This is a genomic window from Phaeobacter sp. CAU 1743 (assembly GCF_039839315.1).
GTDB lineage: Bacteria > Pseudomonadota > Alphaproteobacteria > Rhodobacterales > Rhodobacteraceae > Phycobacter > Phycobacter gallaeciensis_A.
The window spans coordinates 1-112808 of sequence record NZ_JBDOQR010000007.1 but is presented as its reverse complement, the minus strand read 5'-3'; the positions used below and the strand labels follow the sequence as shown (position 1 = coordinate 112808).

The following is a 112808-nucleotide window of genomic DNA, read 5'->3' as shown; positions in this document are numbered from 1 at the left end:
TGGCCGAGCCATAGATCTCGATCGTGTTGGTACCCACCAGCGTCGTGCCGCTAAAGTCGAATGTGGCCGCGTTCGCGTTACGTATTCTCAGGATGCCAGTGGTATCATCCGACAGCTCGATGATCTCAATGCCAATCGGGGCTGTTGAGTTGGAGCGAATGGTTGCAACACCACTTGCAAAGAACAATGTATCCGACCCCAAACCCCCGTCGATGTTATCCGTAACTTCGAGACCATCTACGATAAACGTATCAGCGCCATCGCCGCCCTTGAGCGTGTCATAGCCACTGCTGACATAGATCGTATCGCTGCCGATTCCACCATCGACAAAGTCATTGCCAGAGCCGCCCGTAAGCACATCAAGCCCGCTCCCTCCGGTCAAGATATCATCGTGCAATCCACCATCCAGAGTGTCACTGCCGTCACCGCCGTCCAGAATATCATTTCCGCGATCGCCAAGCACACTGTCATTGCCCGTGCCGCCGTTCAGATTATCGTCGCCGTTGCTACCTTGTACGGTATCGTTCCCACCGCCCCCATTCAGCGTGTTCATTGCAGTAGAATCGCCGATAAGATGATCACCCCAATTTGTTCCGGTCACCTCGATCGGAGTGTTGGCCGAGCCATAGATCTCGATCGTGTTGGTACCCACCAGCGTCGTGCCGCTAAAGTCGAATGTGGCCGCGTTCGCGTTACGTATTCTCAGGATGCCAGTGGTATCATCCGACAGCTCGATGATCTCGATATTGTCGAATACAAAGGTAGAGCGGATTGTCGCAACTCCACTTTCGAAAAGTATTGTATCCTGCCCCGAACCGCCGTTGATAACACCATCAAGATGACGGCCATCGACAATGAAGGTATCACTCTGATCACCGCCATTCAGCGTGTCGTAGCCCGCGCTCACGTGAATGGTGTCAAAGCCACCGCCGCCTTCAATACTGTCGTCACCATTACCACCATCAATCGTATCGTTGCCAGCATCACCGTTCAGCACATCGTTTCCGCCAATCCCTATGATTGAGTCATCTCCGAGCCCGCCGGAAAGAATGTCATCACCGATACCGCCAATCAGCGTGTCATCTCCTGGTGTTCCAGACATTTCATACTCCTTTTAATTCAATGAATTGCCTGAAATAACCTCCCGAAATTAACCGTCCATTAACGGCAATCCTGCTTGTCAAATAAATCAATCCTGGGCAGAACAATCCAAACGAAGACTATCCCCCTTTCAGTTAAGAAAACTGCGCAATTCAATCCAATTCAGCTTTGGAAAAGCTCAGGAATAGAGGAAGGATACTATCCGCAAACACCACCCGACGCACCGTCGGGCAGTCTCCTTTCCAACCCTCTCAGACCCCCAGATACTGATCCGTCAGATCCGGGGTCAGGTCTTCCATCCTTCCGGTCCAGACGCTTTGACCCCGGTTCAGGATCACCGCGTGGTCGGCGATCTGGGCGAGTTCCTTCAGCGTCTTGTCCACCACCAGGATCGACAAGCCCGCCTCACGCTTCAGCTGCGCAATCGCCGCCCAGATTTCCTGTCGCACCACGGGGGCCAGCCCCTCGGTCGCCTCATCCAGGATCAAAAGGCGCGGGTTGGTCATCAGGGCGCGACCGATGGCCAGCATCTGCTGCTCGCCGCCCGACAGGGAACTTGCGGTCTGGTCGCGCCGCTCCTCGAGCCGTGGAAACAGCCCGGCGACGCGCTCAAAATCCCAGGGGCCCGGGCGGGCGGCGGCGGTCAGGTTTTCCTCCACCGTCAGCGGGCCGAAGCAGCGGCGCCCCTCGGGCACCAGACCAATCCCCAGCCGTGCGATCTTGTGCGAGGGCAGCTGCCGCAGGTCGTGCCCGTCAAAGCGAACCTCGCCCGCAGAGGGATGCACCATGCCGCAGATCGATTTGATGGTGGTGGTCTTGCCCATGCCGTTGCGGCCCATCAGGGCGACGACCTCGCCTTCGGCCAGATCCAGCGAGACGCCGAACAGCGCCTGCGAGGGGCCGTAGGAGGCCTCGACTTTGTTCAGGGACAACAGGCTCATGCGGCGTCCTCCTCTCCGAGGTAAGCACGTCGCACCTCGGGATTTGCGCGGATTTCATCGGCGGTGCCGGTGGCGATCACCGCGCCATAGACCAGCACGCTGATCCGGTCAGCAAGGGCAAAGACCGCGTCCATATCGTGTTCCACCAGCAGGATCGGCGCCTCGTGGCGCAGCTCGTCCAGAAACCCGGTGAGGGTCTTGGAGCCGCTGGCACCAAGACCGGCCATGGGTTCATCCATCAGGAACAGTTTGGGATTGAGCGTCAGGGCCACCGCGACCTCCAGCTGACGGCGCTGGCCATGCGACAGATCGGCGGTGCGCCGCTGCACCTCATCCTGCAGACCGACGCGTTCCAAGGCGCGGCGGGCAGGCTCCAACAAGGTCTTGTCCTTCATCACATTGCGGAAGAAGGAAAACACCCGGCCCTGCGCGCCAAGGGCGCCCAGCACCACGTTCTGCAGCACGGTGAACTCCATCGCGAGCGAGGAGATCTGGAACGTCCGCCCCAGCCCCAGCCGCGCCCGCGCCACGGTATCAAGATCGGTGACATCGCGGCCCAGAACCTCGATCCGGCCGGTGTCGGGGCGCAAACTGCCCGAGACCTGCTTGATCAGGGTGGATTTGCCCGCGCCATTGGGGCCGATCAGGGCGTGGATTTCACCGGGGCGCAGGTCGATGCTGACATTGTCGCTGGCCTTGAGCGCGCCGAAGCTTTTGCTGATGCCTTCGACCTGCAGCACCGGGTTTGTATGCGGATCAGTCATGGGCCACCTCACGTCCTGTCAAGGCGCCGATCAGGCCGCCGCGGGCAAACAGCACCATGATGAGCAGCAGCAGCCCGAGGAAGATCTGCCAGTATTCACTGATCCCGCCCAGGAGATGCTCCAGCAGGATATAGACGGCAGCGCCCACAACCGGGCCGAACAGCCGCCCCACCCCGCCGATGATGACAAAGACCATGATTTCACCGCTGGTGTGCCAGCTCAGCATGGTCGGGCTGACAAAACGGTTGAGATCAGCATAAAGCGCGCCGGCAAGACCGGTGATCGCGCCCGAAATGACAAAGGCCACCAGCCGCAGATGAAAGGGCGTCAGCCCCACGGTCATCACCCGTTCCTCGGTCTGGCGGGCAGCCGCCAGCGCCAGGCCAAAGGGCGAGCGCCCCAACCGGGCAGAGAAGACCAGCACCAGGCAGAGGATGACATAGGCGATCATGAAGAACTGGATCGGGTCCAGCGTGTTGAGGCCGGGAAATTCGTTGCGCACCCAGATCGACAACCCGTCCTCACCGCCATAGGCTGACCAGGAGATCGCGAAATAGTAAAGCATCTGACCAAAGGCCAGCGTGATCATGATGAAATAGACGCCCGAGGTGCGCAGCGACAGCGCCCCGATCACCAGCGCCACCAGCGCGCTGGCCACGGTTGCCACCAGCCAGATCACCGGCATCTGATTGGTGCCCTCGATCAGAAACGGCACCTGCATCAGTGGCTCATAGTTCTGGGCATGGGCGGCCAGAATGCCCATGGCATAGCCGCCGATCCCGAAAAAGGCGGCATGGCCAAGGCTCACCAGCCCGCCGATCCCCAGCGCGATATTGAGGCCGACACCGGCCAGCGCCAGGATCGCGACCTTGGTAGCGAGGGTAATGATAAAGGGCTCGTCCATGGCATTGGCCCAGAGCGGCACCGCCAGCAGCGCCAGCGCCAGCGCCCAGTTGAACAGGATTTCACGGGTCATGCTCATGCGCTCCCCCCATAAAGTCCCGAGGGGCGCACCAGCAGAACCGCCGCCATCAGGATGTAGATCAGCATCGATGCCAGCGAGGCCCCGACCGAGGCAGCACTGGCCGGTTCCAGGAACAGACCGAAAAATTGCGGCAGGAAGACCTTGCCCAGCGTATCCGTTAGCCCCACCAGCAGCGCGCCGACCAGCGCGCCCTTGATCGATCCGATGCCACCGATGACGATCACCACAAAGGCGAGGATCAGAACCGGCTCTCCCATGCCGACCTGAACCGACTGAATGGCTCCGACCAAGGCACCGGCAAGCCCCGCCAGCGCGGCGCCAAGGGCAAAGACCAGCGTATACAGCCGGGAAATATCCACCCCCAGCGCTGCGATCATCTCGCGGTCGGCTTCACCGGCGCGGATCTGGATCCCGATACGGGTGCGGGCGATCAGCCAGAACAGCAGCGCCGCCACCACCAGCCCGATGCCGATAATGGCAAGGCGGTAGGCCGGGTATTCGATGCCGCCCGGCAGGCTGAGCGGCCCGGCCAATGCGGCAGGCACATCCAGAAACAGCGGAAAGGAGCCGAAGATCCAGCGGGTGCCTTCGGAGAAAATCAGGATCAGCGCAAAGGTCGCCAGGACCTGATCAAGGTGATCGCGATCATAAAGCCGCCGGATCACCGCGATCTCGACCACGGCCCCGGCCGCAGCCGCAGCCGCCAGGCTGGCCATCAGCGCCAGCAGGAAGGAACCGGTCAGCCCGGCCACCGCCGCCGCCGCAAAGGCCCCGACCATATAAAGCGCACCATGGGCGAGGTTGATCAGGCCCATGACGCCAAAGACCAGCGTCAGGCCCGCAGCCATGAGAAACAGCATGACCCCGAACTGCAATCCGTTCAGGATCTGCTCAAGAATGAGAACAATGGACATGGGAGATTTCCGTTCTGACGGGGGCGTCGCATTGGCGCCCCCGCAGGGAGGATCGGATTACATCTTGCACTCGGCCGCGTAGGCGTCGGAATGATCTGTCAGACTGGTGCCGATGATCTTATTGGTGAAGATGTCACCTTCCTTGATGACCTCACGCACGTAGATGTCCTGAATCGGGTGCTGGTTCGGGCCAAAGCTGAACTTGCCGCGCACCGATGCGAAATCGGCTTCTCTCAGGGCAGCGCGGAAGGCGTCCTTGTCCGACACTTCTGCCTTGTCCAGCGCGCTCAGGATCAGGTTGGCGGTGTCATAGCCCTGCGCCGCATAAAGCGACGGCAGTCGGCCGTATTTTTCCTGGAAGCCAGAAACGAATTCGGCGTTGGCCGCATTGTCCAGATCCTTGTTCCACTGCGAGGTGTTCTTTACCCCCAGCGCCGCATCGCCAACGGCCTGCAGGATACCCTGATCAAAGGAGAAGGCCGGACCCACCACGGGCAGATCGATACCGCTGGCGGCGTATTGCTTGAGGAAGGAGATCCCCATGCCGCCGGGCAGGAAGAAGAAGACCGAGTCGGCGCCGCTGGCACGGACCTGCGCCAGTTCGGCGGCATAATCGGTCTGACCCAGCTTGGTGTAGATCTCACCCGCCAGTTCACCCTTGTAGAAGCGCTTGAACCCGTTGAGGGAATCTTTCCCGGCCGGATAGTTCGGCGCCATGATGAAGGTCTTCTTGAAATCGGCGCTGGTGGCATAGGCACCGGCCGCTTCGTGCAGGTTGTCGTTCTGATAGGAGACCGAGAAATAGTTCGGGTTGCAGCCCTTGCCCGCCAGCTGTGCCGGCGCGGCATTGGTCGACAGGTAGAACAGCCCCTGCCCGGTCGCCGAGGGCACCACGGCCATGGCCAGGTTCGACCAGACGATACCGGTCAGGATATCCACCTTTTCGGACTGGATCATCTGATCGGCGATCTGCACCGCGGTTGCTGGTTTGCGCTGATCGTCCTCGATCACCACTTCGACGTCATCGCGCCCGGCGTTTTCCATCGCAAGCATGAACCCGTCGCGGGTATCGACGCCAAGGCTGGCGCCGCCGCCGGACAGGGTGGTGATCATGCCGATCTTGGTCTCGGCCTGCGCCGCGACGGCCAGAGCGGACACCGCTGTTGCCAGCGCCAGTGTTTTGATTGCTTTCATTTCCTATAGTCTCCCTATTGCAGTTATCGACCGGATCCGCGTTGACCGCGGTTATTCCTGTGACCCCACTATTTCCGCTTCGCGCGGGTGGCGCCAGTCCTTGATCGCCTTTTCCCTCTGACGGGGACACCTTCTGCCGTTTGCCGTGCAGTGGTGGATTTCACATCCTGACGTTTCATCCGCCGCCCGGAGCAAGGCTGCCGCATCCGGCAGGCCCACCGCCTGGTGGCTGACCTCAAAACTCTAGGCGGCTTCTCTGTTTTGTTTCAAGATTAAAATATTAAACCCTAAAACATAATTTAGCATGGAGTCGAAAAGGGGTGCACGCCACGGTTGAAGGACCCGTGATTTACGCAGCAGCACAACGCGTCAGATCAGTCACAATAGCAAACTAAGCACCTGATATATAAAAATTACTTAAGCCAACACCAGTCGCGCCCGCCTGTTCCAGAAAGGCTTCTGCCACGATATACGCACCGCTCATTTCACGGTCAGATGACATCTTCACCAGATCCATTCCGCGCCTCATCTGAGGCATATCTAACGACCTCGGCACAACCTAAGGGCCTTGTGCCACCAGCTCGCCGCCAAGACGTTCGGGCAGGATCACACACTAATTGACCGATGCTGCCGTCAGACGAATCGAATCCGTTTGGGCAGCTCTTGGTTTCGCCAACACGCCCCCAACGCAATCCCCCCTCGCCCCCTGGTCCCTGCTCAGATCCCGAGCAGGCGCCCCGGGCCCTTGCACTGTTTCGGCGCCCCCGCCAACTGCGCCATATGCCAGGCAAGCACCTGATTGCTGCTCAGCACCGGCCTGCCTAGACGCGCCTCAAGATCGTCTATGATATCAAGCGTGCGCAGGTTGGTGCAGGACAGGAACACCGCATCGGCGTCCCCGGCCACGGAAAGGGCCGCCGCGTGGATCGAGGCCGGGTCGATCCGCGCCACCCGCGCCTCCACTTCTTCCCCGAACGACACGGTGCCGCTGACATCATACCCCCGCGCCACAAAAGCCTGTCGGACCGGGGCGCTAACGCTTTCCACATAAGGCGACACCAAGGCTAGCGACCGGACGTCCAACGCCGCAAGCGCTGCCAGAGCTGCAGTCAGAGGATCGGTGACATGGGTCGAGGCAGCGCCCTGCCGTACCAGATCCGCGACCCGGTCCGCACCGATCAGGGTGGTGCCCGAAGTGCAGCCATAGCCGATCACGTCGAATTCCGCCGCCGGGGGCAACAGCGCGGCAGCCGCTGATAGCGTCTCTTTCATGGTGGCGATGGTGTCCGGGGTCAGCTCATCGCCGCTGGGAATACGGCTGACATGATGGGCGACCTCGCCTCCCGGCAACAGACGGCGCATGTCCTGCTCCAGCGTTTCATCCACCTGCAGTACGATATGGCCAAAGGTTGCGCGGCTGCCGATCGGGCCAGTCAGCTCATAGGGGAAAGTCTGCATGATCTACTCCAGAACCGGCAGCTCTGCCGGGGCACGGGTGGACAAAAGCTCGGGGCCGCTGTCGCGCAGGACGATGTTTTCCTCGTGCACCAGAATGCGGCCCGGGGCGATCTCGGCGCCCGGTTCCAGCGTCAGCACCATCCCGGCGCGCAGCACCGTCTGATCCTTGGGCGTAAACGAGGGCCATTCAGTCAGCGTCACCCCCAGTCCATGGCCAAGCCGCCCGCCGCCGGGCGTGGCGCCATGGGCACGCAGCCCCTCGCAGAGAATCCGGTGCGCATCCGCGGCAGTCATGCCGGGGCGCAGCTTCTCCAGCGCCAGATCCGTGGCCGCATAAAGCGACGCATGCGCCTGCGCGGTCTCAGGCGCGACCAGACCGATGGCGTAATTGCGGTCGAAATCGCAGAAATAGCCATCGCGCACCGCGCCGGTGTCCAGCATCAGCACATCGCCTACCGCCAACGGCTGCGGAGTCGCCGGAGAGATCACATCACCGTAGCCGCCCGGCCCGGCGCCGCCCGCCGTGTAGCTGACCCAATCGGCGCCCTCTTCCAGCAGCACCCGCTGGAAATCGCGAAACACAGCATCAAGCGGCTTGCCGGAGGCTGCGAACTCCGGCACCCGGGCAAATGTACGATCCGCCACCGCGCAGGCGGCGCGGATCTTGGCCACCTCGGGATCTGACTTTATCTCGCGCACCCGCTGCACCACATCCGTGGCATCCACCATGCGGCGCGGCGCCAGGCGTGCGGTCAGCGCCATGTAATCGCCAAGCGCCATGCGCAATTGCGTCTCCAGCCCCATCGGCGTGCCGATGGCCCCGGTTTCCGGCACCAGATCGCCAAGGGTCGCCGCCAGCAGGCTAACGCCATCATCCTTCGGATCCGGCGCATCCCAACAGCGGATGTCGGAAATCCAGCTTTGCCGCATCAGATCCACGCCAATGGCGGGGATCACCGCAACCGGGTCACCTTTGGCCGGGACCACCACAAACCAGGGGCGCGCCGGGCTTTCCCAGAACCGCGTCAGGAACCCAGTGACATAGAAGATATCCGCCGCCGTAGTCAGCAGAAGCGCCCCCATGCCCGCTGCCGCCATGCCCGTCTGCAGGGCATCACGCCGCCGCAGGAACTCACCCCGGTCAAAGCCGCGGGCGGGATCAGCCATCTTCCGGCCCTTCGCTGAGGATGGCCAGCACCCGCGCATCCGGGCCCAGATCCCTTACCCGCCCCGCCAGAAGCGCTGCCAGACCGGCGCCGCCCGATGGCGTCGTTGCATAGCCATATTCGGCAAGGGTCCGGACCCCTGCGGCAGCTTCTTGCTCGGATATGGTGGCAAAGACATCGGCATCGCGCGCCAGCCCGTTCAGCGCCACCATCGACGGGGTCTTGCAATCGAGCCGCCCCATGGAGGACACCGGCCCCTGCGTGTCCTGCAATTCGCCGCTGCGAATACTCTCGATCAGCGCGGGCGCCGCGTCCGGTTCGACCACGATGATCTGTGGTGCATTCCCCCAGACCTGCCGCGCATAGGCGGCCACCGCAGCCGCCAGCCCGCCGACACCCGCCTGCAGGAAGATATGCGTCGGCACCCCGTCGATCTGGGCGACAGCCTCGGCGGCCAATTGCAGATAGCCCTCCATCACCGCGATAGCCGGGGCGCTGTAGCCGGGCCATGAGCTGTCGGAGAGCAGCGTCCAACCGTTTTCTTCGGCATCCGCCGCAGCAGCGGCCATGCTGGCCTCGTAATTGTCACCGGCGCGTACCACCCGGGCGCCCTTGTCGCGCAGCCGCTGGGCAAAGGCCTCGGGCACCGCCCGCGACAGGTAGATCACCGCCTCGGCCCCGAAAAGCCGCGCCCCAGCCGCAACGGACAGCCCGTGATTGCCGGCGCTTGCCGTGGCATAAGTTTGTCCGTGCAGGGCCGTTTCCCAGACCTGAGAGGCGCCGATCTTGTCCTTCAATGCATCGGCCGCTGCGCTGGCAATGCAGTAGGCCGCGCCCAGCGCCTTGAAACTGCCCAGCCCCATGCGGGCGCGCTCGTCCTTGATCCAGATCCTGGCCACCCCGGCCTTTTTCGCCAGCTCATCCGCCTCGATCAGCGGTGTGATCGCATGACGCGGACATAGTGTCAGCAGCTTGGCCACCGCATCGGCGGCAACGCTGGGATAAAGCTGAGGCTCGGGTCCCGCGACCGGCAACGCGCCGCCCCGCCACATATTATCGAGTGTCTTGCTCAACGCCCCATCCATGGATCGACCTCCTCTTCTTTTTGTTGTTCGATTTTTGCCCAACCTAATCTGCACCGCCATCGGTTTCTCGGAAATTTCGCCGCCCTGCAGGCCGATTTTCTGATGACTTTTCACATTTGATGCAGAATACCGGACAATGGCAGCACTCCGGCTGTGCAAGTCACGGAAAAACGGACAAACTTGCAGCCCTAAGGAGGCGTGATATGGACAGATTCGACCAGCTCATCCTTGCCGCGATCCAGGACAACAACCGGCTGACAGCCGAGGCCCTGTCGCATATCGCCGGGCTTTCCCCCGATGCCTGCCGCAAGCGGCTGACCCGGCTGCGCGCGCAGGGCTATGTCGATGCCGATATCGCGATGCTCAATCCTGAAAAACTGGGCCGTGGGCTGATGCTGATCGTCGAGGTCACCCTGCACAGCGAGCGCGCCGAGGATATCGATCGCTTCCGCCGCCGCATGGTCGAGGCGCCCGAGGTCATGCAGTGCTATTATGTGACCGGCAATGCCGATTTCATCGTCATCCTGACCGCCCGCGACATGCCCGATTTCGAAGCCTTCACCCGGCGGCATTTCTTTGACGAAGAAAATATCACCCGGTTCCGTACCTCCGTCGTGATGAACCGGGTGAAAACAGGCTTCTCGCTGCCGATCCTGCCGGACGCGGACACAGAGGGCGACGGCGCCTAGCCCTCGTGGCCGCCGATCTGCCGCTCCATCAGCCGCTGGTAAAGGCGCGGCGCCAGGCTGTTCACCCACCAGGCCAGCCGCGCCACCCGTCCCACCGGGATCATCGGCTGCCGTCGGCCAAGCCCGCGCAGGATCTCCTCGGCAGCGGCCTCGGGCGTCATGTAATCCATCCCGTCAGTGGCCGATCCCGGCCGCGCGATGCCGTCGATCTGGCGCTGGTCGTTGCCGATATTGGTGGCCACGAAAGACGGCGCCGCGATCAGCACATCGACACCATAGGGCCGCTCTTCCGAGCGCAGGGATTTGAAGAACCCCTCCAGCGCGTGTTTTGACGCCGCATAAGAGGTACGATGATAAAGCGGCGCAAACCCCGCCACAGAAGACACCGCGATATGCGTCCCCGATGCCCGCCGGACCGCCGCCAGAAAATGCCCGGCCATGGCGACGGCGGCAAAATAGTTGATGTCGAACACCCGCCGGTGACTGGCCTCGTCGATGGTATCAAAGCCCCCGATCTGGGTGATACCGGCGTTGTAGATGACCAAATCAATCACCGGATACTGCTGCTCGATTTGCTCGGCCTTGCTGCGCAACTGGGTCGCATCGGTCAGATCGCAGCGGATCGGGATCTGGGTCTCGCTGCTGTCCAGCCCCGAAATGTCCAGATCCAGCAGGACCACCCGCCAGCCCCGCGCCTGCAGCGCCGTGGACAAGGCCCGGCCAAGCCCACCGGCGCCGCCGGAAATGACTGCTGTTTTCTTTTTCGTCATAGGCCTGCCTGCTGCCTCCACAGATCGAAAACCTCGGCGCTGGTCAGCTCGGGCGTATAGCCGAAGTCCCGTTTCAGGGCGCTGTTGTCCAGCACCGGCCGATATTGCAGGAACCGCACCTGTTCGGGGCCGTATTGGCTGAGGCCAAGGGGTTTCGCGAGCGCCAGCGCCGCCTTCAGCGCCCAAGCAGGCAGGCGCAGAACCGGTTTACCCAGCGCCTGCGCCAGATCGGTGACGCCCATGGCCCCATCCCCGGCGACGTTGAAGACTCCCTCTGGCCCATCGGTTGCCGCGCGGGCCAGAATGCGGGCCAGATCGCGGGTCCAGATAAAGACAAAGGGGCTTTCGCTGCCTGCCACCGCCAGCAGGCGCGGACGGCGGAACAGGGCGGTGATCTGGTTTTCCGTGCCCGCCCCCAGCACCGTGCCGACGCGCAGGATCACCTGCTGCAGCTGCGGCGCCGAGTGGCGGCATTCGGCCAGCATTTCCTCGACCTGACGCTTGTGGTCGGAATAGGCGAACTCCGGATTGCCGCGCAGGCTGTCGCTTTCGCGCAGCGGCTGCGGGTTGTCCGCGTGATAGCCATAGGCCGCGCCAGAGGAGGTCACGACGATGCGTTCCACCCCATGCGCCACGGCGCCCTCCAGCACCTTGCGCGTGCCCGCGACATCGACGGCATAAGCGAAATCGCGGCTGCTGCCCTTGGGCGGGGTCACGATGGAGGCCAGATGCACAATCACGTCGGGCTTATATTCGCCGATGACCCGGGCGGGATCATCGGTTGTGACATCCATGCGGCAGAACTCTCCGCCCTTGGGCAGATCCGCAGGCGGCGCCAGATCCGAGGCGATCACCCGGCAGGCGGGCAGCTCCCACAGCAGGGCACGGCCCACCATGCCAGCAGCGCCGGTGATCAGAGCGGTTTTGGTCTTTGCATCCTCGGTCATCGCGCTGCCTCCGTCCGGGACATCAGAGCGGCCAGTGCCAACCCCGATATGGCATGCCAGATCCCCCAGAAGGCTGCCGCGACGGCCATGCCGCCCAAGCCCCCGAAGAAGGCAAAGATCAGCACCAGACCCAGGCCCGAGTTCTGGATGCCGGTCTCTATCGTCACCGCGCGCCGGTCATAAGGCGACAGCCGCGCCAGCGTCGCGGTGATCCAGCCCCCGCCAAGCGCCACCGTATTGTGCAGGATCACCAGCCCGGCGACCGCGCCTGCGAATTGCAGGAAGAAGCCCCAGTTGGCCGCCAGCGCCAGCACGATAAAGGCAACGAAGATCCCCATCGACAGCCATTGCAGGGGCCGCCGGATGCGTGCCGTCAGATCGGGCGCCCGCATATTGAGCTGCACCCCCAACACAAGGGGCAGGATCAGCATCAGACCGACGGTGATGGCGATCTGCACCGGGTCGATCTCGGTCTGCTGCAGGATCGCCCGCGTTGGAGGGTAAAGCCCACCCCAGAGTCCGATATTGACCGGTGTCAGCAGGATCGCCCCCACGGTGGCAAACCCCGTCATCGACACAGACAGGGCGGAATTGCCGCCCGCGCGATGGGTGATGAAGTTGGAGATATTACCGCCCGGGCAGGCCGCCACCAGAATGAGCCCGAGCGCAATCGAGGGACGCGGCGCGGTCAGCCAGACCAGCGCAAAGGTCAGCACCGGCAGCACGATGAACTGCGACAGCAGCCCGACGATCAGCGGCTTGGGCGCCCGTCGCAGCTGGTGAAAATCAGAAGGCTTCAGATCGATCGCGATGGAGAACATCACCACCGCGAGGATCCCATTCAGAAGCGTCAGAGAGGCGGGGCTGAAATTCAGCGTGATCTCATCAATCCCGCTCATGCGCCCGCCCCGGAGAGCCGCTTGATCCAGCCCGTGACCGCCTTGCGATAGGTCGCCTTGTCCACGTAGTAGGCCATCCGCGCCAGTTTCAGATAGGCCATACCGCCGGTTGCGCGTTCAAATCCCGCGGCCTTTTCCGCCTTCAGGGCCTTGGCCCCGGCATTGCCGGTCTCAAGCCCCTTGATATAGCGCGCGACCATCTCGGCCTGCTCGTGCCGCCCCTGCCAGCCAAGACCGCTGGCCTCGACCATGCCGAGGACGAACAGATCGTCGCGACCAGGGTGCATCGCGTTGAGATACAGGTGCGGCGCATCGCCCTGCCAGTTCAGCAACTCCTTATCGATAAAGGGATAGTGCAGCTTGTAGCCCGTCGCAGCGAGGATCATGTCATAGTCGCTGCTGCTGCCATCGGTGAAATGCACCGTCTTGCCGTCTATCCGGTCAATATCGGGGCGGATCTTTAGATCGCCGTGGCCCGCGTGATAGAGCACCAGCGAATTCACCACAGGATGGCTTTCGTAAAGCTGGTAATCGGGTTTCGGAAACCCGTACTTCTGCGGATCGCCCACGAACCATTTCAGGATCAGGCTATCGATGCGCCGCTTCAGCCACATCGGCAGCTGGATCAGCCCGCCCATGGTGTCTGCCGGTTTGCCAAAGACATATTTCGGTACGAAGTAGTAGCCGCGCCGCATCGACAGATCGCAGCTGTTGCCATGGTGGATCGCATCCACCGCGATGTCGCAGCCCGAATTGCCCGCGCCCACCACCAGCACGCGCTTGCCGCCGAACTGCTCGGCCTTGCGGTATTGGCTGGAATGGATCAGCTCCCCGGTGAACTCACCGGGGAATGTCGGCATGTTCGGCTCTGACAGGGTGCCATTGGCGATCAGCACACCGGCAAATTCGGCGCTATGCTCGCCCTCCGGATCGCGCCAGGTGACGCGCCAGCCCTCGCCCGGACCGCCCAATGGTTCGGTCTTCAGGACCTCGGCGTTGAAGTGATACCGCTCCCGCAGGCCGAAATGCTCTGCAAAATCGTGAAAATAGTTTTTCAGCTCCCGATGCGAGGGGTATTCGGCCACCTCGTCCTTCATCGGGAAATCCGCAAATTCCGTCATCCGCTTGGATGAGATCAAATGGGCGCTTTCGTACATCGTGGAGTTCGGTCCCTCGATGTCCCACAAACCGCCCACATCCGAATGCAATTCAAACCCCTGAAAGGGAATGCCCTGTTCGACCAATACCTTGGCCATGGCCAGCCCCATCGGCCCGGCGCCGATGAGGGCATACTGCCCGCGCGTTTCCGTCATAATTCCTCCCTGTCCTCCGGGATTAGATTGAACAAACGTTCAAAATAAGGCAAGATATTTTCACCAACGGGAGCTTTTCGTGGAAAAACAACGCAAACGCGCCCCTTCGGCGCGGTCACTGCAAACCAAGGCGCGGATCCTGGACGCCGCCGAAGCGCTTTTTGCCGAGCGCGGATTCGAAGGCGCCTCGCTGCGCGATATCGCAGCGCTAGCCGGAGTACAGGTCGGGCTGGTGCACCATCACGGTGGCGGCAAGGAAGAGCTGTTTCACCAGACCGTCACCCGCCGTGCCGATGAACTGGCCGACGTGCGTCTGGCAGGGCTGGAACGCCTCAGGGCCGAAGGTGCCCTGTCGCTGCGCGGCCTGTTGGATGTCTTTATGCGGGCTTACGTGACGCTGGCACGCACCGGCGGCCCCCATTGGCAGCACTATGGCCGCCTGGTGGCGCATGTGTCCGCTGATCCACGTTGGCGGCCGCTGGCGGCGCAGTGTTTCGACCCCACGGCCAACCGGTTTATCGAGGAGATTCTGGCGCTTTATCCGCAGGCTGAACGTCAGGCCGCCGCCACCGGTCAGGTTTATTCCGTGGCTGCGATGCTCGCCTTTCTCAACACCGGCTGGCGGATCGAGGCGCTGAGCCCCGGCGCCGCCGAAGCGCAGGTCGACCAGCTGATCGCCTTTTGCACCGCCGGAATGGAGGCGATCCTGACAGCGGACCCCATCCAACCGTAAGACGGATAGGCAGAGCTAGAGCGACCGCCCCAGGCTGATGGTCGGGCTCAGCTGCACGCAAACGGGCGGCGTTGGCTGATCCGCCTCCCGCGTCTCAAGCACGATGCGCGCGGCGCGTTCGCCGATCTCGCGGCGGCAGGCATCAGTGGTGGCCAGTTCCTGCGGAAGTCCTTGCAGGATCTGCAGGTTATTGAACCCCGCCAGCGCCACGTCGCCGGGCACCGACAGCCCCTCGGCCTGGCAATGCATCAGACCGCCGACGCTCATCACGTCGCTGGAATAATAGATGCACTCCAGTTCCGGCGTGCGCTCCAGCATCTGCGCGGTCAGCTGACGCCCGGTCTGGATCGAGCTTTCGCCAGCATAATGTTCGCGGTCCATCAGCGTGACACCCTGCTCTGCCAATCCTTCGACAAAGCCGTCAAAACGTTTACGGGCGCGGAAATCCTGCGGCATCTTGGTGCCGATAAAGCCGATCTGCCGATAACCCTGCGACAGGATCTGCGCCGCCATGTCGCGTCCCGCCTGCAGATGGGAAATGCCGACGCAGTGGCGCACCGGGGTGCCATCCACATCCATCACCTCCACCACCGGGCAATCCGCCTGCTCGAGCATGCGCCGGGTGGCCTCAGTGTGCTCCAGCCCCGCCACGATCAACCCCGAGGGACGCCAGCTCAGCATTTCGCGAATCACGGCCTCTTCTTCATCGAGTTCATAGCCCGATACGCCAACCACCGGTTTCAGCTGCGTTTCCTTCAGCACGTGGGAAATCCCCGACAGCACCTCGGGAAAGACAAAACTGTTCAGCGACGGCACCACCACCGCAACCAGATTGACCGATTGCGAGGACAACGATCCGGCGATGCGATTGGGCACATAGCCGTGGGCACGGGCGATTTCCTCGACCCGCGCGCGGGTTGCCTTGGACACATCCGTGGTCCCGCGCAACGCGCGAGAGGCGGTCATTTCACTGACCCCGGCCAGACGGGCGACGTCCTTGAGCAGCAGCTTCTTTGTCATGCGCGCATGGTTCAGCACTTCGCGCCCAGCCGCAAGAGGCAGCGGGCCGGGATTGACCGATGTTTTCAGGCAGGGTTGATTTACTTGATCGTTATCGATAACGAATACACAAATGTTAGCGCCACCGCTATCGATACGGCAACCAAGGGGCGATTCTAAACACGCCCACTGCACGGAGACAGATGCCATGACCCTCAAGATCGCAATCAACGGATTTGGCCGCATCGGCCGTGGCGTTCTGCGCGCCCTGCTGGAACGCGGCGACACCGACATCGACGTGGTGGCGATCAACGATCTGGCACCCGCCGAAACCCTACTGCATCTACTGAAATACGATTCTGTGCATGGTCGCCTGCGCGCACCTGTCTCTCTCGCGGACGGGATCCTGCGGGTGGGTCGCCACACCATCCGGCTCAGCGCCGAGCGCAACCCGGCGGATCTGCCTTGGGAAGGCGTCGACATCGCCTATGAATGCACCGGCCTGTTCACCAGCCGCGATGCGGCGGCGGCGCATTTGGGCAATGGTTCGAAGCGCGTCCTGATCTCCGCCCCCGGCAAGGAGGTCGACCGCACCGTGGTCTATGGCGTCAACCACATGGATCTGACCGCGGAGGATCTGGTGGTCTCCAACGCCTCCTGCACCACCAACTGCCTGGCGCCGGTAGCGCAGGTGCTGGATCAGGCCTTTGGCATCAAGACTGGCTACATGACCACCATTCACGCCTATACAGGCGACCAGCCGACCCACGACAGCCCGCACAAGGACCCCTATCGTGCCCGCGCTGCGGCCCTGTCGATGATCCCGACCTCCACCGGCGCCGCCCGCGCCATCGCAGAGGTGCTGCCGCATCTGAAAGGACGGCTGGAAGGCTCCGCCATCCGGGTGCCGACACCGAACGTCTCGGTTGTCGATCTCAGCTTTGTGCCCGAGCGCGCTGCCACGGTCGAAGAGGTCAATGACGCCCTGCGCGCAGCCTCGGAGAACGGGCTGGCGGGCATTCTGGCCTATGAAGAGGATCCGATGGTCTCGGTCGATTTCAACCACGACCCGCATTCGTCCTGCTTTGCCGCCGCGCAGACCGCTGTCACCAGCGAAGGGCTGGTGCGGGTGGTCAGCTGGTATGACAACGAATGGGGCTTTTCTAACCGCATGCTGGACACCGGCCGCCACATGGGCCGCCTGATGAAGCCAGAAGAGATGGCGCTCGCCAGCTGAGCGCATAAGACCAAGCAATCACTGACCCACGCGGCAGATCATGGCGGGTGGGATTGCACGGGGGCCGCACGCAGCGGCCCCTTTTTCGTGTTGTATAGACCGCAGATCACCCGGCCTTGCGGGCCTCGTCGGCGGCGCCTGTGATCGTGGCCAGCGCCGCCTCCACGCTGACCGCGTCATGTATCAGCGGGTGGCTCAGCCCATGGGTGGCAAAGACGCGCCGGATATCCAGCCCCGCCCCTGTCAGCCACAGGGCGACGCCTTGCTTTTGCGCCTTATGCGCCAGCCCTTCGATCATATTGGCGCCGGTTGAATCCAGAAACGGCATCGCCGAGAAATCAACGATCAGCGCCTTGTGGCTATCCTGAATGCGGTCCAGCACCGACCCGATCGAGGCGGTGGCACCAAAGAACAGTGCCCCGGTGATGCGGTAGACCACGACATCCGGGTTCGCCGCCTGCTCTTCGTGGTATTCGCCGCGCCCATCCGCGCTATCGGCCTCGTCCCGCCCGACCAATGGCGTATGCCGCGACACCGCCGTTGCCCGGCTCATCCGCTGGATGAACAGCACCGACCCCAGGGCAAGACCGACAACGATGGCCTCGGTCAGATCGCGGAAAATGGTCAGGAAGAAGGTCGCGGCCAGAACCGTCGCCTCACCCCAGCCCGAGCGCAGCAGGATGGCGATCGCAGGCCGTTCGATCATGTTCCACGCCACCACGGCCAACACCCCGGCCAGCCCCGCCAGCGGAATGTAGGAAGCAAGCGGCGCCGCGATCAGCATGAACAGCAGCAGGAAGACCGCGTGCAGCATCCCCGCGATGGGACCATGCGCCCCGGCGCGCACGTTGATCGCAGTGCGGGCAATGGTGCCGGTGACGCAAAAGCCACCAAACAGGGAGGAACCTATATTGGCCGCCCCCTGCGCGACCAACTCGCAATTCGAGCGGTGACGGCGCCCGGTCATGCCATCGGCCACCACTGCCGACAGCAGCGATTCAATGGCCCCTAACAGGGTAAAGGACACCGCAGAGGGCAGCACCGCCAGAATGTGAGCTAGCGACAGATCCGGCAGGCGCGGCGTAGGCAACGAGGCGGGAATGCCGCCGAATTTGGTGCCGATGGTCTGCACCGGCAGTGCCAGAAATGCCGTGGCCGTCGCCGCCAGCGCCACTGCGATCAGCATGCCGGGCCAATGCGGCCGCCAGCGTTTGAGGCCAAGGATCACGGCAACGGTTACAATCGACAGGCCAAGCGCCGCTGGGGTGATGCTGCCCCTCACCTCCCAAAGCGCCGGGAGTTTTTCCAGCAGCTCCCCCGGTTCATGAGGCAAGGTCAGCCCGAACAATTCCTTGATCTGGCTGGCAAAGATGATCACCGCGATCCCGGCGGTGAAGCCCACGGTGACCGGAAAGGGAATGAATTTGATAAAGGTGCCCAGCCGCAGGAACCCCACCGCCAGCAACATCAACCCCGACAGGAAGGTCGCCAGCACCAGCCCCTCGATCCCGTGCTGCGCCACCGTTGCGGCGACCAGAACGATAAAGGCGCCGGCCGGGCCGCCGATCTGGAACCGCGACCCTCCGAGCAACGAGACCAGAAAACCGCCGACAATGGCCGTGTAAAGCCCCTGCGCCGGGGTCGCCCCCGAGGCGATGGCGATGGCCATCGACAGGGGCAGCGCCACGATGGCGACCGTCAGCCCGGCAATGGCATCGCCGCGCAGCCGCGCCAGCCCGTAGCCTTCGCGCAGCACGGTAATCAGTTTCGGGGTAAACAGCTCTGCAAAGCTTGGCGCTTCATGCGCACTGCTGGTCTTGTCTTTCATCTGGGCCGCACCTTTGGTTGGTGTGCGGCGGGATCGTCGGCATAACGTCGGCGGTCGCCGTCGCGGATTTGGATCTTAAGGGGTCTGGGGTGGAGATTTCAGGCGCACACCGCGCCCGCCAGCCGTGCTGGGCACGCCTTCGGCGATCAGCTCGATACCCGCCTGTTCCAGCGCAGTGACCACCTTGGTCAGGCTGTCGACCACGCCCCGGACGTTGCCCGCGCTGGCCTCCATGCGCTGGATCGTCGGCACCGAAAGCCCGGCGCGTTCCGCGAGGGTTTTCTGATCAATACCAAGAAGGGCACGCGCCGCGCGCATCTGGGGGCCGGTAATCATGAAGCATACCTGAAATTACACTATGGGGATTCCATATAGGTATAGTGATATATGAAATATCAAAATCAAAGTCCAGAGGTGTACCTTCACAACAATATGCGTCGCCCTGACTGGTACACGCAAAAAGGGCCACGCGATGCGCGGCCCTTGCCTCAATCCGCCCAACCGAGCGGAGATATCTGATCTGCCCGTCTAGATCCGGAACACCGGTTGCAGCAGACGCGGGATGAAGGAACGGAACCGCAGCGCCGCGTCAGTGGCAGCCAGGCAGATACAGGCTGCGCCCTCTTCGGCCACCGGGGTATGCTCCAGATCGCTGTCTGCAATCTCCACATCGCCAACGCCAAAACGCCCCGTTTCATCGTGGAACGCGCCCTGCAACACCAGCGTCAGCTCCAGCCCGTTGTGGCCATGGTCCGGCACCGCCTGCCCCGAGGGGATATATAGCAATCGCACGCTGCCGCCCTTGCCATGAGACAAGATCGACTGGCGCACCCCCATGCCGAGCGGCTTCCACTTCGGGGGCAGCCCGCCCAGCGCCTCCATCACCGGTCCGGGAAACACACCAGAGCGGTGATAGGCCGGGGGCGCGGGCTCAACAGGGTCATCCAGCGCATCCAGAAGCCGCGCCTTCAGATCCGCCGACACAGCCATTCCGGCTTCGGTGCCGCAGGCATTTTCAAGCATGGCGCCGCCAACCGCCTCATGCGCACCCAGACGGGCGCGGCACTCGTCGCACATAGAGATATGCGCCGCCAGCACCAGCGAGAAAGCCTGTTCCAGGCTCCCCGAGGCATAGGCGATCAGCAGCTCATCAGGGATATGATGGGTGATGCTGCTCATGAGGTTTCAGTTCCCTTCAATTCGTGCCGCAACCGTTCCAGTCCAAGCCGGATGCGGGATTTTATCGTGCCAAGCGGCAGACCCGTTTCAGCGCGGATGTCCGAATGGCTCAGCTCCCCGAGGTAAGCCTTTTCCACCATCTCGCGTTGTGCGGGCTTCAGCCGCTTCAAGGCCTCCCTCAGGCGCGACGTCTCTTGCTCCAGGGCAACGATCTGCGCCGCGTCTTCCTGCACCTCTTCGGGTTGCTTCAACTCTTCGGGTACGGGGCGACGTTCCTTTCGGATCACATCGATCTGACGATTTCGCGCGATTTGGTAAATCCAGGACGACACCTGCGCACGCTGCGGGTCGAACAGGTGTGCCTTGCGCCAGACCGTCAGCATCACGTCCTGCACGATATCCTCGGCCTGACCCTGTGAAATGCCCGAGCGGCAGATCACCCCTTTGAGCCGCGGCGCAAAGTGGTCGAACAGCAAGCCAAAGGCGGCCCGGTCCCGCTGGTCCCGCACCGCAAGCATCCAGAGGGTCTGCTCAGAAAAGCTGTTGGTATCCACTTGTTTCCTTTCCCGCGCATCGGCGGTCACCTCACCTACCGTAACCGGTAGCTCGGGCGCATCAAGAGCGGGATCTGCATCAAGTTCCAACATGCCAGTGTTACGTGGCGCTGCTGCGACTGGATCAAAAGCCACCAGAATTTTTTCTGCGCGAACGCATCGCTTCGATTTCATCCCAAGAAGGCGAAAACTTTTGATCCGGCCAGGGAATGGCGGCGTACTCCCTGAAAAGAAACGGAGAACACATGTCATTTGATGTCCCACCCCTACGTCGCCAGCGCATTGCTATTGTTGGCGGTGGCATTTCTGGTCTCGCCGCCGCCTATCGTTTGGCACCCGGCCATGACGTGACCCTGTTCGAAGCCGCGCCGCGCCTTGGCGGACACGCGCGCACCGTCCAGGCGGGGATGCATGGGACCCAGCCGGTCGATACCGGCTTTATCGTGTTCAACTTTGTCAATTATCCGCATCTGACCGCGATGTTCCGCGATCTGGATGTGCCCATCATCAAAAGCGATATGACCTTTGGCGCCAGCATTGACGACGGCGCCGTAGAATACGGGCTGAAAAGCCTCACATCCCTGTTCGGCCAGCGCCGTAACGTGGCCCGCCCGGCCTTTCACGGCATGGTGCGCGACATCCTGCGCTTTAACGCCCGCGCGGTCGAAACCGCCCGCAGTGACGATGTCACCATCGGTCAGCTGATGGACGAGCTGCGCCTTGGCGACTGGTTCCAGCGCTATTACCTGATGCCGATCTGCGGCGCGATCTGGTCCACCCCGATGGAGGAGATCCGCGGCTTTCCGGCCCGGTCGCTGGTGCAGTTCTTCCGCAATCACGCCTTGCTCAGCGCCACGGGGCAGCACCAGTGGTGGACGGTAAAGGGTGGCAGCATCGAATACGTCCGCAGGCTGGAGGCGCATCTGAAGGCCAATGGCTGCACCCTGCGCCCCGGCACGCCGGTGCAGGCGGTGGATCGCACCGAGGCAGGCGTCACCATCCGCTTGCCTTATGGCGAAACGCAGGAGTTCGATCAGGTCATCATGGCCTGCCATTCCGACGATGCGCTGCGGCTGCTGTCCTCTCCCACCGCGCAGGAAGAGATGATCCTCGGCAATATGCGTTATCAGGATAACGAGGTGATCCTGCACCGCGACGCCGGCCAAATGCCGAAACGGCGCGCCTGCTGGTCCTCCTGGGTCTACAAGGCGGCGGCGCAGGACAGCCGCCCGGCGATCGGCGTGACCTACTGGATGAACCGGCTACAGAATATTCCAGAGAGTGATCCGCTGTTCATCTCGCTGAACCCAGTCAGGCCGGTGCGTGACGAGACGATCTATGACACCAACACCTTCCGCCATCCGGTGTTCGATCAGGCAGCTATCCGCGCCCAGAAACAGATCCACGACATCCAGGGCGACAACAACACCTGGTTCGCGGGCGCATATCTGCGCCACGGGTTCCACGAGGACGGATTTGCCAGCGCGGTGCGCGTCGCCCGCGGCATCGACGCCCGCAGCCTGGCGCAGGTGCTGGCATGAGCGACAGCCCCGCTCCCCTCTGGCCCGACCATATCGCGGGCCACACCAGCCACGCGCGCCGCGGCGGCATCCGCAATGCCTTCCGCTATGGTGTCGATTACGTGCTGATCGACCCGCTGTCAGAGGCGCGGCCGGGGCTGTTCTCGCGCAATGGCTTCAACCTGTCTTCGGTCAATGACCGCAACCATGGCGGCGCGCCGGGCGCGGGGCGCGGCCTGCCTTGGACGCAAGAGGTCTTTGCCGGGGCCGGTCTGGAGCTGGACGGCCTTCAGATTCTGCTGCTGACGCAACCGGGATTCCTGTGGTACACTTTCAACCCAGTCAGCTTCTGGCTGGCGATGGAGGGTGACACGCTGCGGGCGGTGATTGCCGAGGTCTCCAACACCTTTGGCGACCGTCACAGCTACCTGTGCCATCTTGACGGGTTTGCGCCGATTACGGCCGGTGACGAAATCACCGCCAGCAAGATCTTTCACGTCTCGCCCTTCCAGCAGATCGCGGGGGACTACCGGTTCCACTACGATATCCGCCCGGACCGGATCGCCATCCGCATTGCGCTGGAACATGGCGCTGAAGGCGTGATTGCCACCCTGACCGGGCGGCGGCGACAGCTCAGCAACGGCTCGATCCTTCGGGCGGCCCTGCGGCGGCCCTTTGGCGCGTTCCGCACCATCGCCCTGATCCATTGGCAGGCCCTGAAACTGAAACTCAAAGGGGCGCCATACAGATCCCGCCCCCTCCCCCCAAAGCAGGAGGTCAGCTGATGCTTTTCATTACCAACCGTGTAAAACGCGATTTTCTCGACAGCTGCGCCCAGATCCGCAAGGGCAGCCTGCGCCTGACCACCCCGGAAGGCGAAGTGCATGATTTCGGCAGCGGCGCCCCGGCGGCAGACATGGTGCTGTTCGACTGGGCCGCCGTCACCGCCATGGCCGCGCGCGGCGATATCGGGCTGGGCGAAACCTACATCGAAGGCATGTGGGAGACCTCCAGCATCGAAACCCTGATCCAGGTGGCGATCCTGAACCTCGACTATTTGACCGATTTTGCCTACCCGAGCTTCTGGAGCGGGCTGAAGTTCCGCGCCGTCGACAAGATCCTGCGCGCCAATTCGATCCGTGGCTCGGCCCGCAACATCAAAGCGCATTACGACGTCGGGAACGAGTTCTACCAGCTTTGGCTCGATAGCGGCATGACCTATTCCTCTGCTCTGTTTGCCCCCGGCGACAATGATCTGGAGCGCGCCCAGAACCGCAAATACGACCGGGTGCTGAACCGCCTGACACGGGGTGAGCGGGTGCTGGAAATCGGCTGCGGCTGGGGCGGTTTTGCCGAACGCGCCGCCGATGCCGGGCGCGATGTCACCGGGCTGACCATCTCGCCCAGCCAGCACGGCTATGCCGACGCGCGGCTGGACGGGCGCGCGTCAATCGAGCTGTGCGATTACCGCAAATCCACCGGCACTTACGACAATATCGTCTCGATCGAGATGATCGAGGCGGTGGGTGAACGCTACTGGCCCAGCTATTTCCAGACCGTGAAGGCGCGTCTTGCGCAAGGCGGCAAGGCGGTCATTCAGGCGATCACCGTGCAGGACAGCTATTTCGACATCTACCGCAACTCCTCGGATTATATCCGCCAGTACACTTTCCCCGGTGGCATGCTGCTGTCGGATGCGGTGATTGCCCATCAGGCGCGGCAGGCGGGTCTGCAGGTGACGAACTCCTTCGCCTTTGGGCAGGATTACGCCCGCACTTGCCGGACATGGGCCGAGCAGCTGGCGAAACGGGCGCCCCGGATCATGGAGCTGGGCTATGACGCGGCCTTCCTGCGCAACTGGCGCTATTATCTGGAGATCTGTGCCGGCTCCTTTGCCGTGGGCCAGACCGATGTGGTGCAGGTTGAGCTGACCCATGCCTGAGCAACGGTTCCCGCCTCTGGCCGCCGCGCTGTTGATCGCGGCGCTGCTGCTGCCCGGCGCGGCAGCGGCAAACCTGCGCGGCTTTGGCCTGTCGCAGCCGGTTGAGCTGGGCACCGTCATGGTCCGCTGGCTGGGTCTGCCGATCTACCGCGCCAGCCTGCACACAGAGGGGGAGTCCCGGTTTGGCTGGCGCCAGCCGCTGGCCCTGCAGATCGAATATTTCCGCAGCATCTCGCAGGACGATCTGACCAAATCCACTCGCGTCGAGATCCAGCGGATCGAAGGGCCGCGCGCGGACCAGGCCGCGATGATGCAAAAACTTGCCAGCTGTTTTCGCGATGTGGCGCGCGGTGATATCTTCACGGCTGTATCAACCCAGCCAGACAGTCTGGTTCTGCATCTCAACGGGCAGCAGACCTGCGCCATCCGCCACCCGGACCTGCGCAAACGCTTCCTCGGCATCTGGCTTTCGGACAACAGCCGCTCTGCGCGTCTGTCGGCGCGGCTGCGGGGCGATTGATGCACGCAGCCCGGATCAGTCTTTTTGCGCTCATGCTGGCGGCAGCGGGGTTGCCGCTCTATATCCACCTGCCGCGCTATGCCTCGGCAGAGCTGGGTCTGAGCCTTGCCACCCTTGGCGCCATTCTGGCGGTGATCCGGGTGGTGGATTTCGTGCAGGATCCGGCGCTTGGCTGGCTGATCGACCGGTACGAACATGCGCGCGGCGCCTTTGCCGCCCTCGCCTGTCTTGGCATGGCAGCGGGGTTCCTGATGCTCTACACCCTGATACCCGCCGCGGGCGGGCTGGTCTGGCTCATCGCCGCACTGGTGCTGCTGTTCAGCGCCTACAGCCTGGGGACCATCCTGTTTTACGGCCACAGCACCAGCTTGGCGGGGTCGCCCGAGGCGCTGATCCGGCTGGCAGGCTGGCGCGAGGGCGGCACGCTCGCCGGGATCATCCTCGCCGCGCTGGCGCCATCGCTGTTGCAGCAGGCCGGGGCCAATGGTGGCGGATATGCCGCCTTTGGTATCCTGCTAGCCCTGATCTGCGTCGGTGTTTGGGCATTGACCCGCCCGCTGTGGCAGATCCCCAGCAGCCCCGAGGCGCCGGTCACTTGGGCTGCCCTTCGCCGCGCCGGGGGCCTTCGCCTTCTGGTGCTTGCCCTGGTCAACAGCCTGCCTGTGGCGATGACCTCGACCCTGTTTCTGTTCTTTGTCGATGAGAAACTTGCGCTGCCGGACCTCGCCGGGCCGTTCCTGATCCTGTTCTTTCTGTCGGCGGGCCTGTCGGTGCCAATCTGGACCCGGGCCAGCGCTGCCTATGGCGCCCGACAAGTCCTGGTTCCGGCCATGGCCCTAGCCATCCTGTCGTTCAGCGGGGCAGCACTCCTGCCCGCAGGCGCGGCTTGGGCTTTTGCCGCAATCTGCATCGGATCGGGGGCCGCCCTTGGCGCGGACATGGTGATCCTGCCGGTGTTGTTCTCGGCGGCGCTGGCGCGGGCCGGGCTACGCGGCGGGCAGGCCTTTGGCCTTTGGACATTCGCCGCCAAGCTGTCCCTTGCCGCTGCGGCGGTGATCCTGCTGCCCGCGCTGCAACTGAGCGGATTTGAACCCGGCGGCCCCAATGATGCCAGCGCCCTGATGGCGCTGACCCTGGCCTATGCCGTTTTGCCCTGTCTTATCAAACTGCTGGCGATCGCCCTGGTGATGCGCCTGCCACGAGAGGTCTCCTTGTCATGAAACTGGTTCTCCTGCTTCTTGTTGCCGTGCTTGTGCTCGCCCTCTGGCGGCCCGGATTTGGCTTTCGCGCCCAGCGGCTGGCGCATTACGCAGACACCAGCCCCGCCTTTGACATTCAGGAGCGCCTGTCCGGCACACTGATCTCCGAAGGCATGATCTACGGGCCGCGCGGGCGCGTTGTGTCGCGCTTTGTTGCGCGGATGAACGGGGAATGGGACGGCGCCACCGGCACGCTGAGCGAGGATTTCGCCTATGCCAATGGCAGCACCCAGGCGCGCAAATGGTATCTGACCATGGGCGAGGACGGGCATTTCACCGCCACCGCCGACGATATCATCGGCGAGGGCAAGGGGCAGCAGATGGGCGCCACCGTGCGGCTGACCTATCGCATCCGTCTGCCCGAAGATGCCGGCGGCCACGTGCTGGACGTCACCGACTGGATGTATCTGATGGACAACGGCACCATTCTGAACCGCTCCGAAATGCGCAAGTTCGGCATCAAGGTCGCCGAGCTGATCGCCACCATGCGCCCGGCTGAGGGCTAAGATGTTCGAAGGGCAGACCTGGTGGATCGTCGGCGCCAGCGAAGGGCTGGGCCGGGCATTGGCAGAGGCGCTGGACGGCGCGCGTGCGCGGCTGATCCTGTCCGCCCGCAATGCCGGGCGGCTGCAGCACCTTTGCGACGGCCTGTCCAATGCCCGGGCGCTGCCGATGGATGTGACGGACCCGGATGATGTGATCCGGGCCGCGGCGGATCTGGGACCTGTGGACGGTGTGGTCTACTGCGCCGGGGCCTATGATCCGCTCAGCGCGCAGGACTGGCAGCCGGAGGCAGTCGAGACCATGTGCGCGGTCAATTTCACCGGCGCGCTGCGGGTACTGGGGCAGATCATACCGCAGTTTTGCCGCCGGGACAGTGGCCATATCGTGCTGATCGGTTCGCTGGCCGGGTTCACCGGCCTGCCGGGAGCCATCGGATATGGTGCCTCCAAGGCGGCGCTGATGCATCTGGGGGAAAACCTGCAGGCTGATCTGCGCGGCAGCGGCGTGCGGGTGCAGGTGATCAACCCCGGCTTTATCCGCACCCGGCTGACACAGAAGAACGAATTCAAGATGCCGCAGATCCTTGAGCCCGAAGACGCCGCCCGGCGCTGCCTGCGCGCCATGCAGGGGCGGCGCTTCAGCACCAGCTTTCCAGCGCCGTTTTCCTGGGTCTTCACCCTTGGCCGCCTGCTGCCGCGCCGCCTGTTCCTGAAACTGATGTAGCGAGGGATTGATGCCCACACACACGCCCCCGAAACAGGTTGTGATCCTTGGCGCCAGTGGCGGCATCGGCGCGGCGCTGGTGCAGCATTACGCCGCCCAGCCCCATGTCGAAACCGTGCACGCCGTATCCCGTCGAGGGGACACACCCGCCGCCGGGTCGGTGGTGCCTCATGAGGCCGATGTCACCGATGAGGCCAGCCTGATCGCGCTGGCCGACACGCTGGAGGCACCCGATCTGATCATTCTGGCGACCGGGATCCTGTCGGACGGAACCGCGCTGAGACCCGAAAAATCCCTGAAACAGCAAAGCCTGTCTGCCTTCGAACAGGTCTTCGCTGTCAATACCTTTGGCCCGGCCATGGCAGCGCGTCACCTGATCCCGCGTATGCCACGGGACCGGCGCGCCATCTTTGCGGCGCTGTCGGCGCGGGTCGGCTCGATCTCGGACAACGGGCTGGGCGGCTGGCACGCCTATCGCGCCTCCAAGGCGGCGCTGAACATGCTGCTGCGCAACTACGCCATCGAAATGGCGCGGCTCAATCCCGATTTCGTCTGCGCCGGGTTGCACCCCGGCACCGTCGATACGGACCTGTCGCGCCCCTTCAGCCGCGCGGTGCCCGAAGGCAAGCTGTTCACCCCCGCCTACGCAGCGGATTGTCTGGCCGGGGTGATCGCGGGGCTGTCGCCCGAGAACAGCGGCATGGTCTTTGACTGGGCAGGAAAACCCGTTCCGGCGTAAGACAATACTGACGAACAGGGCGGGTCACCGCACCGTGAGCCACGCCATCATCCGGGCACGCCCCCCTTGCCCCGCTGCCCCGTGAGGTGTCACAGTGATGTCGGCATGATCCGGACACCAATCGCCCGGCATGGGAGGGGCACAACTTGAAATCCGTTCGGCTACGCCTGTTGCTGCTGGCGCTGTTACCGCTCAGCGTGCTGATGCCGCTGATGCTTATTCTGGCGATGACACGCTGGAATGCCGATTATGATGCCGTGCTGATTGCCAAGGTCGACAGCGACCTGCGCATCGCCGAGCAATATCTGGGCCACCTGCAGACCGGCACCGCCAACAGCATGCTGAACCTGGCGCAATCCACCGCCTTTCAGGCCGCGCTGAACGATGGGTCCGAGGCGGTGAACCGTCTTCTTGAAAGTCGCAGACAACAGCTGCAGCTGGATTTCCTCGAATATCTGCCGCTTGCCGAACTGGAAGAGCCGCAGCAGAAATGGCCAGTGATCCGCACGGCCGCCACCGGACAGCTGGCCTCGGAGATCGACATTTTCTCGGCCGATGACATGTCGCTCATGTCCCCCGCCCTGCAGAAACGTGCCAGCATCACCCTGATCGAAACCGAGGCCGCCGCGCCGACCACCCGCAAGGTCGAGGATCGCGGCATGGTGGTGCACACCGCCGCCCCGGTGATCATGCCCGGCCATAACGGGGTGCTGCGCGGCGGGCTTCTGCTGAACCGCAACCTCGATTTCATCGATACGCTGAACGCGCTGGTCTATCTCAGCGACGAGGACGGCGGCAACCGGCAGGGCACCGCCACCCTGTTTCTTGAGGACACGCGGGTGTCGACCAATGTGCGCCTGTTCGAAGACGTGCGCGCCCTTGGCACAAGGGTCTCGGCGGTGGTGCGCCGCGTGGTTCTGGAAGAGGGCCGCACCTGGCTGAACCGCGCCTTTGTGGTCAACGACTGGTATATCTCGGGCTATCTGCCGCTGACCGACAGTTTCGGAGAACGGGTCGGGATGCTGTATGTCGGCTTCCTCGAAGCGCCCTATATGGCGGCCAAATCCGAGGCGTACTGGACCATTGTCGGCGCATTCCTGATGGTTCTGGCCCTGTCGGCGCCGCTGTTCCTGTGGCTGGCCAAGGGCATCTTTTCACCGCTGGAGCGGATGACCGTGACCATGAAACGGGTGGAGCGCGGCGATCTGACCGCGCGCAATGGCGATGTCGGCAGCCGCGACGAGATCGGACAGGTGGCATCGCACCTTGATACCCTGCTGGATCAGTTGCAGGACCGCGATCAGAAGCTGCGCGAATGGGCCGGAGAGCTGAACGCCCGCGTCGATCAGCGCACCGCGGAACTGCGGGCCGCGAACCAGAAGCTGGAAGACACCTATAAACAACTGGTGATGAGCGAAAAGCTGGCCTCGATCGGGGAAATCACCGCCGGGGTCGCGCATGAGATCAACAACCCGGTTGCGGTGATCCAGGGCAATGTCGACGTGATGCGGATGACCCTGGGACCGGGCGCGGCAGAGGTGAAAACCGAGCTGGATCTCATCGACAATCAAGTCATGCGGATCGGCGCCATCGTCAGCAAGCTCTTGCAATTCGCCCGGCCTTCAGAATTCGGCACATTCAAGGAAAGCGTCGATATCGCCAATGTGGTCACCGATTGCCTGGTGCTGGTGGATCACGTGCTCAGCAAGCATAACATCGTGGTCGATGGTCATTTCGATGTCGCCCCGGCGGTGCGTATTGACCCCGGTGAGTTGCAGCAGGTGATCATCAATCTGGTGATCAATGCGGCGCAGGCGATGAAGGAAACTGGCACGCTGACCCTGACACTCAAGGCAGAAGAGCGCGATGGCACGCCGGGGGCTTGCCTGACAGTGGCCGATAGCGGCCCGGGCATCAGCGAGGATCACATTTCAGAGGTGTTCAACCCGTTTTACACCACCAAACCGGGCGAAGGCACCGGGCTGGGCCTGTCGATCAGCCAGACCCTGATCCAGCACGCAGGAGGGATCATCACGGTGCGAAACCGCGAGGAGGGCGGCGCCGCCTTTGCGATCTGGCTGCCGGAGCGCCGCGACTGAAACCGCGCTTCCCCGGCTAGTCCTTGAACCTCTTCACACCCCCCAGGAGGCGCATTTTCGGTCGATGGTCTTGCGCGATACGCCGAGGCGACGGGCCGCTTCGGCGCGGTTGCCATCGCAGGCGTCCAGCATGTGCATGATGTGGCGCTGGGTCACCAGATCCAGCGTTTCAATCGCTGCCGGGCCAGTGACCGACCCCTTGCCGGAGAACTCTTCCGGGAACTCACCCAGAATGACCGAGCGTTCGATCAGGTTGCGCAGCTCACGCACGTTGCCGGGCCAGTCGTAGCGGGAAAACTTCAGCAAGGTTTCCTCGTTCAGCTCCAGCGCGGGCATGCCCAGCGTCGCCGAGAATTGCTCCATGAACAGCGCTGCCAGTTCGATTATATCCTCGATCCGCTCGCGCAGCGGGGGCATCTCGATCTTCACCACATTGATGCGATGATACAGATCGGCGCGGAACCGGCCCTCGGCCACGGCCTCTTCGAGATCGGCATTGGTGGCAAAAAGGAACCGCAGGTTCAGCGGGATGTCCCGTTCGGCACCGACGGGGCGCACCCGCTGGTCCTCAAGCACCCGCAACAGCGCCGCCTGCACCTGATCGGGCATCTGCGCCACCTCATCAAGGAACAGCGTGCCGCCATCCGCGTGCAGGAACAACCCGTCTCGGCGTCGGTCCTGTTCGTCCAGAACGCCGAACAGCTCATGCGCGATCCGGTCCGGGGCGATGGCGGCGCAATTGACAGCTACAAACGGCTTCTGCGCCCGATCCGACAGCGAATGCATCGTGCGCGCGGCGATTTCCTTGCCGGTGCCGCTGGCGCCGGTGAACAACACCGGCGTTGGCAGTGGCGCCAGCCGGGTCAGCATCTCGCGCGCCTGGGTGATGGCCGCCGATTTGCCCAGCAGCCGCCCCCGCGCCGCAGACCCTTCGGCCGACAACTCGTGTTTCAGCAGGTAGTTTTCCCGGCGCAGGTATTTGCGGTCCAGCGCCCGCGCCACCGAATTCAGGATCTGATTGGCCCGGAACGGCTTCAGCACGAAATCTGCCACCCCGGCCCGGAGCGCCATGATCGCGGTTTCCAGATCCGCATAGGCAGTCACCAGAATGGTATCGGCAAACAGCCCCACCCGGCGCTGCTCCTGCACCCATTCCAGCCCGGTCTTGCCCGGCATGATATTGTCGAGGATCACCAGATCGAAATGCGACTGATCGAGGATCGCGGAGGCTTCCGCCGCCGAGGCCGCCTGCTCGACCCGCTTGCAACGCGGGCTGAGGATCTTGGTCATGAAATTGCGCATACCCGGTTCGTCATCGATCACCAGGATCGAAGCACCGGCAAGGTTTTCGCCGTATTCATCGCGCGGGACGGCAGAGATGACGGGCTGGTTCAATCCAGGCGCACCGCTTGGCCTGCGAATTTCTCATCCGCGGCAAATCCTGCGCGATCCAGAGCCAGATCCGCTCCTACGGCGATCACGGCAATCGCCGCAAAGCCTGCAAACATCGCTTTCATCCTGTCACTTCTCCGGTTGCGTTGCGTGTTTCAGAAAACCCACCAGGTCCTTGCGGTCCTCGGCGGCGGTGATGCGCTGCATCGGCATTTTCGACCCCGGAATGTAGTGGTCCGGTCCCAGATCGAACAGCGCATCGATCGTGTCGTCGTTCCAGATGATATCAGATCCCTGCAGCACCGGCGAATACCGGTATCCCGGCAGCGTTCCGGCGCGGCGTCCGAACAGCCCGTGCAGGCTGGGTCCGGCCTTGCGGCTCTCGCCGCCGGTCAGCGCGTGGCAGATCGAACATTTGCGCATGAACTGCCGCTCGCCGTTGGGCATGCTGTCGGCCGGACGCAGGAATGTACGCTCCTGCCCCATCGCGGGGTCAAATTCATTCATCAGCGCCACCGGCCAGCCATAGACCACATCATCAAGTCCTCCCGCCCAAATGGTGTTGCCATCCGGCGAAAAGGCAAGGGCCCAGACCGGCCCCTGCCGCGTGGCACGGAAATCGCGGGCGATGCGCCAGCCGTTCCCATCACTGCCAGTGTCGATCATCATGATGTAGCCATGACCATCCCCCACCGCCAATTGGCCGGTGGAGGCGTGATAGGCCATCGCCAGGATCGGGCGACGGTCGAGGGTGAAATCGGCAATCGGGGCGCCGCTCTCCATGTCGATGATGCGGGTTGCCCCGTCCACCGCGCCATAGGCCAGCCAGCCCGCCCGAGTGTCGACGATCAGCCGGTTGACGCCAAATCCCTGCTGCACCAGCGGGCGCGGCGCAGAGCCCGGCTCTGCATCGAACCGCAACACCCCGCCATCCATGGTGGCGGCAAAGAGGCTGCCAGCGGGACCGAAGGCCACGTCATTCACGCCGCTGCCGAGCTTGAGGTTGCGCCCCGCGCCACCCGAAAGCGACCAGAGACCGACGCTGCCGTCCCAGCTCGCCGAGGCAACCGATTGCCCATCGGGTGAGATCGCCAGACCGCGCACCTTGCCCCTGTGCGTGCCCAACAGGCGCGCGCCACCATCCGGCTCCCACAGGCGGACGGTGAAATCATCGCTGCCTGTCACTAGGCGCCCTGCCCCGTCAAAGGCCACCGCCGTCACCGCCGCATCATGACCTTCGAGCCACAGCGGCTGCCGGTCCTGCCACAGGGCCGCGGAATTGTCGAAACTGACACTGGCCACCTGCCCCGAGGGCGCGGTCGCCAGCCCCATCACGGGGCCGCCGTGGCCTTTGAGCGTGGTAAAGCCCTGCGCCGAAACCGCTCCGGCGCAAAGACTTGCAACAAGGCTCAGGCTGGCAAGGAAACGCATGGTGCCGCAGCTCCCCAGAGGCTATTCCGCCGGTGTGGCGCCCTTGGCGCGTCCGGCATCCTTGGCCTTTTCTTCCTCCAGCACCTCGTCCAGCCAGATCGAATGGTGCTGATGGGCCCAGGCCTCATCCACCTCACCCGTTCCCATGGCATCGTAAGCGCCTTCCATCCCGACCGAGCCGATGTAGATATGCGCGATGATGATCGCCATCAGCACAAAGGCCATGATCGCGTGCCAGGCTTGGGCGAACTGCATGTCCTCTTGCGGAGACAACTGCTCCGGCAGGGTGCCAAGCCCGACCCACTGCGGCAGACCGATGTCGTTCAGCACCGCAAATGTCTTGGCAAAGAGCGGCAGCTCATAGGGGAAGAGCAGCGACAGGCCCGAAACCGAAATCGAGGCGCCGAACAGGATCACCGACCAGAAGATCACCTTCTGGCCTGCGTTGAATTTCTTCGCGGGCGGGTGCTTGTTGCCGATGATGCCGCCGAACTGACGGATCCAGACCAGATCGGTGCGGTTTGGAATATTGTGCATCACCCACATCACGAAGACCAATACCAGCGCTACCATGAAGGCCCAAGCGACCGAGTTGTGCAGCCATTTGCCATAGATCAGCAGGAAGGAGTTCAGATCCTTGCCCAGATAGGGCGCGATGAAGGCGCGGCCAAACAGGGTCAGAAGGCCGGTGATCCCCAGCAGGATGAAGGATCCGGCCAATGTCCAATGCGCCATCCGTTCGATGAATTTGAATCGCGTGACGGTGCGGCCGGTCAGCTCTCCGTCGACGGGGATACGTCCGCGCAGCAGGTAAAACACCACCAGCGCCCCAAGGGTGCCCAGCAGCAGCCAGCCGCCGTATTGGCGCAGCGGCCCCTCGCGGAAGGAGAGCCAGGTCATGCCGCCATCCTGCATCAGGACGCTGGCGACCTCGCCACCGGCAGAGACGGTAACCTCGGCCGAACCATAGCGCACCTGGCGCCAGACCTCGGGGTCGGAGACACCGCCAAGGGTGCCAAGTTGTTGGGAAATCCCTGCCGCCGCATCCGGGTCTCCGGTTGCGTCGCGGCGGAAGGAGTCATCCAGTTTCTCGCCGCGTTGCCGGGCGAGGATATCTTCAAGCGTCTGCGCACCACCTGTGGCGCTGCGGTCCGCAGGCGCTGGTACAGCCGCCTCCTGGGCCTGCACCGCGCCAACCAGCAGCGTAAGTTGCAGAACAAATGCGAAAGCCATGCGCAGCATGTGCCACACTCCTTCGGGTTTGTCGTATGTATAACAGATAGGTCAGGATGGCCCGCGCACGGCAGGCCATCCCCAGCTTTACGCTGAAAAGACGGGTTTAGCCGCCCTTTTGCTCGTAAGCCGTGCCCCAGCCCCAAGCACCCGAGCCGAACCCGCGCGCCACGACGCGTTCGCGGTAGACGGCAGACACCACGTCGCCGTCACCGGCGAGCAGCGCCTTGGTCGAGCACATTTCGGCGCAGATGGGCAGCTTGCCCTCGGCGATCCGGTTGCGGCCGTATTTGGAGAACTCCGCGTTGGAGTGGTTCTCCTCCGGGCCACCGGCGCAGAAGGTGCATTTGTCCATCTTGCCACGGCTGCCAAAGTTGCCTGCCTGCGGGTACTGCGGCGCGCCAAAGGGGCACGCGTAGAAGCAGTAGCCACAACCGATGCAGAGGTCCTTGGAGTGCAGAACCACCCCTTCCTCGTTCTGGTAGAAGCAGTCCACCGGGCAAACGGCCATACAGGGCGCGTCCGAACAATGCATACAGGCAACCGAGATCGACCGTTCGCCGGGCTTGCCATCATTGATGGTCACAACGCGGCGGCGGTTGATGCCCCAGGGCACCTCATGCTCGTTCTTACAGGCGGTGACACAGGCGTTACATTCGATGCAGCGTTCGGCATCGCAGAGAAACTTCGCTCTTGCCATTACTCTATCTCCTTACGCTGGCATGATTTTGCAGAGAGTACACTTGGTCTCCTGCATCTGGGTCACACTGTCATACCCGTAGGTCTGAGCCGTGTTGGTGCTTTCGCCCAGCACGTATGGATCAGCGCCATCGGGATATTTGTGCCGCTGGTCCTCGCCCTGGAAATGACCGCCAAAGTGGAACGGCATGAAGGCAACGCCCTCGCCGACCCGTTCGGTGACCATGGCCATGACCTTGACCTTGCCGCCCTCGGGACCTTCGACCCAGCACTGTTCGCCATCCCGCACGCCAAGGTTATTGGCATCGCGCGGGTTGATTTCCACGAACATGTCCTGCTGAAGCTCGGCCAGCCAGGGGTTGGAGCGGGTCTCGTCGCCGCCACCCTCGTATTCGACCAGACGGCCGGATGTGAGGATGATCGGGAAGTCCTGCGAGACATCCTTCTTCTGGATCGAGGCATACATCGTCGGCAGACGATAAAACTTGCGATCCTCGTAGGTCGGATAATCCGCAACCAGATCCCGGCGGTTGGTATAGAGCGGTTCGCGGTGAACCGGCACCGGATCCGGGAAGGTCCACACGACGGCACGGGCCTTGGCGTTGCCGAAGGGCGCGCATTCGTGCTTGATCGCGACCCGCTGGATGCCGCCGGAAAGGTCGGTTTTCCAGTTGGTCTTGGGACCCGCCACAGCATCGATCGCGGCGCGTTCCTCGTCGGTCAGGTCGCTGTCCCAGCCTAGATCCATCAGCATCTGCATGGTGAATTCAGGATAGCCGTCCTGGATTTCAGAGCCCACGGAATAGACGCCTTCGGCCAGCAGGTTGTCACCGTCCCGCTCCACGCCGAAACGGGCGCGGAAGGTGAGACCACCTTCGGAGACCGGTTTGGACATGTCATAAAGGTTCGGCGTGCCCGGGTGGTTCATCTCGGGCGTTCCCCAGCAGGGCCAGGGCAGACCGTAGTAGTCGCCATCGGCCGGGCCACCCACCGCGCGCAGCGTGGTGCGGTCAAAGGTGTGCTGGTTGGCCATGTGCTTCTTCAGCCGTTCCGGGCTTTGACCGGTATAGCCGATGGTCCACAGACCCTTGTTGAACTCGCGGGTGATGCTCTCGATGTTCGGCGTTTCCGCGTCTTCCATCTCGATATTGCGGAACAGCCGATCCGCCCAGCCGAACTTGTTGGCGAATTTCGCCATGATCACGTGATCGGGCAGGCTTTCGAACAGCGGATCCACCACCTTGTCGCGCCACTGGAACGACCGGTTCGACGCGGTCACGGAACCGCGGGTTTCGAACTGGGTACAGGCCGGCAGCAGGTAGACACCGTCTTCGCGGTCATGCAGCACGGCGGAAACGGTGGGATACGGGTCGACAACGACCAGCATGTCCAGCTTTTCCATCGCCGTCTTCATTTCCGTCATCCGGGTCTGCGAGTTGGGCGCGTGGCCCCACAGAACCATGGCCCGAACGTTGTTCGGCTGATCCATGTTTTCCTTGTCTTCAAGGATACCATCGATCCAGCGGCTGACCGGAATACCCGTCAGGTTCTGCAGGCTCTTGTCCTTGCCGTCCGCGCCTTTCAGCGTGTCGAACTGGCCTGCCAGCCATTCGGGATCCTCTTCCCAGACCCGCGCCCAATGCGCCCAGGCGCCTTTGGACAGGCCATAGTAGCCCGGCAGCGTGTGCGACAGAACGCCAAGGTCGGTTGCGCCCTGCACGTTGTCATGGCCGCGGAAGATGTTGGTGCCGCCACCCGATGCACCCATGTTGCCCAGCGCCAGCTGAAGCACGCAGTATGCGCGGGTGTTGTTGTTACCGGTGGTGTGCTGGGTGCCGCCCATACACCAGATCACGGTGCCGGGACGGTTGTTGGCCATGGTGCGCGCAACTCGGCGCAGCTGACTGCCGGGCGTGCCGGTGACGCGCTCGACCTCTTCGGGGGTCCACTTGGCCACTTCTTCGCGAATCTGGTCCATGCCCCAGACACGGGTGCGGATGAACTCTTTGTCTTCCCAGCCGTTTTCGAAGATGTGCCAAAGGATGCCCCAAACCAGCGCCACATCGGTGCCGGGACGGAAGCGCACATATTCGTCGGCATGGGCCGCGGTGCGGGTGAAACGCGGATCGCAGACGATCAGCGGCGCGTTGTTCTGCTCCTTGGCCTTCAGCACGTGCAACAGCGAGACGGGGTGCGCCTCGGCCGGGTTGCCGCCGATGATGAAGATCGCCTTGGAGTTATGGATGTCGTTGTAGCTGTTGGTCATGGCGCCGTAGCCCCATGTGTTCGCAACACCCGCAACGGTGGTGGAGTGACAGATCCGTGCCTGGTGATCCACGTTGTTCGTGCCCCAGTAGGCGGCGAACTTGCGGAACAGGTAGGCCTGTTCGTTGTTATGCTTGGCCGAGCCGAGCCAGTAGACGCTGTCAGGTCCGCTTTCCTCGCGGATCTGCATCATGCCGTCGCCGATCTCGTTGATCGCCTGATCCCAGCTGATGCGTTTCCACTCGCCGTTCTCTTTCTTCATCGGGTACTTGAGACGGCGCTCGCCATGGGCGTGCTCGCGCACCGATGCACCCTTGGCGCAATGGGCGCCGAGGTTGAACGGGCTGTCCCAGCCGGGTTCCTGCCCGACCCAGACACCGTTCTGAACTTCTGCCACGACGGTACAGCCGACCGAGCAGTGGGTGCAGACGGATTTTACGGTTTCAACAGCGCCCGCCGCAGCGGTGGCCGCATTGGCCTGGGTCACCGACCCGCCGGTGGCGCTGATGGCAGCCAGGCCGCCGATGGCCAGGCCGGAGCCGCGCAGAAAGGCGCGGCGGTCGACGGATGTTTCCGCGACGTTGGACAGGATACTGGTCCGCTGGGGGCGTCTCGCAACCCCGTTGGTCTTTTTCCTAAGCATTTAGAACCTCCCTTGCTTGCTTCCTCCTCAGAAAGCGCGCTGGGTTAACGAAAAACCTCTGGCGGTCGGGCGTCACGCAACCAGTTGCCATCGGTCATGGGATGCATGCGGCGCGTTAGAACCGGACGCTTTCGTAATAGGCGCGGGTATGCGCGGTATCCTGCATCGTCTCCTTTGCAAGATCAGGTGCGGCGGCCTCGGCCTCGCCCCCGGTCGTCGCAACCGCCACCGCTGCCAGCGGCGCCGTGGTTGCGGCGATCTTCAGAAAGTCGCGGCGGCTCGATGCTGCCTCTGCTTTCTTGGTCATGTGAGTCTCTCCTCCTTGGTGATCGCTCACGGTTGTGGGGCGGACCTTGCCGCCCCGGCTCATGCGGATTTCTCCGCGCTCATCCGGAACCCTTCGGCCTCGATCTCCATGAACACCCGGCCGACAGCGCCGACCGAGGCATAGAGAACCGAGTTCTTTGCCTTCTCGAGATCCGAAAAAAAGTGACCGGCCCAGGGGCCGATATGGGTGTTGAAGAAGGTCTTCTGATCGGCCAGCGAGGCAGGTTCGCCAAAGCGGCCCGCGATCAGCGCCCCCATCATTTCCATCAGCGAGGCGATATTGTCTTCGGGCTCATAGACGTTCTGCGCCCGGGTCATGCCCCGCGCCGCCATGTCCCGGCGCAGCTGCGCCAGCGGTTTTTCATTCAGGAACCCGGTCAGGTAGTAGCTGGCATAGGGCAGCAGCTCCCCCCGGCCGAGGCCAATGAACAGCTTGTTGAACTCACGCTCCACCGCGGGCGGCTTCGACAGTTTGGCGATCTTGGCCAGCGCGTTGATCGCCACGCCCAGATCGGTGTCATCCCCCTGCAGACCAGCGGTCTGCCCCAGCAGGAACTCATCCGGCGGCGACGCCAGGATGAGACCCAGGAAATTATACAGATCCGCGCGCAGGCGGTCCTCTTCGCTTACCAACGGCGCTGCGGCATCAGCGGTGGCTGTCATGTCTTGCTCCTTGTTCATGCCGTGCCCCGGATTTGGCTCTGGCTTCCATCAAAGGAAAAGCGCATCCGGCGCGGCATCATGTTCCCGGGGGCAGTATCACCGCAATCCCCGCTCGGGTCAGCCTCGGTCTGCTGCTCTTGCCGGGTGGCGTTCCAGTCGTCGGCGGTCTGTGCAGGCCCGGCAGCGACGACCTCAGAGGTCTCCGCAGCGATGTCTGTGCCCTGCTCTTCGCTTTCTGCACCCTCTTCGGGTGCGCCTTCGGCGGGTGCAGCGGCGACTGCCGCTTCGGCCTCGGCCTTTTCTGCTGCCTGGCGGGCCAGCTCCTCGACGTGTTTAGTCATGCCTTTGCCCACCTGATAGGCGGTCTGCATGCCCTCCACGACCATGGCGCTGTCGGTGAAATCCTCACCGTAATCGACCAGCCCGTCGATATTGGCCAGCACCGGGTTCAGACGCCACAGGCGGCGCAGGGCGCGGGTGCGAATGCGGGCCGGAACCACGTCACGCAGGAAAACCTTGAAATCGTCGCCTTCCTCCAGCGTGTCGGGATCGGGCAATTCCAGCTCAGCCAGGATCTCTGCGTCGCTCTTTTCCTCCAGCGCCGCGTCGCGTTCTGCTGCCTCAACAGCAGCCTCTGCGCGGGCTTCGGCTGCGGCTTCGGCCTCTACGGCGGCCTTGCGGCGGGACCAGAAATCGCGGCTCATTGCAGGCGCCCCTTCTTGACCAGGGCGGGCGAGCGGTACACGTCGGTCAGCTGCGCGATGCGCGGATCGCCAATGCCATCCTCGGCCTCCCCCACGGTGCGCTTGTCACGGCGGCGTTTCTTGAATTCCTCTTCCTTGAAATGCGCCAGCGCGAATTCCCGCACCCAGGCCACAAGACCAGAGGGCATCGGCACCTTCTCCACCAGTTCCTCGCCGCTGTCGGCATAGTCCTGCGCCTCGTAAGGAGAGGCGGTGACCAGCGTCATTTCCAGCGGGCGGTCGGCATCATCGCTTTCGCGCATCACAACGTAGACACAGGGCGGTTCGGCGGTCAGCCCGTGCATATAGGCTTCGGCATCGGCGCGGTGCAGCTCCAGCGGCAGTGTCGCGGCGTGGAACTCGGCGGCTCCGTCTTCCTCGCGCAGCAATTGCCAATCTGCGGACCGGGCTGCGGGCAAGACGCCTGCCACCTTCCAAGACCATCGTGCCCAGCGGGTCACCCCCGGGGTCCGGCGAAGTACGATGCCAAGCGGCATCACGTCGGTCTTGTCCAAACTACGGCTCACTGGTTGCGCACCCTACATCTCCCTGCGTCGGACAAGTGTGCCGCAAGGTCACGCCTTCGTGAAAGCCTGCTCTGCGCCCGATCTGCAAATTTCCCGCAACCCGGACAAATTGGGGCAGACGCAGGGGGGCAGAGTTCCGCCTTGGTCGAATTGTCTATGTCGACAAAAATAATCGGAATACCGCTGTACACAAAACCACGCGAATCACCCCGGTATTTCGCGCCCCATCCGGGGCCTGCTGCGGGGTGCAAACCGGTTTACGTGGCTTCAGAATCATGCCTAATCTGTGGCCCGGATGGCGGTTATCCGCCCGTCACGCCAGCCCTGATGCAAGCGAGGAAAGAATGGCCAAGCAGTTGATTCTATGCGATTGTTCCGGATCTCAGGAGATCGATTCGGAGCGACTTTCCGACGTCACGGGATTGTCATGTTCAAAGATGCATTCGGCCCTTTGCACCAGCCAGACCGACAGCGTTGCCGCTGCAATCGGTGCCGGAGACGCGGTCATTTGCTGCACTCAGGAACAGCGCCTTTTCGAAGAGATCGCGGGCGAAATCGGTGCCCCCTCTCCGGCCTTCCTTGACCTCAGGGACAGGGCCGGATGGACCGCCGATGAGGGCGATTTGCTACCCAAAATGTCCGCCCTCGTGGCCGAGGCGGCGCTAGATACCTCGGCGGCCAAGACCGTCGATGTGGTGTCCGAGGGCCTGTGCCTGATCGTCGGCTCGGGCGATGTGGCGCTGGCCGCCGCCAAACGGTTGCAGGACAGTCTGGCCGTGACGGTGCTGCTGACCGGTGACGACGAACCGCCGATGAGCCGGGGCTTCGACGTGGTGCGGGGACAGCTGCGGCAGGCCTCTGGCGCGCTTGGCCAGTTTCAGGTCACCATCGACGCCTTGCAGCAGCTCGACACCACCGGCCGCAGCTGGAGCTGGACACCCCCCCGCGATGGTGGTCGCTCGGAATGCGATATCATTCTGGACCTGACCGGCGGCACCCCGCTGTTCCCGGCCCATGAAAAACGCGAAGGATACCTGCGCGCCGACCCCAAGGGCGTGCAGGCGGTGGCCGATGCAGTGCTGGAGGCCAGCCAACTGGTCGGCACCTTCGAAAAACCGCTCTACGTGCGCAGCGAACCGCTGCTCTGCGCCCATTCGCGTGCCAGCCAGACCGGCTGCACCAATTGTCTTGATGTCTGCCCTACCGGCGCCATCAGCCCCAATGGCGATCACGTCAGCATCGACCCGATGATCTGCGCCGGCTGCGGCGCCTGTGCCTCGCTTTGTCCCTCTGGCTCAATCACCTATGACGCGCCGCCCACCGATACGCTGATGCGCCGCATTCAGGTGCTGGCAAAGGCCTATCTCGATGCCGGGGGCAGCGCCCCGCGCCTCCTGGTGGTGAACGAACACGGCGCCGAGATGATCCGCCTTGCGGCCCGGTTCGGACGCGGGCTGCCTGCCGATGTGCTGCCGCTGGAGCTGGAGGCGATGAATACCTTTGGTCATGCCGAAATCCTCGCGGCACTGGCCGCCGGATTTGCCCATGTGTCGCTGCTGATGTCGCCCAAGGTGGACCGCGCAGTGCAGGAGCGTGAGCTGACCCTGGCCCAGGCCATCGCGGGCGACAAGGCCACGCTGCTGGACCTGAGCGACCCTGACGCGCTGAGCGATGTGCTGTTTGGCGCCGAAGTGCCCGCGCCGATAAATGAGCCGTTGCGCCCCATGGGCACCCGCCGCCAGATCACCCGTCAGGCCGCCCGCGCGCTGGCGCCTGAGGCCGACATGCTGCCCCTGCCGGATGATGCGCCCTATGGCGCGGTGCTGGTCGATACCGACAGCTGCACCCTGTGCCTGTCCTGCGTCTCCCTTTGCCCCTCCGGCGCGCTGGGGGACAATCCGGATCTGCCGCAGCTGCGGTTCCAAGAGGACGCCTGCCTGCAATGCGGCCTCTGCGCCAATGTCTGCCCTGAACAGGCGATCAGCTATGAACCGCGCCTGAACCTCCAGCCCGAAGCGCTAAGCCAGGTGGTGGTGCACGAAGAGGAACCCTTTGCCTGCGTCGAGTGCGGCACGCTGTTCGGGGTGAAATCCACCATCGAACGGATCACCGAAAAACTGGCCGGAAAACACGCGATGTTCGCCACCTCGGATGCGGCACGGATGATCCAGATGTGCGACGATTGCCGGGTCAACGCGCAGTTCCATCAGGAAAACAATCCCTTCGAAGGCAAGGAACGCCCGCGCGTGCGCACCACGGCCGATTACCTCAGCAAGCGCCGCGATCACTGATGTTGCAAGGGGGCTCCCAGATCTGCCGGGGTGAGGCTGGACACATAGGCCAGGATCGCCTCCAGTTCGTCCAGCGTCATGGCCACGGGCACGATGGGCGACGGGCGGTCCGCAGGGAAGGGCTCGGTCACATCGGCGACCTGGGTAAAGGAGGGGTGCGGGTTCAGCGCATAAAAGGCCTGAAACCTGTAGTCCCAATCCGGCAGCGCCCGCAGCACGAAAAAGGACGGCGTCGATCCGATATCGGTCATGCGCATGTCCTCGGCCACCGCGTGGCAGCGCCCGCATTTGCTGCGCGACAGATCCCGTCCCTTGGCTGCATCACCTTCGAACACGATTTCTTCCTCCACCTCGGCGGTGATCTGCGGCAAGGTGAACATCTGCACCCCATCCGGCGCATAGGCAGTGATCGTGCGTGCGCCCACGTCCGAGCCGAGCCAGTCGACAAACCGCGCCGTGCCCGGATGGGCGCCATCCAACACCTGCATGTGCCAGAGCGCGGCCGCATCCTGAAACACCGGCGTGCCCTCGGCCCTGTCCGAAAACGCGGCCTCGGCAGCCGCACCGGGCGTGACGAGTTCGATGCGCACCTGCGTTTTCAGGGAAAACCGCGGCAGCAGATGTTTCAGAAATCCGGTTTCGACCAGCGCCTGCGGCACCGCCAGCCGGACCAACCGATCCTCGGCCTGAACGGCACTGCCGACCGTCAGCAGCCAGAGCACAAGCACCGGGATCAACGCAGCCCGGCCCGCCGCCACAGTCCTGATCCGGTGCAGCAATGCAGGCACTCCTGCAAAACTGAGCGCTGCACGCACCCCGGAAAAATTGAGCGCTGCACGCTCTGGCCGGATCGGATAGAGAAAAGACAAACGGACCATTCGAAATGCTAGGGATCAACCTACATTTCAGTCAAGTGTTCCGTACACAGACGCAAACGAACCCACCAAAGGAGTAGACCGGCGTGTCCCTCACCCGTGAAACTGTCCTCGAGGCACTGAAGACCATCACCGACCCCGTCAGCGGCAGCGATATCGTCGCCGCCGGCATCGTGCGGGCCCTGAATATCGAAGACGGCGCCGTGCGTTTCGTGCTGGAAGTCGATCCGGCCCGCGCCGAGGCCTATGCACCCGTGCGCGACGCGGCAGAGGCGAAGGTCACCGCCCTTGCCGGGGTCGAGAAGGTATCGGCCCTGCTGACCGCCCATTCCACCAAGGCGCCGCCGCCCGATCTGAAACCGAAGAAAGCCGCCCAGCCGCAGGGACCGCAGAAGATCCCCGGCGTGGATCGCATCATCGCGGTCGCCTCGGGCAAGGGCGGCGTTGGCAAATCCACCGTCTCGGCGAACCTCGCCTGCGCGCTGGCTGCCGAAGGCCGCCGTGTCGGTCTGCTGGATGCGGATGTCTATGGCCCCTCGCAGCCGCGCATGCTGGGCGTGTCCGGCCGTCCCGCCAGCCCCGATGGCAAGACCATCCTGCCGATGCGCAACCACGGCGTCACCATGATGTCCATCGGCCTGATGACAAACGAGGATCAGGCCGTGGTCTGGCGCGGTCCGATGCTGATGGGTGCGCTGCAGCAGATGATGATGCAGGTGCAATGGGGCGCGCTGGATGTGCTGATCGTGGACCTGCCGCCGGGCACCGGCGATGTGCAGATGACCCTGGCGCAGAAGGCCCATGTGGATGGCGCCATCGTGGTCTCCACCCCGCAGGACGTTGCCCTGATCGACGCCCGCAAGGGTATCGACATGTTCAAACAGCTGCACGTGCCGATCGTCGGGCTGATCGAAAACATGTCCACCCATATCTGCTCCAACTGCGGCCATGAGGAACATATTTTTGGCCATGGGGGCGTCGCCGCCGAAGCCAAGAAGCTGAACGTGCCGCTTTTGGCCGAAATCCCGCTGCATCTGGACGTGCGCCTTGCCGCTGATGGCGGCGCGCCGGTGGTGGTCAGCAAACCTGACAGCCCGCAGGCCAAGGCATTCCAGGAGGTGGCACTCGGTCTTATCCAACGGGGCGCCGCATGAGCGAGGCCACCCCTACCCTGTCCTTTCCACCGCTGATGTCCGGCGAGGCGGTGACCGGCCCTGAGGACCCGTTCGAGACCGCCTGCAAACGGGCGGTCCTGGGCTGTGATGCCGGTCTGGTGGTCTATAATCTGGCGCATGATACCCTGCGCGCGGCGCTGGTCTTTGCCCCCGAGGTACCTCTGTCGCAAGCGATGGCGATGCTGCCGACCTGCGGCGTCGGTTTTCAGAACGCGCTTGGCGCGCTGGCCCCGCCTGAGGTCGCGGTGCATCTGGACTGGGGCGGCGCGATCCGCATCAACGGCGCCCGCTGCGGTCGCTTGCGCGCCGCCGCCAGCACCAGCGATCCGGCGGAAGAGCCCGACTGGCTGGTGATCGGGCTGGAGCTGCCGCTCTGGCCCAAAGACGAGGATGGCGGCGCCGCGCCCGAAGACACCGCGCTTTATGCCGAAGGCTGCGCCGATGTGGAGGCGCCTGCGCTCGTCGAAAGCTGGGCCCGCCACTGCCTGCACTGGATCACCCGCTGGGAAGAGGACGGCTCCAAACCGCTGCACGAAGAATGGCGTGGCCTCGCCCATGGTATCGGCGAAGAGACCCGGCAGAATGACCTCAGCGGCACCTTCCTTGGCATTGACGAGGATTTCGGCATGCTGCTGCGCGACGGCGACACCACCCATCTGATCCCCCTGACAACGCTTCTGGAGACCCCGTGATGCAACTGGCCCGCGCCATCCATTTCGACGAGAGCGATCAAAACGTCTTTGCTAGCCCGGCCCGCACCGGCGAATGGTGCATCTCGGGCGGTTTCGAGTTTTCCAACTGGGGCGAGGCGGATCTGACCGGCAAGCAGCGCCAGGCCTTTTCCAATGGCTGGATGGGGCTGGAAACCGGCGGGCGGGTGACCTTCGTCGCGGTGACCAAGATCGAAGAGGCCGAGTTGGAAACCCTGACCGATCTTCTGGCGCATCATTTTGTCAGCTACTACGGCGCGCCGGATGTGGCCGCCGCCCGCCCCGTGGCTGCCGAGGAGATCGCCCACATGGCCGACCTCTGCGCCGATCACGCGCCCAACACCCTGCTGACGGTGATGCGAGAGCTGACCGATGCGGGCGTGCGCGAAAGCTACCGGATGATCGAGGCGCAATCGGCAGGCCTGGAACAATTCGCCATCCACGGTGATATCGAGGGCTGAGGCGAAGCCCTCCCGCCCGTCGCCGGATCATGTGCATGATCCGCTCCCGTTAGGCCGGGCGCCGCTGACGCGGCGCGGGTGAACGCGTGTGCCTACGTGATCGCGACCCAGAGCACATGGCACGCCATGTAAATGACGATTAGGGACCCGACGGTGTAGAATGTCGCCCGGATTTCATGGGATTGCTTCGTCGTATAGGCCCAGAAGTGCGCCAGCCGCGCCGCAACAAAACCATACATCAGGACATGCGCCAGCCAGACAGAAGGGCCGATTGCCACAAACAGAAGGCCTGCCGCCCAGAAGGCCGGTATGTTTTCTAGGTCATTCCGGTGCATCCGACGGGATCGGTCAACGTATTCATTGACGTCCAGTTGCGACGGATCGGGAGCTGTATTGATGAGCCCTTTTTGAAGGTCTTCGGGACTCGCCCAGCCCGCCCTGACTTTCATCATTCGATGAACTGTCATCCAACCCTGCGCCATAACCTTGAGCACCAGGAGCGCAGCGGCAATCACATAGGTGACGAAGACCGGATTTTCCAAAGTGAGTGCGGTCATCTTTCGGCTCCCCGTATGGCGCCTTTGGTTGGCAAAGGTTCTCACCCTTCCTTACCATTGGTAAACAAAGTATCTTACCATTGGTAAGCAGTCAAGAATCGTGTCGATGCCGCACAAGAATACAAGTGATCAGATTTTGGAAACCGCTCGCGACCTGTTGGCATCCGAAGGTCTGGCGGCGGTATCGTTCGATGCGATAGCCCGTCGTCTGGGGTGCACGAAACAAGCGGTACTCTACTGGTATCCAAGCAAGCATGACCTGCTCGCCGCGATGTTTCTTCCGTGGCTTGAGGCTGAAGCGGAGACCGCAATACAGTCGGTGTCCGGGACCACGAAGCGCGATGAGGCCGTCGATGCATTTGTCAGAGCCATCGCCGAATTTCATTTTGAGGACCTCGAGCGATTTCGGATGATGTACCTGTTGCCGCAGACCATCAAGCAAAGCGTCAAAGCCTCTCACGATGCTGCGCTGCTAGACAGGATTCACCCTGTGACCGACAGGATGTATGGCGCCCTTGCGGATAGGCTGGACAGCGATGCAAAAGGCGTGCGTCAGGAAGCCCTGGCGATACACTCGGCGGTACTGGGATTGCTGCTCATGTTCGGACTTGCCGACAGTGTGAGAGATCCTTTGAAACACAACGCATCCGAGATGGTCAGCGCGTTGATCGCGTCTCTTCGATCCACATGAAAAACGGTGCCGTATGCATCGTGATCTCCGCCGTGCTCAAACCCGCCCAACACACTTTGCAAAAGTCTACAACGCCACCCTAATATCCCCGGCGCCGCGCAAGCGGCGCCCGGCCCAACCGGGTCGGCCCTTCTCACAGAAGGGCCAGACACGGGCGGGAGCACCCCGCCCCTCCACAATCAGGCGTATTTTTCGAGGAACTCTTCGGCCCGCAGTGCGCGGAAATCGGGCAAAGCGGCCCTCAGGGTGGTATTGTCCCAGTCCCACCAGGCAAGATCCATCATCGCTTCGGCCACTGGTTCAGGGTAGCGACGGCGGATCAGGCGGGCAGTGTTACCGCCGACGATGGTGTAGGGCGCAACATCCTTGGTTACGACCGAACCTGACGCCACAACCGCGCCGTGGCCGATGGTGACCTCGGGCTTGATCATCGCGCCGTGGCCGATCCAGGTGTCGTGGCCGATATGGGCCATGCGGCTGGCGCGATGGGCGAACCAGTCGGCGTCCGCCTCCGCATCATCCCAGTAATCGGCTGAGCGATAGAGGAAGTGATGCAATGACGCCTTCTCCATCGGGTGATCCGTCGCCCCGATGCGGGTGAAGCTGGCGATATTGGCGAACTTCCCCACCTCGGCATTGGCGATGTCGCAGGTGCGGTCGCAATAGCTGTAATCGCCAAATCGGCTGTTCGCGATACGGCTGCCTGCGCCGATCTCCACATAGGCGCCAAAGGCACTGCCGGTGATCTGGCAATCGGGATGAATGAACGGCTGATCTGCCTGAAGGCGGGCCATGGTCTTTATTCCTGTTCCGGTTTCTTGCGCGCTCAGGGCAACACGAAGGGCATGTTCTTCTTCTCGCCCTTCTTCGCCTTGCCCCGTCGCGGCTTGCCGGGATCGCCCTGGATCAGGCGGCGGCGCAACATGCCCGAGAACCAGTCCATCAGCATCACCATCACGATGATCAGCACGATGTAATAGGCCACCTCTTCCCAGTCCTTCTGGGTGATGATCGCCTGTGTCAGCAACAGACCTATACCGCCGCCGGTGATGGCGCCGATGATCGTGGCGCTGCGAGTGTTGGATTCAAGAAAGTAGAGCAGCTGCGACAGGAGAACCGGGGTCACCTGCGGGATTACCCCGAACCGATAGCGCTGCACCGGTTTGGCACCGGTCGAGGCCACGCCTTCGATCTGCTTTTCATCGACATTCTCCAGCGCCTCCGAAAAGATCTTGCCGAAGGTGCCGGTATCGGTCACCAGGATCGCCAGGGCACCTGTCAGGGGGCCGGGTCCGAATGCGCGCGCCAGAACCACGGTCCAGATCAGGCTGTCCACCCCGCGCACGAAATCGAACAGGCGGCGGGTGGCAAAGCGCAGGGTGCGGATCGGCATAAAGTTGCGGGTTGCAAGGAAGGCCAGCGGCAACGCCACGATGCCCGCACCGATGGTGCCGAGGAAGGCCATAAGCAGCGTTTCCCCAATGGCCCAGGCCACATCCTGATGGCGCCACATCTTGTTGGTCCAGAAATCGTTGAAGATCGCGCCTGCCTCACCCGAGGCCGCCCGCCCCAACAGCGCAGAGGCGCTCATCCCGTGATAGGGGCTGTCGAGGGTGAAGAAGAACAGCTCCCAGCCGGTGAAATAGCGGAACACTTCGGAGCGGTTGCGGGTCACTGTCAGTCGGCCTGCGTCGGTTTTGATCGCCAGACGGTTCTTCGAGGAGCTGATCCAGTCCGGTACATCGCCTGCGGGAAACTCGGCCTGCACCCCGGCGCTTCGGCTGGGGGTGGCGCGCACGGTGCCGTAGCCGGGAATGTCATATTCCACAGTTTCAGGTCCAAAGCGCACGGTATGGCCGTTTTCCAGATAGATCACCGTGGTTTCGCCAAGGCTCACCCAATCCGGCGCCTCGCCTTCGGGATAGCTGCCCTTACGCTCACCTTCGATAGCGACCGAGACAGAGGCATCGCGGTTGTCGCGGGTCACATGTGTCTTGTAGCTGTAGCTGTCGCTGACCAGCGTGCGGGCGTTTTCAAGACTGGCACGCGCCCACAGGCCCGGCACGTCAAAGGCGAAAAAGACATAGGCCATATAGACCAGCACCACCAGCGGCACCGCAAAGGCCATCAGCTTCTTGGTGCGGAACAGCCCCGCCATCTCCTGCTTCAGCGCGGCGGCGTCACGGCGCGCGCCTGCACCCGGGTTCACATCCAGAGTCGTCATTGTTTGGCTCCATTGATCAGCCGGTCACGCAGCTTGCCAGAGATCTGATCGACCACGACGATGGTGACGAACAGGAGGATAAAGATGGCTGCGGCCTCGTCGTAGCGGCCCTTGCCCCAGGACATGGCGTTCTTCAGCTCGTAGCCGATGCCGCCCGCACCGACGAAGCCAAGGATCGCCGACGCGCGAATGTTGATTTCAAACCGCAGCAGCGCATAGCTGACGTAGTTCGGCCCCACCTGCGGGATGACCCCCAGCCACATGCGCTGCGCCCAGGTGGCCCCGACCGAGGACAGGCCTTCGACCGGTTTCAAAGAGGCGTTTTCGTTCACCTCGGAAAACAGCTTGCCCAATGCGCCCGCCGTGTGGATGGCGATGGCGATCATGGCAGGCACCGGGCCACCGCCCAAAAGGAAGATCAGCACCAGCGCGATGACGATTTCCGGGATCGCCCGGCAGATATCCATCACCCGGCGAAAAACCGGGATCAGCGACGGCCAGAGCGCCATGCCGCGTGTCGCCAGGAGCGACAGAAGCGTGCCGAAGATGGCACCGATCAGGGTAGAGGCCGCCGCGATATTCAGCGTCTCGACCAGCGCCGGGAAAAAATGCACCACCTGGCCGGGCAGCTCTGTCACCTTCTCGGCAGCTTCGCTCAGCACCTCGGCCGGGTAGTCGAAAATTCGGGTAAACCCATCAGCAAAGGACCCGGCATTGCGGTCATCTGCGGTGCGGAACCCGGCCACCATCATGGCAACAAAGACGATCAGAAGGATCGACCCGTAAAGACGCTTGCGCCGGGTGAGGTCGACATATTCGGCGCGGATGGCCTCGGTCGAGGAGGCACCGGAAGGCGGGGCCGCGGTCAGATCTGCCATGGGGATGTCCTGGGGAATATTGGGGGGATATTGGTGTTCGGATGGGCCTCTGATCGCAGGGGCGCCCCTGCAAGGGCGCGCGTCAGAGGAATACGGGGCCCGGCACAAAGACCGGACCCCGCCGCGTTGGTCCTAAAATCAGTTGGACTTCAATTTGCGTGCTTCGATGATCACTTCGTAAGCGTCGTGGGTGATCGGCATGAAGCCTTTGGCTTCACCCGCGGCCACACCGTAGAAGCAATCTGCATCCATGGATTTGAGGCTTGCCATCAGGCCGGTCATCTTGACCTTGACGTTTTCGGGCAGGTCCTTGCGCAGAACAACGGGGCCTTCCGGGATCGGCTTGGACTGCCAGATTTTGACCAGGTCGTTCATGTCGACGAGACCGGCATCAACCGCCTTGCGCAGGGCGCCGGAGTTGTAGCCGTCTTCCCAGTTGCCCAGGCCGTCGGCCCAGGTCACACCGGCGTCGATATCGCCGTTGTTGACCGCAACGATGGTCTGCTCGTGACCGCCGGTAAACTTCACTTCACCAAAGTAGTCGCCCGAGGTCATGCTGGCGCCGGTGGCCTGCGGGATCTCGATCGAGGGGATCAGGAAGCCGGAGGTGGAGTTCGGGTCACCAAAGCCGAAGACCTTGCCCTTGACGTCTTCCAGAGCCGCGATGCCGCTGTCCTTGCGGGCAAAACCAACCGAGTAGTAGCCGTAGCCACCGTCGTTGTTCACTTTCACCAGGATCGGCTCAACCGCTTCGGGGTCGGACAGGAAGGTCTTGGCATAGCCAGAGGCGCCCAGCCAGGCCATGTCGATGGTACCGCCCAGCAGACCCTGGATCACGCCGTTATAATCAGCGGGGGCGAACAGCTTGGTTTCGACGCCCAGCAGATCTTCGGTCTTGGCGCGCAGGCACTCGTTGTTGTTCATGCGGTCCTGGGCGTTTTCACCGCCAAGGATGCCGATGCGGAATTCCTGAATGTCCTCGGCCATGACCGGTGTGGTCAGGGCAGTTGTCATCAGGGCGGCAGCAATCAGCTTTTTCATCTCTAGGTCACTCCGGTTTGGTTTGGGCCCAAAGCCTTGTGACTTTGGGATGATGAAAGAGGGTGAAGATCAGAGCGCGGCGGCCTCGGCCTCGCGGATGGGGCCATCGGTACGCGTCAGCGTTTCGATCTCGGTGGATGTGGCGGCTTCAGAGAAGTTGGCGCCGGCGCCGTAGATCTCGCGGGCAACGCCGGTGGTCAGCTGCTCGGGTAGCCCGTCAAAGACGATGCGCCCGTCGCGCATGCCCACCACCCGATCGCAATAGCGGCGCGCGGTATCGAGCGTATGCAGGTTGGCGATGACGGTGCGCCCGTCTTCTTCGTGGATGCGGCGCAGCGCCTCCATCACGGTCTGGGCATTCATCGGATCAAGCGAGGCAATGGGCTCATCCGCCAGGATGATCTTCGGGTCCTGCATCAGGGCGCGGGCGATGGCGACGCGCTGCTGCTGCCCGCCCGACAAGGCCTCGGCCCGCTTGGCCGCGTGTTCGGCAATGCCCAGACGGTCCAGAATGTCGATCGCCCGGTGGATGTCTTCCATCGGATAAAGGTTGAACATGGTCGCCAGCGCCGAGCGGCGGTTGAGCGTGCCATGCAGCACGTTCGACACCACATCCATGCGCGGCACCAGGTTGAACTGCTGAAAGATCATCGCGCAGTCCGACTGCCAGGCGCGCTTCTCACGCCCTTTCAGCCGGGTCACATCGCGCCCTTCGAACAGGATCTGCCCTTCACTGGCATCGCCCAAACGGTTGATCATGCGCAGCAGGGTCGATTTGCCCGCACCGGACCGGCCAATGATGCCGATCATGCACGGCTTGTCGATGTCCAGCGTCGCGGTATCCACCGCGGTCTTGTCGCCAAAGCGTTTGGTGAGTTTTTCTATGCGCAGCACAATCGGCCCCCGTTCGTTTCCGGGACTGCCTAACGGTGCTCCTCAAATCATTTGTGTAATCGCGGTGAATTATTTGTAACGCGGACTGCCCCGCGGTGCTAAAACCGTCATGCTCGCGTCACAGAGCGCACCAAGGGCCACGGGCCACAGGGCAACGGGGGGAAATAGCGGGCAAGGACAAACTGCCCCCTGTAAACCGCGCCCGCGCCGGTCTATATGCGCAGAAGACCCTCCACCAGCGCCCCAGTATGCAGGAACCCCTCCCATGTCCTTTGACCGCAGTGTTAAGATCGCCCCCTCCATCCTCTCCGCCGATTTCGCCAACTTCGGGCAGGAAATTCAGGCCATCGAGGCCGAAGGCGCCGACTGGGTCCATGTCGACGTGATGGACGGGCATTTCGTGCCGAACCTCACCTTTGGCCCCGCAGCGGTCAAAGCCTTCCGCCCGCATGTAAAAACGGTGATGGATGTGCATTTGATGATCGCGCCGGTGGATCCCTATATCGACGCCTATGCCGATGCGGGCGCCGATGTTCTGACCGCCCATGTCGAGGCAGGCCCGCATATTCACCGCACTCTGCAAGCCATTCGCGCGGCAGGCATGAAGGCAGGCGTTGCACTCAATCCCGGCACCCCGGCCGAGGCTGTGGCGCATCTTCTCGACCTCACCGACCTGATCTGCGTGATGACGGTAAATCCGGGCTTTGGGGGGCAGAAATTCATCGACATGGCCGGCAAGATCGCGACGCTGCGCCAGATGATCGGCGACCGTCCCGTGCATATTGAAATCGACGGCGGTGTTGATCCCAGCACCGCGCCGCTGGTGACCAAGGTCGGCGCCGATGTGCTGGTGGCCGGCTCCGCGGTCTTCCGCGGCGGCTCGGTCGATAACCCGGGCGTCTATGGCGAAAACATCCGCGCCATCCGCGCCGCCGCCGAAGGCACCTGGACCTGAGGGAACCTCCCCTCCTGCCGCCGTCTCCACCGGAGACGGCATCTGAGGGAGAGCGGCGGGTCAAGGGCTGCGCCTGCAGCCGCGCCACAGGCGCGGTTTACCCTTGAGGCGGCTCTGTCCTGGCCCAACACTGGACGTCGCGCTTTCAGGGCAGACCTGCCCCTGAAACGCCTCTCAGCAGATCTTTCCCTGCGCCGCGCAGCGGCGCCACGCCCAACCCCGCACAAGGCCTGCCCCGCAAGCCGCCCGTCCAGGGACGGGAGCGCCCCGTTCACGCCTCTTCGAGACGGTCCGCAAACGTCTCCAGCAATTTGTGCTTCAGGATCTTGCCCGTCGGCGCCGCAGGCAAGGCTTCGACCGGGACGATCAGCGCCGGGCATTTGTATCCGGCCAGCTGGCCACGCACGAAAGCCATCAGTTCTGACGGATCCGGCGCATCCCCCGGCACCACCTGCACAAAGGCCAGAACCTCTTCATCGCTGCTGACCCTGCGCCCGACCACAGCGGATTGCACCACCTGCGGATGGGCATTCAGCGCCGCCTCCACCTCGGGCGGGAAGACATTGAAACCACCGTGGATGATCAACTCCTTCGAGCGCCCCTCGATATGCAGGAACCCGCGGGCGTCCAGACGGCCCATGTCACCGGTGTGCATCCAGCCTTCTGCGTCCAGCACCTTGGCGGTTTCCGCGGGGTTGCGATAATAGCCCAGCATGATGTTCGGCCCACGCGCCAGAACCTCTCCCAGCCCATCGCCACCGCCCGGAACGCTCTCATCGATGCGCACCTCGACCCCGGGCATCGGCGGACCGGTGGAAATGTCAGGATCCCCCAGCTGGCTGTTCTTGGTGGCGCAGACCCCGGCAGTGGTCTCGGTCATTCCATAGCCATTCTGCAGGGCCACCCCGTAAAACCCTTCCGCTTTGCGCTTCCATTCCGGATCCAGCGGCGCCGCCCCGGAGGAAACGTACTGCAAGACCTCGCTGCCAAGCCGTTCCAGCCCCTGTTCCTTGGCGTATTGCATCACCAGCGCGTGCATCTGCGGCACCGCCGCCAGGCGCGTTACGCCGAGGCGCAGCGCCTCATAGAGTTTCGCCGCCGAGAAACGCGCCTCCAGCCAGACCTCGGCCCCGGACAGGATCGCCGCCGTCATCACCGAGGCCAGTCCAAAGACATGGGTCATCGGCAACACGCCATAGATCACATCCCCCGGCCCCATATCGCGCAGCTCGGCCGAGGATTTGCCGCCAAACAGAAGGTTCGCATGGGTCAGCATCACCCCCTTTGGCGCGCCGGTGGTGCCGGTGGTATATAGAAGAACCGCCACCTCTTCCGGGGCATCGGGGTTTGAGGCATAGGGGCAGGCCAGATGCAGAGTGCCAAAGGCGCCACGGATCTCGCGTGCCTCAAGCCGTGCAGCATGGGCTTCGGCCTCGGGGGAAATCGCGGAGGTGCACAGCACCGCCGCCGGGCGCGCGTGGGACAGGATCCGGTCCACTTCCCCCGCGCTCATCCTTGCATTGACCGGCACCGCGATGGCCCCGATCCGCGAAGCGCCCAGCATCGCTGCCACCGCCGCGCAGCAATTTTCCGACAAGACCATGACCCGGTCACGCGGCTGCACGCCAACCTTCCGCAGATGCTCGGCCACCGCGTCTACGGCTGTCGAAAGCGCGGCATAGCTCCAGGCCGTGCCGCCGCTGTCGGAAAAGGCCGCAGCCTCAGGCCGCTCGGCCACCTGCGCGGCCAGTAAATCATGCCATCGTTCCATTGCCCTCTCCTCCCAAATCCGGCGCCGGTTGTTCTGTGGGAAAAGGCCCTGTGCGGGCCGGACCCTAGCCGCTGAACTGCGGCGCGCGTTTTTCCAGGAAGGCCGCGATGCCCTCGCCTGCCTCCTCGCCGCCAGCCGCACGGGCCATGGCGGCGCATTCTGCATCAAGCTGTGCAGTTTCTGCCGCCTCATAGGCGCTGGAGACCAGATGCCGGATGGTGCCCTGCGCCGCGCGCGGGCCCTGGGCCAGCGCATCGGCCAGACTGTGCGCCGCGCCAAGAACGCGCTGCGGCGCCACCACCTGATTGACCGCGCCGAGCGCAGCCATTTGCCCGGCTGTCACCGGCCGCCCCAAAAGGCACATTTCCATCGCCAGCGGACGCGGCAGCATCCGCGCCAGCGCCGCGGTCAGCCCGCCATCGGGCACCAGTCCCGCCTTGACGTAGGCGGCGGTGAATTTCGCCCCATAAGAAGCCACGATCAGATCTGCCGCCAGCGCCAGCGACAGACCCGCCCCGGCCGCGCCGCCCTCAACGGCGGCGATCACGGGCACCGGGCAATCGCGGATGCCGCGGATCAGATCGTGCAGGTTGTTCACCTTGGCGCGGCGCTCGTCCTCGCTGAGGCCGCGCCGTTCTATCAGCACGTTGAGATCGCCCCCGGCGCAGAAAAACCCGCCTTCCGAGGTCAGCAGCACGGCCCGGATGCGCGGCTCCTGCGCCAGATCCAGCGCCGCCTGAATGGCGTCGTGAAGATCCTGCGACAGGGCGCCCCGGCGGTCCGGGTTCATATTCACGACAACCGCGCGGTCGCCAAGATCGTCCATCCGTGCACGTCGGGTCATTTCCGTATCCTCTTGAAAATTCCGTTTGCCGTGGCCAGCAGGCGGCCCGTGTCATCAAACAATTCGCCATAGATATAGGCGATGCTTTTGCCGCCCCCCGTAGGCCGGGCGCGGGCCGTAATGGCCCCGGTCCGCGTCGACCCCACATAGGAGAGGTTCAGCGAAACGGTGACCAGGTCCGCGTTTCCGTCCGGATCGAAGAACTGCATTGCAGTATTGCCGCAGACTACATCCAGAACCGTGGCCACCATGCCGCCATGGACGATGCCATGGCGGTTCATATGCCGGGGCTCCAGTTCCAGCGTCACGGTGCAGGAGCCATCCCGGGTATCGACCTCGGTCCGGTAGCCAACCATCTGCTGGCAACCGGGTTCCTCGATCAGGCGGACCTCGCCGGTATCACGCGGCGCTGAGGTCAAGAAAACGCTCCAGCTGCGTGTCCGCATCACCAAAGCGGTGCTCCGCCATGACGATCCGTTTGGCGATATGGGCCAGTTCGTATTCCTGCGTCATGGCGATACCGCCGTGCAGCTGGATCGAATCCTCGGCCACCAGACGACCTGCACGGCCAATCAGGTTGCGCGCCGCCGCCACGTTGAGATCGCGCATCCGCGTGTCGCCTTCCAGATGGCCGGCCGCGTTGATCACCGCCGAGCGCGCCTGCTCGATCTCGATCAGCAGATCCGCCACCCGGTGCTGCAGCGCCTGGAAGGTGCCGATCGGGCGGCCAAACTGGCTGCGGGTCAGCAGGTACTGGCGGGTCAGCTCGGTCGCGGTTTCCATCGCGCCCAGGGTTTCGGCAGCCAGCGCCACCTCGGCGCGGGCAAAGACCCCGGCCATGGCAGACCATGCGGCGCCAGCATCGCCCAGACGGGCAGAGGCAGGCAGGCGCAGGTTATCGAGCTCGACCTCGGCAGCGCGACCGCCAGCCAGCAGCGCATAGCCGCGCAGCGACAGGCCCTCGGCATCGCGGGGCACCAGGAACAGCGAGATCCCATCGGTCGCATCCGCCGCGCCGCTTTCGCGGGCAGAGATCACCAGGTGATCGGCGGCCTCGGCGTTGACGACGACGGCCTTGCGCCCGTTCAGAACGATCTGATCGCCCTCGGTCTTGGCCGTGGTTTCCACCCGAGACAACTCGTAGCGGCTGTTCGGCTCGCCGTGCGCAAAGGCCAGCTGCACGCCGCCGCCGATCACCTCTTCGACGAGGGCCTTCTGATCGTCATTGCCCAGTGCCGCGATCAGACCACCGCCCAGCAGCGCGGTGTCCAGCAGCGGCTCAACCACGCCAGCACGGCCCAGTTCCTCGAACACGGTGGAGATATCGAAACCGGCGCCGCCAAACCCGCCGTCTTCCTCGGAAAACAGCGCACCGATGACACCCAGTTCGGCCAGCTGTCCCCAGATATCGGCGGAAAATCCGGTCTCACTTTCCAGGATGTCGTTGCGCACGGATGTCGTGTAGCGGTCCGACAGGAAGCGACGCAGGCTGTCCTGCAGCATCTGCCGCTCTTCGGTCAGGTCGAAGTTCATGCCCGGCCTCCCATTTTCACTTTTGCGATGATGTTCTTCTGGATTTCGTTGGAACCGCCAAAGATCGACAGTTTGCGGTTGTTGAAATACTGCGCAGCAACGGCAGCCGTACCTTCGGGGCCGACCGGCGGTTCGTTGCCGCCTTCCACCGCTTCGGAGGCAAAGGGCATCGCGTAAACGCCCGCAGCGCGGCGCGCCATATCGTTGATTTCCTGACGGATTTCGGTGCCCTTCACCTTCAGCATCGAGCTTTCGACACCCGGCGCCTGACCGGAGGCCGCAGCCGAGATGATGCGCAGGTTGGTGGTGGACATGGCCATCAGATCGATCTCCGCCTGCGCCATACGGGCCGCGAAATAGGGGTTTTCGATCAGCGGGCGGCCCTTGTGCATCTGCACGCGCGCCAGACGTTTCACCGCATCCAGACCGGCCTGGCTGAAGCCGACACCGGCGATATTGGTACGTTCATGGGTCAGGAGGTACTTGGCGTAGGTCCAGCCCTTGTTTTCCTCGCCCACCAGGTTTTCCACCGGCACTTTCACGTCGGTGAACCAGACTTCATTCACCTCGTGGGTGCCGTCCAGCAGGATGATCGGGCGCACTTCGATGCCCGGCGTGTCCATATCGATCAGAAGGAAGGAAATGCCTTCCTGCTGCTTGGCATCGGGGTCGGTGCGCACCAGGCAGAAGATCCAGTTGGCGTGCTGGCCCAGCGTGGTCCAGGTCTTCTGGCCGTTGACGATATAGTGGTCGCCCTCGCGCACCGCCTTGGTTTTCAGGCTGGCAAGGTCAGAACCCGCGCCCGGCTCGGAATAGCCCTGGCACCACCAGTGTTCGCCGCTCAGGATCTTGGGCAGGTAGTAATCCTGCTGTTCCTTGGATCCGAATTTCTGCAACACCGGCGCCAGCATGGTCAGGCCAAAGGGCACGATGCGCGGCGCATGGGCACGGCAGCATTCCTCTTCGAAGATATGCCGCTGCACGGCATTCCATTCGCAGCCGCCAAATTCGCGCGGCCAGTTCGGCGCCAGCCAGCCCTGTTCATTCAGAATGGCATGCCAGCGTTCGTGGCCTTCCTTGCCTAGGCTGCGTCCCTCGCGGACCGCATCCGACATGTCCTTGGGCAGTTTCTCGTCCAGAAAACGCTGCACCTCCTCGCGGAAGGCCTGTTCTTCGGGGGTGTAACTCAGATCCATTTCATTCTCCTCATGGCCCTTTGGCACGATCCAATCGGGCCGGGCGACATCCGGCGGGCGATGACTGCCCGCCGGGTGCCGCGTGGTCTTTGATTGCGGTTCAGTAGATTTCGAACAGGCCCGCTGCGCCCATGCCGCCGCCGACACACATGGTGACGACGCCCAGCTTGGCGCCGCGGCGCTTGCCTTCGCGCAGGATGTGGCCGGTCATACGGGCACCGGTCATGCCAAAGGGGTGACCGATGGCGATTGAGCCGCCGTTGACGTTGCATTTCTCGTCATCGATACCCAACCGGTCGCGGCAGTAGAGCGCCTGGCTCGCGAAGGCTTCGTTCAGCTCCCAGATATCGATGTCATCCACCGTCAGCCCGTGGCGTTCCAGCAGCCGCGGCACGGCAAAGACCGGGCCGATGCCCATCTCGTCCGGCTCGCAGCCTGCAACGCAGAAGCCTTTGAAGGCGCCCATAGCCTCAAGCCCACGCTTCTCGGCCTCCTTGGCTTCCATCAGCACCACGGCAGCGGCGCCATCGGACAATTGGCTGGCGTTGCCTGCGGTGATGAAGTTGCCGTCGCCGCGCACTGGCGCCAGACCAGCGAGACCGTCGAGCGTGGTCGAGGGACGGTTGCATTCGTCGCGGTCCACGACAACGTCCTTCATCGAGATCTCGCCGGTTTCCTTGTCCTTCACCGCCATGGTGGTGGAGACGGGAATGATCTCATCCTTGAACAGACCGGCTTCCTGCGCCGCAGCGATACGCTGCTGGCTGCGCAGACCATAGGCGTCCTGATCTTCGCGGCTGATGCCGTAACGCTCCGCGACGATATCGGCGGTTTCGATCATGGTCATATAGACGGCGGGCTTGTGCTCTTTCAGCCAGTCTTCCTGCACGGGGCGCAGTTTCGGCTGCACCATCGAGATGCTTTCCACCCCGCCTGCCACCATCGGGCCTGCGCCTTCGCAGATGATCTGCTGCGCCGCCAAGGCGATGGTCTGCAGACCGGAGGAGCAGAAGCGGTTCACGGTCATGCCCGATGCGGTGACCGGCAGCCCGGCGCGCAGAGCGATCTGGCGGGCGATATTGGCGCCGGTTTCCCCTTCGGGAGCGCCGCAGCCCATGATGCAATCCTCGATCTCGGCGCCTTCGATCCCGGCGCGGGCCATGGCGGCCTCGACCGCGGCACCGCCCATGGTGGCGCCGTGGGTCATGTTGAAGGATCCCCTAAAGGATTTGGCCAGCCCGGTGCGGGCGGCAGAGACGATAACGACTTCTTTCATATCAGCTGTTTTCCTTGTTCAGATCGTCGAATGTGCGCCCCTCGGCAACCAACTGCTCCAGCAGCGGCGCGGGCTGCCAGAAATAATCGTCTTCTTCGGCGTAGGATTTGATGTTCGCCAGAAGCGTATCCAGCCCCTGCATGTCGGCCCATTTCAGCGGCCCGCCACGATAGCGCGGGAAGCCGTAGCCGAAGAGCAGCGTCATATCGACGTCCAGCGGACGGCGCGCGATACCTTCGCCCACCACCTTGGCGGCCTCATTGACCATGGCCGCCATGTAGCGGGTCACGATCTGCTCGTCCGTGAACTTTTTCGGGGTGATGCCCTTCTCGGCGCGCTCGGCCTCGATCAACTCGGTCACCTCGGGGTTCGGGGTGCCGCCGCGCTTGCCTGCCTCGTAGACGTAATAGCCCTTGCCGGTCTTCTGGCCAAAGTTGCCCGCCTCACAGATCTTGTCCATGTAGCTGCTGTCACGCTCGCGCGGGTCCATGCCCTCGGCGCGCTTGCGCTTGCGCACGGCCCAGCCGATGTCGAGCCCCGCCAGATCCGCCACCGCGAAGGGTCCCATCGCGAAACCGAAATCGGTCAGCGCCTTGTCGATCTGATAGGGAGAGGCACCGTCCAGCACCATGTGATCGGCCGCCTTGCGATAGGTCGCCAGGATCCGGTTGCCGATGAAACCATCGCAGACCCCGGCGCGGACCGAGATTTTCTTGAGCCGCTTGCCCAGTTCGAAACCCGTGGCAACCACATCCAGCGCCGTCTTGTCGGCAACGACGATCTCCAAGAGTTTCATCACATGCGCCGGAGAGAAGAAGTGCAACCCGATGACATCCTCGGGGCGCGAGGTGCTGGCGGCGATTTCGTTCACATCCAGATAGGAGGTGTTGGAGGCCAGGATCGCGCCTTTCTTGCAGACGGCATCCAGCTTGCCAAAGACCTCTTTCTTGACGCCCATTTCTTCGAAGACGGCCTCGATCACCAGATCGACATCGCTCAGCGCGTCATAATCGGTGGCCAGCGTCAGCGCCTCACCGGTCAGGTGGTCGAATTTCTCCTGGCTGATCTTGCCGCGCTTCAGCGCGCCCTGAAGGTTGCCCGAAATGCGGCCCTTGGCGGCTTCGGCGGCCTCGGCGGTCATTTCCAGCATTACGACAGGCAGACCGGCCAGCAGCGCTGCCGTGGCGATGCCTGCCCCCATGGTGCCGCCACCGATAACGCCGAGGCTGTTCAGCGCGCGCGGTTCAACGCCTTTCAGTTCCGGCAGCTTGCTGACTGCGCGTTCCGAGAAGAAGGCGTGGATCATGCCCTGCCGCTGGTCGGTGCTCATCAGCTCCATGAAGAGTTCCCGCTCACGCTTCATGCCCTCGTCAAAGGGCAGCTCGCAGCAGGCCTGAATGCCGCGGATCGCAACCGCAGGTGCCAGAAGGCCACGGCCCTTTTTCAGCACAGAGTCATAAAGCGCATCGAAATCGACGGATTCGGGCGCAGGCATTTCGCTGATGGCGCGGCGCGGGGCGCCCTGATCCAGCAGCTCCTGCGCATAGGCAAGGCCGATCTCGCGCGGCTCGCCCTCTTCGACGCGGTCCAGAATGCCGAGGCTCAAAGCTTCCTTGGCGCCGACCTGACGACCCGAGGTGATCACGTCAACCGAGGCGTCAATACCAATCAGACGCGGCAGACGCTGGGTGCCACCGGCGCCCGGCATCACGCCGATCAGCACTTCCGGCAGACCGATACGCGCGGAAGGCACGGCGATGCGATAGTGCGAGCCAAGCGCGATTTCCAGACCGCCGCCCAGTGCGGTGCCATGCAGCGCCGAAATCACCAGGAGCGGCGACGATTCGATGCGGGTGCAGACATCGGGCAGAAACGGCCCCTGCGGCGGCTTGCCGAATTCGCGGATATCGGCGCCGGCGAAATAGGTGCGGCCCTCACCGTAGATCAGCACCGCCTTGGCGCCTTCCGATTCGGCCCGCTCGATCCCGTCCACCAGGCCCTGGCGCACGTCCAGGCCCAGCGCATTTACCGGCGGGTTCTGCGCCTTGAGGACCGCAATATCCCCAACGCGTTCGTATCCAATGGCATCCGTCATCCGTGTTTTCCTCTCCTTGGCGGGGCTGCGGGCCTCTGGCCTTTTGCACACGCCCCCTGTTCCTGTCGGGATCTAGCCACGCCCTCCTCCGCGCGCCAAGGCCGGTCTTTGCCGCCCTTGCCAGAACCCGGCGTCATCTGCGGAGCCGCAGAATTCAGGCCAGCGGTCTGACTGTCAACCCATATTCCACTATGTGGAACATTGTTCCACTAATTTGACAGCACACTAGGCCGCGTCCCTTCGCATGGCAAGTAATATCATTGCGCGCAGGAAGTATTTTCGGCAGCAAAACATCGAACACCTATTCTATTCACCCTAACGCGCAACAAGGGCGCCCACTGTCGCGGGCGCCCTGTAACGCTTTCAAGATTTGGTGATCCGGCAGGCGCGCAGACCTCTATCCCTGCGGAATCAGTCCCTCAGCCACCCAGCCGTCGAAGATCTCAAGCGCCTTCTCAGCGAAGGCTGCGTCGTTGATATGACAGTCCAGCGCGTGCAGCGTCGCATTGCCCGGGCAGGCCGCGCGCATTTCATCGCAAAAGGCCGACAACCCCTCGGCATCGTGCAGATCGCCGCCGGGGCGGTCCCATTCGTTGCAGCCCTGCTCGGGCAGCAGCACCGCGACCGGGGCGGTGGCGCCTTGCAGCTTGTCACTGATGGTGCGGGCGACAAGGCGGCGCTCGTCGGCGTCCAGAACCGCCGAGGTCAGCAGCCGGTTGTGGGCATGGCTGGGTCGCCCCTGTAGCTGCGGCGGGGTCTCCTGCCAGCCGACAAAATCCACCAGATCATAACAGCCCGGCGCCACCAACTGCGGGGTGCCCGAAGTGCCTGCATTGGTCATCCGGTCCGCGCCTGCTGACAGACCGCCGAACAGGTGGTTGGTCACTTCCTGCGGGGCGAAATCCATCACCGCGGCAAAGGCGCCTTCGCTGGCGAGGCTTTCAAACGCCCGCCCGCCCATGCCAGTGGCGTGGAAGACGGCCACCTCATAGCCTCGGTCCTCAAGCGCCGGTTTCAGCGTCACCATGTAGCGCAGCACTGTCTTGCCAAAAGAGGTCATGCCGATCAGTGGCCGCTCCCGCTTTGGCGGCTCCACCGCACGGGCCGCGCCCAGAACCGCGCCCGCCGCCTGGCTCAGCGAAGCTTTGCAAACCGAGTTCAGACCATACAGCCCCCCGGCCCAGAGGATCATCTGGACATCGGCCGGGATACGCTCCGGCGGCATCAAGGGTGAAAAGGACACGGTGGAGACGATATATTTCGGCACCCCCAGCGGCAGCGCCGCACAGAGGTCCAGCGCCAGATCTGTGCCCATGGTGCCGCCCAGTACGATCACCCCGTCGATGGAACCGGCACGATAGAGCTCCAGCGCCTTGGCTGCGGAGCCTCTCGCCATGATCTGCATGGCGGTGTTTTCATCGCCGCTGTCGATGGCGGCCTGGATGGAGCTGCCGCCTGCCTCGGCCACCTGATGCTTGCTGATGTCGGTGGGCTGGCTCGGATCGCCCAAGACGCTGACATCCATGGTCAGGACGACGCCGCCCTGCCCCCGGATCACATCCGCCAGATAGGCCAGTTCGGCATCCTTGGTGTCATAGGTCCCGGCGATCAGAATGGTTTTATCGGGCATCGTGTCATTGCCTCCGGTTAAAGCTGGATCCAGGCGGTTTTCAGATCGACGTATTTGTCGAGCGCATGCAGCGATTTGTCGAGGCCATTGCCGGATTGCCCGACCCCGCCCAACGGCACCGTATTATCTGCGCCGCCATAGGTGTTCACATGGACCACCCCCGCGCGGATGCCCGCGACCATGCGATGGGCACGAGACAGGTTGGCGGTCCAGACCCCTGCGGCCAGGCCGAAATCGGTGCCATTGGCCAGCGCCAGCGCCTGTTCCTCGGTTTCGAACTTGGTCACTGACAGCACCGGGCCAAAGACCTCGCGCTGGAACAGGGCATGGTCCCGCGCAACGTGGGTCACGATGGTGGGCGCCATATAGGTGCCGCCGCTTTCCTGCAGGATCCGGTTGCCGCCGGTCACCACCTGACCACCCTCGGCGCGGGCCATATCCATGAAAGACAGATTGCGCCGCAGCTGGTCCTCGGAATTGACCGCACCGATGTGATTGCCCAGATCCAGCGGATCGCCCACCCGCAGCGCCTCGGCCTCGTTGATCAGCATGGCGACGAATTCATCATGCACCGAGGCTTCGACCAGAAGGCGTGACCCAGCCACGCAGACCTGCCCTGAATTGCGGAAGATTCCCGCCGCCGAAACCTTGGCCGCGTGGCGCAGATCGGGGGCATCGGCAAAGACGATATTGGGGGATTTGCCGCCCAACTCCAGATAGCAGCGTTTGAGGTTGGAGCGCGCCGAGGCCTCCAGCAGTTTGCGCCCGGTGCCGCCCGATCCGGTAAAGGCCAGCACATCGACGCCCATGGATTCGGCCAGCGCCGCGCCGGTTTCCGCGCCCGCGCCGGTGACCACGTTCAGCACCCCATCCGGCAGGCCGCATTCAGCGCAGATCTCGGCCAGACGCAACAGCGACAGCGAGGCGGTCTCGGCGGGTTTCAAGACCACCGAATTGCCCATCGCCAGTGCAGGCGCCAGTTTCCAGGCGCCGATCATCAGCGGGAAATTCCACGGCACGATGGCGCCGACAACGCCCACCGGTGCGCGCTGCACCAGCCCCAGCACATCGGGGGCGGTGGGAGCGACCTCTCCCGCGATCTTGTCCAGCGCCTCCGCATAATAACGGAAGGTGCCCGCCGCCGATCCCGGCTCGGCCTTCAGCGCCATGCCCATTTCGGTGCCATTGTCGCGCACGCCAAGAACGGCAAGGGGTAGCGCCTCCGCCTCGATCCGATCAGCGATCTTATGCAGCACTTTTTTCCGCGCAGCGGGCGCCAGACGTGACCAGCGGCCATCCTCAAACGCGGCGCGGGCAGCAGCCACCGCACGCTCCACATCCGCCGCTGACGCGCCTTCGAGTGTGGTCAGAACAGATCCGTCAATCGGCGAAGTAACTTCGCATGGCGTGCCCGAACCTGCTTGCCACGATCCTTCAAGAAAGAGTTTTTGCGGCGCCACATCAGCCCGCCGAAGTTCGTTGATGAGGTTTTGGTCTGCCATTCGGCCTCCTTCAGCTCCTTGCGGTCGCGCAGAATGCGGACGGTATGCATCACAAGGACCAGTATGATGATGGAAAACAGGATGAACGCCACCGGGCGGTCGATGAAATCAAAGGGGGTTTTGACCCGCGCCATGGCCGCGCGCAGCTTCACCTCCATGATGCCGCCCAGAACCATGCCAAGGATGATCGGCACCGCAGGCAGCGACAGGCGTTTCAACACATAGCCCACCAGACCAAATGCCGCCGCCATCACGCAGTCGGTGGCAGAGTTGCGCAGGGAATAGACCCCGACAAAGCTGAGCGTCAGGATACAGACCCCAAGGAAGCGATTGGGGATCTTCACGACCTGGATCAGGCTGCGGGTCGCAAACAGCAGGAAGATCAGCACCAGGACGTTGAGGATCAACAGCGCCAGATAGAGCGCCACCACGAAATCCATGTCGTTCTGGAACAGCCCCGGTCCCGGCACCACGTTATGGACGTAAAAGACGCTCAGCATCATCGCCGTCAGCGCCTCCCCCGGGATGCCAAGCGCCAGAAGCGGCACCATGGCGGCGGCGGGCACGGCATTGTTGGCGGTCTCGGCGGCGATCAGCCCTTCCGACGACCCGCGCCCGAAATCCTGCGGCCGTTTGGAAGTCTTCTGCGCATAGGTGTAGGACATGAACTGCGCAGTGAATTCGCCGACGCCGGGGATCATCCCCATCAGGACGCCAAACCCGGCAGAGACTGACGCCACACGGGGATGGCGCGACAGCTCTCGCAGGCCCTGGAACATGCCGCCGCGCAGGCGTGTCAGACGGATCTTCTCGTCCTCATCCGTCAGCAACACAAAAGCCTGAGAGATCGCGAAGAGGCCCAGAACCACGACGATCAGGTTGATGCCACCGCCTAGGAAATCCTGCCCGAAGGTGTATCGCTGGGTGTATTTCACCGGCTCCATGCCGATGGTGTTGAGGAAAATGCCAAAGCAAGCGAGCGCCCCTGCGATTAGCGCCTGCCCGCGATGGGCCACCACCACCAGCAACAGGCCCAGCAGCGCGGCGAGGAAGATCTCGCGACTGCCGAACATCGGCGCCACCTTGGCCAGCACCGGCGCGAAAAGGATCAGACAGATGACCGAAAAGACCCCACCAAAGAAACTGGCGGAATAGGCAAGGCTGAGCGCGCGTCGCGGCTCTCCCCGCGCGGTCATCGGGTAGCCGTCATAGGTGGTCAGCGCGTTGACCGCCGTACCGGGCGTGTTGATCAGGATCGCCGGAATGGCGCCGCCGTACATGGAGGAGCCGTAGATGCCGAGCAGCACGGTCAGCCCCACGATGGGATCCATCGAGAATGTCGCGGGCAGCAGGATGGCAATCGCAACCGCCGGACCGACGCCGGGGATGGCACCGATCAGCACGCCGCCCACCGACCCGGCCAGCAGCGCCAGCGCCACGTCCCAGCGCATCAGGATCTCGATTGCAGAAAGAATAAGGTCCATCGGGGATCCCGTTAAACTGGAGGCTTAGAGGTAGAGGATGGCAAAACTGCGCAGGGACCCCGGCAGATATTCATAGAGCAGCGCGCCGGGGATCTTCACCGACAGCAGCCCCTTGAACACCAGCACCACGGCAAGGGCGAAACCAGCGCTGGTCCACAGCATCAGGCGACTGCGATAGCCCATGCGCCAGGTCAGCAGCGGAACGAAGACCAGCGTCACCGGCAGATAGCCCACAAGCGGCACCAGCAGCACGTAGGCCATGAACCAGGCGACGTATTCCACCGCCTGCCCCCAGCGCCGGGCCTCGTTCAGGTCGAAACGCGTCGTGCGCCGCCAGGGCAGCCGGTAGAGATGCAAGCCCCCCATCAGAACCATGCCGCCTAGGGCCACGCCGGGCCAGAACCGGGGTTGGGCAAAGAGTTTGGTCTTTTTCACCCAAGCGGTCTGATCACCAATCAGCACCAGCAGCAGCACGGAAAGCCCAAGAAACCCAAGGGCAAAAACCAGCTGTCCGCGCCGGGGTCCGGGGAAACGGCGTTCGCGTTCTGTCGTCATGGAGGGGAACTTCTGTCGCGCAGGAAACAAGGGTCCGGGGCGCCCGCGAGGCGCCCCGATCCGGGAGGATGGGTTATTCGAGGATCGAACCGATCCGCGCCATTGTGTCGATGTCAGCGGCCACACGGGCAGCGCTGTCCTCGGCGTTCTGCCAGTAGATCAGCGCGCCGGTTTCCTTGGCCACGTTCTGGGCGCGTTCGCTCATCACGGTTTTCTCGGCCACCGCGATGATCTTGTCGCGCACGTCCTGCGGTGTGTCCTTGGTCACGAAGAGACCGTTCCACAGCGCGATGTTGAGGCTGTCGTCCAGCTCGCCGATCGCAGGCGCATCGGGCACCAGCGGAATGCGTTCATCGGTGATCGAGACCAGCACCTTCACGTCATCAAGGCAGGGCAGGATCAGCTGCAGCGTGGTGTTGATCACATCCGCATCGCCCGAGGCCAGGGTGTTGCAATCCAGCGCGTCAAAGGCCGCGTCAGAGCCCCATTCGAAACCGGCGTTCTTGGCAAAGGCCTTGGTCACTTGGGTCGGGGTCAGCACGTCGCCGAAATGGCCCAGCGCCACGTCGTTTTCCTTGGCGTATGCTGCCAGTTCCTCCATCGAGGAATAGGGCGCATCACCCGAGGTCGCGATGACAAAGGGATAGGTCAGGAAGATGCCCAGCGGGTCGAACTTGGCCGGGGTCAGCGGCGGGATGTCGATCTGGTGGCCAACAACCGGCACGCCGATCACGAAGGAGCCGATGGTGTAACCATCAGCGGGCGCATTGGCGACCTCGATCGCACCGGGGAAGGGTCCACCGCCACCGCCGGGCTTGTTCACCACCGCCGCCGCGACGCCGTATTCGTTCTGGAAATCTTCGGCGATCATCCGGGTCAGCACGTCTTCCAGATCGCCCGGAGGCCAAGGCACGATAAAGTTCACCGGCTTTTCCGGATACTCGGCCTGCGCAGAGGCGGCGCTGAGGCCAAGGGCGGTGGCCGCCGCTGCGCCTTTGACGATGGTGGTCAGTTTCATTGCAAGTCTCCCGGTTGCTGTCAGTTGGACTCTGTTGGGTCATGGTGGTTCATTATTCGAACCGTTGGTTTGAATTTAGATTGACAGCCTCCCCGGTTATCTGTCAACAAATTTGAAAGGCAGAGGCGGAAATTCCTGGACTTTGCCTGATCACACAGCATTCACGGGATCGCCGAACCACATGGGTACAGTCTCCAAAGCCTTGTCATTGCTGACATATTTCAACCACGGCCGCACCGAGATCGGCCTCAGCGATCTCACGCGCCTGTCTGGCATGAACAAGGCGACGGTCTATCGGCTGATGGGGGAAATGCAGGAATCAGGCTTTGTCGAACAGGCCGATGGCGACCGGTCCTACCGGCTGGGTCCGCAGGTCCTGCGCCTCGCCGCCCTACGCGAAGCCGCGGTTCCGATCCTGTCCGTCTCGCGCCGGGTGTTGAAGGATCTGAGCGAGGAAACCGGGGAAACCACCCATCTGTCGCTGGTGCAGGGCACCCAGCTCAACTCGCTCAGCCACGCCTATTCGCCGCGCCACGCGGCCCGGGTGATGATGGAGGATGCCGAGGTTCTGACCTATCACGGCACTGCCTCCGGCCTGGCCGTGCTGGCCTATGCCGATCCCGAGTTCGTCGATGCGGTTCTGTCCGGGCCGCTGCACAGCCACACCGCCGCCACCGTGACCGACCCGGAGGCGATCCGCCGCCAGCTGGAAGAGGTCCGCCGCAGCGGCATGGCGCAATCCGTCGGCGGCTTCGAAGCCGAAGTACATTCCCATGCGGTGCCGGTCTTTGGCGCCGACCGTCAGGTGATCGGCGCCCTTGCCGTGGCCGCGCCGGTGTCCCGCATGACGCCGGAACAAGCCGTTCTGATCCCCGCCGCCCTGCACCGCGCCGGTCAGACCCTGACCCATCGTATCGGCGGCGCCGCCCCGGCCGACTACCCCCAAGAGGCCGCCGCATGATGCCGCATATGATCCCGTTTTTCCGCCTTTCCCCCACCGGCGCCGCCGGATGGCCCCGCAATCAGGAGCTCGTTCCATGAAAGATTCCAATTTCCTCAAAGAACATAATGCCAAATCGCTCTGGCATCCGATGGCGCATCCGGCCGACAGCCTTGCCAATCCCCCCACCATCGTGACCGGCGCCCGGGGCGTTTCGATCACCGATGTTGACGGGCACGAGGTCGTGGATGCAGTCGGGGGCCTCTGGAACGTGAACCTCGGGTTCTCCTGCCAGCCGGTGAAGGATGCCATCGCCGCGCAGCTGGATGTCCTGCCCTATTACTCCACCTTCCGGGGCACCACCAATGATCAGGTGATCCAGCTCGCCGAGGAGTTGAAGGACTTCTTTGCCCCCGACGGCCTAAGCCGCGCGTTCTTCACCTCGGGCGGCTCGGATTCGGTGGAAACCGCCCTGCGGCTGGCGCGCCAGTACCACAAGATCCGTGGGCAGGAGGGGCGCACCAAGTTCCTCAGCCTCAAGAAGGGCTATCACGGCACCCATATGGGCGGCGCGTCGGTCAACGGAAACGCGAATTTCCGCACCCAGTACGAACCGCTTCTACCCGGCTGCCACCACATCCCGGCGCCCTATACCTATCGCAACCCCTTCAATGAGAGTGATCCCGAGCGTCTGGCTCAGCTCTGCCTGCAGGCGCTGGAGGATGAAATCGCCTTTCAGGGCGCAGGCACCATCGCCGCCTTCATCATGGAGCCAATCCTGGGCGCCGGCGGGGTGATCCCGCCGCATGAAAGCTTCATGCCCGGCGTGCGGCAGATCTGCTCGAAACACGGGATCCTATTGATCGCGGATGAGGTGATCACCGCCTTTGGCCGCACGGGATCCTGGACCGGATCGCGTCACTGGGGGGTGCAGCCCGACCTGATGTGCACCGCCAAGGCGATCACCAATGGGTATTTCCCCTTTGGCGCGGTGATGATCGCCGATGCGGTGGTCGAGGTATTTGAGAGCGACGAGAGCGGCAAGGCCGCCATTGGCCACGGCTACACCTACTCCGGCCACCCGGTGGGGGCGGCGGCGGCGCTGGCATGTCTTGCGGAAACCAAGCGTCTGAACGTGCCGGAAAACGCTGCAGCGCGCGGCGCGGAACTGCACGAGGGTCTTCTGGCGCTGAAGGACAAATACGGACTCATCGGTGATGTGCGTGGTGGCCACGGGCTGATGTGCGCGCTGGAACTGGTTGGCGATCACGTCAGCAAGACCCCGATCGACAAGAAGACCATCGGCATGGTGCAGGAGGTTGCCTATCAATCGGGCGCCATGGTGCGGGTCTCTGGCCCAAATATCATCCTGTCGCCGCCGCTGGTGCTGGAGACCGCCGATGTCAGCACCATCCTTTCGGCCCTTGATGCGGGCCTTGCTGCCGCCAGCTGATCTGCGCTCTGCTCTGCATTCGTGCGCGGGCGCCTGTGCCGGGCCATGAGCCCGGCACAGGCCACCAGATACCATGGCGGGCCCGAAGCCTTCGCTTCGGGCCCGCATCTCTCGGTGGCGCCGCTGACGCGGCGCGGCACCGCAGTACAGCCAACGCACTTTATTTCGAGAGTTCAGGTGGTTTCCGCTACAGAGGCCCCATCGCCCTCGACCTTTGCCTCCATCCGCAGACAGGTCCAGACGATGCGGGTCGACTTCTCCGCGATGCGGGTAAATCCGGCATCCCGCAGTACGTTCTTGCATTCCCGCATGCCGCCGATGCCATAAGCCTCGGGGTGAAATTCCAGCACCACGCCCCGGAAACCCGACAGATCCATGTGGCGCAGCAGTTCCAGCTCGCCTCCCTCAATATCCATGATCAGAATATTGGGTTTCAGCTCGGCGCAAATCTCTGCAAAGGACCGCGTCGGCACCCGGACCAGATCCGACGGACGTCCCTCCGGGTTCAGCAGGGAAGAGCCGAGGTAGCTGCTGCGCACATGGAATTCCATCGCCTCCGGCGCATCGGGCGCCGTCACCAGCACTTCGTTTCGCACCTCGATCCGTTCTTCCAGCCCGTTCATCGCATGGAGCGCGCGAACCACCGGGATCAGCTGCGGGTTGGCCTCGAACGATAGAATACGCTCTGCCCCACTGTGGCGCGCCATCACGCCACCGACGACGCCGATCCCGGCGCCGATTTCCAGCACCCGGTCGCCCTTTTCGATCACATGCAGCGCACCGGCAATCTCCTGCCCCTCATAGCGGGCCGCGTTGATCCGGGCGATGCGCTTTTCATTGAGGAAGCGTGATTGCGGCACCAGAACGCCAAGACAATTGGCCGCCACGACATCGGGCTGCAATTCCAAATCGTCTGCCCTCTGCCCTGTCTCCGCCACGCGCTTGCCCTCGTCCCGTTGTTGGTCTGGCGCAGCCTGCGCAGCGCCCGGACCAAAAACAAGAGCAGGTGCGCGAGGGCACCGCTGTTTCGCCGGGCGCGTTACTCTTCGGGCACGATCAGCACCAGCCCGTCCAGATCTGGATGCGCCTCGATCTGGCAGCTGAGGCGGGAGCTGTCGCGCCGTTCCTCGGCCATATCCAGCATCGCGTCCTCGAAATCCTCGGGCGCGCCGCATTTGTCGGACCAGGCCGGATCCACATAGACATGGCAGGTGGCGCAGCTGAGTGTGCCGCCGCATTCACCGATGATCCCCGGCACATCATGAGCCAACGCGGCCTGCATCAGGTTCTGCCCGTTTTCCGCCGCACCGGTGATCTCTGTGCCATCCGGCAATTTCCAGGTCACTTTCACTGTCATCTCTCCCCCACTCGGTCCCGCCTGCCGCAATCAGACAAAATGCACATAGAAATCGCGCATCCCGTCGCCTTCCAGATCGCGGGTCTTGCGCACTTCCTTGCGTTTCATGAAGACGTGGTTTGCCACCAGTTCCTCCCCGACTGCCTTTGCCAGAACCGTGTCGCGCTCCAGATCCGTCACCGCGCCTTTCAGGTCGATCGCCGTGCCCTCGCGCGCATCGGTGCGGTCAAAACCGTCGCCGGTTTCCATCGGTGGCAGGGAGTAACCCTTCTCGACCCCCAGAAGGGAGGCCTGCAGCACCGCCGCCACCGCCGTATAGGGATTGGCCGAAGCATCGGCCATCCGGTGTTCCAGCCGCGCCTTGGCGCCGCCTTCGGAGCTGATCCGCGTGGTGACGTTGCGGTGATCGCCGCCCCAGTTCTGCCAGTAACCCGAAAGGCTCCCCGGCTGCAGCCGCATGTAACTGTTCGCGGTCGGTGCAATCAGACCGGCCAGTCCCTTGTGGTGGTGCAGCACACCAGCGAGGCAACCGCGCGCCAGATCGTTCATGTGCTCGGGGCCGCCGCGTGGGCCGGAGGACAGAGCATTGCCGCCCGCCTCGTCCACGAAGGAATAGTTGATATGCATGCCCGATCCGCCCGCCTCGGCGATGGGTTTGGGCATGAAGGTCAGCACGATGCCGTATTCCAGCGCGATCTCCCGCGCCATCAGGCGGAACAGCACGATATCGTCCACTGCCTTCACCGCATCATCAAAGGTCAGCGTGTATTCAAACTGGGGACTGTCGAACTCGGCGGTGATCATATCCAGGCTAAAGCCCATCTCATCCGCCATCGCCCAGATCCGGTCGTTGAACCGCAAGGGGTCAGCAAAAGGGCCGGTGCCATAGACCACGCCACCCGGCGCATCGTATGGCATCAGACGGCCGTTCTCATCGGCCTGCAGGGCAAAGGCTTCCAGCTCGATCCCGACCTTGGGCTGCAGCCCCTTGGCGGACCAGGCCGCTACCGCCCGTTTCAGCGCCCCACGCGGGCAAAGGGAGAGCGGCTCCCCCGCATCGTCGTAGAGGTCACCCAGCACCACCTTGGTCGAGGCATGCCAGCTGTCGCGGATATCATCGTGCAGCCATTTCAGCTCCATATCCGGCAGGCCCTGTTTCACCATGGAGCCGGGCGCATCCAGCAGGTCCTTGTCGTAATGGGTGCCAAAGACCGAGCGGCAGAACCGCGTGGCATCGTCACCGATCTTGGAATTGGGGAGGTATTTTCCCCGCATGATGCTGAGGTGATCGCAGAACATCGCGCGCAGGCGGGTCTTCATAGCTCAAGGTCCTTCCTGTTGGACGGGCTGCGGCATCTTTTGCGTGCCGTTATGCCCATATCATTTCACCCAACCACCAGAGGACAGCGGCCGACCTCGGGTGGGTGCGTAAGCGCCCTCCCGTGCGGGAGGTCGGGCGCTGTCCGGGCCTTTGCCCCGGACCAAAGGTTTATCCCAGCCTATGCCGCCTTAACCCGCACCGGCAATTCCTTGATGCCGCCGACAAAGTTGGAGCGCAGGAATTTATGCGGCCCCGCCGCCTCGATATGCGAAATCCGCTTGGCCAACTCCTGAAACAGCACCGTGACCTCCAGCCGGGCCAACCACATGCCAAGACAGACATGCGGGCCGAACTGCCCAAAGGACACATGCCGGTTGGGGCTGCGCATCAGGTCGACGCGGAAGGGATCACCGAAATAGCTTTCGTCGCGGTTGGCCGAGATGAACCAGTAGAGCACCTTGTCGCCTGCGCGGATCGTCTTGCCGTGCATCTCAACGTCGCGCGTCGCGGTGCGGCGGAAGTAGAGCGCGGGCGTGGCCCAGCGAATGATCTCATCTGCCGCCGTCTCCCACACCGCGCCGCCCGCCTGCATCTGCGCCAGCAGCTCGGGTTGATGGCACATGGCCTGAATGCCAGCCGCAATCGAATAGCGCGTGGTATCGTTGCCTGCTGCAACAAGCAGGCAGAAGAAATTGCGGAACTCGGTCTCGGTGATGGTGGAGCCATCCTTGGCCGGTTCCAGGATCAGGTTCAAAACGCCAGAGGTATCGCCCTTCTTCGCCTTCGCCTCCATCAGCTCCTTGGCATAGACATAGAGTTCCGCCCCCGCCGGAGAGTTAAACGGCATCATGCGGAATTCATCCGTGTCCATCTTGTCCAGCACATGCGTGGTGAAATCCGGGTCCGTATTGGCAATCAGCGCATCGCCCTTTTCCACCAGCCAAGGCAGGTCTTCCTCCGGCAGGCCCACGACGCGCCCCAGCATCCGCATTGGCAATTGCCGGGCAATTTCCTTGGTGGCGTCAAATGTGCCCTTCGCCAGCGCCTGATCCAGGATCTCGGCACAGAGCGTGCGAATATCCTCTTCGTATTGCGCCATGGTGGTCTTGGAGAAGGCCTTGATCAGCTTCATGCGCACCTTGGAATGCTCCGGCGGATCAGTCTCCTGAAAGGTGCGCCGGGCAAGGTATTCCTCGTAGGACTGATCCTCCATCCGGATACCGCGCGCCGAGGAGAACACCTCGGTGTTCTTGTTCATCGCGGTGATGTCCTCATAGCGGGTGACGGACCAGTAGTTTTCACCACCTGCGTATTCCGTCCAGTGCAGGGGATCGTCGCGGCGCAACCGGGCAAAGGTGTTGTGCGGCGCGCCATTGGCAAAGGTGTCGTGGCTGCTGAGATCGGCAAAGCCGTCGTCCTGCGGTGTCCAGATCGTCATGAGGGGCTTCCCGAATGGTTGCTTTGTGTATATTATTAGACCTCATAAATATGTAAATGAAAATCTTGCGAGGCATATCATGCACTTGGCCATTCTGATGACCAACACGGACGAGAGCGACTTTGCCGCGCATCACCCCAAGGATGGAGAAAAGTTCGCGGACCTCATCCACATGGTCCGCCCCGGCTGGGACGTTTCGGTCTTTTCGGTAAAGGATGGCGTGTTCCCCAAGGACATCGCGGATTTTGACGGCGCGATGATCACCGGCAGCCCGGCCTCGGTCCGCGATGATCTGCCCTGGATCGCGCCGCTGATGGATCTGATCCGGGACATGAACGCCCGCAAGCAGCCCCTCTTTGGCGCCTGTTTTGGCCATCAGGCCGTGGCGCTAGCCCTTGGCGGTGTTTTGGGCAGCAACCCTTGCGGCTGGGTGCAGGGGCTAACGCTCAACGCCTTGCAGGACACCCCGCCCTGGGCGCGGGAGCTACCCGATCCCCTGCGCCTTTATGGCTCTCACAAGGAATGCGTCTGCGCCCTGCCGCAGGGCGCGGTGCAGACAGCCACCAGTAACGGTATGATCGCGGGTTTCACCGTCGGGCACCACATCTGGACCACCCAGCATCACCCGGAAATGAGCCATGGCTTCATCACCGCCCTGACCGAGGAAATGAAGGGCATGTTGCCGGAAGATGTGCATGCGCAGGCTGTGGCAAGCCTTGCGGAGACATCTGATCAGGCCCGCTTCGCCGAGGCGCTGGCACGGTTCTTCGAGCAGGGCATCGGCTGAGGCAGCTCAGCCCAGCGCCGCCAAGAGATCCATCACCGTGACCTGATCGAATTGCACATGAGCGGCCATCTCGGCCTCCGCCGCTGCGCTGTCATGGGCCTCGATCAACCCGGCCAGCCTGCGATGGTCCTTGGCCGATTGCGCGATGGAGCCGGGATAGCGATAGCGCGCCCGGTAATAGGCCATCAGCTTGCGCGCATTGGTCTTGATCATCTCCACAAGGAAAGGATTGCCCGAGCCAAGCGCGATCACCTCGTGAAAGCGCAGGTTTAGCTGATAGTAACCATCGGGATCGCCGTCGCCCTTCTCGGCCGCGTGCGCCTCGCAGGCAGAGACAATACGCTCCAGTTCCTCGGCTTGAGCCTTGGTCATGCGGCGCGCGGCAAGGCCCGCGGCCTGTCCTTCCAGCTTGGCGTGCACTTCGAGGATGGCGAGGAATTCCTCCAGCGTTGGTTTGAACAACACCGCGCCCTTCCTCGGCAGACGGCGGATCAGCCCGGCGGTCTCCAGCTGGATCAGCACCTCCCGCACTGGCGTGCGCGAGACGTTGTGGCGGGCCACAAGACCGGCTTCGTCCAGCACATCGCCCGGGCTCAGCCGCCCGGCGTCGATATCGCTGAGGATCGCGTTGAGTAGCTGCTCGCTCTGCCCGGCCATGCCTGTTCCGTTCTCCCGCCTCTTTGGCTTTTGCCGCAGGATAGGGTGCCCCCCGGCCAGAGGCAACGGCGCCCGGCCCCGGCAGCCTGACAAGATCAGGCGGCGCCCATCCGCCCTTCCCGCATCCAGAGATACAGCGGCAGCGCAAGGGATAGCCCAACGGTGCAGCCTGCAGGTAGGAGCAACCACCAGCGGCGCAGGCCCAGATCGCGGGCGTCCCGCCAGCTCCAGACCCAGAACACCAAGATCGACAGCAGAACATCGGCAGAGAACCCTGCCGCCGCGCCATTGGCAAACAACCCACGCAGAAAGGCCGGGATATCAATCCCGTTGAGGGCAAAGAAGGAGCCGAAGAACAGCCAAGGCACCAACGTGCCGATGATGGCTGAAACGGCATAGAATGTGCGCATGTGATTTCTCCTCACGAAGGGAGCGCAGGCTCCCGCGCCCGCAGAACAACCGGCGGGGCCGGGTCGTCCCTGGCGGCCTTGGGCATGGCACCGTGCTTTGCACGGTGCAGCGCCGCGCCCTGCGCGGCGCTCGGCCCAACGGGCCTGCGTCCTTTTTCAAAAGGACCCGGCCGGGCGGGAGCCTCCCCGTATTCGCTGTTTTACTCTGACGGAACAGCGCCCCTGTATTTCGCTGTCAGCTCGGGCGCCAGCTCATCCGGTTCATAGACGCCCAGCAGGATGCCCTTGCGCGGCGCCTTGCCACGGCGGGCGGCAATCTGTTCATCCGACAGGGTGATGCGCTGAGACATGCGCAGCCCCCAGGCCAGCAACCGGTCGTACATCAGGTCGATCACCTCGGCATGCTCCGCGCTGGCGCCCAGATCCACCAGCTCGTCCGGATCGGTTTCCAGATCGAACAGCATCGGGCGCAGGCCGCCTTCGGCATGCATGAACTTCCAGCGCCGGTCCACCACCATGAACAGCCGCGCATCCTTTGGCGCCAGCCCCAGCGTTTCGCAGATCGGATTGGTGGCGTAATCGAATTCCGCTACCGCATGATCGCGCCACTCGGTCTTCTCCCCGCGCAGCAGCGGCATGAGTGAGCGTCCCTCCAGGATATGCGGCGCCGGAGCGCCGCCCGCGACCTCAAGGAAGGTGGGCAACAGGTCGATCGCCTCCACCAGCTCATCGCAGGTGGTGCCCCGGGTGGCATCGGCCTCGGCGCGCGGATCGTAGATGATCAGCGGCACCTTGATCGACGGTTCGTGAAACAGGTTCTTCTCGCCCATCCAGTGATCACCCAGATAATCGCCATGGTCCGAGGTCACCACGATCATCGTGTCCTTCATGCGCCCGGTCTCTTCCAGCCAGGCGAACAGCCGACCCATCTGGTCGTCGGCCTGCTTGATCAGCCCCATGTAGGCGGGGATCACCCGCTCGCGCACTTCATCGCGCGAGAATGTCTTGCCGATCCGGTTGTTCATCATACCGCCAAAGACCGGATGCGGATCTTCCCGCTCCGCTTCCGAACGCACGGCGGGCAGCACGTGTTCGGGGCCGTACATGTCGTGATAGGGCGCCGGAACGATATAGGGCCAATGTGGCTTGATATAACTCAGATGCGCGCACCAGGGCTGATCCCCCTTCGCCTCGGCCTGAGTGATAAACTCCATCGCCTGGGTGGTCAGCCAGGGGGTTTCGCTGTCTTCTTCGGCGATATTGGCGGGCTTGTCGGCATTCACCATGAACCAGCCCGAGGCGACGTCATTGCCCTCGACCCCGGCATTGGCAAAGTCGTTCCATGGGTTTTCGCCGGGATAGCCCTTGGATTTCAGGTATTCGTTATACGGGCTGCGCTTGCCATCGTAGAACCCGTCCGGCCCCTCGGCCCAAAGCCCGTCGTCGCGGATAAATGGATCAAAGCCGCATTCGCTTTGCCGTACCCCGATCACACTGTCGGGCGCTAGTCCCAGACGCTCCATCCCGTCGGCATCGGCCACCATATGGGTCTTGCCGATCAGGTGGCAGCCCATCCCGGCGCGGCGCAGGTGATCGCCCATGGTCCATTCCCCAACCCGCAGGGGATAGCCGTTGAACTGCACCCCGTGGCTGGAAGGATAGCGCCCGGTATAGCTGGACATCCGCGACGAGCCGCAGGTCGGCGACTGCACATAGGCGCGGGTAAAGCGCACGCCCTTTGCTGCCAGCGCATCGATATGCGGCGTCTGCAGATGAGGGTGCCCCGCACAGCTGAGGTAATCGAACCTCAGCTGGTCAAACATGATGTAGAGAATATTCATCGGCGCTCCCCTCCCGTTGCTCCGCGATTTGTCCGCAAACTATTAAACAGGTGAAGCAAGAAGGCCAGCCGCAAAAGCCTAAGATCAGCGCGCCCGGCCTGTTGCCGCCGCGCCGCAACCACAGCGCGAAATGCAGGCGCGCCATTTTCACCGTTGCCGGGATGTGATCCCTGTTGCGGCGCAACGGACGCGCAGACAGAAAACGGAAAGACCCCCATGTCCGCAAAGCCCCAAACCAAACACCTCCTGCAGCTGCGCCCGGCAAAAACCACCGATTGCGCCGCGCTGGCGGCGCTGTCGATCGAGGTCTGGACCGGCACCTACCTGCGCGAAGGCGTTAATGACACCTTTGCCACCTTTGTGCTGGAGGCCTTTACCCCCGCCCATTTCGCCGCGCTGCTGCAGGACCCGGGTGAGACGCTGATCGTGTCGCAGAACCGGGACGGGATCGATGGTTATATCCGGATCACCGAAGATCGCCCCTCACCAGTCGGCGGCGCGAAGACCGAGATCACAACCCTTTACGTGCAGCCGCGCCACCACGGGCGAGGCATCGGACAGGCGCTGTTGCGGGCCGGGCTGGGCCATTGCCGCGCCAAGGGATTGGGCGCGCCGTGGCTCTCCACGAACTCCGAAAACACTCCCGCCATCGGGTTTTATCACCGTCAGGGATTTGCCTCGGTTGGCGAAACCGTCTTTGAGATCGACGGCACCGGCTATCCCAACACGGTGCTGCACTACACCGGCGATTGACCGCTCCAGCGCCTTGCCTCACCCTTCCAGCGCCGCCTGAAGCCTTTCGTAGCCACGCAGGAAATCCTCCTTGAAGGCCTGCACCACCGCGCCTGCGGACATGGCCTGCGTCATCAGACCAACGCCCTGCCCGACCCAATAGGTGGCCAGCTCCTGCGCGCCTGCATCGCCTGTCTGGCTCAGCTGGTCGATCCGCGCCAGCGCCGGTTCCGACACCAGCGTCTGCAAGGGCATCGGCAGCGGTTTGGGCGCGCCTTTCCCCTCCCAGGCCTCGGTCCAGCCGCTGATGAGCTGGCGCGAGGGCTTGCCGGTGCGCGACCGCGCCCGCACCGTATCGGCGCTGCTGGCCGCCAGCATCTTTTCCTTCACCACCGGGTTGGTCTCCGCCTCGACGGTCGTCAGCCAGACCGAGCCGCACCAGGCCCCTGCCGCCCCCATCGCCATGGCGCCCGCCATCTGCGCGCCGCTGGCGATGCCGCCCGCCGCCAGCACGGGCACATCAGCGCCCATATCGGCGATGGACTGAACCACCTCGGGCACCAGCACCATGGTGGAAATCTCACCCGTGTGCCCGCCGGCCTCTCCGCCTGCGGCGACGATGATATCCACCCCGGCCGCGACCTGCGCGCGGGCGTGCTGCGCCGTGCCAACCAGCGCCGCCACGGCAACCCCATGCGCCTTGCCCATCTCCAGCATATCGGCAGGTGGCACGCCCAGCGCATTGGCAATCAGCGCGATGGGGTGGCGAAAGGCGACCTCCAGACTGCGTCGTGCCCCGTCCGCGCTGATATTGTCGCGAAAGACCAGCATCTCCTGCCGCCGCGCGTCCAGATCTCCGGGATCAAGGCCCTTGTCGCGCAGCACCGAGGCGGCGAATTCCTTATGCCCCTCGGGCACCATGGCAAGGATCTGTTCGTCAGGAATGTCCTGCCCCTTGGCCTCGAACTTATTGGGCACGATCAGATCGACGCCATAGGGTCGCCCGTCCACGTGATCGTCGATCCAGCTTAGTTCCTCTTCAAGCTGCTCGGGGCTCATCATCGCGGCGCCAAAGACGCCCATGCCGCCCGCATTGGTGACGGCGGCCACCACATCGCGGCAATGGGAAAAGGCAAAAAGCGGAAATTCGATGCCAAGCTGCTTGCACAGATCCGATTTCATGCCGCGCCGCCTTCCACGTCGATGGAAACCAACAGATCGCCTGCCTTGACCTGTGTGCCTGCAGCGACCGGAACCTCGGCCACCACGCCTGCAGCAGCGGCAAGGATTTCATGCTGCATCTTCATCGCCTCCAGCACCGCGAGGCGGCTGCCCGGCGTGACACTGTCGCCCGCCGCGACGCAGACCTCCAAGAGCGCGCCATGCATCGGCGCGGTGATCTGGCCATCAGCCTCTCCTGCTGCCGCGCTGGCCCCGGCGCGGATGCGCGAGACCTCGAAAATGCGCGCGCCCGTCGCCAGGAAAAGACGGTCGCCCTCCATATGAGTGTGCCGCAGATCCGCGCGGGTGCCATCCACGCGCAGCGCGCTGTCCTGCCCGGTCACCTGATGCGACCACTCCCCCGCTGCGACGGTCAGGGCACCGCCCATCTCGCTCAGCCGCAGATCATGGATCGCCTCCCCGGCGGCGATCTTCATCCGCGCGTGCAAAGCCCCCTGCGCCGACCAGCCGAGAAGCTCGGGCGCCACGCCACTTGCCCGCGCTGCCGCAGCCTGATCACTGCGATAGATCAGCGCCGCCGCCAAAGCGACCTCTGCCGAACCAAGCGGTGCGGTCAGATCCCCCGGCAGGTGATCGGCGATAAACCCGGTCGTGGCCTGCCCTTCGGCGAACTCGGGATGGTTCAGCACCCTCAGCAGGAAATCGCGGTTGCTCGCCGGTCCAAACAGCGCCAGATCCTTCAGTGCGCCGATCAGCCGTTCCAACGCCTCGGCCCGGGTCGCGCCATGGGCGATCACCTTTGCCAGCATCGGATCGTAATAGGGAGAGATGTCCTGCCCGCTGGTAACACCCTCATCAACGCGAATGCCCGCCCCCGCCGGAGCCCGCCACAAGGCAATGCGCCCGGCCTGCGGCAGGAAATCCTGCGCGGGGTCTTCGGCGTAAAGGCGCACCTCAATGGCGTGGCCGGTCAGGGTCACATCCTCTTGCACGATGCCAAGGGGCTGCCCCGCCGCCACGCGGATCTGCAGCGCCACCAGATCCAGACCGGTGACCATTTCGGTGACCGGGTGCTCCACCTGCAGACGCGTGTTCATCTCAAGGAAGTAGAAGGCGCCGCTGTCATCGAGCAGGAACTCCACCGTGCCGGCGCCGACATAGCCAATGGCGCGGGCGGCCTCCACGGCGGCAGCCCCCATGCGGGCGCGCAAGTCTTCATCCAGCGCCGGGCTTGGCGCTTCCTCCACCACCTTTTGATGGCGGCGCTGCACGGAACAGTCGCGTTCACCCAGATGGATCGTGTTGCCATCCCTGTCGGCAAAGACCTGAATTTCCACATGGCGCGGGCGGATCACCGCCTTTTCCAGGATCACCTCGTCTGATCCGAAGGCCGAGAGCGCCTCACTCTGCGCCAGACCCAGCGCGCCTGCGAAGCCCTCTGGCGCCTCAACCAGTCGCATGCCGCGCCCGCCGCCCCCGGCTGCCGCCTTGATCATCACCGGATAGCCGATGCGGTCTGCCTCGGCCGCCAGCACATCTGCCGACTGATCCTCGCCCTCGTATCCCGGCACACAAGGAACCCCCGCCGCGATCATGCGGCGCTTGGCGGCGGCCTTGTTGCCCATCAGCGCAATCGCCTCGGCACCGGGGCCAATGAAGATGAGGCCCGCCCCTGTGCAGGCGCTTGCGAATTCGGCGCTTTCCGACAGGAAGCCATAGCCCGGATGCACCGCATCCGCACCCGCCTCCCGTGCCGCCGCGATCAGTTTTTCCGCCGAAAGATAACTGTCGCCCACCGGCCCGGCGCCAATGCAGATGGCCCGGTCGGCATAGGCAACATGCGGGCTGGCGGCATCGGCCTTGGTGTGCACCGCGATGCAGGTGATCCCCATGGCGCGGGCGGTTTTCATGATGCGCAGGGCAATCTCGCCCCGGTTGGCCACAAGGAGTGATGTGATCTGTGTCATGTCCGTCTCCCCTGTCATGCCCGCGCCACGCCAAAGGCGTTGGGCCGCAGATCGCGCGCCAGCCCTTCGGCGCAGGTGGCAAGGCAAAAGCCGATCACCCGGCGCGTGTCGCGCGGGTCGATCATTCCCATGTCGAGCATGTGCCCCGAGGTGTAAAACGCATCCGATTGCCGGTCGAAATGCGCGGTGATCTTGGCCCGCTGGGTGGCAAGGCGCTCCTCATCCACCGGAAATCCCTTGCGCGCGGCGGTGCGACGGGCGACCTGTTCCATGGTCAGGGCAGCCTGTTCCCCGCCCATCACGCCGGTCATGGCATTCGGCCAGGTGAACAAGAAGTCGGCGCCAAAGGCATGGCCGCACATGCCATAATTCCCGGCCCCGAAACTGGCCCCTACATAGAGCGAGATCTTGGGCACCCGCAGGTTTGTCACCGCCTGAATCATCTTGGAGCCGTGTTTGATCATGCCACCGCGCTCATACTCGGTGCCGACCATGTAGCCGGTGGTGTTGTTCAGAAAGACAACCGGCGTGCCCGCCTGATCCATCGCTTGCAGGAAATGCGTCGCCTTGGTGGCGCCGTCTGGGTCGATGGGTCCGTTGTTGGCGAGGATCCCAACGGGTTGCCCCATGATGCGCGCCTGCAGACAAAGCGTTGCAGGCCCGTAGCCCGGCTTGAAATCCAACAGGTGCGAGCCATCCACGATCCGCGCCGCGACCTCGCGCATGTCATAGGGTTTGCGGTAATCGACCGGCACAACGCCCGCCAGTTCATCGGGGTCGTGTTGCGGCGCGTCATAGTCAGGACCCTGCACAGCCCCCGAAGGCCAGCCCAGCCCCGCCACCACCTCGCGGGCGATCTCGATCCCGTGGGCGTCATCCTCGGCGAGATATTCCACCAGTCCGGTGACCTCGGCGTGCATCTCGGCTCCGCCAAGGTCGGCATCCTTCGCAACCTCTCCGGTGGCGGCCTGCACCAGCGCGGCACCCGCCAGCATCGCCATGCCGTTGCCCTTGACCCCGATCACATAGTCCGACAGACCCGGCTGATACGCGCCCCCGGCGGTCGATGCGCCATGCAGCACCGTGATCACCGGAATGCCCGCCGCCGAGAGCCTTGCAAGCCCCGCAAACATGCCGCCGCCATGGGCCCAGAGCTCCACCGTGTAGCGCATCAGATCGGCGCCCGCGCTTTCGACCAGATGGATAAAAGGCAGCTTCTGCCGATGCGCGATCTCAAGCGCGCCCAGCGCCTTGTCCACCGATTTGCCGGTCATCGCCCCTGCATTGATCCCCGCGTCATCAGCAAAGACCATGCAGCGCACGCCCGAGACATAGCCGATCCCGGTGATGATCGAGGCACCGGGGATCGATGTCTCGGGATCCGGGTCATCCACCAGATAGGACGCCATGTTGTAAAGCTCGACAAAGGGCATTCCGGGATCCAAGAGCGCCGAGACCCGTTCGCGCGGAGAAAGCTGGCCGCGTTTGTCAAAGACCGGGCGGCGCTCATCGGATTTCGCTGCCGCGCGGGCCTCCAATGCGCGCATCCGATCCACCAGCGCCAGCATCTCGGCGCGGTTCTGCTGAAAGGCATCGCTGGCCGGGCTGATCCGGCTTTGAAAGACTGTCATGTCACGGCTCCCTGTATCATCTTGCCTTGTCCCGCCCGGCCAACAGGCCGGGCAGCGCCCGTCCGCCCCCATGGGCGGGCGCTTCGCTTCCGCCCGCGGACGAGTTCTGCCCTTCTGGCTGACACCTCTTTATTCATCCCACCCCCTCAGCAGATCCGCATCCACCGGCACCGGGGCGGCCAGCAGCAGCTGGGCGTATCCCTTGGCCTGCGGGTCATTGCGCAGGGAGGAGGTGCCGCCCCCGCCCAGCGCGCCATGCAGCAGGATGTTCATCGACGCACTCCCCGGCAGGTAGAACCGCTCAATCCGGCCTTTGGTGAAATGACCAAAGACGCGGGTCAGGTGGGCCTCATCCAGCGCGGACCAGATCCAGGGCATGAACTCGGGGCGGCGGGCGAGAATGCCGATATTGGCGATGTCGCCCTTGTCACCGCTGCGCCCATAGGCCAGGCGCACGAGCGGCACCTCGACCACCCTATTCGCTGCCGGAGCAACCGGCAGCGCAGGGCGCGTGGGCGGATCGGCGGGCTGCGGCGCAGCGGCCGGGATATCAACCTCTCCCGCCGCATCACGCAGGGTGACTGACACCTGATCCTTGGGCGTGAGGTAGGAAAACAGCGCCAGCACCGGGCTGGGCCGGGGCCGCGTGCCCGCGAAGCCCGACAGGCCCGGCGGAGTGGCAAGACCCAGGCCGGTTGCCTCTTTCATGAAAAGGCCAATGGCACGGGCATCGACGTGGCGCACCGCAATCTTGGCAGCGACCTCGCGCGCCGGGGCGCTTTGGCGCATCGCGCCGAACTGGCTTTCGGCGCCGATCAGCTCCACGCTGACATCGGTGAAATCGGGCGCGTTCATGCGGGTCAAAGCCGCGCGGGTCCGCGCCAGCGCCGCATCGGCAAAGGCCTGGGCCTTCTCCTCGGCCTGCAGCCCGTAGAAGGTAAAGATATGCCCGGCGCGGTAGCCATCGGCGTGGGTCAGGCAGGTCTTGTATGCCTCCGGCACGCCAAGACCCCTGGCCCCCGCCACATGCACCCGGTTCGGAGCGGTTTCTGTCAGTGTCACATTCGAGAAGTCACAGATCACATCCGGCAGCACATAGGCCTGCGGATCGCCGATCTCATAGAGCATCTGCTCGCCCACCGTGCCGCAAGAGACCAGCCCGCCGGTGCCTTCGGGCTTCACGACATCAAAGGAGCCATCGGGGCAGACTTCGGCGATGGGATAGCCAATGCGGTCCAGCCCCTGCACCACATCGCGCCAATCGGTGAAATTCCCACCCGTGGCCTGCGGTCCGCATTCCAGGATATGCCCTGCCAGTGACCCGCCTGCGAGCTGGTGCAGATCCTGCGGCGCCCAGCCGAAATGATGGATGCAGGCGCCAAGGGTGACGGCGCTGTCGACGCAACGACCTGTAATGACGATATCAGCGCCCCGGGCCAGCGCGGCGGCGATGGGAAAGGCGCCAAGATAAGCGTTGATGCTGGCGATCTTGTCTTTGGGCGGGAAAGGCGCGCCGGAAAACATCTCGATCGGGCCTGTTGCGGCGATCTCTTCAGCCTGCCCGGTCAGATCGTCGCCTTCGATGATCGCCACTTTCAGCGACAACCCCTGCCGGGCGATTTCCTCGCGCAGGGCGGCGGCGCAGGCACCGGGGTTCACCCCACCCGCGTTGGAGATGATCCGCACACCCTGCGCCGCGATCTGGGACAGGTTGGGCGCCATGGCGCCGCTGACGAAATCCGTGGCGTAGCCTGCGCCCGGATCCTTGGCGCGCGCGCGGGCCAGGATCGCCATGGTGATCTCGGCCAGGTAATCATAGACGATGAAATCCAGCCCGCCCGCTGCCAGCAGTTGCGGTGTGGCCAGCGCAGCATCGCCCCAGAAGCCGCTGGCGCCGCCGATGCGCAGAATATCCGCCATGTCCTCTACCCCGTGACGCAATGCGCCTGTTTCAGGCCTAGCAAAGCTGTCGCGATGTCCTCCGCACCACAACAGACCGATCGTTCTGTTTTAGCCTGCCTGAAAGCGCAGGCAGGCCGCAACAGAAAATCCGCGCCGATGGAAAAGGACGTTAAGTCATTCAGATTCCGACAATGTGTTACAGATTTTCCAATCACCTACCTTTTACGTTACATTTTGCTTGCCGCGAATCGCTGCTTTAATGTACACCGACTACACGGTCGGCTAATTTTTGAGCCAAACAGGAGACGCGAACCCCATGGATGCATTCATCTGCGATGCCACCCGGACCCCCATTGGCCGCTACGGCGGCGCCCTCAGCCAGGTCCGCACCGATGATCTGGCCGCTGCCCCGATTGCCGCGCTGGTCGCGCGCAACCCGGACGTGGACTGGGCCAGCATTGACGATGTGATCTTTGGCGATGCCAACCAGGCCGGGGAAAGCAACCGCAACGTGGCCCGCATGGCGGCTCTGCTGGCGGGCCTGCCGGTGGATGTGCCCGGCACCACCATCAACCGCCTATGCGCATCCGGCATGGACGCAGTGGGCATGGCCAGCCGCGGCATCCGCGCCGGAGACTATGACATGGCCATCGCAGGCGGCGTCGAAAGCATGAGCCGCGCGCCTTTCGTGATGCCCAAGGCAACCAGCGCCTTTACCCGCGCCAATGCGGTCTACGACACCACCATCGGCTGGCGCTTCGTGAACAAGAAGATGCACGAGATGTATGGCACCGACTCGATGCCGCAGACCGCTGATAACGTTGCAGAAGATTATGATATCTCTCGCGAGGATCAGGACGCATTTGCCGCCCGCAGCCAGGCCCGCTGGGCCAGCGCACATGAGGCAGGCGTCTTTGCCGAAGAGATCACCCCGGTGACCATTCCGCAGCGCAAGGGCGATGCCCTGGTCGTGGACACCGACGAACACCCCCGCCCTGGCACCGGCGCCGACAAGCTGGCAAAGCTGAAAGGCGTCAACGGCCCGGAAAAGAGCGTGACCGCAGGCAATGCCTCGGGCGTCAACGATGGCGCCGCCGCCATCCTGATGGCGAATGAGGCAGCCGCGGCCAAGAACGGCCTGAAACCGATGGCCCGCATCGTCGGCATGGCCGCCGCCGGGGTCGAACCCCGCGTGATGGGCATCGGCCCGGTCCCCGCGACGCAAAAGGTTCTGGCCCGCACCGGCCTCACCATCGACCAGATGGACGTGATCGAACTCAACGAGGCCTTCGCCTCGCAGGGGCTTGCGACCCTTCGCGCCCTTGGCGTGGCGGACGATGCGCCCCATGTTAATCCCAATGGCGGTGCTATCGCCATCGGCCATCCGCTTGGCATGTCCGGCGCCCGGCTGGTGCTGACCGCCGCCTATCAACTGCAACGTACCGGCGGGCGCTACGCGCTGTGCACCATGTGCGTTGGTGTCGGACAGGGCACCGCCCTGATCCTTGAACGTGTGTAATCAGTAAGGGAGGAAACGCGCTATGTATGCTCAGATGGTGAAATCCGAGGCCACGCAAGACGACCCCGAAAAACTCGCCGCCTTTCAGGCGCGGATCGACCGGGGCGAAAAGATCGAGCCCAAGGACTGGATGCCCGAGGGCTATCGCAAGACGCTGATCCGCCAGATCGGCCAGCACGCCCACTCGGAAATCGTCGGCCAGCTGCCCGAAGGCAACTGGATCACCCGTGCCCCGACGCTGGAGCGCAAGGCGATCCTGCTGGCCAAAGTGCAGGACGAGGCGGGCCATGGTCTGTATCTCTACTGCGCGGCAGAAACGCTGGGTGTGTCCCGTGATGAGCTGACGGAAATGCTGCTGGATGGCCGCATGAAGTATTCCTCGATCTTCAACTACCCGACGCTGAACTGGGCCGATATCGGCGCAGTGGGCTGGCTGGTGGACGGCGCCGCGATCATGAACCAGGTGCCGCTGCAGCGGACCTCTTTCGGCCCTTACAGCCGCGCCATGATCCGGGTCTGCAAGGAAGAAAGCTTTCACCAACGCCAGGGCTATGACGCCATCCGCAAGATGGCCGAAGGTACGCCTGAGCAGAAGAAGATGGCGCAGGACGCGCTGAACCGTCTGTGGTTCCCGTCGCTGATGATGTTCGGTCCCTCGGACAAGGATTCGGTGCACTCGGCGCAATCGATGGCCTGGAAGATCAAGATGAACACCAATGACGAACTGCGTCAGAAGTTCGTCGACCAGACCGTGCCGCAGATCGAATTCCTTGGTCTTGAGCTGCCCGATCCCGGCATCAAGTGGAACGAGGAACGCGGTCACTATGACTACACCGATCCCGACTGGTCGGAGTTCTTCGACGTGATCCAGGGCAACGGCCCCTGCAATACCGACCGTCTGGCCGCGCGCAATGACGCCTGGAAAGACGGTGCATGGGTCCGTGACGGCCTGCTGGCCCACGCCCAGAAGAAGGCCGCGCGCAAACACGCCGCCGAATAACCGACCCAAGCCTTATCTGCCCCCTGCCCAGTCCATCATAGACCTGCGGCAGGGTGGCCCCTCAGCCAGGAGGAACACCCCATGAAACATGAATGGCCCCTTTGGGAAGTCTTTATCCGCGGTCAGCATGGCATGAGCCACCGCCACGTCGGATCGCTGCACGCGCCGGACGCTGAAATGGCGATCAAGAACGCCCGCGACGTCTACACCCGCCGCAATGAAGGCGTGTCGATCTGGGTGGTCGAGGCGAACAATATCGCCGCTTCCTCGCCCGGCGACAAAGGCCCGCTGTACGAGCCGTCGGAATCCAAGGTCTACCGTCACCCGACCTTCTTTGACATCCCCGAAGAAGTGGGAGCGATGTGATGACCCGCGAGGAAGCCTTTACTCAGTTCCTTTTGCGGATGGGTGACAACACCCTGATCCTGGGCCATCGCGTCAGCGAATGGTGCGGCCACGCGCCGGTTCTGGAAGAGGATATCGCGCTGGCCAATACCGCGCTCGACCTCATCGGTCAGACCCAGATGTGGCTTGGCCTTGCGGGCGAAGTGCAGGGGGAAGGCAAGAGCGCCGATGATCTCGCCTTCCTGCGCGATGTCTGGGATTTCCGCAATGTGCTGCTGGTCGAGGTGCCGAACGGCGACTTTGGCCGCACCCTGATGCGCCAGTGCCTGTTCGATGCCTGGCACTCGATCCAGCTGGGTCACCTGATGAAATCCAGCGACGAACGGGTTGCCGCGATTGCCGCCAAGGCCAGCAAGGAAGTCGCCTATCACCTGGAACGTTCGGCCGATACGGTCGTGGGGCTGGGTGATGGCACCGAAGAAAGCCACCGCCGCATGCAGGAAGCGCTGGATTATCTCTGGCCCTATGTGGGCGAGATGTTCCAGTCCGACGACGTGGACGCGGAGATGGTCAAGGCGGGTATCACGCCCGATCCGGCCAGCCTGCGGGGTGATTTTGATGCGCTGATCGGCCGGATCATGGGCGAGGCAACGCTGACCATCCCGGACAGTTCCTTTGGTCACAAGGGCGGGCGCACCGGCAAGATGCACACCGAGCATCTGGGGCACCTGCTGACCCATATGCAGTGGCTGCAGCGCGCCTATCCCGGCGCCAAGTGGTAGCGACAACCGCATCACAGTAAGGGCACCCCCGACCTCGGGTGGGGGTGAAGCCCCCTACCGTGGGGGAGGTCGGGGGCTGCCCGGCCTATCGACCGGGCAAAGCCAAAGTGGAGTGAGCCACATGAGCCAAACAGTAGACAAGCCAAGCGTGGAGAAGATCTGGGAATGGCTGGACGCCGTGCCCGATCCGGAAATCCCGGTGATCTCTCTGGTCGATCTCGGCATCATCCGCGGTGTCGCCTGGGACGGCGATACTCTGGAGGTGGCCGTCACCCCGACCTATTCGGGCTGCCCTGCGACGGCGGTGATCAACATGGATATCGAAACCGCCCTGCGCGATCACGGGGTCGAGGACATCCGCCTCAAAACCCAGATCGCCCCGCCCTGGACCACCGACTGGTTGTCGCAAAAGGGCCGCGCCAAGCTGGAAGAATACGGCATCGCTCCGCCCCAGGCCGCAGGCGGCCCCGAAAAATGCCCCCATTGCGGCAGCAAGAACGTCACCCGTGTGAGCCAGTTCGGCTCCACCCCGTGCAAGGCACACTGGCGCTGCCAGGACTGCCTCGAACCCTTTGATTATTTCAAGTGCATCTGAGGAGACCTCCATGGCGCGCTTTCACGATCTAGAAGTCACCGATGTCCGCAAGACGATCCGCGATGCGGTTGTTGTCTCCCTGAAGCCCGCCAATGGCGCGGCGGCGGAGTTCGATTTCACCCAAGGCCAGTACCTGACCTTCCGCCGCGATTTCGACGGCGAGGAGCTGCGCCGCAGCTACTCGATCTGCGCGGGCAAGGAGGACGGCATCCTGCAGGTCGGTATCAAACGCGTCGATGGCGGCGCCTTTTCGACTTGGGCCAATACCGATCTCAAACCCGGTGACACCTTGCAGGCTATGGCGCCGATGGGCACCTTCTTCACGCCGCTCGATGCTGGCGCCGAAAAATCCTACCTCGGCTTTGCCGGCGGATCCGGCATCACCCCGGTGCTGTCGATCCTGAAGACCACCCTGGCGGCCGAGCCAAATTCGACCTTCACGCTGGTTTACGCCAACAAGGGCGTCAACACGATCATGTTCCGCGAGGAGCTGGAGGACCTGAAGAACCTCTACATGGGGCGCTTCAACGTCATCCACATTCTGGAAAGCGATGCGCAGGAGATCGACCTCTTCACCGGTCTGGTGACCGAGGAGAAATGCGCCCAGCTGTTCGAGCACTGGATTGATATCGACAACGTCGACACCGCCTTTATCTGCGGGCCGGAACCGATGATGCTGGGCATCGCCGCAGCGCTGCGCACGGCAGGCCTGAAGGACGATCAGATCAAGTTCGAGCTCTTCGCCAGCGCCCAGCCCGGCCGGGCCAAGCGCAAGGCAAGCGCCGCCGATGCGGCCAGCAACGCGAACCAGACCTCTGCCGCGATCACCCTTGATGGCGCCACCCAGACCATCGAGATGGGCAAGGACACCACCATCCTGGATGCGGCGCTGGAGAACGCAATGGACGCGCCCTACGCCTGCAAGGCCGGGGTCTGCTCCACCTGCCGCTGCAAGGTGCTGGAGGGCGAGGTGGAAATGGTCACCAACCACGCGCTCGAAGATTACGAGGTCGAAAAGGGCTACGTCTTGTCCTGCCAGGCCTATCCTGTCACCGATAGGGTGGTCGTGGATTACGATCAGTAATGCATTTCATGGCGCGCCCTTCCGGGCGCGTCTGTGTTTAAGGGCCCGTTTCACAGGGCCGAATTCAGGGAGGATCAGATATGGCCGAGGACATGAGCCTCAGCAGCTATCTTGCGCAGGGCGGCAAGCTCACCAATCCATCCAACGTGCCGCCGCGCTATCGTGCGGAACTCTTGAAACTGATGGCGACCTTTGTCGACAGCGAGCTCGCCGGGGCCGCGGGCTTTGCCGATATCATCAACGAAGGTCCCGGCATCAAGGCCCGCATCGCCGCCGCCAAGATCGTGCTGGAGAAATCCGACAATGCCGACAAGGTGCTGCGGATCATGGGGGAATTCGGCGCCGATACCGAGGCCTACGCCGATCACCACCCCTGGACCGCGCGGCTGACCCGCGATGCCGACATCGGCCAGAGCCGCAGCAAGCACGACATGCGCCTTGCGGTGTTCAACTACCCGCTGGAAGGCTGGCTTGACGCAGTGGTGATGAACCTTCTGATGGGCCGCGCTGTCACGGTGCAGCTTGGGGAGTTGTCGCAGGTGTCCTACCAGCCTCTGGCAGAGGCCTTCCGCAGCATCGCCCCGATCGAGCAGCGCCATGCGGAGTTGGCCGAAGAGGGGCTGACCCAGCTGGTAGAGAACGGCGAGACAGCGCAGGCGCAGGAAGCGGTGGACTACTGGTGGCCCCGCGTTGCGGCCTCTTTCGGCTCGCAAACCTCGGAGAAATTCGACGGGCTGCGCGCGATGGGCCTGCGCCATGGCACCAATGCCGAGCTGCACGACCGCTGGGCCGCAGACGCGGGTGCGATCCTTGGGAAGCTGGGCCTGACACCGGGCAACTGAGCCGCTCCGGTCCCCCAATCCGGCGCAGGTCCCGACACAGGGTCCTGCGCGGTCTCCCAGAAAAGCGCCCATATAGTCAGGCGGGCAGGCAGGCGGGGCACTCCCGCCCGGACGCTGCGCATCACGGATGCGCCTTGTCCCCTTGGGCCGGGCGCGCGCCGGGCGGCGCGCGCAAAGCGCCCGATCCTCGGTGTTTTCCCATTTGTTTCGCGTGCGAAACAGCTTGCCAGGTCCTTGTCCCGGCGCGCAGTGGCAACGCAACACCTCCACAGCCCCCACACACCCATGTGCAAAGAAGCGCCGACCGGGCACTGGACCTTGCCGGAAGAGCCTCCTAGTGTCCCGGGGACGCAAGACATTTTGAAAGGCCCCGATCATGGCAGCTGGCAGCACCATCCACACCTACTTCAACGGTCAGTGGCACGACGGGGACGTGCCAATCATGTCCGCCGCCGACCACGCGGCCTGGCTTGGCTCTTCGATCTTCGACGGGGCGCGGCTGTTTGACGGGGTGACGCCGGATCTGGATCTACACTGCGCCCGCGCCAATGCCTCGGCCTCGGCGCTGATGATGAAACCCACCGTCTCGGTCGAGGATATGGTGGAGATCACCCGCGAAGGGCTGAAACGCTTTGCCCCCGGCGCTGCGGTCTATATCCGCCCGATGTACTGGGCCACCGATGGCGATGCGACGATGATTGCGCCCGAGCCGGAGACCACCAAGTTCGCGCTCTGCCTGGAAGAGATCCCGATGGCCCCGGCGGATGCCAGCGCCACGCTGACCCGCACCCAGTACCGCCGCCCGGTGCTGGAGAACGCCGTAGTCAACGCCAAGGCCGGCTGCCTTTACCCCAACAACGCCCGCATGCTGCGCGAAGCCCGCGCCAAGGGCTTTGCCAACGCGCTGGTGCAGGATGCCATGGGCAACGTGGCCGAAACCGCTACCGCAAATATCTTTATGGTGCGCGATGGCGAGGTCTTTACCCCCATCGCCAACGGCACCTTCCTGGCCGGCATCACCCGCGCCCGTCACATCAAGAACCTGAAGGCCGACGGCGTCACCGTGCATGAGACCGTGCTGAGCTTTAAGGACTTTGAGGAGGCCGACGAAGTCTTCATGTCCGGCAACATGAGCAAGGTCACCCCGGTCACCGCTTTCGACGACCGTCAGTATCAGATCGGCCCCATGGCCCGCCGCGTGCGCGAGATGTATTGGGACTGGGCTGCCACGCATGGGTGAGTGGCGGCAAAGCTTTCTGACCATCGCCGTCGGCGGGGTCGGAGCTTTGATCGCCTCCCTGATCCATATGCCGATGGCCCTGCTGGCCGGGCCTGCCATCGCCGTCAGCCTTGCCGGGCTCTGGGGCGCACCGATGGATATCGCACCCCGGCTGCGGGATGCGGCGTTTCTGGTGATGGGGCTCAGCATCGGTTCGATGGTCAGCCCCGAAAGTTTTGCCGCCATGATGCGCTGGCCAGTGGCCTTTGGACTGCTGGCGGCCCTGACCATTGTCACGCCCTTCGCCGGGCGTAGCCTGGTGCCCCGCATCCTGCCGTTTGAACGACACGAATCCTTTCTCGCCGCCGCGCCCGGACATCTGGGGCTGGTGATCGCGCTGGCGGACAGCCTGTCTCTGTCCCTGACGCGGCCGATGGTGCTGGCCTCGATCCGGTTGATGTCGCTGACCCTGCTGGTGCCGCTGGGGGCCACCCTTGCGGGGATGGAGATCGGCTTTGGCCTACCCGGCAGCGCTGCGGTGACACCGCTGGGCTGGATCGCGATCCAGATTGCCATCGCCCTTGCCATCGCGCCGCTGCTGCGCCGGATCAAACTGCCCGCCCCGACGCTGATCGCCGGGATAACCGTCGCTGCGACGACCCATCTTGGCGGCTGGACTGCGGGCGGGTTGCCCGGCTGGGGGGCGCAGGGCGCGCTGATCCTGATGGGCAGCCTTATCGGGGGACGCTTTACCGGCATGAGCTGGCGCGAATTGCAGGGCAGCTTGCTGGCAGGCGGCGTGATCGTCCTTCTGACCTGCGGGCTGGCAGTTGTTGCGGCCCTGCCGGCGGCCTATCTGTCGGGGCTGCCGCTGTTGGATGTGCTCTTGGGATTTTCCCCCGGCGGGCTGGAAACCATGATCATCCTCGGCGCCGCGCTTGGCGCCGATCCGACCTTTGTCGCGGCGGCGCATCTGTTTCGCCTGATGGTGCTGGCGGTGGTTCTGATGCTCTACGCAACCCGGGTTGCCAACAGCGCCGCACTGAAAAGCGATGGACAGGACGCGGCCCCTCGGGCAGATTGATCAGGATTGTGGAGGCTACAGATGCGCAAATTTCTGGTTGTGCTGGATGACAGCCGTGAATGCCTGAACGCCATGCGGTTCGCCGCGATGCGGGCGGCCCGCACCGGTGGCGGGGTGGCGATCCTGTCGGTGATCCCGCCCGATGAATTCAACCACTGGATCGGCGTGGGCGAAGTCATGCGCGAAGAGGCCCGCGAACGCATTCACGCCCATTTCGAGGTTTTCGCCAAATGGATGCGCGACCGTCAGGGGGTGGATCCGGAGCTGATCATCCGCGAAGGCGAGGCCGTGCCCGAGATCCTGGCCCAGATCGAAGCCGATCCCGACATCGGCGTTCTGGTGCTGGGCGCGGGCACCGACCGCAAGGGGCCGGGGCCGCTGGTAAACCAGCTAAGCAAGACCTCGGGCAGCCTGCCGGTGCCAATCACCATCGTGCCGGGCGATCTGTCCAAGGACCGGCTGGAAGCGATTACCTGAGCCCCCAATTGCTGCCGCTGTTCCCTGATGCACAGGTGGCTCTGGCAATTTAGAACCGTTCCAAACCTTGACTTGTGCGGCCGCGGCGCGCATATCTCCTGCAGACCAACGGAGACCCGAAATGTTCATTCAGACCGAATCCACGCCCAACCCGGCGACGCTGAAATTCCTTCCGGGACAGACCGTTCTGGAGGCAGGCACCGCCGATTTCGCCAGCCCCGAAGCGGCAGAGAGCTCTCCTCTGGCCAGCCGCATCTTCGCCGTCAGCGGCGTCACCGGCGTGTTCTTCGGCAATGATTTTGTCACCGTCACCAAGGCCGACAACGTCGAATGGGATCACATCAAACCTGCCATCCTGGGCGCGGTGATGGAGCATTACCAATCCGGCCAGCCGGTGATCAGCGCAGGTGGTGAGCAGGCCTCGGGCCATGCCGAACACAGCGGCGAGGACGGCGAAGTCGTGAACCAGATCAAAGACCTCCTGGACAGCCGCGTGCGCCCGGCCGTGGCTCAGGACGGCGGTGACATCACCTTCCACGGCTTTGAACGCGGTGTCGTCTACCTGCATATGCAAGGCGCCTGCGCGGGTTGTCCCTCCTCGACGCTGACCTTGAAAATGGGCATCGAGAACCTGCTGCGCCACTACATCCCCGAAGTCACCGAGGTCCGCCCGGTCGCCGTCTGAGCGGCAGGACAGACCCGTCGCCATGCTGGCGACCTGAAAGGACAGAGGATGACAACCGAACCACTGGTTCTGGGCTTTGACACATCGGCCGCGCATTGCGCGGCCGCTTTGCTGCGCGGTGACACCCTTGTTGCCGAGGCGCTGGAGCCGATGACACGCGGGCAGGCCGAACGGCTGATGCCGCTGCTGGAAGAGGTGCTGGCGACAGGCGGCGCCACATGGGCGGATCTGGATGCCATCGGTGTTGGCGTCGGCCCCGGCAATTTCACCGGTATCCGCATCGCCGTTTCCGCCGCCCGAGGTCTGGCGCTGGGTCTTGGCGTTCCGGCCGTGGGCATCGACGGTTTTGACGCCCGCGCCGCCGCAGGAACCCTGCCCGGCATTCCCGCCCCGCGTGATCAGGTCTATGCCGCCCTGCCGGATCAGGCACCGCGTCTGATGCCCCGCGAGGAAGCCGAAGAAGCCGCGCGCGGTGCCGGGCTGACCTTTGCGCCCGAGGCCTCTCCCACAGGGCTGGCCGAGGCGATCGCGCGTCTGGCAGCCGCCCGGATGGATCAGGACACAGCCGCCCCCGCGCCCCTCTATCTGCGCGCTGCCGATGCCGCGCCCGCGCGCGATACTCCGCCTGCGCTGATCGATGGCTGACGCCGTGGCCCCTGCCCCAGCCACAGACGACATGGCCAAGACCCACGCAGCGGCCTTTACCCAGTCGCGCCCCTGGAGCGCTGCGGAATTCGCCGACCTTCTGGACAGCCCCCTGACCTTTGCAATCGGTGATGCCCGCTGTTTCGCCCTTGTCCGCGTCATCGCGGATGAAGCCGAGTTGCTGACCATCGCCACCCACCCCGCGAACCAGCGCCGGGGTCTGGCCCGGCAGGTGATGCAGGACTGGCAGGATCTCGCCCGCACACGCGGCGCCACCGAAGCCTTTCTGGAGGTGGCCGCCGACAATGCCCCGGCGCAGGCGCTGTATGACGCATGCGGATTCGCCACTTGCGGCACCCGGCCCGGTTATTATGCCCGCAAAGGCGCCGCCCCTGTGGACGCGGTGCTTATGCGGTGCAGCTTACGTTAGGCCACCCGTATGGAATTCCACCGTTTGGTCAAAAAGCGGTTGACCCTGCCGCGATGCTGCGGGCTAAATTGCCGCACCTCTATTCGTCCCGGTCACATAACGCACCGGGCAGCCCAACGGCGGCTGTGACAATCATAAAACACAACTGGGAGTATTCTAATGAGCCTGATGAAAACCCTGATGGGCGGCTCGGCCGCACTGGCCGTCACTGCGGGCGCGGCCTTGGCGGATCCGGCGCTGATCTTTGACCTTGGCGGCAAATTCGACAAATCCTTCAACGAAGCGGCGTTCATGGGCGCAAAACGCTGGGCAGACGAGACCGGCGGCAGTTTCCGGGAGATCGAACTGCAGTCCGAAGCCCAGCGCGAGCAGGCCCTGCGCCGTTTTGCCGAAGCCGGCTCCAACCCGATCGTGATGGCGGGCTTTGCCTTTGCTGACGCTCTGGGCCAGGTGGCTGCCGACTACCCGGACACCAAATTCACCATCATCGACATGGTCGTGGACGCGCCCAACGTGCGCTCGGTTGTCTTCAACGAGCACGAGGGCTCCTACCTCGTCGGCATGATGGCAGCTGAGGCCTCCAAATCCGGCACCGTCGGCTTCATCGGTGGCATGGACATCCCGCTGATCCGCAAATTCGCCTGTGGCTATGCCCAGGGCGTGATGGCCGCCAACCCCGACGCCAAGGTGATCGCCAACATGACCGGCACCACCCCGGCGGCCTGGAACGACCCGGTAAAAGGATCCGAGCTGACCAAGGCGCAGATCAGCCAGGGCGCTGACGTGGTCTATGCTGCGGCAGGCGGCACCGGCGTGGGCGTTCTGCAGACCGCTGCGGATGAGGACATCCTGTCCATCGGCGTGGACAGCAACCAGAACCACCTGCACCCGGGTAAGGTACTGACTTCGATGATGAAACGCGTGGACAACGCGGTTTACGAGGCCTTCAGCGATGGCGCTGACATGGAAACCGGTTTCTCGGTCATGGGGCTGGCCAATGGCGGCGTCGGCTACGCGCTCGACGACAACAACGCACCGCTGGTTTCGGACGAGATGAAAGCCATGGTGGACGCTGCAGCAGCCAAGATCGCCTCGGGCGAGCTGAAGGTGCATGACTACATGTCTGACGACAGCTGCCCGGCGCTGTCGTTCTGATCGGCAACCGCTCTGGCCCGTCCTGCAGAAGGTACGGCCAGAGCCCACTTTACCCGGAGGCTGCCGCAACGCCGCCTCCGGGTTTGGTTTTTCCATCCCATCCGAGGGACGCGCCGCCGCACCGGTATCCGCCCCCTGCGCATCACCCCGGCACCAACCGGTCCGCGCCCCCGCATGTTGAGGAGCCAGAATGACGGCACCAGCGATTGAACTGAAAGGCATCTCCAAGGCCTTTGGCCCCGTCCAGGCCAACAAGGACATCTCCATCAGCGTCGCCCCCGGCACGATCCACGGGATCATCGGCGAAAACGGCGCCGGAAAATCCACCCTGATGAGCATCCTCTACGGCTTTTACAAGGCCGACAGCGGCGAGGTCTGGATCAACGGCAAGAAGACCGAGATCCCAGACAGCCAGGCCGCCATTTCCGCCGGGATCGGCATGGTGTTCCAGCATTTCAAGCTGGTCGAGAATTTCACGGTGCTGGAAAACATCGTTCTGGGCGCCGAGGACAGCGGGCTGTTGATGCCCTCGCTGACCCGCGCCCGCAAGGAGCTGAAGGCGCTGGAAGAGGAATACGAACTCTTCGTGGACCCGGACAAGCGCATCGACGAGATCGGCGTCGGCATGCAGCAGCGGGTGGAGATCCTGAAGGCGCTTTACCGCAAGGCCGAGATCCTGATCCTGGACGAACCCACCGGCGTTCTGACCCCGGCAGAGGCCGACCAGCTGTTCCGCATCCTCGACCGGCTGCGCGCCGAGGGCAAGACGATCATCCTGATTACCCACAAGCTGCGCGAGATCATGGAGGCGACCGACACGGTCAGCGTCATGCGCCGCGGCGAGATGACCGCAACGGTAAAAACCGCCGAGACCAGCCCCGAACATCTGGCCGAACTGATGGTGGGCCGCAAGGTGCTGCTGCGCGTGGACAAGGTCCCCGCGAAGCCCGGCAAGCCGATCCTCGAAGTCGAAAACCTGCGCGTCGTGGACGAGGCGGGCGTTGAGCGGGTCAAAGGTATCGACCTCAATGTGCGCGCCGGAGAGATCCTTGGCATCGCCGGGGTTGCGGGCAATGGCCAGTCAGAGCTGCTGGAAGTTCTGGGCGGCATGCGCCCCGGCACCGGTACGATCCGCCTCAATGGTACGCCGGTGACGCTGTCTGGCGCCGGATCGGACGGGCGGGCACGCCGCGCCGCCCATGTGGCCCATGTCCCTGAAGACCGACAGCGCGAAGGGCTGATCATGGATTTCCACGCCTGGGAAAACGTCGCCTTTGGCTATCACCACGCGCCGGAATACCAGCGGGGCCTTCTGATGGACAACGCTGCCCTGCGCGCCGACACCGCTGCGAAGATGGAGAAATTCGACGTGCGCCCGCCAGATCCCTGGCTGGCCGCCAAGAGTTTTTCCGGCGGCAACCAGCAGAAGATCGTCGTCGCCCGCGAGATCGAGCGCAATCCCGACCTCTTGCTGATCGGCCAGCCCACCCGCGGCGTCGATATCGGCGCCATCGAATTCATTCACAAGCAGATCGTCGCCCTGCGCGATGAGGGCAAGGCGATCCTTCTGGTCTCGGTCGAGCTGGAAGAGATCCTGTCCCTGTCTGATAGGGTGGCGGTGATGTTTGACGGTATGATCATGGGCGAACGCGCCGCCGATCAGACCGATGAAAAGGAACTGGGCCTTCTGATGGCCGGTGTCGCGGGGGAGGCCGCGTAAATGGAAAAAATGCCGAAATGGGCCGATGTGGTCCTGATTCCGCTGATCAGCCTGATGCTGGCTGCCTTCCTGTCGGCCCTGGTCATTCTGGCCATCGGCGAGGACCCACTCGCCGCGGTCAAGATGATGGTGACTGGCGCGCTCGGCTCCACCTATGGCTGGGGCTACACGCTGTACTATGCGACCAATTTCCTGTTCACCGGCCTTGCGGTCGCCGTCGCCTTCCACGCCCGGATGTTCAACATTGGCGGCGAAGGTCAGGCGATGCTGGGGGGGCTTGGCGTTGCGCTTGTCTGCCTTTACATCCCCTGGCCTCACTGGTCTTTGGCGCTGATCTTTGCCTCCCTCGGCGCCGCCCTCTTTGGGGCCGCCTGGGCTGCCATACCGGCCTATCTTCAGGCCAAGCGCGGCAGCCATATCGTGATCACCACCATCATGTTCAACTTCATCGCCGCGGCGGTATTGAACTACATGCTAGTCAACGTGCTGAAGCCCGCAGGGGCCATGGACCCAGCCACCGCGCGCTTTGCCGAAGCCGTGCACCTGCCAAGCCTGCACGAGTTGCTGGTGCCCTTTGGGATCAATTTCTCGAAATCCGCCCCGGCAAACGTCAGCCTGCTGGTGGCCGTCGCCGCCTGTTTTGCCGTCTGGCTGCTGATCTGGCGCACCCGGCTGGGGTACGAGATTCGCGCCTATGGCCACTCCGAACCCGGCGCGCTTTATGCCGGGATCTCCCCGGTAAAGATCACCATGATCGCCATGCTGATCTCGGGCGGTCTGGCCGGCATGATGGCGATCAACAACGTCATGGGCGAAGCCGAGCGTCTGGTTCTGAACTCCACCGAAGGCGCAGGCTTCATCGGCATCGCCGTGGCGCTGATGGGGCGCAACCATCCCTTTGGCGTTTTCCTGGCCGCCATCCTCTTTGGCTTCCTCTATCAGGGCGGCGCGGAACTGGCGCTCTGGACCTCGATCCCGCGCGAATTGATCGTCGTCATTCAGGCACTGGTCATCCTCTTTACCGGCGCGCTGGACAATATGGTGCGGATACCGCTTGAAAAAATCTTCCTTGCATTGCGGAAGGAGAAAGCTTGATGGAATTCCTGACCATCATTCAGGTGCTGGACAGCACCGTCCGTCTGGCGACGCCGCTGCTTCTGGCCTGTCTGGCCGGCCTGTTCTCAGAGCGCGCGGGCATCTTTGACATCGGCCTTGAAGGCAAGATGCTGATGGCCGCCTTTCTGTCCGCTGCGGTGGCCGCAGTCACCGGCAATGTCTGGCTGGGACTGCTCGCGGGCATCTGCTCCTCGCTGGTGCTGGCCGGACTGCACGGGGTCGCTTCGATCACCTTCCGGGGCAACCAGTTGATTTCCGGCGTCGCCATCAACTTTCTGGCCGCAGGCATGACCGTGCTGATCGCACAGGATTGGTTCCAGCAAGGCGGGCGCACGCCCTCCCTGCTGCGCGAAGGACGCTTTGGCGGTCTTGAACTGCCCTTTGCCATCGGCCCCAGCGACGCCGAGGCAGCGGGCCGCCCCCTGTCCGAACTGATCGCCGAAGCGGGCATGTTCCAGCAGGTCTATTCCGAGCTGCTGTCGGGGCATTCCATCCTCGTCTATGCCGCCTTCCTCGCGGTGCCGCTCACCTGGTGGGTGCTGTTCCGCACCCGTTTCGGCCTACGTCTGCGCGCGGTCGGGGAAAACCCGGCAGCGGTGGACACGGCCGGTGTTTCGGTGGTGGGGCTGCGGTTTGCCGCCGTTGCGATCTGCGGCCTTCTGTGTGGCATCGCGGGCGCCTATCTGGCGACGGCCCTGCAGGCCGGTTTCGTGAAAGACATGACCGCCGGTCGTGGCTTCATCGCGCTGGCGGCGCTGATCTTTGCCAAATGGCGGCCCTGGCACGCGATGGGCGCCTGCCTGCTATTCGGCCTGTTGCAAGCGGTCGCGCTACGGTTTCAGAATATCGAACTGGGCAGCGTCACCATCCCGGTGCAGGTGATGGATGCCCTGCCCTATATCTTGACCGTGGTGATCCTGGCCGGTTTCGTCGGCAAGGCCATTCCGCCCCGCGCCGGCGGCGAGCCTTACGTGAAGGAGCGCTAAGAGCGCACCGCTCACACAGCCGCATGACCCAGTCAAACCGCCCGGCCCCCCGTCGGGCGGTTTTGCGTTTTGCACGTGCCCTTCCCCCTCACCCGGGGCAATAAGTCCAGATTGATCCCGATTATCGGTCCTGAATGCTGCGGGGCGGCATCGCCAGTTGATTTTGCACCGGCAAAGGGGTCTAAATTGAGTATGCAGATCTACCTTCCCATCGCCGAGGTTTCGGTCAATGCCTTCCTTCTTCTGGGGCTGGGTGGGCTGGTGGGTATCCTTTCCGGGATGTTCGGCGTCGGCGGTGGATTTCTGATGACGCCGCTGTTGTTCTTCATCGGCATTCCGCCTGCTGTGGCGGTGGCGACCGAGGCCAACCAGATCGTCGCTTCCTCTTTTTCCGGCGTCCTTGCCCATTTTCGAAGGCGCACCGTCGATATCAAGATGGGGCTTGTGCTGCAGGCCGGTGGTCTGCTTGGCGCCGCGCTCGGCGTAGTGGTCTTCAACCATCTGAAACAGATGGGTCAGGTCGATCTGCTGGTAAAGCTCTGCTACGTCGTCTTCCTTGGCGTTGTCGGTGGGCTGATGTTCATCGAAAGCGTCAGCGCCCTGCGCAAATCCCGTAAATCAGGCGGCGCGCCCGCAGCGCGGCGGCAGCGCAGCTGGGTGCATGCGCTGCCCTTCAAGATGCGCTTCCGCACATCCGGGCTTTATATCTCGGTAATCCCGCCGATTCTGGTCGGCGTCGCTGTCGGCATTCTGGCCGCGATCATGGGCGTGGGCGGCGGTTTTATCATGGTGCCCGCGATGATCTATATCCTCGGCATGCCGACCAAGGTGGTGGTCGGAACCTCGCTGTTCCAGATCATCCTCGTCACCGCCTTTACCACCATGCTGCACGCCACCACCAACTTTACCGTGGACATCGTGCTGGCCGTGCTCCTATTGGTTGGCGGCGTCGTCGGGGCACAGATCGGCACCCGCATCGGCACCTATCTCAAGGCCGAACAGCTGCGGATCCTGCTGGCACTGATGGTGCTGCTGGTCTGCGGTAAACTGGGGCTTGAGCTTCTTATTCAGCCGGACGAGCTGTTCTCGCTCGGCGTGGCAGGAGGTCACTGATGACGCCGCTCTTCCGCCTGTTGCTAATTGCCCTGCTCAGCCTTCCTGCGGTTCTCGCTTCCCCGGGTCGCGCTAACGAGCGCGAAGCGGTTGTGCTTGGCCTCAGCCAGAACCGCGTCGCCATTACCGCCGATTTTGACGGCTCTGAAATCCTGGTTTTCGGCGCGGTGAAACGCGACACTCCGATCCCGGCGGATGCGCCGCCGCTCGAAGTGATCGTCACCGTGTCCGGCCCCTCCGCCCCGGTCACCGTGCGTCGCAAGGAAAAGAAGCTTGGCATCTGGGTCAATGTCGACAGCGTGCTGGTCGATTCCGCGCCCAGCTTTTACGCCGTAGCCACCAGCGCCCCCTTCGGCGCGGTTCTGACGGATATCGAGGACCTGCGCCACAAGGTATCGGTCGAACGCGCCATCCGCTCGGTCGGGGCCGCGATGAACATCCGCGGCGCCCAGGATTTTGCCGAGGCCGTGGTGCGCATCCGCCGCGAGGAAGGGCTTTACTCCCTGCGGCCCAGCACCGTCACCGTGGACCAGCAAACCCTGTTCCGTACCGCGATCGACATGCCCGCGAACCTGACCGAGGGCGCCTATACCACCCGCGTCCTGCTGACCCGCGGCGGCGAGGTGGTCTCCAGCTATGAAACCGCAATCGACGTGCGCAAGGTCGGGCTGGAACGGTTCCTCTACGCCCTCTCGCGCGAACGGCCCTTCATTTACGGGATCATGTCACTGGTCATTGCCGTCCTTGCCGGCTGGGGCGCCTCGGCAGCCTTCCAGCTGCTGCGCGACCGGTAGGAGCGTCAATTCATGCCGTTTCGCAGTCTTAACAGCCGGTTGGATTGCCACCTTAGCAATCAGATGTATCGCGCAATGGGACAGCAAGCATGATCGCCTATGTCACCGTCGGAGCTGACGATATCACGCGTGCCAAACAGTTCTATTCTGCCTTCCTACCGGCCCTTGGCTATGGGCTATCGGAGGGGCCTGAAGGTCTAAGCTACGCCCTGCCAGTGGAGCCGGGCCAGTCTCCTGCTCTGCCTGATTTCTACGTCAAACCGCCCTTCGACGGAGAGGCGGCCTCGGCTGGCAATGGCGCCATGGTGGCCTTTGAGGCGCGCAGCCAGGAACAGGTGCGCGCCCTCCATGCCGCCGCGCTGGCCGCAGGAGGCACTGATGAGGGACAACCGGGTTTTCGCGCCGCCTATGGTCCCCGGTTCTTTGTCGGCTACTTGCGCGATCCACAAGGCAACAAGATCGCATTGTTTTCCAGCAACCCGAACGAGCCGGGGCGAGACGGTTAGCCCAGGTCTTCACGGGCGACAGGATCACGACCTCTCGACACCCGCACCGCGCACCGCGCGGTGCCGGGCCAAACGGGATGAGAGCGGCGCAAGCAGCTTGAAGACGGGCGGGAGTGCCCCGCCCTGCCTTGATCAGCCGCGGCCGATATAGGGCATCTTGGTCGCCATCACCGTCATGAACTGCACATTGGCCTCCAGCGGCAATTCAGCCATATGCAGCACCGACCGCGCTGCATCCGCCACATCAAAGGTGTCCATCGGCGCTGCCTCGGGATTGGCCTCGGCATGGCGATGGGCCAGATCCTCCACCATCGGGGTGCGGGCATTGCCGATGTCGATCTGCCCGCAGGCGATGTCAAAGGGCCGCCCGTCCAGCGAGATGCTGCGGGTCAGCCCGGTGATCGCCGATTTGGTCGCCGCATAGGGTGCCGAGCCGGGACGCGGCACATGGGCGGCGATGGAGCCGTTGTTGATGATCCGCCCGCCCTGCGGTGCCTGATGGCGCATATGCCGAAACGCCGCCCGCGCCGCCAGGAACATGCCCGTGAGGTTTACATTGACCGAGGCATGCCAGTCCTCCAGCGCGATCTCATCGATGGTGCCGGGTGGCGTGAAGATGCCCGCATTGTTGAACAAAACATCCAGCCGCCCGGCCTGCATGGCAAAGCTGTTGACCGCATGATCCACGGCGGTGGCATCGGTGACATCGGCAGGCAGCACATAGGCCCGGTCATGCCCCAGCGCCACCTCCGCCAGCTTGTCCGCGCGCCGGGCCAGCAGGCCCACGGTCCAACCCTCGGTCAGGAACTGTTCGGCCACCGCCCGGCCAATGCCCGAGCTGGCGCCGGTGATCAGGATTGTCTTGTTGCTCATAACGCGGTTTCCTCCTCTGCCTCGAGTGTCAGCGCCGCCACCGGTGCAGCGCGCAGATCGTCTACCCTAAGCGGCCCGGTGGGTTTGGCCAGCCGGTTGCGCACCACCCAGATCAGCCGCTCCTGCGCCCGGGTAATCGCCACATAAGCGAGCCGTTTCCACAGCGGCTGACCGGCCTCGACCCGGCCCATGCGCGCGGCGGCGTAGATATCCGGGGCAAAGACCTGCGCGGTCTCCCATTGCGAGCCCTGCGCCTTGTGAATGGTCACCGCCGCCCCGTGCAAAAAGGTCGCCCCCATGCGCGCGGCAAAGGGGATGAAGGGCTCTTCCTCATCCGGTTTCTCGATCTTCACGATGGAAGCAGCCGAGACCTGCGGATCCTCGGCGCCCATCACGTGCAGGCGGGAAAATCCGGGCTTGCGGCCGGGGCCAAGGTAGATCACCTGCGCGCCCTTGATCAGTCCGCGCGCCTCAAGATCCAGACGTTTCTTGCGGTGTTTCAGCGGCAGTTCGATACCGTCGCAGATCAGCGGCTCCCCTTCGATCAGCGCATCCTCGGGGGCGCCATGGACGCTGCGGAAGGCGTTGATCAGGCGGATGCGGGTGTTGTTGCGCCAGACCAGCACCGGAGAGCGCGCCATCAGGTCGACCTCGACCCGCTGCCCCCAGACCACGCGCTCGTCGCGGCGGGCGGTGTCTTCGACCATGCGCTCAAAATCCTCGAACCCCAGCTGCGGATCCGCCAGCGCATGGGCAAGGTCCAGAATAGGGTTATCGGCCTCCTGCCGGTGAATGCGGCTCAGCACCAGTTTGCGCGTCTCTGGCAGCCCGTCAAAGACCATGGCGCCGGACTGGTTCACCGGCGCCAGCTGTGCCGGGTCGCCAAACAGCAGCAGGGTCGGGAAAATCTCTTTGAGATCGTCGAACTGGCGGTCATCCAGCATCGAGGCTTCATCGACAAAACCGATGTCCAGCGGATCCTCGCGCCGTTTCCAGCCGGTGATGAAATCGGAGCCCCGCAGCCCGGCCGCCGCCAGCGCGCCGGGGATCGATTTGTTGCGCTCGTAAAAGGCCGCCGCGCGGGCCAGCGCCTCTTCGGTCAGACCTTCGATATCAGGCTCTTCGCCATTTCCGGTCAGCCATTCGGCAATGCGTTCGTATTCGGGATCATAGACCGGCGTATAAAGGATCCGGTGAATGGTAGTCGCGGGCACCCCGCGCAGCCGCAGAACACTGGCCGCCTTGTTGGTGGGGGCCAGGATCGCAAGCGTGCGCTTGCCGCTTTTCTTGCGGCTTTCGTAATCGCCCGACACCACTTCGACGCCGGCATCTTCCAGCGCCTTGTAAAGCTCGGCCAGCAGCAGGGTCTTGCCCGACCCTGCCTTGCCGATCACCGCCATCACCCCGGCGTCGCCGCGCGGCGGGTGCAGCAGCCCATCGTCCAGGTCCACCCCGGCCTGGTGCAAAAGCGCGGTCACGCTGTCAAAAGCGGCGGCCTGATCGTCGGAGAATTGAATAAGCGGCTTTGTCATGGCGCGACCCTACAGCTGCGGGGTCGGCTGCACCAGATGCAACCGGCCCCGTGGCATGTGGGGTCGCAGGACAGACTCGGGTCTTAGCCGGTCAGCGCCATCTGCTTCATCGGGTCGGCGCCGCCAAAGGAGCGGTCGAACCACAGGCGTGACAGTTCAGGCGCGATGCCCGCGCGGCTGGCAACCATGTCATAGCTGTCCGGGGTGAACTCCCACAGGCCGACGTTGATCTGATCGCGCCCTTCTCCCTCGGTGCCCAGCACCTCGGGGCTGGAGCCAATGGCGCGGTAGATGCGGATCATCCGGCGGTCAAAGACACCGACGAAATGGCGGATCCCGAAATTGCGCATGATCTCACCCCCGCCCAACATCAGCGCACCTGCCACCTTGGACGGCGCATTGCGCGACAGGCAGAACCGGGTGCATTCCCAGATCAGCGGGCTGGTGATCGGGCTGCCGCCAGTCAGATGGCCAAAAATCTCGTTCACCATCACCCGCCCGGTGGTCGGCAGAAACCGCATGGAGCCGCCGTGGCTGCCATCCGGCATTTCCCAGATCACATAAAGCGGATCCAGCGCATCGTATTGATCGCGTTCCTGCCCGTTAGCATCGACGCTGACCTCCCAGCCCAGACGGGTGCGGAATTGGTCGGCGCGATCCTGAAACATGGAGCGGGCCAGTTCAGGATGTTTATGCAGGTCGTGTCCGTAGATATAGCGAAGCATTTTTTCGTCCCCTTTTGCTTGAAATGCAGGGGGGAGCTTACGCCCAGAAGGCGATGCGCCAAAGACATTAACGAATTCATAAGATTGGATTTGAGCAGATTTTCGCGCCCGGATCAGACAACGATAAAGCCGCAGCTTAATGCGCGGGCAATTGCATGAGTCGTATTCAGCGCGCCGAGTTTAAATCGAGCACTTTCAATATAAACGCGCAAGGTATGTTCCGAAATTGAAAGCGTTTGTGCGACCTGCGCACGGCTGTAACCAATTGCCAGCAGGGTCAGTGCATCAATTTCCCTTGGCGACAGGGTTTGGGCCTGTTCCGGGCCGCGATCAGGTTCGAATTCCAGCGCTTTGCGGTTGAAATAATGCGCCATCAGAATCAGTTCGCGGCTGTGGGCTTCGGTGAATTCTTCCCAGTCCTCATCTGAGCAATTGTGATTGACGGTAAAGAGCGCGAATTGCCCGTTGGGACCGCGAATCGGAATTGAATAACCCTGATTGCCGACCCCATGCGCCAGCGCGTCTTTCAGAAAAATACGCGCCGATTTGGTGGACCAGTCGAGCCGCTTCCAATCGACCGGATGAAACCGCTGATAACAACCAATGATGACCGGATCGGTCCGCAGATAGCCCTGCTCCAGATAGCGCTGGACCCAGACATCATCATAGGTGCCACAGCCGTATTGCTCGCCTGCGCTATCGACCCAGTGATAGACGATATGATCGATCTCAAAGGCATCCCGGACGCGCTCGGTGATCTTTTGCAGACCCTCAAGTGTCGTGGTGGCATCCAAGTCCTCCAGGATGCCGTCCAGATCTACCGTTTTCCCCATAGGATCGCGTACCGTTGTCATCAAGCTGAGGCGTGATCTCTGCATAAGCAATATCCAGCGCGATATCGAGCTGGTCGCCTAGCCTCCCCAGACCTTTTGCAGCGGCAACCTCTCTGAGGTCAACGAGAACGTCCAGAATCCATTCATTTTTTGCCATATCGGCCCCCCCTTGAGCCTATGTCACCCAAGGACAGCCTAATTTTGCGAGAATTTTTCGTATATTCGCAGATTTTCCTTCCCCAGAAATGGTGAGGAAAGCCCAGAGTAACATTCTGAAAATGTTATATTTTAAGATTCAGAAAACAAAAAAGAGCGAACCACTTGAAATGATTCGCTCTTCTGATTTTCAGCAATAGAAACCCGGCAGGGCGGGATTATTTGCCCGCTTCGAGAACGTCCTCAAGGGTGCGAAGACCGGTCTTGGGCGCCTGCACCAGAACCGACATATTGCCGGGCAGATGTTCGTTGCGCAGCATCTTCATGTGCGCCTCAGGCAGGTCGTTCCAGGTGAACACTTCGGACATGCAGGGATCAAGACGACGCTCCAGCATCAGCTTGTTCGCGGAAGACGCCTGTTTCAGGTGGGCAAAGTGGCTGCCCTGCAGGCGCTTCTGGTGCATCCACATGTAGCGCACATCGAGCGTCAGGTTATAGCCGGTGGTGCCCGCACAGATTACCACCATGCCGCCTTTTTTGCAGACGAAGGTGGAGACCGGGAAGGTGGCTTCGCCGGGGTGTTCGAACACCATGTCGACGTTCACGCCCTTGCCGGTGATTTCCCAGATCGCGGCGCCGAACTTGCGCGCTTCCTTGAACCAGGCGGCATATTCCGGGGTGTTGACCGTCGGCATCTGGCCCCAGCAGTTGAAGTCCTTGCGGTTCAGAACGCCCTTGGCACCCAGGCCCATGACGAACTCCCGCTTGCTCTCGTCCGAGATCACGCCGATGGCGTTGGCGCCGGCGGTGTTGATCAGCTGGATCGCGTAGGAGCCAAGACCACCCGACGCGCCCCAGACCAGAACGTTCTGGCCCGGCTTCAGGTCGTGCGGCTCGTGGCCGAACAGCATCCGGTAGGCGGTGGCCAGCGTCAGCGTGTAGCAGGCGCTTTCTTCCCAGGTCAGGTGCTTGGGGCGCGGCATCAGCTGCTGGGCCTGCACATTGGTGAACTGAGCAAAGGAGCCATCGGGAGTTTCATAGCCCCAGATACGCTGGCTCGGCGAATACATCGGGTCGCCGCCGTTGCATTCCTCGTCGTCGCCGTCGTCCTGGTTGCAATGCACCACGACCTCGTCGCCGACTTTCCAGCGCTTCACCTTGGAACCAACCGCCCAGACGATACCCGCGGCATCGGAGCCGGCGATGTGATAGGGTGCCTTGTGACCGTCAAAGGGCGAGATCGGCTTGCCCAGCGCGGCCCAGACACCGTTGTAGTTGACGCCGGCGGCCATCACCAGGACCAGCACCTCGTGGCTGTCCAGCTCGGGCACATCCACCACTTCCTCGACCATGGCAGTGTTCGGCTCACCGTGGCGCTCCTTGCGGATGGTCCAGGCGTACATCTTCTTGGGGACGTAACCCATCGGAGGGATTTCGCCCATCTCATAGAGATCCTTCTCGGGCGCCTCGTAGGACAGAACGTCGGTCTGCGTGTCCAGAGCCATGATGGCCTCCTTCGTTAAAACGGTTTTGCCGCAATGCAGAATCGCGGGTCTACCTAGGGAATAAAAACGGCAAGGTAATAATGCAACCCCATTTGAGGTTGTTTTGTAATTTTATGACCTCGCAGGCGCAGAAATTTCCTTGGCGTCTGCAGCATCCGTAGGCAGGGCCGCTGCAGGCAGCAGGTGACGAATGGAGTTGGCATAGTAGGTCAGCAGGTCCCGTTTGGCGGGCACCGGCACGTAACGCCCGTGTTCGGAGCGCAGGATGCCGCGCCGCACCAGGATCCGCAGCGCTGTTTCAACCGCATAGGACCGGCTGTCGCGGGGCAGATGAATATGGGAGAGCGGCATCCGCTCCAGCAGCGCCGCAAGCCGCTGTTCCAGCGCGCTGCGCGTCATTGCGCCTTCGGACAGCAGCAACCAGCAGACCGCGGGCACCGGCAGTACCGGTACGATATCACCGATCCGCTCCATCAGCTCCTGCGACAGGGGTTCGGGAAGATCTGACGCCGTGACCGGCCCAGAAGGATCGGCAGCCTGCTGCGCGGCGGTGAATTCCGCAAGGCTCAAAGGGCGGCCAAAGTTCACCGCAGCATAGCCGAACCGGTGATAGCGCCCGGTCATCCACAGCCACAGCTGCCGCAGCATCCGCGCCATCACCACGCCGATACGAGCGCGGAACCGGCGCTCTCCGGCGCGCCCGGCCGAGGTCAGGATCTTGTCCTCCAGCACCCAGTCATAATTCAGCCCCACCGGCACAAAGACCACATCCCGCCCCGCCCCGGCCGGGTCCCGCGCGTCGACAATGTATTTCAGCAGCCCAAGACGCGGCGGCGCCAGCGCGCCGTCCAGACTAAGGCCGCCTTCGGGGAACATCGCCTGCGTAGCCCCGCCCTGCGTGGCAAGGCGTACATAGGTGGCCAGCACCCGGCGATAGAGTTCATTGCGGGATTTGCGACGGATGAAATAGGCCCCCATGGCCCGGATCAACCGCGACAGCGGCCAGACCCGCGCCCACTCCCCCACCGCATAAGACAGGGCCGAGCGCCGCGCTGCCAGATAGGTGATCAGCACGTAATCCATATTGCTGCGGTGGTTCATCACAAAAACCAGCGTTGCCTCCGGGTCGATGCGACGCAGCGCCTCTTCGTCCTGATGGCCCAGACGCACCCGGTAGATCGCATTGGACAGCCAGCGCGTGACGCGAATGGCAAAGCTGAAATAGGTGAAGGCGGAAAAGGAGGGCACGATCTCGCGCGCATAGCGCCGCGCCTCTTCAAAGGCGACGTTGTCGGGAATGCCTTCCGCCGCCGCGTGATCGGCCACCGCCTGCGCCACCTGCGGATCATAGATCAGCCGCTGGATCATGTCATAGCGCCGCGCAAGGCGGAATGGCTCGATCGGGCGCTCCAGCCGCTGGTTGAGCCGTGCCACCGCCCGTTCCAGCCGCCGCCGGAAGAACCAGCGCACGGATGGAAACAGGAAATGCGAGGCAAAGGTGACCGCAGCAAACAGCAGGATCAGCACAAACAGCCAAAGCGGAAGCTCTACGGTACTCGTCATGGCCCGACTGTGGCAGCAAAGGCCTGCACGGGCAATTGTAACGCAGGATCAGCACCTGACGCAGTGTTCGCCGCAACGCAGCGAATTGACATGGGTTTATTATTCCGCTTTACATCGCCACAGCGAAATAAAATTACCCACCACAGAATCGCGAGGCCCGCCCATGTCGCAGACGCAGAATGACCGCAAAGCCGATCGTCCCTGGCTGATCCGGACCTATGCCGGACACTCCACCGCCGAGGCCTCCAACGCGCTGTACCGCTCGAACCTGGCCAAGGGTCAGACCGGCCTGTCCGTCGCCTTCGACCTGCCGACCCAGACCGGGTATGACAGCGATCACGTGCTGGCGCGCGGCGAGGTGGGCAAGGTCGGTGTGCCGGTCAGCCACCTGGGCGACATGCGTACTCTCTTCGACCAGATCCCACTGGAGCAGATGAATACCTCGATGACGATCAACGCGACCGCGCCCTGGCTGTTGTCGCTTTATATCGCCGTGGCCGAGGAACAGGGCGCTGACATCAGCAAGCTGCAAGGCACGGTACAAAACGATCTGATCAAGGAATACCTGTCGCGCGGCACCTATATCTGCCCGCCGAAACCCAGCCTCAAGATGATCGCGGATGTGGCCGAATACTGCTACACCAATGTGCCCAAGTGGAACCCGATGAACGTCTGCTCCTACCACTTGCAAGAGGCCGGCGCGACACCGGAGCAGGAGCTGGCCTTTGCGCTGGCCACCGCACAGGCGGTTCTGGACGAGCTGCGCCCGCGTATCGCGCCCGAGGATTTCCCGGCGCTGGTGGGACGGATCTCGTTCTTTGTGAACGCAGGCATCCGGTTCGTCACCGAGATGTGCAAGATGCGTGCCTTTGTCGATCTCTGGGACGAGATCTGCGAAAAGCGCTATGGCGTCGACAACCCGAAATTCCGTCGCTTCCGCTATGGCGTGCAGGTGAACTCCCTTGGCCTGACCGAGCAGCAGCCGGAAAACAACGTCTACCGTATCCTGATCGAAATGCTGGCGGTGACGCTCTCGAAAAAGGCGCGCGCCCGCGCGGTGCAGCTGCCCGCCTGGAACGAAGCCCTGGGCCTGCCCCGCCCCTGGGATCAGCAGTGGTCGATGCGCATGCAGCAGATCCTGGCCTATGAGACCGACCTTCTGGAATACGAGGACCTTTTCGACGGCAACCCGGCGGTAGACCGCAAGGTCGAGGAACTGAAAGACGGCGCCCGCGCCGAGCTGGCTAACCTCGATTCCATGGGCGGCGCCGTTGCCTCGATTGAATACATGAAATCGCGTCTGGTGGATTCCAACGCCGAACGCCTGAACCGGATCGAGCGCAACGAGACCGTCGTGGTCGGCGTCAACCGCTGGACCGAGGGCGAGCCCTCGCCGCTGCAGACCGAAGATGGCGGCATCATGGTCGTCGACCCTGCCGTAGAGCAGCAGCAGATCGCCCGCCTCAACACCTGGCGCGCCGAACGCGACAATGCCGCCGTAGAGCAGGCGCTGGCCGCGCTGCGTCAGGCGGCCAAGGACGGCAGCAACATCATGGACCCCTCCATCGCGGCAGCCAAGGCAGGCGTCACCACCGGTGAATGGGCCGAGGAAATGCGCAAGGCCTATGGCACCTATCGCGGCCCGACCGGCGTCTCCGGTTCCCCCTCAAACAAGACCGAGGGTCTTGAGGACCTGCGCGATGCCGTCAACGCGGTCAGCGACCAGCTGGGGCGGCGGCTCAAGTTCGTGGTCGGCAAACCCGGCCTTGATGGTCACTCCAACGGCGCCGAGCAGATCGCCTTCCGCGCCCGCGACTGCGGCATGGACATCACTTATGACGGTATCCGCATGACGCCGCAGGAACTGGTGGCTCAGGCTCAGAAGGACGACGCCCATGTGATCGGCCTGTCGATCCTGTCCGGCAGCCACCTGCCACTGGTCGAGGACATGATGCAGCTGTTGCGCGATGCCGGGCTGGATCACATTCCGGTGGTTGTCGGCGGTATTATTCCCGATGACGATGCCGAACGGTTGAAAAAAATGGGAGTGGCGCGGGTCTATACGCCAAAAGATTTCGAGCTAAATTCAATTATGAGCGACATTGTCGAACTCGCAAAACCACCCGCGATTGCATCTTAACCGACATTCCCCAAGTGGCCTGCCGTCTGACGTCAAGATCGCCTGATTTTGCCCGCTGGACAAGCGTTTTTCGCGCCGAGCGGCGTCTGCGGTCGCGCAAACGCCTGGAGCTGGGCGGATCGGGC

Annotated in this window: 108 protein-coding genes; 43 read left to right on the top strand and 65 right to left on the bottom strand. The window is 63.4% G+C overall.

Going from position 1 to position 112808, the window contains the following annotated elements; genetic code table 11:
- The 10 genes from AAFO90_RS04855 to AAFO90_RS04810 form a co-directional block, all read right to left on the bottom strand.
- A partial coding sequence (locus AAFO90_RS04855; protein ID WP_347508693.1) for a calcium-binding protein occupies nucleotides 1-1102 on the bottom strand: 1102 nt, incomplete at its 3' end.
- Nucleotides 1103-1352: 250 nt separating this feature from the next.
- Nucleotides 1353-2042, bottom strand: a complete 690-nt coding sequence (locus AAFO90_RS04850) for an ABC transporter ATP-binding protein (protein WP_347508692.1) — start codon at nucleotides 2040-2042, stop codon at nucleotides 1353-1355.
- On the bottom strand, nucleotides 2039-2806 hold the full coding sequence (locus tag AAFO90_RS04845; protein ID WP_347508691.1) for an ABC transporter ATP-binding protein: 768 nt from the start codon (nucleotides 2804-2806) through the stop codon (nucleotides 2039-2041). The genes AAFO90_RS04850 and AAFO90_RS04845 overlap by 4 nt, the downstream gene beginning before the upstream one ends.
- Nucleotides 2799-3782 (bottom strand): branched-chain amino acid ABC transporter permease, encoded by a 984-nt coding sequence (locus AAFO90_RS04840; protein ID WP_347508697.1) that lies wholly within the window; start codon nucleotides 3780-3782, stop codon nucleotides 2799-2801. The genes AAFO90_RS04845 and AAFO90_RS04840 overlap by 8 nt, the downstream gene beginning before the upstream one ends.
- Nucleotides 3783-3784: 2 nt before the next feature.
- On the bottom strand, nucleotides 3785-4705 hold the full coding sequence (locus AAFO90_RS04835; protein WP_347508690.1) for a branched-chain amino acid ABC transporter permease: 921 nt from the start codon (nucleotides 4703-4705) through the stop codon (nucleotides 3785-3787).
- A gap of 57 nt (nucleotides 4706-4762) precedes the next feature.
- Nucleotides 4763-5899, bottom strand: a complete 1137-nt coding sequence (locus AAFO90_RS04830; protein ID WP_347508689.1) for an ABC transporter substrate-binding protein — start codon at nucleotides 5897-5899, stop codon at nucleotides 4763-4765.
- A gap of 391 nt (nucleotides 5900-6290) precedes the next feature.
- Nucleotides 6291-6416, bottom strand: coding sequence for a hypothetical protein (locus tag AAFO90_RS04825; protein ID WP_347508688.1), 126 nt, complete (start codon nucleotides 6414-6416; stop codon nucleotides 6291-6293).
- A gap of 200 nt (nucleotides 6417-6616) precedes the next feature.
- Nucleotides 6617-7357 carry an aspartate/glutamate racemase family protein gene (locus AAFO90_RS04820; protein WP_347508687.1) on the bottom strand — a complete coding sequence of 247 codons (741 nt, stop codon included), beginning with the start codon at nucleotides 7355-7357 and terminating at the stop codon, nucleotides 6617-6619.
- A 3-nt stretch (nucleotides 7358-7360) separates the two neighbouring features.
- Nucleotides 7361-8524, bottom strand: coding sequence for a Xaa-Pro peptidase family protein (locus AAFO90_RS04815; RefSeq protein WP_347508686.1), 1164 nt, complete (start codon nucleotides 8522-8524; stop codon nucleotides 7361-7363).
- Complete coding sequence (locus tag AAFO90_RS04810; protein ID WP_347508685.1) at nucleotides 8517-9608, bottom strand: pyridoxal-phosphate dependent enzyme; 1092 nt, start codon at nucleotides 9606-9608, stop codon at nucleotides 8517-8519. The genes AAFO90_RS04815 and AAFO90_RS04810 overlap by 8 nt, the downstream gene beginning before the upstream one ends.
- Nucleotides 9609-9811: 203 nt before the next feature.
- Here AAFO90_RS04810 and AAFO90_RS04805 point away from each other — a divergent pair, with 203 nt between their 5' ends.
- A complete protein-coding gene (locus AAFO90_RS04805) occupies nucleotides 9812-10297 on the top strand; it encodes an Lrp/AsnC family transcriptional regulator (RefSeq protein WP_274827682.1) in 486 nt (161 codons plus the stop codon).
- On the opposite strand, the gene AAFO90_RS04800 is transcribed toward AAFO90_RS04805, so the two are convergent.
- Genes AAFO90_RS04800 through AAFO90_RS04785 form a run of 4 tightly spaced genes read right to left on the bottom strand, consistent with a single transcriptional unit; the run spans nucleotide 10294 to nucleotide 14226 of the window.
- Complete coding sequence (locus AAFO90_RS04800; RefSeq protein ID WP_347508684.1) at nucleotides 10294-11067, bottom strand: SDR family NAD(P)-dependent oxidoreductase; 774 nt, start codon at nucleotides 11065-11067, stop codon at nucleotides 10294-10296. The genes AAFO90_RS04805 and AAFO90_RS04800 overlap by 4 nt on opposite strands.
- Nucleotides 11064-12014 (bottom strand): SDR family oxidoreductase, encoded by a 951-nt coding sequence (locus tag AAFO90_RS04795; protein ID WP_347508683.1) that lies wholly within the window; start codon nucleotides 12012-12014, stop codon nucleotides 11064-11066. The genes AAFO90_RS04800 and AAFO90_RS04795 overlap by 4 nt, the downstream gene beginning before the upstream one ends.
- Nucleotides 12011-12913, bottom strand: a complete 903-nt coding sequence (locus AAFO90_RS04790) for a bile acid:sodium symporter family protein (RefSeq protein WP_065272613.1) — start codon at nucleotides 12911-12913, stop codon at nucleotides 12011-12013. Before AAFO90_RS04790 ends, AAFO90_RS04795 begins: the two co-directional genes overlap by 4 nt.
- Nucleotides 12910-14226, bottom strand: coding sequence for an NAD(P)-binding domain-containing protein (locus tag AAFO90_RS04785; protein WP_347508682.1), 1317 nt, complete (start codon nucleotides 14224-14226; stop codon nucleotides 12910-12912). The genes AAFO90_RS04790 and AAFO90_RS04785 overlap by 4 nt, the downstream gene beginning before the upstream one ends.
- 79 nt (nucleotides 14227-14305) lie before the next feature.
- Here AAFO90_RS04785 and AAFO90_RS04780 point away from each other — a divergent pair, with 79 nt between their 5' ends.
- Nucleotides 14306-14959, top strand: a complete 654-nt coding sequence (locus tag AAFO90_RS04780; RefSeq protein WP_274837599.1) for a TetR/AcrR family transcriptional regulator — start codon at nucleotides 14306-14308, stop codon at nucleotides 14957-14959.
- 15 nt (nucleotides 14960-14974) lie between these two features.
- Here the strand turns inward: AAFO90_RS04780 and AAFO90_RS04775 are convergent, their stop codons facing one another.
- Nucleotides 14975-15979 (bottom strand): LacI family DNA-binding transcriptional regulator, encoded by a 1005-nt coding sequence (locus AAFO90_RS04775; RefSeq protein ID WP_065272610.1) that lies wholly within the window; start codon nucleotides 15977-15979, stop codon nucleotides 14975-14977.
- A 187-nt stretch (nucleotides 15980-16166) separates the two neighbouring features.
- Here AAFO90_RS04775 and gap point away from each other — a divergent pair, with 187 nt between their 5' ends.
- On the top strand, nucleotides 16167-17195 hold the full coding sequence (gene gap, locus AAFO90_RS04770) for a type I glyceraldehyde-3-phosphate dehydrogenase (RefSeq protein ID WP_347508681.1): 1029 nt from the start codon (nucleotides 16167-16169) through the stop codon (nucleotides 17193-17195).
- Nucleotides 17196-17301: 106 nt separating this feature from the next.
- On the opposite strand, the gene AAFO90_RS04765 is transcribed toward gap, so the two are convergent.
- From AAFO90_RS04765 to AAFO90_RS04750, 4 genes are all read right to left on the bottom strand, one after another.
- A complete protein-coding gene (locus AAFO90_RS04765) occupies nucleotides 17302-19023 on the bottom strand; it encodes a SulP family inorganic anion transporter (RefSeq protein ID WP_347508680.1) in 1722 nt (573 codons plus the stop codon).
- Nucleotides 19024-19098: 75 nt separating this feature from the next.
- Nucleotides 19099-19359, bottom strand: a complete 261-nt coding sequence (locus tag AAFO90_RS04760; protein WP_274831365.1) for a helix-turn-helix domain-containing protein — start codon at nucleotides 19357-19359, stop codon at nucleotides 19099-19101.
- A 192-nt stretch (nucleotides 19360-19551) separates the two neighbouring features.
- Entirely contained in the window at nucleotides 19552-20202 is a 651-nt protein-coding gene (locus AAFO90_RS04755; RefSeq protein ID WP_274831366.1) for a ChrR family anti-sigma-E factor, read from the bottom strand.
- Nucleotides 20199-20849, bottom strand: coding sequence for a sigma-70 family RNA polymerase sigma factor (locus tag AAFO90_RS04750; protein ID WP_065272605.1), 651 nt, complete (start codon nucleotides 20847-20849; stop codon nucleotides 20199-20201). The genes AAFO90_RS04755 and AAFO90_RS04750 overlap by 4 nt, the downstream gene beginning before the upstream one ends.
- Before the next feature lie 152 nt (nucleotides 20850-21001).
- Between AAFO90_RS04750 and AAFO90_RS04745 the strand changes: the two genes are divergently transcribed.
- The 9 genes from AAFO90_RS04745 to AAFO90_RS04705 all read left to right on the top strand — a co-directional run bounded on the left by AAFO90_RS04745 (nucleotide 21002) and on the right by AAFO90_RS04705 (nucleotide 30062).
- Complete coding sequence (locus tag AAFO90_RS04745) at nucleotides 21002-22297, top strand: FAD-dependent oxidoreductase (RefSeq protein WP_065273716.1); 1296 nt, start codon at nucleotides 21002-21004, stop codon at nucleotides 22295-22297.
- The gene (locus tag AAFO90_RS04740; RefSeq protein ID WP_347508679.1) at nucleotides 22294-23061 is read left to right on the top strand and encodes a DUF1365 domain-containing protein; all 768 of its coding nucleotides are present in this window, start codon (nucleotides 22294-22296) and stop codon (nucleotides 23059-23061) included. The genes AAFO90_RS04745 and AAFO90_RS04740 overlap by 4 nt, the downstream gene beginning before the upstream one ends.
- On the top strand, nucleotides 23061-24218 hold the full coding sequence (locus AAFO90_RS04735) for a cyclopropane-fatty-acyl-phospholipid synthase family protein (protein ID WP_347508678.1): 1158 nt from the start codon (nucleotides 23061-23063) through the stop codon (nucleotides 24216-24218). Before AAFO90_RS04740 ends, AAFO90_RS04735 begins: the two co-directional genes overlap by 1 nt.
- Entirely contained in the window at nucleotides 24211-24738 is a 528-nt protein-coding gene (locus AAFO90_RS04730) for a chalcone isomerase family protein (RefSeq protein WP_347508677.1), read from the top strand. The genes AAFO90_RS04735 and AAFO90_RS04730 overlap by 8 nt, the downstream gene beginning before the upstream one ends.
- Nucleotides 24738-25958 carry an MFS transporter gene (locus tag AAFO90_RS04725; RefSeq protein ID WP_347508676.1) on the top strand — a complete coding sequence of 407 codons (1221 nt, stop codon included), beginning with the start codon at nucleotides 24738-24740 and terminating at the stop codon, nucleotides 25956-25958. Before AAFO90_RS04730 ends, AAFO90_RS04725 begins: the two co-directional genes overlap by 1 nt.
- Nucleotides 25955-26503 (top strand): DUF3833 domain-containing protein, encoded by a 549-nt coding sequence (locus tag AAFO90_RS04720; RefSeq protein WP_347508675.1) that lies wholly within the window; start codon nucleotides 25955-25957, stop codon nucleotides 26501-26503. Before AAFO90_RS04725 ends, AAFO90_RS04720 begins: the two co-directional genes overlap by 4 nt.
- A gap of 1 nt (nucleotide 26504) precedes the next feature.
- Nucleotides 26505-27224, top strand: coding sequence for an SDR family NAD(P)-dependent oxidoreductase (locus AAFO90_RS04715; RefSeq protein WP_347508674.1), 720 nt, complete (start codon nucleotides 26505-26507; stop codon nucleotides 27222-27224).
- A 10-nt stretch (nucleotides 27225-27234) separates the two neighbouring features.
- Nucleotides 27235-27963 (top strand): SDR family NAD(P)-dependent oxidoreductase, encoded by a 729-nt coding sequence (locus tag AAFO90_RS04710; RefSeq protein ID WP_347508673.1) that lies wholly within the window; start codon nucleotides 27235-27237, stop codon nucleotides 27961-27963.
- Between the two features lie 146 nt (nucleotides 27964-28109).
- Nucleotides 28110-30062 (top strand): cache domain-containing protein, encoded by a 1953-nt coding sequence (locus AAFO90_RS04705; protein WP_347508672.1) that lies wholly within the window; start codon nucleotides 28110-28112, stop codon nucleotides 30060-30062.
- Between the two features lie 33 nt (nucleotides 30063-30095).
- Here AAFO90_RS04705 and AAFO90_RS04700 read toward each other — a convergent pair whose 3' ends face one another.
- The 10 genes from AAFO90_RS04700 to AAFO90_RS04655 form a co-directional block, all read right to left on the bottom strand.
- Nucleotides 30096-31457, bottom strand: coding sequence for a sigma-54 dependent transcriptional regulator (locus AAFO90_RS04700; protein WP_274827663.1), 1362 nt, complete (start codon nucleotides 31455-31457; stop codon nucleotides 30096-30098).
- Complete coding sequence (locus tag AAFO90_RS04695) at nucleotides 31454-31579, bottom strand: hypothetical protein (RefSeq protein ID WP_257784210.1); 126 nt, start codon at nucleotides 31577-31579, stop codon at nucleotides 31454-31456. Before AAFO90_RS04695 ends, AAFO90_RS04700 begins: the two co-directional genes overlap by 4 nt.
- A 4-nt stretch (nucleotides 31580-31583) precedes the next feature.
- Nucleotides 31584-32885 (bottom strand): c-type cytochrome, encoded by a 1302-nt coding sequence (locus AAFO90_RS04690; RefSeq protein WP_347508670.1) that lies wholly within the window; start codon nucleotides 32883-32885, stop codon nucleotides 31584-31586.
- 21 nt (nucleotides 32886-32906) lie between these two features.
- Complete coding sequence (locus AAFO90_RS04685) at nucleotides 32907-34127, bottom strand: formate dehydrogenase subunit gamma (RefSeq protein ID WP_347508669.1); 1221 nt, start codon at nucleotides 34125-34127, stop codon at nucleotides 32907-32909.
- 97 nt (nucleotides 34128-34224) lie between these two features.
- Complete coding sequence (fdh3B, locus tag AAFO90_RS04680; RefSeq protein ID WP_065272593.1) at nucleotides 34225-34818, bottom strand: formate dehydrogenase FDH3 subunit beta; 594 nt, start codon at nucleotides 34816-34818, stop codon at nucleotides 34225-34227.
- A 12-nt stretch (nucleotides 34819-34830) separates the two neighbouring features.
- On the bottom strand, nucleotides 34831-37725 hold the full coding sequence (locus AAFO90_RS04675; protein WP_065272592.1) for a formate dehydrogenase subunit alpha: 2895 nt from the start codon (nucleotides 37723-37725) through the stop codon (nucleotides 34831-34833).
- A 115-nt stretch (nucleotides 37726-37840) separates the two neighbouring features.
- Nucleotides 37841-38032, bottom strand: a complete 192-nt coding sequence (locus AAFO90_RS04670) for a twin-arginine translocation pathway signal protein (RefSeq protein ID WP_065273715.1) — start codon at nucleotides 38030-38032, stop codon at nucleotides 37841-37843.
- A 59-nt stretch (nucleotides 38033-38091) separates the two neighbouring features.
- Nucleotides 38092-38715: a molecular chaperone TorD family protein gene (locus AAFO90_RS04665; RefSeq protein ID WP_116560316.1), complete on the bottom strand. Its 624-nt coding sequence runs from the start codon at nucleotides 38713-38715 to the stop codon at nucleotides 38092-38094.
- Nucleotides 38716-38729: 14 nt separating this feature from the next.
- Nucleotides 38730-39419: a DUF3306 domain-containing protein gene (locus AAFO90_RS04660; RefSeq protein WP_347508668.1), complete on the bottom strand. Its 690-nt coding sequence runs from the start codon at nucleotides 39417-39419 to the stop codon at nucleotides 38730-38732.
- A complete protein-coding gene (locus AAFO90_RS04655; protein WP_347508696.1) occupies nucleotides 39416-39955 on the bottom strand; it encodes a DUF3305 domain-containing protein in 540 nt (179 codons plus the stop codon). Before AAFO90_RS04655 ends, AAFO90_RS04660 begins: the two co-directional genes overlap by 4 nt.
- 374 nt (nucleotides 39956-40329) lie before the next feature.
- Here AAFO90_RS04655 and AAFO90_RS04650 point away from each other — a divergent pair, with 374 nt between their 5' ends.
- Nucleotides 40330-42276: a 4Fe-4S binding protein gene (locus tag AAFO90_RS04650; protein ID WP_347508667.1), complete on the top strand. Its 1947-nt coding sequence runs from the start codon at nucleotides 40330-40332 to the stop codon at nucleotides 42274-42276.
- Here the strand turns inward: AAFO90_RS04650 and AAFO90_RS04645 are convergent.
- Nucleotides 42270-43154 (bottom strand): hypothetical protein, encoded by an 885-nt coding sequence (locus AAFO90_RS04645; RefSeq protein WP_347508666.1) that lies wholly within the window; start codon nucleotides 43152-43154, stop codon nucleotides 42270-42272. The two genes, AAFO90_RS04650 and AAFO90_RS04645, sit on opposite strands and share 7 nt — an antisense overlap.
- Before the next feature lie 83 nt (nucleotides 43155-43237).
- Here AAFO90_RS04645 and apbC point away from each other — a divergent pair, with 83 nt between their 5' ends.
- From apbC to AAFO90_RS04630, 3 genes are read left to right on the top strand one after another with little or no spacing between them, the layout of a single operon-like run.
- A complete protein-coding gene (gene apbC / locus AAFO90_RS04640; protein ID WP_065272588.1) occupies nucleotides 43238-44305 on the top strand; it encodes an iron-sulfur cluster carrier protein ApbC in 1068 nt (355 codons plus the stop codon).
- Nucleotides 44302-45018 (top strand): DUF4444 domain-containing protein, encoded by a 717-nt coding sequence (locus tag AAFO90_RS04635; protein WP_347508665.1) that lies wholly within the window; start codon nucleotides 44302-44304, stop codon nucleotides 45016-45018. Before apbC ends, AAFO90_RS04635 begins: the two co-directional genes overlap by 4 nt.
- Nucleotides 45018-45497, top strand: a complete 480-nt coding sequence (locus tag AAFO90_RS04630) for a DUF6505 family protein (protein WP_065272586.1) — start codon at nucleotides 45018-45020, stop codon at nucleotides 45495-45497. The genes AAFO90_RS04635 and AAFO90_RS04630 overlap by 1 nt, the downstream gene beginning before the upstream one ends.
- A 92-nt stretch (nucleotides 45498-45589) precedes the next feature.
- Here AAFO90_RS04630 and AAFO90_RS04625 read toward each other — a convergent pair whose 3' ends face one another.
- Complete coding sequence (locus AAFO90_RS04625; protein ID WP_347508664.1) at nucleotides 45590-46054, bottom strand: MAPEG family protein; 465 nt, start codon at nucleotides 46052-46054, stop codon at nucleotides 45590-45592.
- Between the two features lie 106 nt (nucleotides 46055-46160).
- Here AAFO90_RS04625 and AAFO90_RS04620 point away from each other — a divergent pair, with 106 nt between their 5' ends.
- The gene (locus tag AAFO90_RS04620) at nucleotides 46161-46745 is read left to right on the top strand and encodes a TetR/AcrR family transcriptional regulator (protein ID WP_347508663.1); all 585 of its coding nucleotides are present in this window, start codon (nucleotides 46161-46163) and stop codon (nucleotides 46743-46745) included.
- Nucleotides 46746-46924: 179 nt separating this feature from the next.
- Here the strand turns inward: AAFO90_RS04620 and AAFO90_RS04615 are convergent, their stop codons facing one another.
- The 5 genes from AAFO90_RS04615 to phnC all read right to left on the bottom strand — a co-directional run bounded on the left by AAFO90_RS04615 (nucleotide 46925) and on the right by phnC (nucleotide 51782).
- Entirely contained in the window at nucleotides 46925-47539 is a 615-nt protein-coding gene (locus AAFO90_RS04615; RefSeq protein ID WP_347508662.1) for a chloramphenicol acetyltransferase, read from the bottom strand.
- 32 nt (nucleotides 47540-47571) lie between these two features.
- Nucleotides 47572-48969, bottom strand: coding sequence for a phosphonate ABC transporter, permease protein PhnE (phnE, locus tag AAFO90_RS04610; protein ID WP_347508660.1), 1398 nt, complete (start codon nucleotides 48967-48969; stop codon nucleotides 47572-47574).
- Nucleotides 48966-49847 (bottom strand): phosphonate ABC transporter, permease protein PhnE, encoded by an 882-nt coding sequence (gene phnE, locus AAFO90_RS04605; RefSeq protein ID WP_065272584.1) that lies wholly within the window; start codon nucleotides 49845-49847, stop codon nucleotides 48966-48968. The genes phnE (AAFO90_RS04610) and phnE (AAFO90_RS04605) overlap by 4 nt, the downstream gene beginning before the upstream one ends.
- Nucleotides 49848-49985: 138 nt before the next feature.
- Nucleotides 49986-50888, bottom strand: a complete 903-nt coding sequence (gene phnD / locus AAFO90_RS04600; protein WP_347508659.1) for a phosphonate ABC transporter substrate-binding protein — start codon at nucleotides 50886-50888, stop codon at nucleotides 49986-49988.
- A 69-nt stretch (nucleotides 50889-50957) separates the two neighbouring features.
- Complete coding sequence (gene phnC, locus AAFO90_RS04595) at nucleotides 50958-51782, bottom strand: phosphonate ABC transporter ATP-binding protein (protein WP_347508658.1); 825 nt, start codon at nucleotides 51780-51782, stop codon at nucleotides 50958-50960.
- Between the two features lie 265 nt (nucleotides 51783-52047).
- On the opposite strand from phnC, the gene rpe reads away from it, so the two are divergent.
- Complete coding sequence (rpe, locus tag AAFO90_RS04590; RefSeq protein WP_347508657.1) at nucleotides 52048-52737, top strand: ribulose-phosphate 3-epimerase; 690 nt, start codon at nucleotides 52048-52050, stop codon at nucleotides 52735-52737.
- Between the two features lie 271 nt (nucleotides 52738-53008).
- On the opposite strand, the gene AAFO90_RS04585 is transcribed toward rpe, so the two are convergent.
- The 12 genes from AAFO90_RS04585 to AAFO90_RS04530 all read right to left on the bottom strand — a co-directional run bounded on the left by AAFO90_RS04585 (nucleotide 53009) and on the right by AAFO90_RS04530 (nucleotide 67641).
- Complete coding sequence (locus AAFO90_RS04585) at nucleotides 53009-54508, bottom strand: class I adenylate-forming enzyme family protein (protein ID WP_347508656.1); 1500 nt, start codon at nucleotides 54506-54508, stop codon at nucleotides 53009-53011.
- 64 nt (nucleotides 54509-54572) lie between these two features.
- Nucleotides 54573-55352, bottom strand: a complete 780-nt coding sequence (locus AAFO90_RS04580) for an enoyl-CoA hydratase family protein (RefSeq protein WP_347508655.1) — start codon at nucleotides 55350-55352, stop codon at nucleotides 54573-54575.
- Entirely contained in the window at nucleotides 55349-55771 is a 423-nt protein-coding gene (locus AAFO90_RS04575) for a PaaI family thioesterase (protein WP_347508654.1), read from the bottom strand. The genes AAFO90_RS04580 and AAFO90_RS04575 overlap by 4 nt, the downstream gene beginning before the upstream one ends.
- Nucleotides 55752-56885, bottom strand: coding sequence for an acyl-CoA dehydrogenase (locus AAFO90_RS04570; protein WP_347508653.1), 1134 nt, complete (start codon nucleotides 56883-56885; stop codon nucleotides 55752-55754). The genes AAFO90_RS04575 and AAFO90_RS04570 overlap by 20 nt, the downstream gene beginning before the upstream one ends.
- Complete coding sequence (locus AAFO90_RS04565; protein ID WP_347508652.1) at nucleotides 56882-58081, bottom strand: acyl-CoA dehydrogenase family protein; 1200 nt, start codon at nucleotides 58079-58081, stop codon at nucleotides 56882-56884. The genes AAFO90_RS04570 and AAFO90_RS04565 overlap by 4 nt, the downstream gene beginning before the upstream one ends.
- A gap of 100 nt (nucleotides 58082-58181) precedes the next feature.
- A complete protein-coding gene (locus AAFO90_RS04560) occupies nucleotides 58182-59357 on the bottom strand; it encodes an acetyl-CoA C-acyltransferase (protein WP_347508651.1) in 1176 nt (391 codons plus the stop codon).
- A 1-nt stretch (nucleotide 59358) separates the two neighbouring features.
- On the bottom strand, nucleotides 59359-61452 hold the full coding sequence (locus tag AAFO90_RS04555; RefSeq protein ID WP_347508650.1) for a 3-hydroxyacyl-CoA dehydrogenase NAD-binding domain-containing protein: 2094 nt from the start codon (nucleotides 61450-61452) through the stop codon (nucleotides 59359-59361).
- 397 nt (nucleotides 61453-61849) lie between these two features.
- Nucleotides 61850-63082, bottom strand: a complete 1233-nt coding sequence (locus tag AAFO90_RS04550; RefSeq protein ID WP_347508649.1) for a Tm-1-like ATP-binding domain-containing protein — start codon at nucleotides 63080-63082, stop codon at nucleotides 61850-61852.
- A gap of 17 nt (nucleotides 63083-63099) precedes the next feature.
- Entirely contained in the window at nucleotides 63100-64542 is a 1443-nt protein-coding gene (locus AAFO90_RS04545) for an aldehyde dehydrogenase family protein (protein WP_347508695.1), read from the bottom strand.
- Nucleotides 64449-66068, bottom strand: coding sequence for a tripartite tricarboxylate transporter permease (locus AAFO90_RS04540; protein WP_347508648.1), 1620 nt, complete (start codon nucleotides 66066-66068; stop codon nucleotides 64449-64451). The genes AAFO90_RS04545 and AAFO90_RS04540 overlap by 94 nt, the downstream gene beginning before the upstream one ends.
- A 24-nt stretch (nucleotides 66069-66092) precedes the next feature.
- The gene (locus AAFO90_RS04535; RefSeq protein WP_274831390.1) at nucleotides 66093-66623 is read right to left on the bottom strand and encodes a tripartite tricarboxylate transporter TctB family protein; all 531 of its coding nucleotides are present in this window, start codon (nucleotides 66621-66623) and stop codon (nucleotides 66093-66095) included.
- A gap of 73 nt (nucleotides 66624-66696) precedes the next feature.
- The gene (locus AAFO90_RS04530; protein WP_347508647.1) at nucleotides 66697-67641 is read right to left on the bottom strand and encodes a tripartite tricarboxylate transporter substrate binding protein; all 945 of its coding nucleotides are present in this window, start codon (nucleotides 67639-67641) and stop codon (nucleotides 66697-66699) included.
- Between the two features lie 181 nt (nucleotides 67642-67822).
- On the opposite strand from AAFO90_RS04530, the gene AAFO90_RS04525 reads away from it, so the two are divergent.
- Nucleotides 67823-68602, top strand: a complete 780-nt coding sequence (locus AAFO90_RS04525; protein ID WP_274827636.1) for an IclR family transcriptional regulator — start codon at nucleotides 67823-67825, stop codon at nucleotides 68600-68602.
- 76 nt (nucleotides 68603-68678) lie between these two features.
- A complete protein-coding gene (locus AAFO90_RS04520; protein WP_347508646.1) occupies nucleotides 68679-70034 on the top strand; it encodes an aspartate aminotransferase family protein in 1356 nt (451 codons plus the stop codon).
- A gap of 173 nt (nucleotides 70035-70207) precedes the next feature.
- On the opposite strand, the gene AAFO90_RS04515 is transcribed toward AAFO90_RS04520, so the two are convergent.
- The 4 genes from AAFO90_RS04515 to AAFO90_RS04500 form a co-directional block, all read right to left on the bottom strand.
- Entirely contained in the window at nucleotides 70208-70942 is a 735-nt protein-coding gene (locus AAFO90_RS04515; protein WP_347508645.1) for an FkbM family methyltransferase, read from the bottom strand.
- 131 nt (nucleotides 70943-71073) lie between these two features.
- A complete protein-coding gene (locus AAFO90_RS04510; RefSeq protein ID WP_347508644.1) occupies nucleotides 71074-71391 on the bottom strand; it encodes a 2Fe-2S iron-sulfur cluster-binding protein in 318 nt (105 codons plus the stop codon).
- Nucleotides 71392-71421: 30 nt separating this feature from the next.
- On the bottom strand, nucleotides 71422-72711 hold the full coding sequence (locus AAFO90_RS04505) for a glutamine synthetase family protein (RefSeq protein ID WP_347508643.1): 1290 nt from the start codon (nucleotides 72709-72711) through the stop codon (nucleotides 71422-71424).
- Between the two features lie 179 nt (nucleotides 72712-72890).
- Nucleotides 72891-74150: a cytochrome P450 gene (locus AAFO90_RS04500; protein WP_347508642.1), complete on the bottom strand. Its 1260-nt coding sequence runs from the start codon at nucleotides 74148-74150 to the stop codon at nucleotides 72891-72893.
- A 79-nt stretch (nucleotides 74151-74229) separates the two neighbouring features.
- On the opposite strand from AAFO90_RS04500, the gene AAFO90_RS04495 reads away from it, so the two are divergent.
- Nucleotides 74230-74937: a type 1 glutamine amidotransferase gene (locus AAFO90_RS04495; RefSeq protein ID WP_347508641.1), complete on the top strand. Its 708-nt coding sequence runs from the start codon at nucleotides 74230-74232 to the stop codon at nucleotides 74935-74937.
- Between the two features lie 6 nt (nucleotides 74938-74943).
- Here AAFO90_RS04495 and AAFO90_RS04490 read toward each other — a convergent pair whose 3' ends face one another.
- From AAFO90_RS04490 to AAFO90_RS04480, 3 genes are all read right to left on the bottom strand, one after another.
- Nucleotides 74944-75594, bottom strand: coding sequence for a GntR family transcriptional regulator (locus AAFO90_RS04490; RefSeq protein WP_274866949.1), 651 nt, complete (start codon nucleotides 75592-75594; stop codon nucleotides 74944-74946).
- Nucleotides 75595-75689: 95 nt separating this feature from the next.
- The gene (locus AAFO90_RS04485) at nucleotides 75690-76004 is read right to left on the bottom strand and encodes a DUF2834 domain-containing protein (RefSeq protein WP_347508640.1); all 315 of its coding nucleotides are present in this window, start codon (nucleotides 76002-76004) and stop codon (nucleotides 75690-75692) included.
- Between the two features lie 200 nt (nucleotides 76005-76204).
- Nucleotides 76205-77845, bottom strand: coding sequence for a sulfatase-like hydrolase/transferase (locus AAFO90_RS04480; protein WP_274831396.1), 1641 nt, complete (start codon nucleotides 77843-77845; stop codon nucleotides 76205-76207).
- A gap of 216 nt (nucleotides 77846-78061) precedes the next feature.
- Here AAFO90_RS04480 and AAFO90_RS04475 point away from each other — a divergent pair, with 216 nt between their 5' ends.
- The gene (locus tag AAFO90_RS04475) at nucleotides 78062-78598 is read left to right on the top strand and encodes an N-acetyltransferase (RefSeq protein WP_347508639.1); all 537 of its coding nucleotides are present in this window, start codon (nucleotides 78062-78064) and stop codon (nucleotides 78596-78598) included.
- An 18-nt stretch (nucleotides 78599-78616) separates the two neighbouring features.
- On the opposite strand, the gene AAFO90_RS04470 is transcribed toward AAFO90_RS04475, so the two are convergent.
- The 4 genes from AAFO90_RS04470 to AAFO90_RS04455 form a co-directional block, all read right to left on the bottom strand.
- Nucleotides 78617-79759 carry a nitronate monooxygenase gene (locus AAFO90_RS04470; protein ID WP_347508638.1) on the bottom strand — a complete coding sequence of 381 codons (1143 nt, stop codon included), beginning with the start codon at nucleotides 79757-79759 and terminating at the stop codon, nucleotides 78617-78619.
- The gene (locus tag AAFO90_RS04465; RefSeq protein ID WP_347508637.1) at nucleotides 79756-81726 is read right to left on the bottom strand and encodes an acetyl-CoA carboxylase biotin carboxylase subunit; all 1971 of its coding nucleotides are present in this window, start codon (nucleotides 81724-81726) and stop codon (nucleotides 79756-79758) included. Before AAFO90_RS04465 ends, AAFO90_RS04470 begins: the two co-directional genes overlap by 4 nt.
- A gap of 14 nt (nucleotides 81727-81740) precedes the next feature.
- The gene (locus AAFO90_RS04460; RefSeq protein WP_347508636.1) at nucleotides 81741-83357 is read right to left on the bottom strand and encodes a carboxyl transferase domain-containing protein; all 1617 of its coding nucleotides are present in this window, start codon (nucleotides 83355-83357) and stop codon (nucleotides 81741-81743) included.
- Nucleotides 83358-83486: 129 nt separating this feature from the next.
- Nucleotides 83487-85277 (bottom strand): acyclic terpene utilization AtuA family protein, encoded by a 1791-nt coding sequence (locus AAFO90_RS04455; RefSeq protein ID WP_347508635.1) that lies wholly within the window; start codon nucleotides 85275-85277, stop codon nucleotides 83487-83489.
- Nucleotides 85278-85575: 298 nt separating this feature from the next.
- On the opposite strand from AAFO90_RS04455, the gene pcaF reads away from it, so the two are divergent.
- The 20 genes from pcaF (at nucleotide 85576) to AAFO90_RS04355 (ending at nucleotide 103356) form a co-directional block, all read left to right on the top strand.
- Nucleotides 85576-86778 carry a 3-oxoadipyl-CoA thiolase gene (pcaF, locus tag AAFO90_RS04450; RefSeq protein ID WP_347508634.1) on the top strand — a complete coding sequence of 401 codons (1203 nt, stop codon included), beginning with the start codon at nucleotides 85576-85578 and terminating at the stop codon, nucleotides 86776-86778.
- A 22-nt stretch (nucleotides 86779-86800) separates the two neighbouring features.
- A complete protein-coding gene (paaA, locus tag AAFO90_RS04445) occupies nucleotides 86801-87778 on the top strand; it encodes a 1,2-phenylacetyl-CoA epoxidase subunit PaaA (protein WP_347508633.1) in 978 nt (325 codons plus the stop codon).
- 81 nt (nucleotides 87779-87859) lie between these two features.
- Entirely contained in the window at nucleotides 87860-88144 is a 285-nt protein-coding gene (gene paaB / locus AAFO90_RS04440) for a 1,2-phenylacetyl-CoA epoxidase subunit PaaB (protein ID WP_065272553.1), read from the top strand.
- Nucleotides 88144-88905, top strand: a complete 762-nt coding sequence (gene paaC, locus AAFO90_RS04435) for a 1,2-phenylacetyl-CoA epoxidase subunit PaaC (protein WP_347508632.1) — start codon at nucleotides 88144-88146, stop codon at nucleotides 88903-88905. Before paaB ends, paaC begins: the two co-directional genes overlap by 1 nt.
- 121 nt (nucleotides 88906-89026) lie before the next feature.
- Entirely contained in the window at nucleotides 89027-89500 is a 474-nt protein-coding gene (gene paaD / locus AAFO90_RS04430; protein WP_347508631.1) for a 1,2-phenylacetyl-CoA epoxidase subunit PaaD, read from the top strand.
- A gap of 10 nt (nucleotides 89501-89510) precedes the next feature.
- The gene (paaE, locus tag AAFO90_RS04425; protein ID WP_065272551.1) at nucleotides 89511-90584 is read left to right on the top strand and encodes a 1,2-phenylacetyl-CoA epoxidase subunit PaaE; all 1074 of its coding nucleotides are present in this window, start codon (nucleotides 89511-89513) and stop codon (nucleotides 90582-90584) included.
- Nucleotides 90585-90664: 80 nt separating this feature from the next.
- On the top strand, nucleotides 90665-91426 hold the full coding sequence (locus AAFO90_RS04420) for a Phenylacetic acid catabolic protein (protein ID WP_274834602.1): 762 nt from the start codon (nucleotides 90665-90667) through the stop codon (nucleotides 91424-91426).
- Between the two features lie 376 nt (nucleotides 91427-91802).
- Nucleotides 91803-92666 (top strand): branched-chain amino acid aminotransferase, encoded by an 864-nt coding sequence (locus tag AAFO90_RS04415; protein WP_065272549.1) that lies wholly within the window; start codon nucleotides 91803-91805, stop codon nucleotides 92664-92666.
- Nucleotides 92659-93729 carry an AbrB family transcriptional regulator gene (locus AAFO90_RS04410; RefSeq protein WP_347508630.1) on the top strand — a complete coding sequence of 357 codons (1071 nt, stop codon included), beginning with the start codon at nucleotides 92659-92661 and terminating at the stop codon, nucleotides 93727-93729. Before AAFO90_RS04415 ends, AAFO90_RS04410 begins: the two co-directional genes overlap by 8 nt.
- Before the next feature lie 21 nt (nucleotides 93730-93750).
- Nucleotides 93751-94206 (top strand): universal stress protein, encoded by a 456-nt coding sequence (locus AAFO90_RS04405; protein WP_065272547.1) that lies wholly within the window; start codon nucleotides 93751-93753, stop codon nucleotides 94204-94206.
- A gap of 121 nt (nucleotides 94207-94327) precedes the next feature.
- The gene (locus AAFO90_RS04400) at nucleotides 94328-94891 is read left to right on the top strand and encodes a NifU family protein (RefSeq protein ID WP_347508629.1); all 564 of its coding nucleotides are present in this window, start codon (nucleotides 94328-94330) and stop codon (nucleotides 94889-94891) included.
- 48 nt (nucleotides 94892-94939) lie between these two features.
- The gene (gene tsaB, locus AAFO90_RS04395) at nucleotides 94940-95536 is read left to right on the top strand and encodes a tRNA (adenosine(37)-N6)-threonylcarbamoyltransferase complex dimerization subunit type 1 TsaB (protein WP_347508628.1); all 597 of its coding nucleotides are present in this window, start codon (nucleotides 94940-94942) and stop codon (nucleotides 95534-95536) included.
- Nucleotides 95529-95966 (top strand): GNAT family N-acetyltransferase, encoded by a 438-nt coding sequence (locus tag AAFO90_RS04390; RefSeq protein ID WP_347508627.1) that lies wholly within the window; start codon nucleotides 95529-95531, stop codon nucleotides 95964-95966. Before tsaB ends, AAFO90_RS04390 begins: the two co-directional genes overlap by 8 nt.
- 159 nt (nucleotides 95967-96125) lie before the next feature.
- A complete protein-coding gene (locus AAFO90_RS04385; protein ID WP_065272543.1) occupies nucleotides 96126-97121 on the top strand; it encodes a BMP family ABC transporter substrate-binding protein in 996 nt (331 codons plus the stop codon).
- A 190-nt stretch (nucleotides 97122-97311) separates the two neighbouring features.
- Nucleotides 97312-98841: an ABC transporter ATP-binding protein gene (locus AAFO90_RS04380; RefSeq protein ID WP_347508626.1), complete on the top strand. Its 1530-nt coding sequence runs from the start codon at nucleotides 97312-97314 to the stop codon at nucleotides 98839-98841.
- On the top strand, nucleotides 98842-99936 hold the full coding sequence (locus AAFO90_RS04375) for an ABC transporter permease (RefSeq protein ID WP_347508625.1): 1095 nt from the start codon (nucleotides 98842-98844) through the stop codon (nucleotides 99934-99936).
- Nucleotides 99936-100943, top strand: coding sequence for an ABC transporter permease (locus AAFO90_RS04370; RefSeq protein WP_347508624.1), 1008 nt, complete (start codon nucleotides 99936-99938; stop codon nucleotides 100941-100943). The genes AAFO90_RS04375 and AAFO90_RS04370 overlap by 1 nt, the downstream gene beginning before the upstream one ends.
- Nucleotides 100944-101135: 192 nt before the next feature.
- The gene (locus AAFO90_RS04365) at nucleotides 101136-102056 is read left to right on the top strand and encodes a sulfite exporter TauE/SafE family protein (protein WP_347508694.1); all 921 of its coding nucleotides are present in this window, start codon (nucleotides 101136-101138) and stop codon (nucleotides 102054-102056) included.
- Nucleotides 102056-102850 carry a TIGR02186 family protein gene (locus AAFO90_RS04360; protein ID WP_065272538.1) on the top strand — a complete coding sequence of 265 codons (795 nt, stop codon included), beginning with the start codon at nucleotides 102056-102058 and terminating at the stop codon, nucleotides 102848-102850. Before AAFO90_RS04365 ends, AAFO90_RS04360 begins: the two co-directional genes overlap by 1 nt.
- A gap of 89 nt (nucleotides 102851-102939) precedes the next feature.
- Nucleotides 102940-103356 (top strand): VOC family protein, encoded by a 417-nt coding sequence (locus AAFO90_RS04355; protein ID WP_274834609.1) that lies wholly within the window; start codon nucleotides 102940-102942, stop codon nucleotides 103354-103356.
- A 132-nt stretch (nucleotides 103357-103488) separates the two neighbouring features.
- On the opposite strand, the gene AAFO90_RS04350 is transcribed toward AAFO90_RS04355, so the two are convergent.
- The 6 genes from AAFO90_RS04350 to AAFO90_RS04325 form a co-directional block, all read right to left on the bottom strand.
- Nucleotides 103489-104229, bottom strand: coding sequence for an SDR family oxidoreductase (locus tag AAFO90_RS04350; RefSeq protein ID WP_347508623.1), 741 nt, complete (start codon nucleotides 104227-104229; stop codon nucleotides 103489-103491).
- The gene (locus AAFO90_RS04345; RefSeq protein ID WP_347508622.1) at nucleotides 104226-105761 is read right to left on the bottom strand and encodes an AAA family ATPase; all 1536 of its coding nucleotides are present in this window, start codon (nucleotides 105759-105761) and stop codon (nucleotides 104226-104228) included. The genes AAFO90_RS04350 and AAFO90_RS04345 overlap by 4 nt, the downstream gene beginning before the upstream one ends.
- Before the next feature lie 83 nt (nucleotides 105762-105844).
- Complete coding sequence (locus AAFO90_RS04340; RefSeq protein WP_065272534.1) at nucleotides 105845-106486, bottom strand: acyl-homoserine-lactone synthase; 642 nt, start codon at nucleotides 106484-106486, stop codon at nucleotides 105845-105847.
- Between the two features lie 113 nt (nucleotides 106487-106599).
- A complete protein-coding gene (locus AAFO90_RS04335) occupies nucleotides 106600-107319 on the bottom strand; it encodes a LuxR family transcriptional regulator (RefSeq protein ID WP_065272533.1) in 720 nt (239 codons plus the stop codon).
- A 374-nt stretch (nucleotides 107320-107693) separates the two neighbouring features.
- The gene (gene ccrA, locus AAFO90_RS04330; RefSeq protein ID WP_065272532.1) at nucleotides 107694-108980 is read right to left on the bottom strand and encodes a crotonyl-CoA carboxylase/reductase; all 1287 of its coding nucleotides are present in this window, start codon (nucleotides 108978-108980) and stop codon (nucleotides 107694-107696) included.
- Nucleotides 108981-109091: 111 nt separating this feature from the next.
- Nucleotides 109092-110543: a 1-acyl-sn-glycerol-3-phosphate acyltransferase gene (locus AAFO90_RS04325; RefSeq protein ID WP_347508621.1), complete on the bottom strand. Its 1452-nt coding sequence runs from the start codon at nucleotides 110541-110543 to the stop codon at nucleotides 109092-109094.
- Between the two features lie 163 nt (nucleotides 110544-110706).
- On the opposite strand from AAFO90_RS04325, the gene AAFO90_RS04320 reads away from it, so the two are divergent.
- A complete protein-coding gene (locus tag AAFO90_RS04320) occupies nucleotides 110707-112683 on the top strand; it encodes a protein meaA (RefSeq protein WP_347508620.1) in 1977 nt (658 codons plus the stop codon).
- The last annotated feature ends 125 nt before the right edge of the window (nucleotides 112684-112808 follow it).

Coding starts and splice junctions, on each gene's coding strand:
- AAFO90_RS04850 (WP_347508692.1), bottom strand. CDS start 2,042: ATGAGCCTGTTGTCCCTGAACAAAGTCGAGGCCTCCTACGGCCCCTCG.
- AAFO90_RS04845 (WP_347508691.1), bottom strand. CDS start 2,806: ATGACTGATCCGCATACAAACCCGGTGCTGCAGGTCGAAGGCATCAGC.
- AAFO90_RS04840 (WP_347508697.1), bottom strand. CDS start 3,782: ATGACCCGTGAAATCCTGTTCAACTGGGCGCTGGCGCTGGCGCTGCTG.
- AAFO90_RS04835 (WP_347508690.1), bottom strand. CDS start 4,705: ATGTCCATTGTTCTCATTCTTGAGCAGATCCTGAACGGATTGCAGTTC.
- AAFO90_RS04830 (WP_347508689.1), bottom strand. CDS start 5,899: ATGAAAGCAATCAAAACACTGGCGCTGGCAACAGCGGTGTCCGCTCTG.
- AAFO90_RS04825 (WP_347508688.1), bottom strand. CDS start 6,416: ATGGATCTGGTGAAGATGTCATCTGACCGTGAAATGAGCGGTGCGTAT.
- AAFO90_RS04820 (WP_347508687.1), bottom strand. CDS start 7,357: ATGCAGACTTTCCCCTATGAGCTGACTGGCCCGATCGGCAGCCGCGCA.
- AAFO90_RS04815 (WP_347508686.1), bottom strand. CDS start 8,524: ATGGCTGATCCCGCCCGCGGCTTTGACCGGGGTGAGTTCCTGCGGCGG.
- AAFO90_RS04810 (WP_347508685.1), bottom strand. CDS start 9,608: ATGGATGGGGCGTTGAGCAAGACACTCGATAATATGTGGCGGGGCGGC.
- AAFO90_RS04805 (WP_274827682.1), top strand. CDS start 9,812: ATGGACAGATTCGACCAGCTCATCCTTGCCGCGATCCAGGACAACAAC.
- AAFO90_RS04800 (WP_347508684.1), bottom strand. CDS start 11,067: ATGACGAAAAAGAAAACAGCAGTCATTTCCGGCGGCGCCGGTGGGCTT.
- AAFO90_RS04795 (WP_347508683.1), bottom strand. CDS start 12,014: ATGACCGAGGATGCAAAGACCAAAACCGCTCTGATCACCGGCGCTGCT.
- AAFO90_RS04790 (WP_065272613.1), bottom strand. CDS start 12,913: ATGAGCGGGATTGATGAGATCACGCTGAATTTCAGCCCCGCCTCTCTG.
- AAFO90_RS04785 (WP_347508682.1), bottom strand. CDS start 14,226: ATGACGGAAACGCGCGGGCAGTATGCCCTCATCGGCGCCGGGCCGATG.
- AAFO90_RS04775 (WP_065272610.1), bottom strand. CDS start 15,979: ATGACAAAGAAGCTGCTGCTCAAGGACGTCGCCCGTCTGGCCGGGGTC.
- gap (WP_347508681.1), top strand. CDS start 16,167: ATGACCCTCAAGATCGCAATCAACGGATTTGGCCGCATCGGCCGTGGC.
- AAFO90_RS04765 (WP_347508680.1), bottom strand. CDS start 19,023: ATGAAAGACAAGACCAGCAGTGCGCATGAAGCGCCAAGCTTTGCAGAG.
- AAFO90_RS04760 (WP_274831365.1), bottom strand. CDS start 19,359: ATGATTACCGGCCCCCAGATGCGCGCGGCGCGTGCCCTTCTTGGTATT.
- AAFO90_RS04755 (WP_274831366.1), bottom strand. CDS start 20,202: ATGAGCAGCATCACCCATCATATCCCTGATGAGCTGCTGATCGCCTAT.
- AAFO90_RS04750 (WP_065272605.1), bottom strand. CDS start 20,849: ATGTTGGAACTTGATGCAGATCCCGCTCTTGATGCGCCCGAGCTACCG.
- AAFO90_RS04745 (WP_065273716.1), top strand. CDS start 21,002: ATGTCATTTGATGTCCCACCCCTACGTCGCCAGCGCATTGCTATTGTT.
- AAFO90_RS04740 (WP_347508679.1), top strand. CDS start 22,294: ATGAGCGACAGCCCCGCTCCCCTCTGGCCCGACCATATCGCGGGCCAC.
- AAFO90_RS04735 (WP_347508678.1), top strand. CDS start 23,061: ATGCTTTTCATTACCAACCGTGTAAAACGCGATTTTCTCGACAGCTGC.
- AAFO90_RS04730 (WP_347508677.1), top strand. CDS start 24,211: ATGCCTGAGCAACGGTTCCCGCCTCTGGCCGCCGCGCTGTTGATCGCG.
- AAFO90_RS04725 (WP_347508676.1), top strand. CDS start 24,738: ATGCACGCAGCCCGGATCAGTCTTTTTGCGCTCATGCTGGCGGCAGCG.
- AAFO90_RS04720 (WP_347508675.1), top strand. CDS start 25,955: ATGAAACTGGTTCTCCTGCTTCTTGTTGCCGTGCTTGTGCTCGCCCTC.
- AAFO90_RS04715 (WP_347508674.1), top strand. CDS start 26,505: ATGTTCGAAGGGCAGACCTGGTGGATCGTCGGCGCCAGCGAAGGGCTG.
- AAFO90_RS04710 (WP_347508673.1), top strand. CDS start 27,235: ATGCCCACACACACGCCCCCGAAACAGGTTGTGATCCTTGGCGCCAGT.
- AAFO90_RS04695 (WP_257784210.1), bottom strand. CDS start 31,579: ATGAAAGCGATGTTTGCAGGCTTTGCGGCGATTGCCGTGATCGCCGTA.
- AAFO90_RS04690 (WP_347508670.1), bottom strand. CDS start 32,885: ATGCGTTTCCTTGCCAGCCTGAGCCTTGTTGCAAGTCTTTGCGCCGGA.
- AAFO90_RS04685 (WP_347508669.1), bottom strand. CDS start 34,127: ATGCTGCGCATGGCTTTCGCATTTGTTCTGCAACTTACGCTGCTGGTT.
- fdh3B (WP_065272593.1), bottom strand. CDS start 34,818: ATGGCAAGAGCGAAGTTTCTCTGCGATGCCGAACGCTGCATCGAATGT.
- AAFO90_RS04675 (WP_065272592.1), bottom strand. CDS start 37,725: ATGCTTAGGAAAAAGACCAACGGGGTTGCGAGACGCCCCCAGCGGACC.
- AAFO90_RS04670 (WP_065273715.1), bottom strand. CDS start 38,032: ATGACCAAGAAAGCAGAGGCAGCATCGAGCCGCCGCGACTTTCTGAAG.
- AAFO90_RS04665 (WP_116560316.1), bottom strand. CDS start 38,715: ATGACAGCCACCGCTGATGCCGCAGCGCCGTTGGTAAGCGAAGAGGAC.
- AAFO90_RS04660 (WP_347508668.1), bottom strand. CDS start 39,419: ATGAGCCGCGATTTCTGGTCCCGCCGCAAGGCCGCCGTAGAGGCCGAA.
- AAFO90_RS04655 (WP_347508696.1), bottom strand. CDS start 39,955: ATGCCGCTTGGCATCGTACTTCGCCGGACCCCGGGGGTGACCCGCTGG.
- AAFO90_RS04650 (WP_347508667.1), top strand. CDS start 40,330: ATGGCCAAGCAGTTGATTCTATGCGATTGTTCCGGATCTCAGGAGATC.
- AAFO90_RS04645 (WP_347508666.1), bottom strand. CDS start 43,154: ATGGTCCGTTTGTCTTTTCTCTATCCGATCCGGCCAGAGCGTGCAGCG.
- AAFO90_RS04635 (WP_347508665.1), top strand. CDS start 44,302: ATGAGCGAGGCCACCCCTACCCTGTCCTTTCCACCGCTGATGTCCGGC.
- AAFO90_RS04630 (WP_065272586.1), top strand. CDS start 45,018: ATGCAACTGGCCCGCGCCATCCATTTCGACGAGAGCGATCAAAACGTC.
- AAFO90_RS04625 (WP_347508664.1), bottom strand. CDS start 46,054: ATGACCGCACTCACTTTGGAAAATCCGGTCTTCGTCACCTATGTGATT.
- AAFO90_RS04620 (WP_347508663.1), top strand. CDS start 46,161: ATGCCGCACAAGAATACAAGTGATCAGATTTTGGAAACCGCTCGCGAC.
- AAFO90_RS04615 (WP_347508662.1), bottom strand. CDS start 47,539: ATGGCCCGCCTTCAGGCAGATCAGCCGTTCATTCATCCCGATTGCCAG.
- phnE (WP_347508660.1), bottom strand. CDS start 48,969: ATGACGACTCTGGATGTGAACCCGGGTGCAGGCGCGCGCCGTGACGCC.
- phnE (WP_065272584.1), bottom strand. CDS start 49,847: ATGGCAGATCTGACCGCGGCCCCGCCTTCCGGTGCCTCCTCGACCGAG.
- phnD (WP_347508659.1), bottom strand. CDS start 50,888: ATGAAAAAGCTGATTGCTGCCGCCCTGATGACAACTGCCCTGACCACA.
- rpe (WP_347508657.1), top strand. CDS start 52,048: ATGTCCTTTGACCGCAGTGTTAAGATCGCCCCCTCCATCCTCTCCGCC.
- AAFO90_RS04585 (WP_347508656.1), bottom strand. CDS start 54,508: ATGGAACGATGGCATGATTTACTGGCCGCGCAGGTGGCCGAGCGGCCT.
- AAFO90_RS04580 (WP_347508655.1), bottom strand. CDS start 55,352: ATGACCCGACGTGCACGGATGGACGATCTTGGCGACCGCGCGGTTGTC.
- AAFO90_RS04570 (WP_347508653.1), bottom strand. CDS start 56,885: ATGAACTTCGACCTGACCGAAGAGCGGCAGATGCTGCAGGACAGCCTG.
- AAFO90_RS04565 (WP_347508652.1), bottom strand. CDS start 58,081: ATGGATCTGAGTTACACCCCCGAAGAACAGGCCTTCCGCGAGGAGGTG.
- AAFO90_RS04560 (WP_347508651.1), bottom strand. CDS start 59,357: ATGAAAGAAGTCGTTATCGTCTCTGCCGCCCGCACCGGGCTGGCCAAA.
- AAFO90_RS04555 (WP_347508650.1), bottom strand. CDS start 61,452: ATGACGGATGCCATTGGATACGAACGCGTTGGGGATATTGCGGTCCTC.
- AAFO90_RS04550 (WP_347508649.1), bottom strand. CDS start 63,082: ATGCCCGATAAAACCATTCTGATCGCCGGGACCTATGACACCAAGGAT.
- AAFO90_RS04540 (WP_347508648.1), bottom strand. CDS start 66,068: ATGGACCTTATTCTTTCTGCAATCGAGATCCTGATGCGCTGGGACGTG.
- AAFO90_RS04535 (WP_274831390.1), bottom strand. CDS start 66,623: ATGACGACAGAACGCGAACGCCGTTTCCCCGGACCCCGGCGCGGACAG.
- AAFO90_RS04530 (WP_347508647.1), bottom strand. CDS start 67,641: ATGAAACTGACCACCATCGTCAAAGGCGCAGCGGCGGCCACCGCCCTT.
- AAFO90_RS04525 (WP_274827636.1), top strand. CDS start 67,823: ATGGGTACAGTCTCCAAAGCCTTGTCATTGCTGACATATTTCAACCAC.
- AAFO90_RS04520 (WP_347508646.1), top strand. CDS start 68,679: ATGAAAGATTCCAATTTCCTCAAAGAACATAATGCCAAATCGCTCTGG.
- AAFO90_RS04510 (WP_347508644.1), bottom strand. CDS start 71,391: ATGACAGTGAAAGTGACCTGGAAATTGCCGGATGGCACAGAGATCACC.
- AAFO90_RS04505 (WP_347508643.1), bottom strand. CDS start 72,711: ATGAAGACCCGCCTGCGCGCGATGTTCTGCGATCACCTCAGCATCATG.
- AAFO90_RS04500 (WP_347508642.1), bottom strand. CDS start 74,150: ATGACGATCTGGACACCGCAGGACGACGGCTTTGCCGATCTCAGCAGC.
- AAFO90_RS04495 (WP_347508641.1), top strand. CDS start 74,230: ATGCACTTGGCCATTCTGATGACCAACACGGACGAGAGCGACTTTGCC.
- AAFO90_RS04490 (WP_274866949.1), bottom strand. CDS start 75,594: ATGGCCGGGCAGAGCGAGCAGCTACTCAACGCGATCCTCAGCGATATC.
- AAFO90_RS04485 (WP_347508640.1), bottom strand. CDS start 76,004: ATGCGCACATTCTATGCCGTTTCAGCCATCATCGGCACGTTGGTGCCT.
- AAFO90_RS04480 (WP_274831396.1), bottom strand. CDS start 77,845: ATGAATATTCTCTACATCATGTTTGACCAGCTGAGGTTCGATTACCTC.
- AAFO90_RS04475 (WP_347508639.1), top strand. CDS start 78,062: ATGTCCGCAAAGCCCCAAACCAAACACCTCCTGCAGCTGCGCCCGGCA.
- AAFO90_RS04470 (WP_347508638.1), bottom strand. CDS start 79,759: ATGAAATCGGATCTGTGCAAGCAGCTTGGCATCGAATTTCCGCTTTTT.
- AAFO90_RS04465 (WP_347508637.1), bottom strand. CDS start 81,726: ATGACACAGATCACATCACTCCTTGTGGCCAACCGGGGCGAGATTGCC.
- AAFO90_RS04460 (WP_347508636.1), bottom strand. CDS start 83,357: ATGACAGTCTTTCAAAGCCGGATCAGCCCGGCCAGCGATGCCTTTCAG.
- AAFO90_RS04455 (WP_347508635.1), bottom strand. CDS start 85,277: ATGGCGGATATTCTGCGCATCGGCGGCGCCAGCGGCTTCTGGGGCGAT.
- pcaF (WP_347508634.1), top strand. CDS start 85,576: ATGGATGCATTCATCTGCGATGCCACCCGGACCCCCATTGGCCGCTAC.
- paaA (WP_347508633.1), top strand. CDS start 86,801: ATGTATGCTCAGATGGTGAAATCCGAGGCCACGCAAGACGACCCCGAA.
- paaB (WP_065272553.1), top strand. CDS start 87,860: ATGAAACATGAATGGCCCCTTTGGGAAGTCTTTATCCGCGGTCAGCAT.
- paaC (WP_347508632.1), top strand. CDS start 88,144: ATGACCCGCGAGGAAGCCTTTACTCAGTTCCTTTTGCGGATGGGTGAC.
- paaD (WP_347508631.1), top strand. CDS start 89,027: ATGAGCCAAACAGTAGACAAGCCAAGCGTGGAGAAGATCTGGGAATGG.
- paaE (WP_065272551.1), top strand. CDS start 89,511: ATGGCGCGCTTTCACGATCTAGAAGTCACCGATGTCCGCAAGACGATC.
- AAFO90_RS04420 (WP_274834602.1), top strand. CDS start 90,665: ATGGCCGAGGACATGAGCCTCAGCAGCTATCTTGCGCAGGGCGGCAAG.
- AAFO90_RS04415 (WP_065272549.1), top strand. CDS start 91,803: ATGGCAGCTGGCAGCACCATCCACACCTACTTCAACGGTCAGTGGCAC.
- AAFO90_RS04410 (WP_347508630.1), top strand. CDS start 92,659: ATGGGTGAGTGGCGGCAAAGCTTTCTGACCATCGCCGTCGGCGGGGTC.
- AAFO90_RS04405 (WP_065272547.1), top strand. CDS start 93,751: ATGCGCAAATTTCTGGTTGTGCTGGATGACAGCCGTGAATGCCTGAAC.
- AAFO90_RS04400 (WP_347508629.1), top strand. CDS start 94,328: ATGTTCATTCAGACCGAATCCACGCCCAACCCGGCGACGCTGAAATTC.
- tsaB (WP_347508628.1), top strand. CDS start 94,940: ATGACAACCGAACCACTGGTTCTGGGCTTTGACACATCGGCCGCGCAT.
- AAFO90_RS04390 (WP_347508627.1), top strand. CDS start 95,529: ATGGCTGACGCCGTGGCCCCTGCCCCAGCCACAGACGACATGGCCAAG.
- AAFO90_RS04385 (WP_065272543.1), top strand. CDS start 96,126: ATGAGCCTGATGAAAACCCTGATGGGCGGCTCGGCCGCACTGGCCGTC.
- AAFO90_RS04380 (WP_347508626.1), top strand. CDS start 97,312: ATGACGGCACCAGCGATTGAACTGAAAGGCATCTCCAAGGCCTTTGGC.
- AAFO90_RS04375 (WP_347508625.1), top strand. CDS start 98,842: ATGGAAAAAATGCCGAAATGGGCCGATGTGGTCCTGATTCCGCTGATC.
- AAFO90_RS04370 (WP_347508624.1), top strand. CDS start 99,936: ATGGAATTCCTGACCATCATTCAGGTGCTGGACAGCACCGTCCGTCTG.
- AAFO90_RS04365 (WP_347508694.1), top strand. CDS start 101,136: ATGCAGATCTACCTTCCCATCGCCGAGGTTTCGGTCAATGCCTTCCTT.
- AAFO90_RS04360 (WP_065272538.1), top strand. CDS start 102,056: ATGACGCCGCTCTTCCGCCTGTTGCTAATTGCCCTGCTCAGCCTTCCT.
- AAFO90_RS04355 (WP_274834609.1), top strand. CDS start 102,940: ATGATCGCCTATGTCACCGTCGGAGCTGACGATATCACGCGTGCCAAA.
- AAFO90_RS04350 (WP_347508623.1), bottom strand. CDS start 104,229: ATGAGCAACAAGACAATCCTGATCACCGGCGCCAGCTCGGGCATTGGC.
- AAFO90_RS04345 (WP_347508622.1), bottom strand. CDS start 105,761: ATGACAAAGCCGCTTATTCAATTCTCCGACGATCAGGCCGCCGCTTTT.
- AAFO90_RS04340 (WP_065272534.1), bottom strand. CDS start 106,486: ATGCTTCGCTATATCTACGGACACGACCTGCATAAACATCCTGAACTG.
- AAFO90_RS04335 (WP_065272533.1), bottom strand. CDS start 107,319: ATGGGGAAAACGGTAGATCTGGACGGCATCCTGGAGGACTTGGATGCC.
- ccrA (WP_065272532.1), bottom strand. CDS start 108,980: ATGGCTCTGGACACGCAGACCGACGTTCTGTCCTACGAGGCGCCCGAG.
- AAFO90_RS04325 (WP_347508621.1), bottom strand. CDS start 110,543: ATGACGAGTACCGTAGAGCTTCCGCTTTGGCTGTTTGTGCTGATCCTG.
- AAFO90_RS04320 (WP_347508620.1), top strand. CDS start 110,707: ATGTCGCAGACGCAGAATGACCGCAAAGCCGATCGTCCCTGGCTGATC.